The organism is Pseudomonas paraveronii (assembly GCF_963681955.1).
Taxonomy (GTDB): Bacteria; Pseudomonadota; Gammaproteobacteria; order Pseudomonadales; family Pseudomonadaceae; genus Aquipseudomonas; species Aquipseudomonas paraveronii.
In genome coordinates this window covers 3935561-4050573 of record NZ_OY817130.1, presented here as the reverse complement: position 1 = coordinate 4050573, position 115013 = coordinate 3935561, and the positions used below count along the sequence as shown (strand labels likewise).

The following is a 115013-nucleotide window of genomic DNA, read 5'->3' as shown; positions in this document are numbered from 1 at the left end:
TCGGACATCGCCAGGTCGATATTCGACAGCGGCACAAAGTGCAGCAACATGGCGTACAGCGCGCCGGCAATCCCGGTGACCGCGCCGGACAGCACGAACACCAGGATCTTGAAGTGGCGCGTGTCATAGCCGATGGCCGAGGCACGGGTTTCGTTTTCGCGGATCGCCATCAGCGTGCTGCCGAACGGCGAGGCAATGACGCGGCGTGCGCCGATGAAGATCAGCAGGAACAGCACCGCGACAAAACCGTAGAACGCGCGGGCGTCGGCCAACGACAGCAACACGCTGTCGCCGATGCGGATCTCCGGGCGCGGCACGCTGAGCAGGCCGTTGTCGCCGCCTGTCCAGTCGCTCAAGGTGTAGGCGACGAAGTACGCCATCTGGCTGAACGCGAGCGTCAGCATGACGAAGTAGATGCCGGTGCGGCGGATCGCCAGGGCGCCGACCAGCAGCGCCAGAAAGCCGCCGGCCACGGCAGCGCCGAGCAGTGCGCTGAACAGGCCCAGTTGCAGGTGAATCATCAGCAGCGCCGCGCAATAGGCGCCGGCACCGAAGAAGATGCCTTGGCCGAACGACAGTAGCCCGGTGTAGCCGAGCAACAGGTTGCAGGCCAGGGCGGCCATGGCAAAGATCAGGATCTCGCTGGCCAGGGTCGCCGAGGGCAGGATCAGCGGCAGGCCGATCAGCACTGCCAGCACCCACAGCAACATCGCTTTGGATTGGGTCTTGGCAAACGGCAGGGGGTTTTTCTCGCTCATGTCAGGCTCTCCCGAACAGGCCGTAGGGGCGCACCAGAATCACCACGGCCATCGCGCCGTAGATCATCAGGCTCGCACCCTGGGGCCAGAGTGTGGTCATCAGGCTTTGCACCACGCCCACCAGCAAACCGCCGACCAGCGCGCCGCTGAAGGAGCCCATGCCGCCGATGACGACAACCACAAAGGCGATCCCGAGAATTTCCGGGCCGACAAAGGGCTGGGCACCGCGCAACGGCGCGAACAGCACACCGGCCATGCCGGCCAGGCCGACGCCTAAGGCAAAGGTCATGGAGAACAGGCGGAAGATATTCGTGCCGAGCAGCGACACGGTTTCGGTGCTCTCACTGCCGGCGCGCACCAGTGCGCCGAAGCGTGTGCGTTCCAGCAGCAGCCACAGGCCCAGGCCCACCAGCCCGGAAAACACGATGAGGAACAGGCGGTAGTAGGGGTAGACGAAATCGCCCAGCACCAGCACCCCGCGCAGCAGTTCCGGTACGGCGACGCTTTTGCCCACCGGGCCCCAGATCATCACGCTGGCTTCCTGGATGATCAGCGCGATCCCCAGCGTCACCAGGATCTGGAACATGTGCGGCAAGTGATAAATCCGCTGGATCAGCAAGCGCTCGATCACCCACGCCAGCGCGGCCACCACCAGCGGTGCGAGCAGCAGCGCCAGCCAGAAGCTGCCGGTGAGGCTCACGGCGGTGTAGCAGATGTAGGCGCCGAGCAGAAAGAACGCGCCGTGGGCGAAGTTGACGAAGTTGAGCAGGCCGAAAATGATCGTCAGCCCGACCGCGATCAGGAAGTAGATCATCCCCAGGCCAAGGCCATTGAGTATCTGGAACAGGTAAAGATTGAGCATGCAGGAACCCTCGGCAGGACGCCGCTCGCGCGGCACCTGCGGTGCAAATAATCAGGGGGTCAGCCGAGCGTGCAGCCCGTGGCCTCGACCGGCGGGAATGACTGGCCGGCGCTGAGCACCTTGGCCAGGTCGTCCTTGTCGGCCATGTCGGCGGCGGCTTTGCCGATCAGCAGGTAGTAATCCTTGATCACCTGATGGTCGCCGGCACGGATCGACTCCTTGCCGGTGGGGCCGTCGAAACTCAGGCCTTGCATGGCCTTGGCCACGGTCGGCCCATCGAAGCTGCCGGTGGCGATGATGGTGTCGAGCATGACCTTGGTGCTGATGTAGTCGGCAGCCAGCGGGTAGGTGGGATTGATGCCGTACTTGGCCTGGGTCAGCTTGACCAGTTCGCGGTTGAGCGGGCTGTCGACCTGGTGCCAGTACTGCGCGCCGAGGTACACGCCTTCGAGTATGTCGCTGCCCAGTTCCTGGAACTGGTCGAGGCCGGCGGACCACACCAGCAGCACTTTCATGCGCTCCTTGATCCCGAAGTTGACCGCCTGGCGCAGCGTGTTGGACGACTGGCTGCCGAAGTTGAGCAGCACCAGCACGTCGGGTTTGGTGGCGATGGCGTTGGTCAGGTAGCCGGAGAATTCCTGCTCCTGCAGCGAGTGGTAGCTGTTGCCGACGTGTTCCAGGCCGTGTTCCTTGAGCACGTTTTTGGCGCCTTCGAGCAAGGCTTCGCCGAACACGTATTGTGGGGTGATGGTGTACCAGCGCTTGGCGTCCGGCAGCCGCTTGATCAGCGGCACCAGGGTTTCGCGGATCGCGCCGTAGGTGGGCACCGACCAGCGGAAGGTCGCGCGGTTGCAGTCTTTGCCGGTGACTTCATCGGCGCCCACCGGGGTCATGAACACGCCGCCGGCCTTGTCGACTTCCTTGGCCACCGCCAGCGCCGATGATGACAAGGTGCAGCCCTGGAAGAACCGCGCGCCGTCCTGCGCAATCGCTTCCTGCACCTTGCGTACCGCCTTGCCCGCGTTGCCTTCGGTGTCGATGACCTTGTAGTTCAGCGGGCGCCCGAGAATCTCGGGGTGCTGCTCCACCGCCAGGCGCGAACCCATGTCGGCAAACTTGCCATAGCTGGCAAAGGCGCCAGACATGGACTTGAGGCCGTACAGGGTAAAGGGCTCGGCGGCGAATGCCGAACGCACGCTCAGCGGCAGGCTGAGGGCGGCGGCGGCGGTGAGGCTGGCTTTCAATAACGTACGACGCTGCATGGGGTGACTCCCTGGTTTAGTTATTGGCAGGAGTGGCAATGGCGATACGGTGGAGCAGGGCCTGTGGGCAGGCGCTTTTTTATTGGGGTAACGCAGTGTGCGGGGTGGAATGCAGTCAAATGTGGGAGGGCGCTTGCTCCCGATAGCGGTGTGTCAGTCGATATAACGGTGACTGTGCCGGCCTCATCGGGAGCAAGCTCCCTCCCACATTGGATCTGGGGTGTTCTTAAGAGTGATCGAACTCCAGTAGAAAGTGCGGGCTGACCTGGCCTTCGAGCGCGGTCATATGGTGTTCGGCGTCGCACATGTGTTCATGCATCAGGCTGCGCACCGCGTTTTCATCGCCTGCGCGAAAGGCGTTCAACAGTTGCTTGTGATAGTCGAGGTTGGCCGCGTCGAACTGCTTGCGCTTGGGCTTGTAGGCTTTTTTCAGCACCACCAGGTCGCGCAGCAGGTCGTTGAGAAACTGCGCCATAAAGCTCAGCAACGGGTTGGGGCAGGCCTTGGCCAGCAGGTTGTGGAACTCCAGTTCCGCCAGGCGTTGTTCGCGCTGGCCGGCCTCGCTGTCTTCCGGCGCACTGCAAAAATCCACGTTGGCCTGCAGGGCCAGGTAGTCGTCCTCGCTCAGGCGTCCGAGCACCGACACTGCCAGTTCCACTTCGATGACCTTGCGCAATTGGTACACCTGCTCGCCATCCAGATGCTGGAAGTGCAGGTAATTGCGCAGCGCGCGGCTGGCCGGTTCGGTGCCGGCCTGGTTCAGGTAGGCGCCGCCGCTGGGGCCGGTACGCGTGCTGACCAGGCCTTCGACTTCCAGGGCCTTGAGCGCTTCGCGGGCCGAGCCCTTGGAGCACTGGAAACTTTCCATCAGCTCGCGCTCGGTGGGCAGGCGATCGCCGGGTTTCAAGGCGTCGGTGACGATGGAGCGCTTGACCGACTCGACAATCACGTCGGACAGCTTCTGGCGTTTGCGTCGTAGCGGGCGAGTGAGCATGGGGTCTATTTATCGTATTAATACGGATAAATAGCACTTAATAACGATTGGGCCGTAGCGTCAACGCAGGGTGTCGTTTCTGGTATGGAAAGGTCGTAAACGGAGATTCATTGCACCGTGGCATCCGTACACACCGTCGAACGCGGCGGTTTGTTCCCATGCACCAGATAATCGCCCACCCACTGGTTCACACAGGCACTCACGCCGCTGAACGAAACCCCGTGGGCATAGGCGTTCTTCAGTTGTACGCGGCTCGCCGGGAACGTGCGCTCAAAAGCCCAGGCGGCGCCGGTGGACGGGGTGTGGTCGTCGAATTCGGCCTGGACCATCAGCAGGCTGTCGAGCCGGGCGAGTTCCTTGTGAGGCAAGCCCTTGCTGTGGTTTCGTGGCCAGGTGGTGCATTGGCGCGCCTCAAGGGCGCTGCCGGCGACCGGGTACTTGGTGAGCGATTCGGTTTCTTTTTGCTGCCAGAGGTCTTCGCTGGAGTAGGTCGAGTCGTTGCACAGGATCGCGGTTTTGACCGAGTCGGCGGCCGACATGCGCAACGGCCCAGGCTTCGGCACGTTGGCCTGCAAGGGTTCGCGCACGCGTTGCAGCAGCAGGCTGAACATCGATTTGGCACGCTCTTCGATGACCGGGTCGGGGCTGAAGCGATGCGCACGGGCACGCGCCTCGAGCGCCAGGTCGTCGCTGTCGGGGGTTTCCCGCAGCCAGCGACTGAGCAGGTGGGCGCTCATCAGGCCGGTGGGGTCGCTGTAGAAGCGGTTGCTGGAGCGCAGGGCCGTGCGCACGCTGGGCAGCAGTTCCATGAACACCCGGCGCACGGCGGCTGGCGTGTCGCCCAGTTGATACACGCCAGGGTCGAGGGCGGCGGGCTGGGCCACGAAGCGCTCGAAAATCTTCTCCTTTTCGCCGGCAACGATCAGGCTGGCGTGCTCGAAGGTTGAGGTCCAGTTGATGTTCGAGTCGAGCACCATGCGCCCCACGTTCGCCGGAAACAGGCCGCCGTACCAGGCGCCGAGCCAGGTGCCGTAGGCGTTGCCCAGGTAGTTGAACTGCAACTCGCCCAATTGTTTGCGCACAAATTCCAGGTCGCGGGCGGTCTGCTCGGTGGTGATGTACGGCGTCAGCGGGTGGCTGGCGCACGCTTGGGCGATCAACCGGGCATTCTGGCGCGCAGCGGCGAGGTTGGCCGCGCTACGGTCTTCGCTGACATCCCCTTGCGGCACGATCCGTCCCTCGGAGCGGCATTCCAGGCGTGACCCTGGCAGCCGGCCCAGGCCCCGCGGGGTGACTTCGATCACATCATAGGTATCGGCCAACTGGCGGTAGGTGTCGCCCCAGTCGGGTTGCCGGGCGTAATGCTTCCAGACGGTGGCCAGGTGTACGGCGAAGGCGCCGCCGGCGTCGAGCCCGGGGCCCCCTGGGTTGGCGAATAATGCCCCCTGGCGTGACAGCGGCAGTTTGGCGCCGACGCGGGTGATGTCGAAGCTGATGCGACCGCGTTCAGGCGCCGCATGGTCCAGGGGCGCAGTGACGATGCCGCATTGGGTGCGTTCGATGACCTCTGGGTCCAGATGTTCGAGCGCCGGTTGTGGGCAGTCCAGGAACCATTCGATGCCGAACGGTGAACGCGGCGCTTCAGCGTGAGCGCTGGCGGGCGCCAGGGCTGCAACCAGCACCAGGCAACGGTAGGTAATTGCGCTTGCAGCTGGAAGGGGGTTCATCAGCGATCCTGGCCAGTCGTGTGAGAAAAAGAAGCCACTGTTGTGGCTTCTGATTCGGGACGACTTTTTTACCAAGGACCGTGGGGGGAAAAATGTAGGAGGACAAAACGGTACGTGTACGAAATGCGACTTTCGTTTATCGGATGTCAGTCTCCCAGCCGCCGCCTAACGCTTTGTACAAGGCAATGCTGGCGTGACAGGCGCCGTTGCACATTCAGGTCCGGGGCGGCGTACAGGATGCGCGCGTGGAACGCGCCCTGAGCGTCGATCGGTTAAATTTTAATTCACGGTCCTCGTTTCCTATCAACACGTGGCCTGTTGTGCAGGTCGTGAAGGTATTCCCGCCCCACCGCCAAGGGGCTTATCCAGAGGACACTGGAATGACACAGGCAATTGCTTCGCCCGCGGTTCACGACCTGATCGGTATCGGTTTCGGCCCTTCGAACCTGGCGCTGGCCATCGCCCTGCAGGAGCGCGAAAAGGCCCAGGGCAAACTGGACGTGCTGTTTCTCGATAAACAGGCCGATTACCGTTGGCACGGCAATACCCTGGTGACCCAGAGCGAACTGCAGATTTCGTTCCTCAAGGACTTGGTGACCCTGCGCAACCCCACCAGCCCGTATTCCTTCGTCAACTACCTGAAAGCCCACAACCGCCTGGTCGATTTCATCAACCTCGGCACCTTCTATCCGTGCCGTATGGAGTTCAACGACTACCTGCGCTGGGTCGCGGGGCAGTTCCAGGCCCAGAGCCGCTACGGCGAGGAAGTGCTGGCCATCGAGCCGATCCTGCACCAGCAGCAGGTTGACGCACTGCGTGTGATTTCCCGCGATGCGCTGGGTGAACAGCATGTGCGCACCACCCGTTCGGTGGTGGTCAGCGCCGGCGGCACGCCGCGTGTGCCCGAGGTGTTCAAGGCGCTCAAGGATGACCCTCGCGTCTTCCACCATTCCCAATACCTGGCGCGCATGGCCCGGCAACCCTGCGTGCAGGGCAAGGCGATGCGCATCGCGGTGATCGGCGGCGGCCAGAGTGCGGCCGAAGCGTTCATCGATTTGAACGACAGCTTCCCGTCGGTACAGGTCGACATGATCCTCCGCGGTTCGGCGCTGAAGCCGGCGGATGACAGCCCGTTCGTCAACGAAGTGTTTTCGCCGGCCTTTACCGACCTGGTGTTCCAGCAGGTCAGCGCCGAGCGTGAGCGCCTGGTAGCCGAGTACCAGAACACCAACTATTCGGTGGTCGACCTGGACTTGATCGAGCGCATCTACGGCATCTTCTATCGTCAGAAAGTCTCCGGCACTGCGCGCCAGGCCTTCCGCACCCTGACCGTGGTCGAGCATGTCAGCGCCAGTCCGTTGGGCATCGAGTTGGCGCTGCGCAACAACGCCACGGGCGAAACCAGCGTCAGCCATTACGACGCGGTGATCCTGGCCACCGGCTACGAGCGCCAGACGCACCGCGAACTGCTGGCGCCGCTGGAGGCTTATATGAGCGACTTCGAAGTCAGCCGCGACTACCGCATCGTCACCGACGAGCGTTGCAAGGCTGGCATCTACATCCAGGGCTTCAGCCAGGCCAGCCATGGGTTGAGCGATACCTTGCTGTCGGTGCTGCCGATCCGGGCGGATGAGATTGCGGCGTCGTTGTATGCGCATGATCGCCACCGTGGGCAGGGGCGTTCGGTGCAGGATTTGCTGCTTGCTACGGCGAGCTGACGAACGGGTGTTCGGGCTGCACGCTTGTAGGGGCAAAGCAGGGTAAGAAAATATTAAGCGGGCACGGTTGAGAAAATGTGGGAGGGGGCTTGCCCCCGATAGCAATCTGTCAGCTACCAATTAGTTGGCTGATCCACCGCAATCGGGGGCAAGCCCCCTCCCACACTCTTGACCGCGCTCTGCTTTCAGGATCAGGTCGGCTATATGGCTGTGCCCAAGAGCAGAATGAGCCCTATCTGGTCCACGGAGATCCAAATGTGGGAGGGGGCTTGCCCCCGATAGCAATCTGTCAGCTACCAATTAGTTGACTGATCCACCGCAATCGGGGGCAAGCCCCCTCCCACACTCTTGACCGCGCTCGGCTTTCAGGATCAGGCCGGCTATATGGCTGTGCCCAAGAGCAGAATGAGCCCTATCTGGTCCACGGAGATCCAAATGTGGGAGGGGGCTTGCCCCCGATAGCAATCTGTCAGCTACCAATTAGTTGACTGATCCACCGCAATCGGGGGCAAGCCCCCTCCCACACTCTTGACCGCGCTCGGCTTTCAGGATCAGGTCGGCTATATGGCTGTGCCCAAGAGCAGAATGAGCCCTATCTGGTCCACATTTGATCTTCGGTGTTTGGGGGGCGGTCAGGCCAGTTCGGTGGCGGTGTTTTTGACTACCGCGAGCTCGGGGTGGGCTACCAATTTGTCGATGTGCAACTCGTCGTTATTCAACCAGGTTTCCGTCAGCACCCGGTAATGCTCCATGTCCCGGCAACGCATGCGCAGGCTGTAGTCGAACGGCCCGCTGATCAACTGGCATTCGAACACCTGCGGGCAGGCTTTGACGCAGGCTTCGAAAGCCTTTTGCGCCGAGCGCCCGCTCTGGTTGGACAAGGCCACCAGCACCAGCAGCGACAGCCCCGGTGAGACCATCTGCACGTCGATGATCGCCCCGTACCCACGGATTACCCCGCGTCGTTCGAGTTTGCGCACCCGCTCCAGGCAGGGCCTGGGGGTCAGATGCACCAGCGACGAGAGCTTTTCGTAGGTGATGCGCCCCTGATGCCGCAGCACGTCGATGATCGCCTCATCGATGCGATCCAGCGCAGGGGCGGAATGGGGTCCGTTGGCCTTGGTATCCATGGGTTTCACTTCAAACGGTTGGAAAGAAATTGCTGCAAGCGTTCACTGTTGGGATGGTCGAGGATCTCGGCGCCGCCTTGCTCTTCGACCCGGCCCTGGTGCAGGAACAGCACTTGGCTGGACACCTGGCGGGCAAAGCCCATTTCGTGGGTGACCATCAACATGGTACGACCTTCCTCAGCCAACGTCTGTATGACTTTGAGGACTTCTCCTACAAGCTCAGGGTCCAAGGCGGAGGTCGGTTCGTCGAACAGAATGATTTCCGGTTCCATCGCCAGGGCTCGGGCGATGGCGACGCGCTGCTGTTGGCCGCCGGACAGAAACGCTGGGTATTGATCCGCCACTCGGCCCGGCAAGCCCACCTTGTCCAGGTACATTCGCGCGCGTTTTTCCGCTTCGGCCGCGCTTACGCCCAACACCCGGCGCGGGGCCATGGTGATGTTTTCCAGCACGGTCATGTGGCTCCACAGGTTGAAATGCTGGAACACCATCGCCAGGCGTGTGCGCAGGTTCTGCAGTTGTGCCTGGTGCGGCGCGTGGGTGCCGGCGCGGCCCTGGCGCATTTCGATGCTGATGCCGTCCAGGGTGATGACGCCGGCGTCCGGCTGTTCGAGAAAGTTGATGCAGCGCAGCATCGTGCTTTTGCCCGAGCCGCTGGCGCCGATCAGGCTGATCACGTCGCCATTGCGTGCGTTGAGGGACACGCCTTTGAGCACTTCGTGTTCGCCGTAGCGTTTGTGGATGCCTTCGACCTGGAGTTTGATCGCGGCGGTGTCGGTAGCGGTCTTGGCAGCGAGTGGTGCATCAACCGGATAAGTGGCCAGGGCCTGCGCGGACTGATTCATGGGTTAGCCTCGGGTAGGAACAAGAAAACGCATCCAGCGACGTTCGGCCAGTCGAAACAGGCCCACCAGTGCAAAGGACAGCAGCATGTAGAGCAGCGCGGCGATACCGAAGGCCTGGAACGTCAGGAACGTCTCGGCATTTGCATCGCGGGCCACTTTGAGGATGTCGGCGACGGTGGCGGTAAACGCCAGCGACGTGGCGTGCAGCATCAGGATCATTTCATTGCTGTAGGCCGGCAGCGCACGGCGCAGCGCGGCGGGCACCAGCACAAACAGGTTCAGCCGCCAGCCGTGCAGGCCATAGGCGCGGGCCGCTTCGATTTCGCCATGGGGAATGTTGCGGATCGCCCCGGCGAAGATTTCCACGGTGTAGGCGCAGGTGTTGAGCACGAACGCCAGCAGCGTGCAGTTCAGCGCGTTGCGAAAGAACTGGTTGAGCAAGGCGTTGTCCTGCACCACCTCCAGGCTGTACAGCCCGGTGTAGCAAATCAACAGTTGGATATACAGCGGCGTGCCGCGAAACAGGTAGGTGTACACCTCCACCGGCCAGCGCAGCCAAAAGTGCTCCGAGACGCGCGCAAGCGCCAGGGGGATCGACAGGAAAAACCCGAACAGCACCGAGATGATGAACAACCACAGGGTCATCGCCACCCCGGACAAGCCCGCGCCATCGCTGAACAGGTAGGCCAGGCCGTATTGCTGGAACAGTTCGATCATCGCGCCATCCCCTTGATGCCGAGGTTGTAGCGCCGTTCGAGGCGCTTGAAGATGCGGTTGGAGAGGGTGGTGATCACCAGGTACACCAGGCCCGCGAGGATCAGGAAGTACAAGGGTTCGTTGGTGGTCTTGCCGGCGTTTTGCGCGGCTTTGACCAGGTCCGACAAGCCGATGATCGACACCAGCGCCGTCGACTTGAGCAACACCAGCCAGTTATTGCCCAGCCCCGGCAGGGCGAAGCGCATCAACTGCGGGAACAGCACCAGGCGAAAACGCTGCCAGCGGCTCAAGCCGTAAGCGGTCGCGGCTTCCAGTTGGCCGACCGGCACGCTGAGGATCGCGCCGCGAAAGTTTTCGGTGAAATAGGCGCCGTAGATAAACCCCAGGGTGATCACCCCGGCGGTAAACGGGTCGATTTCAAAGTAGTTCCAGCCGAAGGTTTCGGTCAGGTCGTTCAGCCACAGTTGCAGGCTGTAGAAAATCAGCAGGATCAGCACCAGGTCCGGCACGCTGCGAATCAGCGTGGTGTAGAGCGTGGCCGGCAGCCGCAGCCATTTGGCGCTGGAGAGCTTGGCGCCGGCGGCGATCAGGCCCAGGCCAAGGCTCAGGCCCAGCGCCAGGAACGCCAGCTTGACCGTCATCCAGGCGCCCTGGGCGAGCATGGGGCCGTAGCCCTGCAGGTTGAGGAATTCGTTCATGGGGGAGATCTCTAAAGGGCGCAGACATACCCCAGTGTGAGACGGCTTGTGTGGGAGGGTGCTTGCCCCCGATGAGGGCCTGCCAGTCGACACATGTACTGACTGACCCACCGCTATCGGGGGCAAGCCCCCTCCCACACAAGCCTTTTCACACAAGGGCGGTGTTGGCTTACTCGTTGTAGATGTCTTGATCGCCGAAGTATTTTTTCTGGATCTGGGCGTAGGTGCCATCGGCCTGTACGGCAGCGATGCCCTTGTTGATCAGCGCGCGCAGTTCCTGGTCGTTCTTGCGCAGGCCCATGGCGATGTCCAGGGGCAGCGTCGGGTCCTTGAAGGCCGGGCCGGTCTTGAAGTCGGCGCCTTCGGGCTTGGACAGGAAGTTGAGCTGGGCTTCGAGTTTGTCGGTCAGGGTGGCGTCGAGGCGGCCGTTTTGCAGGTCGGCGTAGTTCTGCTCCTGGGACTGGTAGGCCTTGATCTGGGCGCCCAGTTTGGCCAGGTGCGCGCGCGCATAGGCTTCCTGCAGCGAGCCTTGCAGCACGCCGACTTGCTTGCCTTTCAGGGAGTCCGGGGTTTCGCCGAAGTCGGCGCTTTTACGGGTGATGACCGAGGTGGGGCTGAGGAACAGCCGGTCGCTGAAGTCGATGACTTTCTCGCGAGCCGGGGTGATGGCCATGGACGACATGATCGCGTCGAACTTGCGCGCACGCAGGGCGGGGATCATGCCGTCGAATTCGTTATGCACCCAGGTGCATTTGACTTCGAGTTTGGCGCAGATCGCGTTGCCCAACTCGATATCGAAGCCTTGCAGGCTGCCATCGGCGGCCACGGATTCGAAGGGTGGGTACTCGGGGAATACGCCGAAGCGGATTTCTTTCCAGTCTTGGGCGTGGGCGGCGGTGGCGCACAGCGGCAACAGCAACGCAGCGAATAGTGAGCGGAGTGGCGTCATGTTGAGTCCCTATATTTTGTAATTGATGTCAGGGCAGTCAAAGGGGTGCAGCGTGCATTCATTTACTGACTCTTCGGTCGCGCTCAGAATGCTTCAAGGTGGTGCGTTTTTTGTGTCGTTTACCCCGTGCTCAAAGCGCGAATTGCGCTGTTAAAACAGACAATGCAGCGGAATCGGCTGTCGCACCCGCTGAATCGGCTTTTCACCCTCGAGATTCTGGCCTGCCCTTGGCGCAAAGCGGCAGGCCAGAGCGGTTTCAGGCGCGCTTTTTGTGCTGTACGCGTGGCGGTTGGGCCAGGCGTGCGAACAGGTCTTTCGGGTTGGCGAGGTCGGGTACCAGTTCCAGTTCGCTGCCGACGTCCAGCGCCTTGGCCACGTCCAGCACGTAGCGCAGGGCCGAGTAGTCTTCGATGGCAAAACCCACGGAGTCGAACAGGGTGACCTGGCGCGCATTCTCGCGGCCGGGCGCCTGGCCGTTGATCACTTGCCACAGTTCGGTGACCGGCGAATCGGCCGGCATGTGCTGGATTTCACCTTCGATGCGGCTTTGCGGTTCGTATTCGACGATCACCCGGGCGCGCTCGACGATGCGTCGGTCCAGTTCGGTCTTGCCTGGGCAATCGCCGCCCACGGCGTTGAGGTGCATGCCGGGTTCGATCATTTCGTCGGTGAGAATGGTCGCGTAGGCCTTGTCGGCGGTGACGGTGGTGACAATGTCCGCGCCTTTCACCGCCTCGGCCACACTGCCGGCCAGGATCACGTTGATTGCCGGGAACGCCTTGAGGTTGGCCGCCAGCTTGGCGGTGGCCTTGGCGTCGATGTCGAACAGGCGGATTTCATTGATGCCCAGCAGGGTGTGGAACGCCAGCGCCTGGAATTCGCTTTGCGAGCCGTTGCCGATCAGCGCCATGCTGCGGCTGTTGTCCCGGGCCAGGTAGCGTGCGACCAGGGCCGAGGTGGCGGCGGTGCGAATCGCGGTGGTCAGGGTCATTTCCGCCAGCAGCACCGGTTTGCCGGTATCCACATCGCCCAAGGCACCGAAGGCCATCACGGTGAGCATGCCGGCCTGGGTGTTTTTCGGGTGGCCGTTGACGTATTTGAAGGCGTACAGCGACGCGTCGGACACCGGCATCAGTTCGATCACGCCCTCCGGCGAGTGGTTGGCCAGGCGTGCGCATTTCTCGAAATCCTGCCAGCGCAGGTAGTCGGCGCGGATGTAGTCGGCCATCTCGGTGATGCAGGTTTGCAGGCCTTTTTGCGAGACCAGGTAGCTGAGGTCGTTGACGTCGATATAGCGGGTCATGGAGTGGCTCCTGTATTTATTGGACGGTGGCGCGGGCGGGCAGATGCACTTCCGCGAGCATGCAGCGGGCACTGCCGCCGCCGATGCGTTCGATGTGGTCGATGTTCACCACCACTGGCCGCGTGTGGCGTTCCACATGCTCGCGCTGGGCGGGTTGCAGGGCGTTCCAGGCGCTGGTGGACATCACCAGCAGCGGTTGGCCGTCGCGGTCGTGGACTTCGAGCATGTTGCCGGCGAAGGCTTCCAACTGGTCGAAGTCGAGGGCGAGGATGTCCTTGCCGGTGTCGCGCAGGGAGCGTTCCAGGGCCTGGCGCTCGTCGGCGTCCGGCAAGGCTTGCAGGCACACCACCGAGAGGTTGCGGCCGACGCTCATCATCACGTTGCTGTGGTAGATCGGCGCGTGGTGGCGGTCGACGGCGTGGAACACGCAGAGTTGGTAGTCGAGGCGTTCGGCGAACTGGCGCAGGGCGTCGTGGTGCGTGCGCCCGGAGTGGCAGGCGTAGCTGATCCGGTGCTGGCGGTCGAGCACCATGCTGCCGGTGCCTTCGAGAAAGATGTTCTGGTGTTCGAGATGGCTGAGGTCAATGGTGTCTTTGATTGCAAAGCGTTGTTCGAGGACTTGCAGCACGCCCTTGTTGCGCTCCAATCGTCGGTTCTGGCCTTCCATCGGGTACAGCACCAGGCTGCCGTCGGCATGGCTGCTCCACCAGTTGTTGGGGAAAATCGAGTCGGGGGTATGCGGCGCCGGGGTGTCCTGCACGACCAGGACTTCGACGCCATGCCGGCGCAGGGTATCGACATAGCCGTCGAACTCTTCCAGCGCTTTTTGCTGTGCGCTGAGCGGATCGAGGGGCTGGCGTTGGAAACGGTTGTTGATCGCGGTGTCCGGGTTGAAGGCAAAGCGCGCCGGGCGAATCATCAAGACGGTGTTGGTGGTTTGCATGGGGGCACGAATCCATGGGTTGAGCAGTGGGGCTATTTTGTGCGTTGTGGCGGGGGAATCCCGGCTGAAACCCAGGGGGGGCTCAGCCGGGAAAGCTGAAAAGTTGGGTAGGGCAGCCGAATCGGCTGTGCTGGCTGACGGACCGCTATCGCAGGCAAGCCAGCTCCCACATTAATATGGGGGTGGTTGTGGTATCCGAGTCAGGAAGGAGAGTGCATGTCTATCGCCGTTCGTATTGCCCAGGCCGCCGACGCAGATGGGATCAGTCAGGTCATCCTCGCCGCCTTGCACAGCAGCAATGCGCGCGATTACCCGGCCGAGGTGATCGTCCGGGTTGCGGGCAACTTTTCGCCCGCTGCGGTGCTGGAACTGCTTAGGCACCGGGTGGTGCTGGTGGCGGTTCAGGACGAGGTAATCGTTGCCACCGCTGCCCTTGACGGCAATGCAGTGCGCTCGGTGTTCGTCAACCCGGCGCTGCAAGGGCAGGGCATTGGTCGGCTGCTGATGATTGAAATCGAATTGCGCGCCCGCGAGGCCGGAGTGACGGTGTTGAGTGTGCCGTCCTCGCTGACGGCCGAGCCGTTCTACACCAAGTTGGGTTTTCACACCGTGCGTGATGTCTACCATGGCCATGAACGCACGCTGGTGATGGAAAAGGCACTGTCGTCGCGTCACCCCATCGGCGCCTATCGCGACCGTCTGCACCGGGCGCAGGTGGTTGCGTTGTGGCAGGAGGCTTTTGGGTATGACACCGCCCATAACCTGCCGACCCTGGCGATTGATAAGAAGCTGGCGGTCAATGACGGGCTGTTCTTCGTGGCGACGGATAAGAATGTCGTGATCGGTACTGTTCTGGCGGGGTACGACGGGCATCGTGGTTGGTTGTATTCGGTGGCGGTGCGCGCTGACTATCGCCGGCAAGGGCTGGGTGCGTCATTGGTGCGGCATGCGGAGCAGGCGTTGAGTGCCTTGGGGTGTATGAAGATCAACCTGCAGATCACCGGCGGCAATGACACGGTGGTGGGGTTCTACGAGGCGTTGGGGTATGGGGTGGAGCCGAGGATCAGTATGGGGAAGAAGATGGTGGAAAATATCCCGACTCAATCCTGAGAATGATCGCAGATCAAATGTGGGAGGGGGCTTGCCCCCGATGGCGGAGTGTCAGTCACCGGCAATATTGACTGAGCCACCGCTATCGGGGGCAAGCCCCCTCCTACAGGGGTTTGCAGTGTGGTTGGGTTAGACCTTGACGATCCAGCCTTCTGGCGCTTCGACGTCGCCGGATTGCACGCCGGTCAGCTCTTTGTAGAGCTTCTGGGTGATCGGGCCGACTTCGGTCTCGCTGTAGAACACGTGCAGTTTGCCCTTGTACTCGATGCCGCCGATCGGCGAGATCACGGCGGCAGTCCCGCAGGCGCCGGCTTCCTGGAAGATATCCAGTTGGTCGATGAACACTTCGCCCTCGATCACTTCCAGGCCCAGGCGGGTCTTGGCCAGTTCGATCAGCGACAGGCGGGTGATGCCTGGCAGCACCGAAGGCGACTTCGGTGTGATGAACTTCTTGTCACGGGTGATCCCGAAGAAGTTGGCCGAACCGACTTCCTCGATCTTCGAGTGCGTGGCCGGGTCCAGGTAGATGCTGTCGGCGAAGCCGGCTTTTTTTGCTTCCGAACCTGGCAGCAGGCTGGCGGCGTAGTTGCCACCGACCTTGGCGGCGCCGGTGCCGTGTGGTGCGGCGCGGTCGTAGCCGGAGATCTGGAAGTTGTGCGGCACCAGGCCGCCCTTGAAGTAGGCGCCGACCGGGATTGCGAACACCGAGAAGATAAACTCCGGCGCGGTGCGTACGCCGATGTTGTCACCGGTGCCGATCACGAACGGGCGCAGGTACAGCGCGCCGCCGCTGCCATACGGCGGGATGAACCGCTCGTTGGCGCGAACCACTTGCTTGCAGGCGTCGATGAAGGCTTCGGTCGGCACTTGCGGCATCAGCAGGCGGCCACAGCTGCGCTGCATGCGTGCGGCGTTCTGGTCCGGGCGGAACAGGTTGATCGAGCCGTCCTTGCAGCGGTAGGCCTTGAGGCCTTCAAAGCATTGCTGGCCGTAGTGCAGGGCGGTAGAGCCCTCGCTGATGTGCAGCACGTTGTCTTCGGTCAGGGTGCCCGCTTGCCACTCGCCGTTTTTCCAGGTCTGGATAAACCGCTTGTCGGTCTTGATGTAGTCAAAACCCAGCTTGTCCCAATTGATGCTTTCGTTACCCATGACACCCTCTATCTCTGGTCAAGTCGGTTTTTTTCTGAATGGGCGCAACAATACTGCATTCTTGCTTCATGTGGGAGCGGGCTTTTGTGGGAGGGGGCTTGCCCCCGATGAGGGCGCGCCAGTCGGCACATGCGTTGACTGGCCCACCGCTATCGGGGGCAAGCCCCCTCCCACAAAAGCCCGCTTCCACGGGGGGTTGCGTTTTTTACAGGTGGAGGGCGTGGCCCAGGGCTCGTAGGGCGGCTTCCTGGACGGCTTCGCCGAGGGTCGGGTGGGCGTGGATGGTGCCCGCCACGTCTTCCAGGCGTGCGCCCATTTCCAGGCTCAGCCCAAAGGCGGTGGACAACTCGGACACGCCGACGCCAACCGCCTGCCAGCCGACAATCAGATGATTGTCACGCCGCGCCACGACCCGCACGAAGCCGGTTTTCGACTCCAGGGTCATGGCCCGGCCATTGGCCGCGAATGGGAAGCTCGACACGATGCAGTCCAGGCCCGCCGCCTTGGCCTCGTCGGGCGTCTGGCCGACCACCACCAACTCCGGGTCGGTAAAGCATACGGCCGGGATCGCCGCCGGGTTGAATTCGCGGTGTTGACCGCTGATCAGTTCGGCGACCATTTCGCCCTGGGCCATGGCCCGGTGGGCGAGCATCGGCTCGCCGCTCAGGTCGCCGATGGCCCACACATTGCGCATGCTGGTCTGGCAGCGGTGGTCGATCTTGACCGCCGCGCCGCGCATGTCCAGGTTCAGCGCTTCGAGGTTCCAGCCCTGGGTGTTGGGGGTGCGACCCACGGCGACCAGCACCTGATCGGTGTCCAACGACACGGTGTCGCCCTTCGGGTCGCGCACTTGCAGGCGGTTGTGCTCAAAGCCGGTGACGCTGTGCTTGAGGTACAGCTTCACGCCCAATTGCTTGAGGGAATCAGCCACCGGCTGGGTCAGTTCGGCGTCATAGGCCGGCAGGATGCGTTCCTGCGCCTCGACCACGCTGACCTGGGCGCCGAGCTTGCGATAGGCAATTCCCAGTTCCAGGCCGATATAACCGCCACCCACCACAATCAGCCGCTTGGGCACGCGGGTCGGCGCCAGGGCTTCAGTGGACGAAATGATCGGCCCGCCAATCGGCAGCATCGGCAGGTTGACGCTTTTCGAACCGGTCGCCAGCAGCAGGTGTTCGCACTGGATGCGCTGGTCGCCGACGTCGACGGTCTTGCCGTCCACCACCTTGGCCCACCCGTGGATGACCTGCACCTTGTGTTTCTTCAGCAGCGCGGCAACCCCGGTCGTCAGGCGGTCGACGATGCCGTCTTTCCATTCCACGCTTTTGCGGATGTCCAGGGTCGGCACATCCACTTCTATCCCCAGGGGCGAACCCTGGCTGTGGTGGACGCTTTGCTGGAACTGTTCGGCCACATGGATCAAGGCCTTGGACGGGATGCAGCCGATATTCAGGCAGGTGCCGCCCAGTGCCTGGCCTTCCACCAGAACGGTCGGGATACCCAGTTGACCGGCGCGGATCGCGGCCACATAACCGCCAGGGCCGCCGCCGATAATCAGCAGGGTGGTGTGCAATGTCTGAGTCATGTCCTTACTCCAGGAACAGGCTGGCGGGTTGTTCGAGCAGGCCGCGAATGGCCTGGATGAATTGCGCCGCGTCCATGCCGTCGACCACGCGGTGATCGAACGAGCTGGAGAGGTTCATCATCTTGCGGATCACGATCTGGCCCTTGATCACCATCGGCCGCTCGACGATGCGGTTGACGCCGACGATGGCCACTTCCGGCAGGTTCAGCACCGGGGTGCTGACGATGCCGCCCAAGGCGCCGAGGCTGGTCAGGGTAATGGTCGACCCCGACAGTTCGTCGCGGCTGGCCTTGCCATTGCGCGCGGCGCTGGCCAGGCGCGTGATTTCCTCGGCATTGCCCCACAGGCTGCGGGCTTCGGCGTGGCGCACCACCGGCACCATCAGGCCCACATCGCTCTGGGTGGCGACGCCCACATGCACCGCGCCGAGGCGGGTGATGACCTGGGCTTCGTCGTCGTAACGCGCATTGATCTGTGGGAAATCGCGCAACGCCACGACCATGGCGCGCACGATGAACGGTAGCAGCGTCAGCTTGCCGCGTGTCGCACCGTGTTTTTCATTGAGGTGTACGCGCAGTTCGTCGAGGGCGGTGACGTCGATCTCTTCCACATAGCTGAAATGCGCGGCGCGCCGGGTGGCGTCCTGCATGCGCTGGGCGATCTTGCGGCGCATGCCGATCACCGGGATCTGTTCTTCGTCGTTGCGTTCGGCGTAGGGGTTGGCGGCCGTAGTTTTTTTCGCCGGACGCTGGAGCAAGTAAGCGTCCAAATCTTCGTGCAGAATCCGGCCCGCCGGACCGGAGCCCTGCACCAGGCGCAGTTGGATCCCCGCATCCAGCGCATGCTGGCGCACGGCGGGGGAGGCCAGCGGGCGTTCGTTGGCATCGCGGGCCACGGGAGCCTGGGGCGCGACGGACGGTTTGAGCGCCGGCTGGCTTTCCAGCATCGGGGCCGGCTTGCTGGCAGGCATCGGCGCAGGCGCCGCCTTGGCCGGTTCAGCCGCCACCGGCACGTCCTTGGTATTGCCCGCGCCTTCGACTTCGATGCTGATCAGCACACTGCCGACGGCCATGACTTCACCTGGCTCGCCGCCGAGGGCAATCACCTTGCCGTGGACCGGCGAGGGAATATCCACCATCGCCTTGTCGGTCATCACATCCGCCAGCACCTGGTCTTCGACGACCATGTCGCCAACCTTCACATGCCAGACCGACAGTTCAACTTCTGCGATGCCTTCGCCAATGTCCGGCATCTTGATAACGTGCGTGCCCATTCAGACCTCCATGACCCGTTTCAACGCCGCGCCCACACGGGACGGCCCTGGGAAATACGCCCATTCCTGCGCGTGCGGGTAGGGGGTGTCCCAACCGGTGACGCGTTCGATCGGCGCTTCCAGGTGGTGGAAGCAATGTTCCTGCACCAGCGCCACCAGTTCGGCGCCAAAGCCGCAGGTGCGGGTGGCTTCATGCACCACCACGCAACGGCCGGTCTTTTTCACCGACTTGACGATGGTTTCCAGGTCCAGCGGCCACAGGCTGCGCAGGTCGATGACCTCGGCGTCGATGCCGGTTTCTTCGGCGGCGACTTGCGACACGTACACGGTGGTGCCATAGGTCAGCACGGTGACGGCCGACCCCGGACGCACGATTGCGGCCACATCCAGCGGCACGGTGTAGTAACCGTCCGGCACTTGTGCCTGCGGGTGTTTCGACCACGGCGTTACGGGGCGGTCGTGGTGCCCGTCGAACGGGCCGTTGTACAGGCGCTTGGGCTCAAGGAAGATCACCGGGTCATCGTTTTCGATGGAGGCGATCAACAGGCCCTTGGCGTCATAGGGGTTGGACGGCATCACCGTGCGCAGGCCGCAGACCTGGGTGAACACCGCTTCGATACTCTGGCTGTGGGTCTGGCCGCCGTAGATGCCGCCGCCGCAAGGCATGCGCAGGGTCAACGGCGCGGTGAACTGGCCGGCCGAGCGATACCGCAGGCGCGCCGCTTCGGAGATGATCTGGTCGCTGGCCGGGTAGACGTAGTCGGCGAACTGGATTTCCGCCACCGGGCGCAGGCCGTAGGCGCCCATGCCCACCGCCACGCCGACGATGCCGCTTTCGGAGATCGGCGCGTCAAACACCCGCGAGCTGCCGAACTTGTTCTGCAGACCCTCGGTGCAACGGAATACGCCGCCGAAATAGCCGACGTCCTGGCCGAACACCACCACGTTGTCGTCACGCTCAAGCATCACGTCCATGGCCGAGCGCAGGGCCTGGATCATGGTCATGGTGGTGGTGGTCATGGCGGTTTCCAATTCGATGCTGTTGTTGTGATCGTTCATGTCAGACCCCCGACTCTTGACGCTGGCGCTTCAAGTGCTCCGGCATCTCTTTATAGACGTCTTCGAACATGGTCGCGGCGCTTGGAATCTGGCCGCCGGCGAGGGTGCCGTACTGTTCGGCTTCTTTCTGCGCCTTGACCACTTCGGCTTCCAGTTCGGCACTGACCGCCGCGTGTTCCTCTTCGGACCACTGGCCAGTCTTGATCAGGTGCTGCTTGAGGCGCGCAATCGGGTCGCCCAACGGGAAGTGGCTCCAGTCATCGGCGGGACGGTATTTGGAGGGATCATCCGAAGTGGAGTGCGGTCCGGCGCGGTAGGTGACCCACTCGATCAGGGTCGGGCCAAGGTTGCGCCGCGCGCGTTCGGCGGCCCAGGCGGAAGCGGCGTACACCGCGATGAAGTCGTTGCCGTCCACGCGCAGCGAGGCGATGCCGCAACCGACGCCGCGTCCGGCGAAGGTGGTGGCTTCACCGCCAGCGATGGCCTGGAAGGTGGAGATTGCCCACTGGTTGTTGACCACGTTGAGAATCACCGGCGCGCGATAGACGTGGGCGAAGGTGAGGGCGGTGTGGAAGTCCGATTCAGCAGTGGCGCCGTCGCCGATCCAGGCCGAGGCGATCTTGGTATCGCCCTTGATCGCCGAGGCCATGCCCCAGCCCACACCTTGTACGAATTGGGTAGCAAGGTTGCCGGAAATGGTGAAGAAACCGGCGTCTTTCACCGAATACATGATCGGCAACTGTCGGCCCTTGAGCGGATCGCGCTCGTTGGACAGCAGTTGGCAGATCAGGTCCACCAGCGGCACGTCGCGTGCCATCAGGATGCTTTGCTGGCGGTAGGTGGGGAAGCACATGTCGTCGATGTTCAAGGCCAGGGCCTGGGCGCTGCCGATAGCTTCTTCGCCGAGGCTCTGCATATAGAACGACATTTTCTTCTGACGCTGGGCGACCACCATGCGGTTATCGAAGATCCGCGTCTTGAGCATGGCACGCATGCCGCGACGCAGGATCTCGACAGGCACGCCTTCAGCCCAGGGACCGAGGGCCTGGCCCTGGTCGTCGAGCACGCGAATCAGGCCCTTGGCCAGGTCGGCGGTGTCGGCGGGTTCTACGTTGATAGGGGGTTTGCGCACCAGGCCCGCGTCCGTCAGGCGCAGGTAGGTAAAGTCAGTCTTGCAGCCTGGGCGGCCCGAGGGTTCGGGAACGTGCAGGCGCAGCGGTGCATACGGCTGGTTCATGGCTTTCTACGCTCGATCTTGTGAATTTCTTGTAGTGGGCGCGCTAGCTGACCGTCTTCCTCCGGATAGGAGAAATCTTGTCCTACAACAATCATAGGCGGGGCGTAGAAGAATATTTATCTGTGTTTCATTGCGCTTGGGCTCATTTGCGGATAAAAAAACTGCATAAACACAATAAACAGGTGATTTTGTCTCATGCGCAAACTGGACCGTACCGATATCGGCATTCTCAACGCCCTGCAGGAGAATGCGCGCATCACCAACGCCGACCTCGCCCGCTCGGTCAACCTGTCGCCCACACCGTGCTTCAACCGGGTCAAGGCGATGGAAGAACTGGGCCTGATTCGCGACCAGGTAACCTTGCTCGATGCCGACCTGCTGGGGCTGCACGTCAACGTGTTTATCCACGTCAGCCTGGAAAAGCAGAACGAACTGGCCTTGCAGCAATTTGAAGGGGCGATTTCCGATCGGCCCGAGGTGATGGAATGCTACTTGATGGCCGGCGACCCGGACTACCTGATCCGTGTGTTGGTGCCGACGATCCAGTCGCTGGAACGTTTCATGATGGACTTTCTGACCAAAGTGCCAGGCGTTGCCAATATCCGCTCCAGCTTTGCCCTCAAGCAAGTGCGCTATAAGACCGCGTTGCCGCTGCCGCCGGATGGATTGATGGTTTGAGACAAGGTTCGCGGCGCCAATAGTCGCCATTGCCGTCCGCGCCTTTTTTGTATTGACGCCTGTCAATATACGTTTTATCTGAGCGCTTTATTGTATCGGCTATATTCCTCATTTAAATGGCCAGATAAGTCATGGAGCATCAGCCGCCAATGTGCCGTGTACTCCACGACTTTAATCTAACTTCGCGATTCTAAATATCGCTGCCCAGCCCGATTGACCTCCAACGCGCTTGGGGCTTCAGGTTGGATGAGTTTTGTTGTTTAGCTAAGTAATTTAAAAAGAGCGGATTATTTTTCGCGCATCATAAAAATTTCCTTGATTGCTCACGAATTTTTCACGTTCTATTAACCAAATTAGTAGCTATAAGCCACCTAACTAACAAGTCCAGGCAAAAGGTAAATCAAGATGGCCATGAGATCCCTGAAATTGAATCTACGTACCACCCTTTGTTTCGGTGTGGTTTGCATTCTGCTGTTAATACAAGGGGGCATGACGCTGGTAAAAGTCGATTCCGTCTATTCTTCAACCATTGAGATTGAAAGCAACTGGCTACCTAGTATTCGCCTGGCCGGAAGAATCGATTCAGCCCTGTTTAAGTTGCGTCTGGAGTTGCGCCGTTTTGCCATGGACAGCGCCCGGCAGGATCAAAGTTCACGGGATAGCCTTCAAAGTATCCGATCGGAACTGATGAAAATCGCCCAGAGCTACGCTCCCTTGGTGTCGAGCCCCGAGGAACAGGCCAAATATGACGAAGTCATGAGCAGTATTGGCACTTACAACCAGAAGATCGACGAATTTCTGACGCTCTCCACCACAGGCTCCGCCGAGCAGATCGCCGCTTATCTGAGCGGGGTGCAAGCCCCCGTCGCCCTCAAGGCGCAGAACTCGATCAACGACCTGATCATCTTGAACGAGCGCGGGTCCAATGAGGCGGTGCAGGTCGCCTCCAGCGAATACAACGCGACTCGCCTGTTTACCTGGGTGCTGATGGGTATTTCAGTGATGCTGACCGTGGTGGTCGCCAGCCTGTTCACCCGCAGTATCATTACCCCGGTGCGTGAGTTGCTGGTGTCGACCTCCAAGATCGCCGACGGTGATCTGCGCGTGGCCATCGCCGTCAACGGCAAGGATGAGCTGACGGCGCTGCAACAATCCACCGCCGCGATGCAGATGAACCTCAAAACCACGTTGCAGCACATCTCCGAAGCGTCCGGGCAGTTGGCCTCGGCTGCCGAAGAGATGAGTTCGATCACCCGTGAGTCCAGCGCCGGTATCGAGCGCCAGAGCATGGAAACCGACCAGGCCGCCACGGCGGTCAATGAGATGACGGCGGCGGTGGAAGAAGTCGCGCGCAATGCCGTTTCGGCCTCCCAGTCGACCCAGGACTCCCAGCGCTCGGCCAAAATCGGCCAGGAGCGTGTCACCCAGACCATCGCGTCGATTGAAAAACTCAGCGCCACCGTGCAGCAGACCGGTATGGAAGTCGAAGGCCTGGCCAAGCAGGCCCAGGACATCGCACGGGTGGTGGAGGTGATCCGCTCGATTGCCGAACAGACCAACCTGCTGGCGCTGAACGCCGCCATCGAAGCCGCGCGGGCCGGCGAGCAAGGCCGAGGGTTTGCGGTCGTGGCCGATGAAGTGCGGGCGCTGGCCCACCGGACCCAGACCTCGACCCAGGAAATCGAGCAGATGATCGCGAAGATCCAGGTCTGTTCCAACGAGGCGGTGTCGTCGATGTCCATGAACCGCAGCGAAGCGGTGGACTCCCTGAAAATCGCCCACGAAGCGGGCGAGGCCATCATCCAGATCACCGAAGCGATTGCCGACATCAACGACCGCAACCTGTTGATCGCGACGGCCTCCGAAGAACAGGCGCATGTGGCGCGCTCCGTCGACCAGAACCTGATCAGCATTCGCGACCTGTCGATCCAGAGTTCGTCGGCCGCCGGGCAAACGTCCATTGCCAGCCACGAACTGTCGAAGCTGGCGATGGACCTCAAGCAGATCGTCTCCCAGTTCGCCATCAACTGAATCAAGCTGGCCCCGCAGGTGTGCGTTCCGTTTGGCGCGCACGCCGCGCTGATTCGGCGCAACGTCCTCGGCAACTGGTTCACGCCCGGTCTTACACCCTAAGTGCCGGGCCTGTAACCCGGCCCGTCTTACACCGAACTTGCCGGGCACCCGTGGCCCACCCAAAGCACCCGCAAACCAGCGCCAAGGCAGCGTAGGCCGTGGCCTGGCAGCTTTCGATAATCGCCTCCGACATCACGTCCCCGTTGCGGAGCGCACCATGCATAACAATAAGAATCTCCCCCTGCGTCTGTTGCCTGCCTTTCTCGTCGGCCTGGGCCTGAGCCCGTTAGCCAACGCCGAAATCATGCTGTACGACAAAGACGAAACCACCTTCTCCACCGATGGCTACATCAACGCCTTCTACGTCAACAGCAACGTAGACCGCGCCGGTGACCAATACGACCGCCGCCAGGCCCGGGTGAAGATGGGCTTTTTGCCCAACTACCTGGGCTTCAACATGAGCAAGCAGGTCGACGACCTCAAGCTCGGCGCCCGTGCCTCGTTCTGGGTGACCATCAACGACAGCGAAACCAACGGCACCGACACCGCCATCGATGTGCGCCAGTTCTACGGCACGGTGGCCAACCCGGAGTGGGGCGAAGTGCTGATCGGCAAGGACTTCGGCCTGTTCGCCCGTTCCAATATCCTGCTCGATGAATTGCTGGCGGGCTACGGCCAGGTCAGCGACAGCCTCGGCCTGGTCGATGGCGGCGGGGTTTCGTTCGGCAATATCGGCAGCGGCTACCCGTACCCGTTCCCGACTTCGCAGATCACCTACCGCACCCCGGTGATGGACGGCCTGCGTATTGCCGTCGGCATCCTCGACCCGGTCGACACCAACGACAGCAGCCCCCAAGGCAAGGCCTACCAGGAAAACCCGCGCACCGAGAGCGAGATCACCTACCAGTTCGACCTGGGCGGGGCGAAGATCTACAGCTGGCTCAACGGCAGCTACCAGACCTCGGACAACACCGATTCCAACGTCGACAGCGTCACCTCCAAAGGCGTGGGCTACGGCGTGCAGGCGAAAATGGGCGGCCTGTCCCTGACCGGCTCGGGCTTCCAGGCCAAGGGCATCAACCCGTTTTTCACCAACAATGCCGGCGAAGCGACCCTGCGCAATGTCGACAGCAACGGCTACCTGATGCAGGGCTCCTACAAGCTGGGCAAGAACCGCCTGGCGCTGTCGTATGGCAAGACCAAGGACGACGGCAACGGCGTGGTAGGCAGCGGCGCGGATTATGAAACCCGCGGCATTGCGCTGTTTCATGACGTGAACGACAACCTGAAGCTGGTCGCCGAATACAACCAGTTCCAGATCAAGGGGCATGACACCAGCGCCCAAAATGAAGACACCGACACCTTCGCCGTCGGTGCCGTACTCACCTGGTAAGACCTGAAACGCAATCCAAGTGTGGGAAGGGTTACACCCTGAACTGATCCATCAACTTCCTCTGCTGAGTGGCCAATGCATTGAAGACCTGGCCTGGTCTTCAAGTGGTACGCGGTCAAAATGTGGGAGGGGGCTTGCCCCCGATAGCGGTGTTTCAGCCACATCATCAGTGACTGATCCACCGCCATCGGGGGCAAGCCCCCTCCCACATTTGATCACCTGCACCCTGAGCGTCTAATCCCATCGCATCCCCCCACCCAGTACCCAAGTAGCATAGGTTCCGCCCCCCCAGCCTTCGTACACTCATGCCTCAGAGCGGAGAGTCGACGATGCACAACCATGAAGGCGTAGTCAGTGCCATGTCCCTGGCCACCGATGCCGAGCAGGCCGCCGAAGAATTGGCCGAGCAACTGCTGCATCCGTACCTGGGCTTCGTGCTGTTTTTCTGCTCGGCCTCCTACGACCTGCAGGCGCTCGGCCAAGCCCTGCAACGCTGTTTCGGCAATGTGCGACTCGTCGGTTGTACCAGCGCCGGCGAGATCACACCCCAAGGCTACGGGCGCAATTGCGTGACGGCGATGGGCTTCAATCACGCGCATTTTTCGATTGCCACCGAACTGATCGACCAGGTCGAACACTTCAGCCTGATCGACGCCCAGCACATGGTCGAACGCCTGGTGGGCGGCTGTCGCAGCAACACCCTGGCGCCGATCAAGGGCAACACCTTCGCCCTGACCTTGCTCGACGGCCTGTCCAGCCGTGAAGAAATGGTGCTCGCGGCCCTCAGCGCGGCGCTCGGCGATATCCCGCATTTCGGCGGCTCGGCCGGCGACGACAATTACCTCACGCACACCCACGTGTATTTCAACGGCGTGTTCCACAGCGGCGCGGCCGTGGTGGTGCTGGTCAATACCTGGCTGGACTTCGAAGTGTTCACCACCCACCACATTCTGCCGCGCGCGGAAAAACTCGTGGTGACCGGCGCCGACAGCCCGTCGCGGCGGGTATTCGAGCTCAACGCCGAACCCGCCGCCGAGGAGTATGCGCGGCATATCGGCGTGGCCGTGGCCGACCTCGACCACCGCGTCTTCGCCGCGCACCCGCTGGCGGTGCGTATCCACGACCAGTATTACGTCAGGGCGATTCAGCAGGTGCACGACGACCTGAGCCTGAGTTTCTACTGCGCCGTGGAAAACGGCATCGTCCTCACGGTGATGAAACCCGGACCGATCCTGCCGAACCTGCAAACCCTGTTCGACGGCCTGCAATCGCGCCTCGGCGAGCTGCTGTTGACCATTGGCTGCGACTGCTTCCTGCGCCGCCTGGAGCTGGAAGACAGCGGCACCCTCGAGCAGATCGGGAGCTACTTGCGCGACCAGCGGGTGATGGGGTTCAACACCTACGGAGAACAGTTCAATGGCATGCACATCAACCAGACCTTCACCGGCGTCGCCATTGCCCGAGGACGCGCCCCTGGATCGCAATGAACTGTTGGCCGAGCTGGCGCGGCTGCGCCTGGACAATCACAAACTGACACGGATCAACGCGGCGCTGATCGAGCGCATCGAGTCCGGGGTGACCCAGGGCAACGACCCCTACACCACGTTCCAGCACTCGGTGGTGCTGGCCGAACAAGTGCGCGAGCGCACCGACGCGCTGAACCAGGCGATGGCCGAACTGCGCGCCAGCAACCACTTGCTGATCAACGCCCGGCTGCGCGCCGAGACCCTGCGCCGTGAACAGGCTGCGGCGCAAAAGGCCCAGGAGAGCGAGCGCTGGATTCGCCTGATCACCGACCATGTGCCGGCCCTGATCGGCTACCTCAATGCCGACCTGGTGTATGAATTCACCAACAAGGTCTATGAAGAATGGTACTGCTGGCCGCGGGGCATGATGCTCGGCCAGAGCCTGCGCGAAGTCCACAGCGAAGAACACTGTCAGCGCCTGGATGCCTACGTCGCGCAGGCGCTGGCGGGGGAGAGCGTGACCTTCGAATTCGCTGAAACCAACATCAACAACCAGGAGCGCTACATGCTGCGCTCCTACGTGCCCAACCGCCTGGCCAGTGGCGAAGTGGTGGGGATCTTTGTGCTGATCCGCGATATCACCGAGCGCCGGCGCACCGCCGAGGCCTTGCACCAGGCCTATCAAAACCTGGAACTGCGCGTCGCCCAGCGCACCTCGGAGCTGACTTCGCTGAACGACCAGTTGCTGCGCGAAATCGACGAACGCCGCCGCGTGGAATCGCGCCTGCGCGAAGCCAAACTCGAAGCCGAGCAGGCCAACCTGTCGAAAACCAAATTCCTTGCTGCCGTCAGCCATGACCTGCTGCAACCGCTGAACGCCGCGCGGCTGTTCACTGGCGCCTTGCTCGAACGCCGCGAACCCCAGGCCAATGAAACCCTGGTACGCAACGTGAGCAACTCGCTGGAAGACGTGGAAAACCTGTTGGGCACCCTGGTCGATATTTCCAAGCTGGATGCCGGGGTGATCAAAGCCGATATTGCCCCGTTCGCCCTCAGCGAACTGCTCGACAATCTGGCCGTCGAGTTCACCCAACTGGCGCGCAGCGAAGGCCTGGAGTTGCACTTCATCGGCTGCTCGGCGCTGGTGCGCAGCGATATCCAGTTGCTTGCGCGGATTCTGCGCAACCTGCTGAGCAATGCCATTCGCTACACCTATTCGGGGCGCGTGGTGCTGGGCTGTCGACGCCAGCATCAACGCTTGTCGATCCAGGTCTGGGACAGCGGCATGGGCATTGCCGAGGATCGCCTGGAGGAAATTTTCCAGGAGTTCAAACGCGGCGATGTGCAGCGGCGCGACCAGGATCGCGGGCTGGGCCTGGGCCTGGCCATCGTGGAAAAAATCGCCGGCATCCTCGGCCATCGCATCACCGTCAAATCGTGGCCGGGCAAGGGCTCGATGTTCGCGGTGGACGTGCCCTTGAGCGCCACCGCGCCCAAATCGCTGCCCCAGCCGTGCATGAGCGAACCGATGCTGGAACGCCTGCAAGGCGCACGCGTGTGGGTGCTCGATAACGACGCGGCGATCTGCGCGGGAATGCGCACGTTGTTGGAGGGGTGGGGCTGCCGGGTGGTCACCGCGTTGTCGGAACAAGACCTGGCGCGGCAGGTGGACAACTACCACGCCGAGGCCGACCTGCTGATCGCCGATTACCACCTCGACGATGAGCAGAACGGCGTCGACGCCGTGGCCCGCATCAACGCCCGGCGCGCCAGCCCGATCCCGGCCATGATGATCACCGCCAACTACAGCAACGAGCTGAAACTGCAGATTCGCGAGCTGGGGCACACCTTGATGCACAAGCCGGTGCGGCCGATGAAGCTCAAGACCGCGATGAGCCACCTCTTAGGCAAGTGACCACCGAACGCTCCTCAAACAGCGATCCAGAGATCAAATGGAGATCCAATGTGGGAGGGGGCTTGCCCCCGATAGCTGACTGTCAGCCACTGCATCTGTAACTGATCCACCGCTATCGGGGGCAAGCCCCCTCCCACAAGGGTTCTATGTTGTTTCTGGAAGATCAGCGGCGCAGGTAAGAACCAAAATCAATATCCCCGGCACTGAGAATCGCCTGCACCCGATTATGCACATTCAACTTACGCAAAATCGCCGACACATGGGCCTTCACCGTGGTTTCAGCGATCTCCAGAGTGTAGGCAATCTGCTTGTTCGACTCGCCCTTGGTCATCCGCTCCAACACCAGCAACTGCTTGCGGGTCAACGCCTGCAGCAATTCCGGGGCGAAGCCCGGGTTTTCGTTCAGGCGCCGGTGGGTGCCGGGTTTCTGGGTGCGGATGATGTCCGGCGGCAGGTACACATTGCCGTTGAGAATCTGCTGGATCGCCTCGGTCATTTGCAGGCGCGGCGACGACTTGGTGATAAAACCGACGGCACCATAAGTGATGGCCTGCAGCACGATCTGTTTATCCTGCTCGGCGGACACGATCACCACCGGGATGGTCGGCGATTCGTTGCGCAGGTTGATCAGGCCATTGAGGCCGTGCATGCCGGGCATGTTCAGGTCGAGCAGGATCAGGTCGAGGTCGTCGTGTTCCTGGGTCAGCGCCAGGGCGCTGTCCAGGTCGGCGGTCTCCATCACTTCGCTGCCGGGGAAACCGTCGCTGATGACGTTATGCATCGCTTCGCGAAACAGTGGGTGATCATCGGCAATCAGGATTTTGTACATGGCCGTTCACCTTTCTTATTGTGGTTATTCAAATGGCTCGGGTTGGGCGACCGACACCGGCAGTTTCGCCGCTTCCCAGGCATCCAGACCGTCGCGATACCAATACACAGAGGTATAGCCCAGGTTGGCGGCACGTTTTACCGCGTTCCAACTCAGCCAGCAATCGGAGCGGCAGTAGAAGACCAACGGTCGCGCGAGGTTGCCGCCGCTGTAGGCGTACACATGGCGCACGAAATAACTTTGCCACTCCGGTGTGAGATCGCCGTCGCCGGTGTTGGCCAGCCAACGGCTGCCGGGCAGGTTGGCGTGGGGCTGGTCTTCGATGAAGCGGCCTTGCAGCCACTGGCGGCGGTACACGTCGATCAGCACCGGGGCCGGGGTCTGGGTCAGCAGGGCTTGCAGGGCAGGGGTGTCGATGATCGTCGCGCCCTGCACGTGATCGGGCGTGGGGCTGCGGTACAGGCTGATGCGATAGCCGTCGGCGGAAAACAGTGGCGTATCGGCCTGTACGTTGGCGGCAAACAGGCACAGGAGTGCCAACAAGGGCAGTCGGGCAGGCAGCATGGCAGGGCGATCCTTATCGTTATGCGCCCATTACACGTGAGTCCCGAGCCCTTGGGAATGCGACGATAGACATGAAAACCAGTACTAAAGTAGTAGTTTTTGCCGCCCTCAGCCTTTTTTGCGCAACGCCGCATGCTGTGGGTTGAAGGTCAGCACCGCCAACACCGCGAACAGTACGGTCAAGCCCAGGCACACCGCGAGGGCCAGGCCGGCGAAGCGTTCATACAGGGCAAAGCGCACCAGTTCCACGGCGTGGGTGAAGGGGTTGATTGCGCACAGCCAATACAGCCACTCGCTGGAGTCGCGCATCTTCCACAACGGGTACAGCGCCGACGATATGAAAAACAGCGGGAAGATCACGAAATTCATCACCCCGGCAAAGTTCTCCAGTTGGCGAATCGCGTTCGACAGCAGCAGGCCCAGGGCGCTCAACATCAAGGCCACCAGCAGCAACGCCGGCAGGGCGATCAACAGCCCCATGGCCGGCGGTTGCACGCCGTAGACCCAGGCGATCGCCAGGAACCCGTACACCTGCAACAGCGAAATCAACGCGGTGGCGAGCAACTTGCTACACAGCAAAAACGTGCGCGGCAGCGGGCTGGTCAGCAGCACGCGCATGCTGCCCATCTCGCGGTCGTAGACCATCGACAGCGAACCCTGCATGCCGTTGAACAGCAGGATCATGCAGGCCAGCCCCGGGATGATGTAGACCTCGTAGGGAATGTAGGTGTCGTAGGGCTCGATCACCGAGATACCCAGTGCGGCGCGGAACCCGGCGGCGAACACCAGTAGCCACAACAGCGGGCGCACCAGGGCGCTGAGAAACCGCGTGCGCTGCAACACAAAGCGCAGCCACTCGCGCAGCACGATGCCGCGCAAGCATTGCCAGTAAGCATTCATGCCGGGGCTCCCGTTGAAGTGGCGCGGGTCAGGCGCGCGAACACGCTGCCGAGGTCGCCGCCCTGTTCCAGGATCAGCGCATCGACCTGCCCGCTGGCCACCAAGCGGCCCTGGTGCAGGATCATCAACGCATCGTCGGGTTGCACTTCATCGAGCAGATGGGTGGTCCACAGCACCGTAATGCCTTGTTCAAGACACAGGCTGCGCACGTGCTGGTTCAGCGCCAGGCGGCTGGCGGGGTCGAGGCCGACGCTGGCTTCGTCCAACAGCAGCAAGCGCGGTTCATGCAGCAACGCCCGGGCGATTTCCACGCGGCGCCGGTGCCCGCCGTTGAGCTCGCGGACTTTTTCGCGGCGCCGTTCGGTGAGGGCCTGGCGCGCCAGCTCGGCGGCGACGCGCACGTCGGTCTGGCGCCGCGACAAGCCGTGCAGCGCGGCGTGATAACGCAGGTTCTGTTCGACGCTCAAGTCCAGGTCCAGGGTGCTTTGCTGGAACACCACCCCCAGTTGCGTGAGGGCTGCGCGCGGTGCGTCGCGCAGGGAATGGCCGCCCACGCGGATGTCGCCGCTTTGCAGGTCGTACAAGCGCGTGAGCAGGGCGATCAAGGTCGACTTGCCGGCACCGTTTGGCCCCAGCAACGCGGCAAAGCGCCCCGGTGCCAGGCTGAAGCTCACCTCGTGCAAGGCCTGGCGCGGGCCATAGGCGAAGCTCAGGTCGCGCACCTCCAGGGCGTTCATGGCGTGACCACCACGCCCCACGGATAACGCCCGACCTTCACCGACTTGAGCACCTTGAGGCTGTCCACATCGATCACCGACACATCGCCGCTGACGCCATTGGTGGCCAGCAACTGTTTTTCGTCCGGGGTAAATGCCATCTGCCACACGCGGCGGCCCACCAGCAGGTAGTCGAGGATCTCGAAGGTCTTGGCGTCGATCACCGCCACATGGTTGGCCGGGCCCAGGGCGACAAAGGCGTACTTGCCGTCGGAACTGAGCTTGATCCCCACCGGCTGCACCTTGTCCGGGTGGACGCCCTTGATCTTGAAGGTCAGGGTCTTGAGGATCGCGCGGCTGGCCACATCGAGGATGGTCACGGTGCCGCCGATCTCTGCCGAGGCCCACAGTTGCGAGCCATCGTGGTTGAACTCGACGAAGCGCGGGCGCTGATCCACCAGGGTGCTGTCGGCCAGGGTCTGGGTGCTGGTGTCGATCCAGTGCAGCATGTTCGTGGTTTCGCTGGTGTTCACCGCCCACTTGCCGTCCGGGCTGACGGCCATGCCTTCGGGCTCGACGCCGACGCTGATCTGGCCAAGTACTTTGGAGGTCTCGGTGTCGATCACCGTGACCAGTGCGTCGTCTTCGTTGGACACATACAGCCAGCGGTCGTTGGGGTGCAGGGCGAACTGCTCGGGGTCTTTGCCGGAGGGCAATTCCTTGATGATCTTGCGCGTGGCCACGTCCATCACCTGTACGCGGTCCGAATCGCTGGCGCAGATGTACAGCAGCTTGCTGTCATGGGACAGCAGCAGGCCGCGTGGGCGCTGACCGACCTTGAGCGTGTCGGTGACTTGCAGGGTCTGCATGTCGATCAGGCTCAGTGTGTTGTCTTTCTCGTTGGAGACCCAGGCGGTGCTGGCCACGGCGTGCCCGGCGGCAAGCAGCAGGGCGCATGAGAGCAGGGTGCGGCGCATGGCGGATTCCTTATTATTGTGTGAGCGATCAGGGGAAGCGGCAGGTCACCTCGGGCTTGTCGTAGCCCAGGCTGTCCATTTCGTTGAAGGGGTGCAGGAAACCGTCCTGGGGCGAAGTGCTGACCAGGGCACGCGGTTGCACGATGGGGATCGGTTGGCGCAGTTCGCCGTTCCACGGGCGATAGCTGAGCTTGCGGCCCTTGAAGCCGTCCAGCGGCAGTTGCTCGCTGATCTCCAGTTGGCGGAGGGTCATGGGGTCGACCTGGCGCAGCTTGCTCACCGCACTGGCGACGCTGCGCACGGCCATCCAGGCGGCGAAGTCGCGGTCGTTCATCCAGCGCCCGGCCAGGGCCTCGAAGCGTTTTTGCAATTGCGCGGCGCCGTAGGTCTCGACGGTCTTGTGCCAGCCGGTGGGCGTCAGGCCCTGGGTGCCGGCGACGGGGCGCGGGTACCAGGTCTGGTAGGGCACGTACTCGCCGAAGTCACCGCGCTCGTCCGCCACCAGTACCACGTCGTATTCGGCGGTCTGGGTGAACAGCGGCATGTCCGCCTGGGCGCTGCGGCGTTGGTCGTTATCGAAGCGCCAGGCTTTCTCCGCCACCAGTTTCACCCCGAAGCGCTTGGCGGCGCGGCGCAGGGCGGCGGCGTAGGCCTGGTCATCCTCGGTGGGGCCGACGATCAGCAACGCCTTCTGCCATTTGCGCACCACCAGAAATTGCGCCAGGGCATCGGCGAGCATGGCCCGGCTGGGCAGCGTATGCAGCACGTTGCCCAGGCAATCGGTGCTGCGCAGGCTGTCATCGGGGCTGCCGGCGTTGAACAGCAGGCTGTCGGGCAAGGCCGCGCTGAGTTGGCGCAGGCTGGCGGCCGGGGCGTTGACCACGAACAGGCGCAGGCCTTGGGCGTGCTGGGCCTGGGCGGCGGCGAGCAGGGCGTCGGGGCTGTCCACCGTGGCGGTGGCCAGGCTGTAGCGTTGGTTGAGAAAGGCGCCGGTGCTGTTGCTGTCGATGATCGCCAGCTCCGCGCCACGCTGCCCGGCATCGGCGGGCTCGGGAATCACATTCGACAGCAGCGGCCCCGGATCAGGTCGATAGCCCAGGTAGCCGATCTGCACCGCCAACGGCGCCTCGGCGGCCTGGCTGGCGGTAGCCACCCCGGCGGCGCACGCAATCGCCAGCAGGTAGAGCACGGCGTAGGGGGCGAGCTGGCGCATAAGGCACTCCATGTCAGGTTGCGCCAGCATAGGAACCCTTGAGGCCGCTGCAAATATGCAGAAAGTACCGCTGAGCCAGTACCAAGGTAGTAGCCCCGCGCAGGGGGTGGGGTCTTAGCATGGGTTACCCCCACCGTGTCCATCCGGGAGATGAACGATCATGCAAATCCTCAAGGCGCTGCTTTTGCCGTTCCTGCTGATCGTGAGCCTGATCGGCGTCGACAAGCTGCACGCACCACGCCCGGCGCTGAGCGTGCCCGCCAGCGTGGCGCACTAGGTATGTCGGCACTGTGGCGCATCAACCTATGGGTGTGCGGTTTCTTCGCCTTGGTCACCTGCGCCTGCACCGCGCTGTTGCTGCATCAGGCCCTGACGGATGTGGAGCGTGAGTTGCAATCGGCCGAAGCGGTGGTGCATTACCTCAGCGCAACCGCCGAGCGCGACCCGGCCAGCCTGCAACCGCATCTCACCGCCAGCCTGCGGCATGTGCGCGTGCATTGGCTGGCCGCCGACGCGACCTTGCCAACTCCGGAGGTGGACGGCCTGGACGCCTGGCTCGGGCGCCTGTTGTTCGCCGAGGCACGGCGCAGCGCCGAGGTGATGGACTTACCGGACGGGCGGCGCGTGTCGATCGTGGTCGACCCGCGTGATGAGATCGACGAAGTCTGGGACTCCCTGCAACAACTGTTGGGCCTGTGCGCCCTGGCGCTGGCACTGAGCCTGTTGACCATCCGCTGGGCGGTGCGCCGTGGCATGGGCGTACTCGACGAACTGTTGCGCGCGCTGCAACAGGTCTGCGCCGGCCAGCTCAATGTGCGCCTGCGCAGCGCCGGTTCGCCGGAAGCGCGGCAACTGGCGCTGCATTTCAATCGCATGACCGATGCCTTGGAGCAGGCACACACCGACAACACCCAACTGACCCAAACCCTGATGGCGGTGCAAGAGCAGGAGCGCAACCACCTGGCCCAGACCCTGCACGATGACCTCGGCCAATACCTGGCCGGTATTCGCGCCCAGGCCTGCCTGTTGCGTCTGGTCACCGACCAACCGCAGTTGCTGGCGCGCACGGTGGGGCAACTGGAAGATCACTGCGACCACCTGCAGCAAGGCTTTCGTGCGCTGGTCCACGACCTGTACCCGGTGGCCCTGCAACACCTGCCGGTGGCCGAGGCGTTCGCGATGCTGGTGACGCAGTGGCAGGCCAGCCATGGCATCGATTGCCGGCTGCGGGTCAGTGCGGACCTGCCGGCGTTGTCCGGGGCGAGCAAGACTCATCTCTATCGTCTGCTGCAGGAAGCCCTGACCAACATCGTGCGGCATGCCGACGCCAGCCAGGTGCGTGTACGCCTGCAACATCGCGGTTCGCGTCTGCGCCTGTGGGTGCGCGATAACGGGCGGGGTGCGCAAACGCCGCAGCGTCCCGGCGTCGGTCTGTATTCGATGTACGAACGCGCGCGCTGCCTGGGCGGCGAACTGAAAATCCTCAGCCACCCCGGCGCCGGTTGGGCGCTGGCGTTGAACATGCCATTGGAGGCCTGATGAATATTCTGTTGGTGGATGACCATGCGGTGGTGCGCCAGGGCTATGCCAGCCTGTTGCGTGCGCTGTTGCCGGCCATTGAAGTACGCGAGGCGGCCAGCGGCGAAGAGGCGCTGAGCCGGGTTCAGGAAGCGGTGCCGCACCTGGTGATCATGGACTTCGGCCTGCCCGGCATCAGCGGCCTGGAAACCACGCGCCGCCTGCGCCAGCGCCTGCCGCACTTGCGCGTGTTGTTCTTCAGTATGCACGACGAACTGCCGCTGGTGCGCCAAGCCCTGGAGGCCGGCGCGGCGGGCTACCTGACCAAAAGCTCGGCGCCCGAGGTGTTGATCGAAGCGGTGCGGCGCATCCTCGACGGCCACGCCTATATCGAGCAGGCCCTGGCCACCGAGCTGGCCTACACGCCAAGCGATCAACGCTTGCAGGGCATGACGCCGCGTGAGCTGGAAATTTTCCTGATGCTGGCCAGGGGCACGCCCACACGGACCATTGCCGAGCAACTGAATATCAGCAGCAAGACCGTGTCCAACCACCTGACCTTGCTCAAGAGCAAGTTGCAGGTGAGTTCCCATGCCGAACTGGTGCACCTGGGCATCGACATGGGCGTGGTGCGCGTGGCGGGCTGACAAATTCCTCTCTGTTTCACAGCATTCAAATGTGGGAGGGGGCTTGCCCCCGATAGTGGTGGATCAGTCATGCATGTATTGGCTGACACACTGCTATCGGGGGCAAGCCCCCTCCCACATTTGAATGGTGGTGGTCTAACGATTCCAGGTGGTAGGGCAGTCTTTGCAGCCTTCCATATTGGCATCCTGGAAATTCGCATAATGCTGCCGCGCGCCCGTGAGGATCGCGCTTTCCAGGTTACTCTCATCGAACTTGGCCTCTTGCAAATTAGCATCGCTCAGGTCCGCCCCTTGCAGGTCGGCCTTGCTCAGCCAGGTCATTTCCAGATCCGCCGCACGCAGGTTGGCCTTGTGCATTTTTGCCCCGGACAGCCGGGCGAATTGCAGGTAGGCCGCGCTCAGGTTGGCGTTTTCAAACTGCGCGCCTTGGGCAAATAAGCCCCACCCCTGGATCGCCATCAGCGTGGCGCCGGTGAAATCGGCCAGGCGTAGGTTGCTTTGTTGCAGGCTGGCGCGGGTCAGGTTGGCGCCTTGCAGTTGGGCTTTTTCCAGGTTGGCCAGGTCGAGGTTGGCGTGGCGCAAGTCCGCATCGCGCAGGTCGGCGCCGGCCAGGTTCATTTTGGCGAGGTTCTGGTTGCTCAGGTTAGCGCCCTTGAGGTTGGCGCCGGGGCATTGGCTGTGTTCGGCGATGGTGCAACCGTTGATGACCAGCGGGGCGTCGTCGCCGTCGTCGCCGTCGTCGGCGTGGGCCACGGACAGGGAGAGCAGGAGCAAGAGGGGCAGGTATTTCATGGCTAGGCCTCTAAGGAAGGAAAGCGGGGGCGCGTGGCTTGACGCTCCCCGCAAAGGGTTACTTCTGCGCGGTCTTGTTATCCCAACTCGGGATCTTGAACACCCAGAACGACCCACCCTGTGCCACCGGCTTGGTCAGCTCGGCCATGTCGCCGCCCCACAACGGCACCGCGCCGCCATAGCCGACGGTGACGCCGATGTACTGTTCGCCATCCTGTTCCCAGGTGATCGGCGGCGAGACGATGCCGCTGCCGGTCTGGAATTTCCACAGCTCCTTGCCGGTTTTCGCGTCGAAGGCCTTGAAGAAACCGTCGCCGGTGCCGGTGAACACCAGGTTGCCCTTGGTCGCCAGCACGCCGGCCCACAGCGGCAGCGCTTCCTTGTGCTCCCACACCACCTTGCCGGTGGTCGGGTTCATCGCGCGCAGGGTGCCGACGTGGTCGTCATACATGCGCTTGATGCGGAACCCCATGCCCAGGTACGCCGAGCCTTTCTTGTAGTTGACCTCTTCGGTCCAGTATTCCTCTTTCCACTGGTTGCCCGGGATGTAGAACAGGCCGGTGTCCTGGCTGTAGGCCATGGGGTTCCAGTTCTTGCCACCGAGGAACGGCGGCGAGACTTCCACTGACTTGCCCTTGGTTTCACCCGGCAGCGGTTTGGCTGGACGCTGGCCTGGGTTTTCCACCGGACGCCCGGTTTTCAGGTCGATATGGCTGGCCCAGGTGATGTTGTCGACGAACGGGAAGGCGTTCTGCAGCTTGCCGTTGTTGCGGTCGACCACGTAGAAGAAACCGTTGCGGTCGGCGTGGCCGGTGGCCTTGACCACTTTGCCGTCCTTGTCCTTGTAGTCGAACAGCACCAGCTCGTTGTTGCCGGAGAAGTCCCAGGCATCGTTCGGGGTGTGCTGGTAGAACCATTTCACTTCGCCGGTGCTCGGGTCGACGCCGACCTGGCCCGAGGTGTAGAGGCTGTCGAAGTCGTGTGGGTTGCCGTCCTTGGCGGTGCGCGCCCAGGTGTTCCACGGGCCGGGGTTGCCGGCGCCGACGATGATGGTGTTGGTCTCGGCATCGAAGCTCGCGCTCTGCCAAGGCGCACCGCCGCCGTGGCTCCAGGCCTCGACTTTGCCGGTTTCGGTGGTCGGGTCATCCGGCCACGACGGGGCTTTCACGTCGCCGGTCGGGGTGCTGTCCTTGCCGTTCAGGCGGCCCATGTGGCCTTCGACGAACGGGCGCATCCACACTTCTTCGCCGGTGTCCGGATCGCGCGCATACAACTGGCCGACCACGCCGAACTCATCGCCGGAGCTGCCGTGGATCAGCAGCACCTTGCCGCTGACCTTGTCTTTGATCAGCACCGGGGCGCCGGTCATGGTGTAACCGGCGGCGTGGTCGCCGAACTTCTTGTTCCACACCACTTTACCGGTGTTCTTGTCGAGGGCGATCAGGCGCGCGTCGAGGGTGCCGAAGTAGATTTTGTCGCCGAAGATCGCCGCGCCGCGGTTGACCACGTCACAGCACGGGCGGATGTTCTCGGGTAGGCGATGGTTGTAGGTCCACAGGCGCTTGCCGGTCTTCGCGTCGAGGGCGAACACGCGGGAGTAGGAGCCGGTGACGTAGACCACGCCGTCGTTGACGATGGCCTGGGATTCCTGGCCGCGCTGCTTCTCATCACCGAACGAGTAGGACCAGGCCGGGGTGAGCTTGAACACGTTCTTGTCGTTGACCTGGGCCAACGGGCTCCAGCGCTGGGCGTTGGTGCCCATGCCGTATTGCAGCACGTCCTTGGTGGTCAGGTGGTCGTTGGCGATGTCTTCCCAGGTGACGTTGCGCGTCGCCTTTGCGGTGGACGGCGCGGCAGGGTCGGCGGCGGCGAAGCTGGCCGCACTCAAGGACAGGCTGCCGACCAGCAGGAAAGCCTGCACGGCAAGGCTCAGCGGCGAACGGGCGGGTAGCGATCTTATTATCATGGTTGCAGTTCCCAGTGGAGGTTTTGGCCTGCACAGGGTGGAGCGCCAGGGTGCTGGGCGGATACGGAAAAAGTCCCGCTGTTGCCGGGAAGACTTCCCGACGCGCCGCTGTTTTAGGCGTGCCCCACAAGCCCTACTACCAAGGGAGGATAAGCCGGCCACCAAAGCAGCATACGGCCCATGCCCCAGGGTTTCTAAGATGGTTGCCATAACCTCTGCAGTGAGGTTTTGCGTGCAATCCTGAGGGCAAAAATAATGACAACAAAACTCAATGCCTTGCTCGTCGCCGGGCTGTTGGCCGGTGTGATCGGTGCAGGTCCAGCCTGGGCCCACGGCAACGTGGTCCCGCAAGCAGTGGAAACCAAAGGCCTGACCTCGATCAAGGACGCCGGTGTGCCGGTTGACGAGGACGGCTGGGCGGCGGTGAACCCCTATCGCACCTCGCCTGAACACGACCGGGCCTTGGAAATCGGTTCGTCCGCCTACAATCAGAACTGCGCCGCCTGCCACGGCCTGGAAGCCAAGTCCGGCGGCATCGCCCCCGACTTGCGCATGCTGGATGTGGGCGAGGCCGGTGATGAATGGTTTGTCCAGCGCGTGCGCCACGGCGCGGTGCGCGACGGTCGGGTGTATATGCCGAAAATGGCCGATTACCTGAGCCAGGAAGCCTTGTGGGCGGTACGCACCTACCTGGACAGCGTTCACGTCGAGGAGTAAGCCATGCGCCTGTTCGCTTATGTGCTCGGCCTGGCCCTGCTGTGTTGCCAGACGGCACAGGCGCAGGTGCGCAGCTATGACCAGATGATCGCCGCCGGTGAGCTGAAAGTGGCGGTGTACAAAGACTTTGCCCCCTACAGTTTCGAAGACGGTGCCACCGCGCGCGGGGTCGACGTGGAGCTGGCCCAGGCCCTGGCCAAAGCGCTGGGGGTGCAGCTCAAATTGATCTGGGCGCCGGCCGGGGAAAAACTCGACGACGACCTGCGCGACTACATCTGGCGCGGCAGCCAGTTGCATAACCAGCAACTGGCCGACCTGATGATGCGCGCACCCTACGACCACGATTACGCGCAAAGGCGTAACGATCAGGGCGAACTGGAAAACGGCCATGTGGTGATGTTCGGGCCGTACCAGAACGAACAATGGCAGGTGGCCTACGACCGCCGGCGCCTGGACAAGGTCGCCAGCGTGGCGGTGTTCGAGGAACACCCGATCGGCGTCGAAGTCGACAGCGTGCCGTCGTTCTACCTGACCTCGGTGTTCAACGGCATGCTCGCCCGCCAGACCCATCACTACCCCGGTGTACCCCAGGCGTTTGCGGCGATGAAGGCCGGTGAAGTCGACGCGGTGATGGCGATGCGCGGCGAGATCGACTGGCAGGTGCATGAGGCGCACGACCCGCAACTGGCCCTGGCGCAAAACGCTTACCCGAGCATGGGCCGGCAGCGCTGGGAGATCGGCATGGCGGTACACGAAAGCAATCGCCAGTTGGCCTACGCGGTGGAAGAAGCACTGGAAGGCCTGATCCGCGACGGCTCAGTGCAAACCATCTACAGCCATTACGGCCTGCAGTACGAAGTGCCCGAAATGTACCAATAGGAGCAGGCGATGAACTGGCGACTGAACTGCATGTTGGCCTGCTGGTTACCGTTGGCGGCCCACGCCGCGGCGGTCGAACCGGGCCCGGACCCGGTGCCGTCGGTGATGTGGGCGTTCTACCACAAGCAGTTGCTGGCCGATGCGCCGTTCGTGTTCGACGAGCGGGTCAAGCTCTTGGCGCCGCCGTTCGCCGAAGATGCGCGGCAGGTGCCGCTGGAAATCGATGCGCGGGCATTCAAGGGCCATGTGGTGAAGATCCTCGCCTGGGCCGAGCTCAACCCGTTGCCGAAGATTGTCGATTTTCAGCCCAAGGCCGGGGTACTGCCCTGGCTGTCGATCCGTATCCGCATCGAACAGGCCACGCCCCTGCGTGCGGCGGTGCTCACCGATGACGGGCTGTGGCACGTCGGCTCGACCCTGATCGACGCGGCCGGCGGCGGTTGCACCGCGCCCAGCGTGGTCCGCACCCAGCCGGGTTGGGAAGAGCATATCGGCGAAGTCCTCGGCGGGCGTTATCCACGCGGTGAATTCAGCCGGGTGCGCGTGCAGGTGGCGCACCCGATGGATAACGGCATGGTCAGCGGCATCCCCGAGTTCTATCTCAACCACGCGCAACTGCGTGGCCGGGACGGTCAGGTGCTGGCCGAGCTGGAGCTGTTCCCGGCGGTCAGCGAAAACCCCAACCTGGCCTTTGACATCGACGCACCCGGGCCGACGCGCCTGGTGCTGCGCGACAACAGCGGCAATGAATTCGACGCAGCCATTCCCTGACCAGAAGGAGCGCGGCATGCGCTGGATTCTATTGTTGTGCCTGAGCCTGAGCCTGAGCCTGCCCGCCCTGGCAGACCTCGACTACGCCCTCAAGCCACGGCTGATCGCCGACGACACCTGGCTGCTGGAAGGCAGTACCGACAATTTTGCCAAGGACAACGGCGGCAATATCGTCAATACCGCGTTCATTGTCACCGAGGCCGGCGTGGTGGTGATCGACACCGGGCCGTCGCGGCGCTACGGCGAAGCCCTGCGCAAGGCCATCGCCAGCGTCACCGCCAAGCCGGTGATCCAGGTGCTGCTGACCCACCACCACCCTGACCATGCGCTGGGCAACCAGGCCTTCAAGGACGTGCCCATCGGCGCCCTGGCCGGCACCACGCGCCTGCTGCATGAGCAGGGCAATGGCATGGCGGAAAACCTCTACCGCATGGTCGGCGACTGGATGCGCGGCACTGAAGTGCAATTGCCCACGCACGTGCTCGAACCCGGTGTGCTCAGCTTTGGCCGCCACGACCTGCGCCTGCTCGCGCTGACCGGTCACACTGACGCCGACCTGGCCATCCTCGACCAGAGCACCGGCGTGCTGTTTGCCGGCGACCTGGTGTTCTACCAACGTGCCCTCACCACCCCCAACAGCCCCGGGCTGGCGGCGTGGCTGGCGGACATCGACACCCTGCAGGCATTGCCCTGGACCCTGGTGGTGCCCGGCCATGGCCCGGTGGCCAACGATGCGCAGCCGTTCGCGCAGATGCGCGACTACCTCACCTGGCTCGACCAACTGCTGCGCGACGGTGCTGCCCAGGGCACCGACATGGCCGAGATGATCCGCAGCCCCATTCCCGAGCGCTTCGCCGCGATCAGCCTGAGCCGCTATGAACTGATCCGCAGCGTCAGCCACCTGTACCCGCGTTACGAGCGCGAGCAGATGCAGCGCGTCGATTCCGCCCGCTGACAGGCCCGACCCGCTACTAAGGAACTAGCAATCTCGATACTGCGGTCAATTGTGACAACCGCCCCTGCGCCCAAGAATCTGTACCAGACCGGGAAAATTTCCCGGGTATAACAAAAAACCGCAGAGGTAGCCGTCATGACCCAACCCGCACGCCGCCAACCCTTCGCCTTGAGTGTGTTGCTCGGTGCCATTCTGTTATCCGGCCAGGCCATGGCCGCCGTGAGCGACCAGGACATCCTCCAGGACCCGAAAAACCCCGGGCAGATCGTCACCAACGGCCTGGGCGTGCAGGGCCAGCGCTACAGCCCGCTCGATACCCTGAACGTGGACAACGTCAAGGACCTGCGCCCGGTCTGGGCGTTCTCCTTTGGCGGCGAGAAGCAGCGCGGCCAGCAGGCGCAGCCGATGATCAAGGACGGGGTGATGTACCTCACCGGGTCCTACTCGCGGGTGTTCGCGGTGGACGCGCGCACCGGCAAGAAGCTCTGGCAGTACGATGCGCGTCTGCCCGATGACATCCGCCCGTGCTGTGACGTGATCAACCGGGGCGTGGCGCTGTACGGCGACCTGGTGTTCTTCGGCACCCTCGACGCCAAGCTGGTGGCCCTGAACAAAGACACCGGCAAAGTGGTGTGGAGCAAAAAAGTCGCCGACCACAAAGAAGGCTACTCGATCAGCGCCGCGCCCCTGGTGATCAACGGCAAGCTGATTACCGGTGTGGCCGGTGGCGAATTCGGCGTGGTGGGCAAGATCGAAGCCTACGACCCGAAAAACGGTGACCTGCTGTGGACCCGTCCGACTGTCGAAGGTCACATGGGTTACGTCTACAAGGACGGTAAGGCCGTGGAAAACGGCATTTCCGGTGGCGAGGCGGGCAAGACCTGGCCTGGCGACTTGTGGAAAACCGGCGGCGCGGCGCCGTGGCTCGGCGGCTACTACGACCCGGAAACCAACCTGCTGCTGTTCGGCACCGGCAACCCGGCACCGTGGAACTCCCACCTGCGCCCTGGCGACAACCTCTACTCGTCCTCGCGTCTGGCATTGAACCCGGATGACGGCACCATCAAGTGGCACTTCCAGACCACGCCCCATGACGGCTGGGACTACGACGGCGTGAACGAACTGGTCTCCTTCAACTACACCGAAGGCGGCAAAGAGATCAAAGCGGCCGCCACCGCCGACCGTAACGGCTTCTTCTACGTGCTCGACCGCACCAACGGCAAGTTCATCCGTGGCTTCCCGTTTGTTGACAAAATCACCTGGGCCACCGGCCTGGATAAAAATGGCCGGCCGATCTACAACGACGCCAGCCGCCCCGGTGCGCCAGGCAGCGAAGCCAAGGGCACCTCGGTGTTCGTTGCGCCGGCGTTCCTCGGCGCGAAAAACTGGATGCCGATGGCCTATAACCGCGACACCGGGTTGTTCTACGTGCCGTCCAACGAATGGGGCATGGACATGTGGAACGAAGGCATCACCTACAAAAAAGGTGCGGCGTTCCTCGGTGCGGGCTTCACCATCAAGCCGCTGAACGAAGACTATATCGGCGTGCTGCGCGCCATCGACCCGGTCTCCGGCAAGGAAGTCTGGCGCCACAAGAACTTCGCGCCGCTGTGGGGCGGGGTCCTGACGACCAAGGGCAACCTGGTGTTCACCGGTACGCCGGAAGGCTTCCTGCAGGCCTTCAACGCCAAGACCGGCGAGAAGGTCTGGGAATTCCAGACCGGTTCCGGCGTACTCGGCTCGCCTGTGACCTGGGAAATGGACGGCGAACAGTACGTCTCGGTGCTCTCCGGCTGGGGCGGCGCGGTGCCGTTGTGGGGCGGTGAAGTGGCCAAGCGCATCAAGGACTTCAACCAGGGCGGCATGCTCTGGACCTTCAAACTGCCCAAAGACCTGGTCGGCAAACGCTGAATCTACGACCAAATGACAAGAATCCCCCTGCCAACGGCGCATTCGCCCGGCAGCGGGGCCTCTTTACTATCGGGTCATCGCCTGTTGACCGACAGGCCCGGACCCAGACAGAGGCTTCAACATGATCTACGCACAACCTGGCACCCCTGGCGCCATCGTCAGCTTCAAGCCACGCTACGGTAACTTCATCGGCGGCGAATTCGTCGCGCCAGTCAGCGGTGAATACTTCACCAACACTTCGCCAGTGACCGGTGAAGTCATCGCCGAATTCCCGCGTTCGAACGCGGCCGACATCGACAAGGCCCTCGACGCCGCCCACGCCGCCGCCGACGCCTGGGGCAAGACTTCGGTCCAGGATCGCGCCCTGGTGCTGCTGAAAATCGCCGACCGTATCGAACAGAACCTCGAAGTCCTGGCCGTCACCGAAAGCTGGGACAACGGCAAAGCCGTGCGCGAAACCCTCAACGCCGACGTACCGTTGGCCGCCGACCACTTCCGTTACTTCGCCGGTTGCATCCGCGCGCAGGAAGGCGGCGCCGCTGAAATCAACGAACACACCGCCGCTTACCACTTCCACGAGCCGTTGGGCGTGGTCGGGCAGATCATCCCGTGGAACTTCCCGCTGCTGATGGCCGCCTGGAAACTTGCCCCGGCCCTGGCCGCCGGTAACTGCATCGTGCTCAAGCCGGCCGAGCAGACGCCGCTGTCGATCATGGTATTTGCCGAACTGATCAATGACCTGCTGCCACCGGGCGTGCTGAACATCGTGCAGGGCTTTGGCCGTGAAGCCGGTGAGGCGCTGGCCACCAGCAAGCGCATCGCCAAGATCGCCTTTACCGGCTCCACGCCAATCGGTGCGCATATCATGCATTGCGCGGCCGAGAACATCATTCCGTCGACCGTGGAACTGGGCGGCAAGTCGCCGAACATCTTCTTCGAAGACATCATGAACGCCGAGCCACAGTTTATCGAAAAAGCCGCCGAAGGCCTGGTACTGGCGTTCTTCAACCAGGGCGAAGTGTGTACCTGCCCATCGCGTGCGCTGGTGCAGGAGTCGATCTACGACGACTTCATGAAAGTGGTGATGAAAAAGATCGCCAAGATCAAGCGTGGCAACCCGCTGGACACCGAAACCATGGTCGGCGCCCAGGCGTCCGAGCAGCAATACGACAAGATCCTGTCCTACCTCAAAATCGCCCAGGAAGAGGGCGCCGAGCTGCTCACTGGCGGCGCGGCCGAGCGTTTGGAGGGTGACCTGTCCAGCGGTTACTACATCCAGCCGACCCTGCTCAAGGGTCATAACAAAATGCGCGTGTTCCAGGAAGAAATCTTCGGCCCGGTGGTGGGTATCACCACCTTCAAGGACGAAGCCGAAGCCCTGGCCATTGCCAACGACAGCGAATTCGGCCTGGGTGCCGGGCTGTGGACCCGCGACATCAACCGTGCGTACCGCATGGGCCGGGCGATCAAGGCCGGTCGCGTGTGGACCAACTGCTACCACCTGTACCCGGCGCACGCCGCGTTTGGCGGCTACAAGAAATCGGGTGTGGGGCGTGAGAACCACAAGATGATGCTCGATCACTACCAACAGACCAAGAACCTGCTGGTGAGCTACGACATCAACCCGTTGGGCTTCTTCTAACCCCGATTTGAAATGCAATCCAATGTGGGAGGGGGCTTGCCCCCGATTGCAGTGGGTCAGTGAAGATTTATGTCACTGACCCACCACTATCGGGGGCAAGCCCCCTCCCACAGTTTTGATCGGCGTACCCCCCTTCAGGCACAACAAGAAGACTTTCCCCATGCAACAAGCTGATGTTGGATCACTACCTGCAGACCAAGAACCTGCTGGTGAGCTACAACATCAACCCACTGGGCCTCTTCTAACCCCCTTATCGCAACGCGGTCCCCTGTGGGAGGGGGCTTGCCCCCGATTGCAGTGGGTCAGTGAAGATTTATGTCACTGACCCACCACTATCGGGGGCAAGCCCCCTCCCACATTTTGTTCGGCGTACACCCCTTCAGGCACAACAAGAAGACTTTCCCCATGCAACAAGCTGATGTTGGATCACTACCAACAGACCAAGAACCTGCTGGTGAGCTACGACATCAACCCACTGGGCTTCTTCTAACCCTGACTTGAAATGCAATCCAATGTGGGAGGGGGCTTGCCCCCGATTGCAGTGGGTCAGTCAAGATTTATGTCACTGACCCACCACTATCGGGAGCAAGCCCCCTCCCACAGTTTTGCTCGGCGTACACCCGCTACCAAGGCATGCTCCAGGCTCGTTCGAAAGTAGCATTCGCACCCCCATCCCCCCATGCATTAATGCCATTACCGGAATCTTCCGGCACAACAAGAGGATCGCCCCATGTGGACTAAACCCGCGTTTACCGACCTGCGTATCGGCTTTGAAGTGACCATGTACTTCGCCAGCCGCTGATTCACCCCCGGCCAGCCCTGCGCTGGCCGGGGTCGTTTGGGGAATGACTCTTTGGTCTGATTGCATTCGCGCGCGGATGGGTTAGTGTGGAGTGCATCTTCCCAAAAATAATAAAAACAGGCTTACCAATGAGCCCAAATCTGAGCCTCCTACGTAAATTCGTCTCGCCTGAAATCATCTTTGGTGCCGGTTGCCGGCACAACGTCGGTAATTACGCCAAGACCTTTGGTGCGCGCAAAGTGCTGGTGGTCAGCGACCCCGGTGTGATCGCCGCCGGCTGGGTCGCCGATGTGGAAGCCAGCCTGCAGGCCCTCGGTATCGATTACTGCCTGTACAGCAGCGTCTCGCCCAACCCCCGTGTCGAAGAAGTCATGCTCGGCGCCGAGGTGTACCGCGACAACCATTGCGACGTGATCGTGGCCATCGGCGGCGGTAGCCCGATGGATTGCGGTAAGGCCATCGGTATTGTGGTCGCCCATGGGCGCAACATCCTCGAATTCGAAGGCGTGGACACCATTCGCGTGCCCAGCCCGCCGTTGATCCTGATCCCCACCACCGCCGGCACCTCGGCGGATGTCTCGCAGTTCGTGATCATTTCCAACCAGCAAGAGCGCATGAAGTTCTCCATCGTCAGCAAGGCGGTGGTGCCGGATGTGTCGCTGATCGACCCGGAAACCACAGCCAGCATGGACCCGTTCCTGTCTGCCTGTACCGGCATCGATGCGTTGGTGCATGCGATCGAGGCGTTCGTTTCCACCGGCCACGGCCCGCTGACCGACCCCCACGCGCTGGAAGCCATGCGCCTGATCAACGGCAACCTGGTGCAGATGATCGCCAACCCGACGGACATCGCCCTGCGCGAGAAAATCATGCTCGGCAGCATGCAGGCCGGGCTGGCGTTCTCCAATGCGATCCTCGGCGCAGTGCATGCCATGTCCCACAGCCTCGGCGGCTTCCTCGACCTGCCTCACGGCCTGTGCAACGCGGTGCTGGTGGAGCATGTGGTGGCGTTCAACTACAACTCGGCGCCGGAGCGCTTCAAGGTGATTGCCGAGACGTTCGGCATCGACTGCCGCGGCCTGACTCATCCGCAGATCCGCGGGCGGCTGGTCGAGCATCTGATCGCGCTGAAGCATGCCATCGGCTTCCACGAAACCCTCGGCCTGCACGGCGTGCGGGTGGCGGACATTCCGTTCCTGTCCCAGCACGCCATGCACGACCCGTGCATCCTCACCAACCCTCGCGAATCGAGCCAGCGTGATGTTGAGGTCGTCTATGGCGAAGCTCTCTGACGACCAGCAGCGCGCCCTCGCTGGGCTGCTGGGGTTGGGCGACCAGTCGGCGCGAAAAAGCCACTACCCGGAACTCACGGCCCGCCTCCATGAGCTGGAGGCCGAGCGCAACCGCTACATTCGCCTTAACGACGAGCTGGAGTTGCGGGTGGCGGCGCGCACCGATGAACTGCTCGAAGCCAACCGCAACCTGCAACAGCAGATCGCCCAGCGCGAACAGGTCGAACAGGAACTGCGCGACGCCCGCGACGCCGCCGAGGCCGCCAACCGCAGCAAGGACAAGTACCTCGCCGCCGCCAGCCATGACTTGTTGCAGCCGCTCAACGCGGCACGGCTGCTGATCGCCACCCTGCGCGAACGGCCATTGCCCAGCGTCGAACAGGTGCTGGTGGAGCGCACGCACCAGGCCCTGGAAGGGGCCGAGGATTTGCTCACCGACTTGCTCGATATCTCGCGGCTGGACCAGGCGGCGGTCAAGCCGGACGTGGCGCTGTATCGCCTGGACGAGCTGTTTGCGCCGCTGGTCTCCGAATTCCAGTCCGTCGCCCTGGCCGCCGGACTGAATTTGCGCTCACACACCGGCCATTACGCGATCCGGACCGACCTGCGGCTGGTGACGCGGATTCTGCGCAACTTCCTCAGCAACGCCTGCCGCTACACCGACGACGGTTGCATCCTGCTCGGCGCCCGCCGCCGGGGCGATCGCCTGCGTCTGGAAGTGTGGGACACCGGGCGCGGCATCCCGGCCGACCGGCTCGATGCGATCTTCCTCGAATTCAACCAACTGGATGTCGGCCGCGCCTCGGACCGCAAGGGCGTGGGCCTGGGGCTGGCGATTGTCGAACGTATCGCTGAGATCCTCGGTTACCCGGTGGCGGTGCGCTCGTGGCCGGGACGCGGGTCGATGTTCAGCATCGAAGTGCCCATCAGCGAAGAAATGCCGTTAGCCATCAGCCAACTGCCCGCGCAACCGACCACCGGCAACCCGCTGCCGGGGCGGCGTTTGCTGGTGCTGGATAACGAGGTCAGCATCCTCGAAAGCATGAGCGCGCTGCTCGGGCAGTGGGGCTGCGAGGTGGTCACAGCCACCGACCAGGCTGGTGCGTTGCTCGCGTTGCAGGGCAGGGCGCCGGAGTTGATCCTGGCGGACTACCACCTGGACCACGGCGTGGTGGGCTGTGAGGTGGTCAAGTACCTGCGCGAGCATTTCGCCCAGTCGATTCCCGCCGTGATCATCAGCGCCGACCGCACCGACCAGTGCCGGCGCATCCTGCGGCGGCTGGACGCACCGCTGTTGAACAAACCGGTCAAGCCCGGGAAGTTACGGGCCGTGTTGAGTCAGTTGTTGGCCTAGAAGTTTGATACCTGTCAACACCGCCTGCGACATTTTGCGCCATGCTCCCAGCCTGACTTGATGGCCGACGGAGACCCCCCCATGAGCGCCCCTGCAACAACCGCTGCATCCTTCAAGTTGCCCTTGGGCCTGGTCGCCGCTGTGCTGGTGATGGTCGGGGTGCTGCTGTTACCGCTGCCCGCTGACTTGCCGGTCGCTGGGCATCGCATGCTGGCGATCCTCGCGTTTGCCGTGGTGGTGTGGATTACCGAGGCGGTGTCTTATGAAGCCAGCGCGATCATGATCACCTCGCTCATGGCGTTCTTGCTCGGCACCGCGCCGTCGCTGCAAGACCCGACGCACCTGATCGGCTCCAGCCCGGCCATCAGCATGGCCCTGACCGGCTTCTCCAACCCGGCGCTGGCCCTGGTGGCGGGCGCGTTGTTCATCGCCGCCGCGATGACCCATACCGGCCTGGACCGGCGCATCGCCCTGGTCACCCTGACCCGGGTCGGCACCAGCACCCGTGGCATTCTGCTGGGCGCGATCGCGGTGACCATCCTCCTGAGCCTCGTGGTGCCCAGCGCCACCGCGCGCAGTGCCTGTGTGGTGCCGATCATGATGGGCGTGGTGGCGGCGTTTGGCGTCGACAAGCGCTCGAACATCGCTGCCGGCCTGATGATCGTGGTGGCCCAGGGCACCAGCATCTGGAACGTCGGCATCCAGACCGCCGCTGCGCAGAACCTGCTGACCGTCGGGTTTATGGACAAGATGCTCGGCCAGCGCGTGTCGTGGATCGACTGGCTGATCGCCGGCGCGCCGTGGGCGCTGATCATGTCGGCGGTGTTGCTGTTTCTGGTGATCAAACTGCTGCCGCCGGAAAGCGACAGCATCCCCGGCGGCAAAGAAGCCGTGGCCCAGTCGCTGGTGGACATCGGCCCGATGACCGGCCCGCAAAAACGCTTGCTCACCGTATCGCTGCTGTTGCTGTTGGCATGGGCTACCGAAGGGCGCCTGCACAATTTCGACACCACCTCGACCACCTACGCCGGGCTGGTGTTCCTGCTGTTGCCGGGGATTGGCGTGATGACCTGGAAGGATGTGCAGTCGCGGATTCCGTGGGGCACGGTGATTGTGTTCGGTGTCGGTATCAGCCTCGGTACGGCGTTACTGACTACCCAGGCCGGGCAATGGCTGGGCTCGCAAGTGGTGGCGCATACCGGGCTGGACCAGGTCGGGCCGCTGGGCGTGTTTGCGATCCTCGGGGCGTTTTTGATCTTGATCCACTTGGGGTTTGCCAGTGCGACGGCGTTGACCTCGGCGTTGTTGCCGATCCTGATTGCGGTGTTGCAGACCTTGCCGGGGGAATTCAACCGGTTGGGGATGACCATGCTGTTGGGGTTTGTGGTGAGCTACGGGTTTATTCTGCCGATCAATGCGCCGCAGAACATGGTGTGCCTGGGGACCGGGACGTTTACGGCGCGGCAGTTTGCCAAGGTGGGGGTTTTGGTGACGTTGATTGGTTATGGGTTGATGTTGGTGTTTGCGGCGACGTACTGGAGTTGGCTTGGCTGGATCTGATATGGCGTGTGGTTTTCAACATACATGGGGTCTCCAATACACATGGGGTCGCCAATACAAAGGAGATCCAATGTACAAAGGAGATCCAATGTGGGAGGGGGCTTGCCCCCGATGGCGGCCTCTGGGCCGACCAGCTTTTGGGTTTGGGTTGAGTACATATCCATTGCTGCGGTCACGGCTGCTTATGGTTCCGCTCTTACAGCGGGTCACTTTGGAAAAGCCCCAAAGTAACCAAAGGGCTCTTGCCCCACCACTCGGCACCTCGCTTAGGCTCGGTGTGCCCTCACTCCGGCTTGAATCCGTGGGCCGCCGTCATGGGCCATCCATGGCCCAGGACGGCTAACCCGGCGTCCTGCCGGGTTGCCCACGGATTCAAGCCTGCGTTCGGCCAGCGTGGTTTTACGGGGCGCCTAAGATCAAAAGCCAAAGCCAGAGCGAGGCGGCCTTCCTTATAGCCGACCTGATCCTGGAAGCCGAACCCGGTCAAAAATGTGGGAGGGGGCTTGCCCCCGATAGCTGTGTGTCAGCCAATACATGCATGACTGATCCACCGCTATCGGGGGCAAGCCCCCTCCCACATTTGGATCTCCATAGATCAGATAGACCCCCTTGCCCCCTTGAAAACGCCGTTGCTCTTGCTCTTGCTCTTGCTTTTGATCTTGATCTTGATCTTGATCTTAGGCGCCCCGTAAAACCACGCTGGCCGAACGCAGGTATTACGCAGCGGGTAAACCGGCAGGGATGCCGGTTTAGCCGTCCCGGGCCATGGATGGCCCGTGACGGCGGCCCGCGGAGTAATGCCTGCGTTCGGGCACACCGAGCCTAGGCGAGGTGCCGAGTGGTGGGGCAAGAGCCCTTTGGTTACTTTGGGGCTTTTCCAAAGTGACCCGCTGTAAGAGCGGAACCATAAGCGGCCGTGACCGCAGCAACGGATATGTACTCAACCCAACCCAACCCAACCGGCCCAGAGGCCGCCATCACCGCCCCCCCCGCACTTGACCACGCCCGCTCCAGAAATCAATTGCACCCTCAACATGGCAAGATGAACTCCTCTCAGGTTTACTACTCCCTGAGTAATGGAGTCACCGACCTTGCGTGTCGGCTCATCAAGGTCACTGAATGGACAACTACACCCCCCGCACCTGGCAGCCCCACGAGCGTCCGGCCCTGCCGGGTTCGCCGTCGACGCCGCTACACCCCACCCACAAACGCTGGCTGTATGCATTGGTCGGCGTCCTGGTCGCAATCACCGGCGGCCTCGGCAACTCGTTGGTGATCGCCAACCTGCAATACCTGCAAGGCGTCCTCGGCGCGACCACGGCGGAAATGGCCTGGCTGCCCGCCGCTTATGTCATGACCAACGTCTGCATGAACCTGCTCCTGGTGAAGTTCCGCCAGCAATTCGGCCTGCGTGCGTTTACCGAGGTGTTCCTGGTGCTGTATGCGCTGGTGACCTTCGGCCACTTGTTCGTCAACGACCTCAACTCCGCCATCGCCGTGCGCGCCGCTCACGGGATGGTCGGCGCGGCGCTCAGTTCCCTGGGGTTGTATTACATGATCCAGGCGTTCCCGGCCAAGTGGCGCTTGAAAGCCTTGGTGCTGGGCCTGGGCACCGCGCAGTTGGCGTTGCCGCTGGCGCGGCTGTTTTCCGAAGATTTGCTGCAAATCGCCGAATGGCGTGGCCTGTACCTGTTTGAGCTGGGCATGGCGCTGATCTGCCTGGGCTGCGTGTTCCTGCTCAAGTTGCCACCTGGCGACCGCTTCAAGACCTTTGAAAAACTCGACTTTCTCACCTTCGCCATCCTCGCCAGCGGGGTGGCGCTGCTCTGCGCAGTGCTTTCCCTCGGGCGGATCGACTGGTGGCTCGAAGCGCCGTGGATCGGTGTGGCGTCGGCCTGTTCGCTGGTGCTGATCATGACCGGCCTGGCGATTGAGCATAATCGCGCCAACCCGTTGCTGATGACCCGTTGGCTGGGCAGCGGCACCATGATTCGCCTGGCGCTGGCGGTGATCCTGATTCGCATGGTGCTGTCGGAGCAGTCCACCGGCGCGGTGGGCTTCATGCAGATGTTGAACATGAGCTACCAGCAAATGCACACGCTGTACGTGGTGATGTTGGCGGGCGCGGTGGCCGGGCTGGTGGTCAGTGCGTTGACGATCAACCCGGCGCACTTGCTGATGCCGCTGGTCATTTCCCTGGCACTGATGGCCTCCGGGTCGGTGATGGACAGTTTCTCCAGCAACCTGACCCGCCCGCAGAATCTGTACATCAGCCAGTTCCTGCTAGGCTTTGGCGGCACGTTTTTTCTCGGGCCGACCATGGTGCTGGGCACCAAGAACGTGTTGACCAACCCGCGCAACCTGGTGAGTTTTTCGGTGATGTTCGGCATTTGCCAGAACCTCGGCGGCCTGATTGGCGCGGCGTTGCTCGGGACGTTCCAGGTTGTGCGCGAGAAGTTTCATTCGAGCATGATCGTCGAGCACCTGACGCTGCTCGACCCGCGTGTCGCCGCGCGGGTGCAGAGCGGCGGTTCGGCCTATGGCGGTATCGTCGCCGACCCGGACTTGCGTAACCTCATGGGCATTCGCAGCCTTGCCACGGCGGCGACCCGTGAGGCAAATGTGATGGCCTACAACGATGTGTTCATGCTGATCGCGATCGTCGCGATCCTGACCATGCTCTGGATCTTTACCCGCAGTCTGTGGCTGTTAAGCACCACCCAAGCGGCCACTCCCGTTCAACCCAGCGGCGCTTCTTCATGACCGAACCGACCACCACCACGACCACCACCAACGCCATCGCCGCCACCCCTGAAGGCGCCACGCCACCGGGTGCCACGGTCACCGAACCGCGCTCCCTGGGGGTGCGCATTCTCTCGTCCCTGGGCTTTGCCGCGATTGCCCTCGTCGGCGTGTTGATCGTGCTGTATGCCTGGCAATTGCCGCCGTTCAGCAGCGCGGTGGAAACCACCGAGAACGCCCTGGTGCGCGGCCAGGTCACGATCATTGGCCCGCAGCTCAGCGGCTATGTGTTCGAAGTGCCGGTGCAGGACTTCCAGTACGTCAAGGCCGGCGACCTGCTGGTGCGCCTGGATGACCGCATCTACAAGCAGCGCCTGGATCAGGCCCTGGCGCAACTGGCGGTGCAAAAGGCCGCGCTGGCGAATGTGGTGCAGCAACGCAACAGCGCCGAAGCCAGTATCAAACTGCGCCAGGCCGCGCTGGTGGACAGCCAGGCCCAGGCGCGCAAAAGCACTGCCGACCTGCGCCGCAACGAAGAACTGATCAGCGACGGTTCAGTGTCCAGGCGCGAACTGGACGTGACCCGCGCCGCCAATGCCCAGACTCTCGCCGCCGTGGCGCAGGCCCAGGCCAGCCTGGAAATCGCGCGTCAGGACCTGCAGACGGTGATCGTCAATCGCGGTTCACTGGAAGCCGCCGTGGCGAGTGCCGAAGCAGCGGTGGAGCTGGCGCGGATCGACGTGTCCAACACCCGCATCACCGCGCCGCGTGACGGCCAGTTGGGGCAGATTGGCGTGCGCCTTGGCGCTTACGTCAACTCCGGCGCGCAGTTGATGGCGCTGGTGCCCAAGCAGCTGTGGGTGATTGCCAACATGAAAGAAACCCAGATGGCCCATGTACAGGTTGGCCAGCCGGTAACGTTCACCGTCGATGCGCTCAACCACCGCAAGTTTCGCGGCACGGTGCAGTATATTTCCCCGGCGACCGGCTCGGAGTTCAGCCTGTTGCAGGCGGATAACGCCACCGGTAACTTCGTCAAGATCGCCCAGCGTTTGCCGGTGCGGATCACCGTTGATCCCGACCAGGAGCAGAGCGAGCACTTGCGGCCGGGGTTGTCGGTTGTCGTCAGTATCGACACCGCCGGCCGCCTGAAAAACTCCCCACCCTGACACCGCGCCGAGCAAAATGTGGGAGGGGGCTTGCCCCCGATGGCGGTCTCTGGGCTGACCAGCTTTTTGGGTTGGGTTGAGTACATATCCATTGTTGCGGTCACGGCTGCTATGGGTTCCGCCCTTACGGCGGGTCACTTTGGAAAAGCCCCAAAGTAACCAAAGGGCTCTTGCCCCACCACTCGGTGCCTCGCCTAGGCTCGGCATGCCCTCACTCCGGCTTGAATCCGTGGGCCGCCGTCATGGGCCATCCATGGCCCAGGACGGCTAACCCGGCGTCCTGCCGGGTTGCCCACGGATTCAAGCCTGCGTTCGGCCAGCGTGGTTTTACGGGGCGCCTAAGATCAAAAGCCAAAGCCAAAGCCAAAGCAAAAGCCAAAGCCAAAGCGAGGCTGCCTTATAGCCGACCTGATCCTGGAAGCCGAACCGGGTTAAAAATGTGGGAGGGGGCTTGCCCCCGATAGCGGTGGGTCAGTCATGCATGTAGTGGCTGACACACTGCCATCGGGGGCAAGCCCCCTCCCACAGTTGGAATGTATTTCAGGGTGAAATTGAGTTGGGTTGACTGGTTGTGTTCCAGCAGTTTCAGGCCCGGCCTGCCCGGCAAGTGATGGGCATTCACCGGATGGCTCACCGGCTCGATGCAGAAGAACCCCAGCCCCGGCGGGCAGTACAGCAGGAAGTAATCGGCGCCGGTGGCCTGGCATTCCAGGGCATAACCCAGCTCCGGCTGTTCGATCCGGCAATGCCCGTCCCATTGGCAAAAACCGTTGTCGACCAACGCTTGGGGCAACCCCTTGAGCTGTTGGAAATCCCAATCGGCGTGTACGGGTGCCAGCGCCGTCGGCAGCTTGGACGCATCACTCATCCATACCTGCCCAGCCTTGGCCTGCAACCGCGTACCCGCCCGGCGCGGGAAGTAAGGATGCAAGCCCAAACCGTGCCACGCCGCTGTTGCGGCCAGATGCGTCACGCTCAGCTCGATACTCAATACGCCGTTGCTCAACCGAAACCGCTGCTCGGCGCGATAGGCGAACGGCGTCGCGCATTCCAACGCAAGCAGCACTTCATCCGCCGACCGGCTGACCACGCGCCACGCCTGTTGCCAGGCCGACCCGTGGATCGGCAGCGGATCGGTGAGGCTGTTGGGCGTGAGTGCCAGCCAGCCGGCGGGCGTGTCGAAACCGCCGTTGGCGATGCGATTGGACCACGGCGCGAGGGGATAGCAGGCCAGTTTGCCGGGCAGGCCGGCGTCCAGCGCCGCTTGATCGCTAGCCCGCAGCAGGGGCTGGCCGCTGGCGCGCACGCGCCAGTTGACGATGCTGCCGCCCACGGCCGGGGCGAGGGTGAGGTGGGTCAGGTGGTCTTGCAGTTCAATCAGCATCACAGCACCAGCCCTGGCAACCACAGCGACAAGGCCGGAATGTAAGTCACCGCGATCAGCACCAAAAACAGCACGCCATAAAACGGCAGCAGCGCCTTCACGGTGTTCTCGATACTCACCTTGCCCACCGCCGCCCCCACGAACAGCACCGCGCCGACCGGCGGGGTGATCAGGCCGATGCCAAGGTTGACCAGCATGATCATGCCGAAGTGTACCGGGTCGACGCCGATGCCGAGGACCACCGGCAGCAGGATCGGCGTGAGGATCAGAATCAGCGGCGCCATGTCCATCACCGTGCCGAGCAACAGCAGCATGGCGTTGATGCACATCAGGATCACGTAGCGGTTGTCCGACAGGGTCAGGAACAGCGTGGTGATCTTCGCCGGGATCTGCATCAGGGTCATGATGTAGCCGAAGCTGGCCGCGAAGGCGATCAGGATCATCACGATGGAAATGGTGCGCACCGTGCGGTGCATCAGCTTGGGCAGCTCGTTCCATTGGTAGTCGCGGTAGATGAACATGGTCACGAAGAACGCCCACAGCACGGCGATCGCGGCGGACTCGGTGGCGGTGAAGATGCCAGAGAGAATGCCGCCGAGGATGATCACCATGGCCATCAGGCCCCACAGCGCGTCGGCGCAGATTTTCAGCGCTTGCTTGAGCGGGATGACTTCGCCCTTGGGGTAGTCGCGCTTCTTCGCGAAGATCAGGCACAGCACCATCAGGCACGCGCTCATCAGCAGGCCCGGGACCACGCCGGCCATGAACAGCGAGGCGATCGACACCGTGCCGCCCGCCGCCAGGGAGTAGAGCACCGAGTTGTGGCTGGGCGGGGTCAACAGCGCCTGCACCGAACCGCTGATGGTCACCGCCGTGGCGAACTCCCGGGGGTAGCCACGGCGTTCCATTTCCGGGATCAGCACCGAACCGACCGAGGCGGTGTCGGCCACCGACGAGCCGGAGATCGCGCCAAAAAATGTCGAGGCCATGATGTTCACCAGCGACAAGCCGCCGCGCACAAAACCCACCAACACCCCGGCAAACGCCACCAGCCGCCGCGACATGCCGCCCTCCGCCATGATCGCGCCGGCCAGCACGAAGAACGGAATCGCCATCAGCGAAAACTTGTTCACCCCGCCGGCGATTTGAATCATCAGGGCCTGGTACGGAATGTCGATCCACCACGCGCCGATCAACGCCGACAGGCCCAGGGCATAAGCCACCGGCATGCCGATCAGGATCAAGCCGATAAAGCTGCCCAACAGAATCAATGCGTCCATATCAGGCAGCCCCTTCGCTTTCTTCAACCAGGTCGAAGCGCACGACCCGTCGGTTGCTCTGGTCGCCGAGCAGGAGTTTTTCCACCACGAAGATCAGGGTCAGCAACCCGCCGATCGGGATCGGCATGTAGGTGATGCCCACGCGCAGGGTGGGGATGGCGCTCATGAACTGGTTCCAGGTGGACAGGCACAGTTTGCTGCCCCAAATGGTCATGAACAGGCAGATGGTGCCCATGAGCAATTGCGAGAGGATGCCGACGATCTGGCGTTGGCGCGCAGGCAGGCGGTCGGTGACCATCGCCACCGACATATGCGCCCCAGCGCGGTAGCTGGCGGCGGCGCCGATAAAGGTGAAGACCAGCATCAGCAGGATGGCGGTGGGCTCCGGCCAACTGGAGCCTGTGCCGAGGATGTAGCGGGCGAAGATGCCCCAGGGGATGATCAGCGCGACCCCTAGGACCGAGAGGCCGGCGACCCAGATGCAGGTCATGTAGATACGGTCGTTGATGCGTAGCAGTCGATTCTTCATGGCGTTCACCGTGACCGGGCGCGGCAATGCCGACCGCGCCGGGCCTTATGCGAGAGGCAGGGCAGGTTATTGAACGGCGTCGATGCGCGCGATGATGTCGGCGAAAGGCGCGCCGTACTTGGCGCGAACCGCTGCGGTGGCGTCGTAGAAGGGTTTTTTGTCGACGCTGATGAACTCCACGCCGGCGGCTTTGAGTTTTTCCTCGCTGCTGGCGGTTTTTTTATCCCACAGCACGCGCTCATCGGCCTGGGCGGCCTTGGCGGCGTTCTTCACCATGACCTGTTGCGCAGGGGTGAGTTTGTTCCAGGTGATTTTCGACATCACGATCGGTTCGGGCAGGATCAGGTGCTCGGTGAGGGTGTAGAACTTGGCGTTTTGGAAGTGGTTGTGTTCCAGCAGGGTCGGTGGGTTGTTTTCGGCGCCATCGATCACGCCTGTCTGCAAGGCACTGAAAATTTCGCCGGTATCCATGGCGATACCGTTGGCGCCCATCGCATTAAATGCGTCGATGAACAGGGGATTACCTTGCACGCGAATTTTCATGCCCTTGAGGTCTTCGATTTTGCGTACCGGCTTTTTGCTGTAGAGGTTGCGCGTGCCGCCGTCCATCCAGGCCAGGGCGACCAGGCCGAATTCGGAGTCGGTGATCTTGGCGAGGATTTCATCGCCGATCTCGCCGTCGATGACTTTACGCATATGCGCCTGGTCGCGGAATACGAACGGCAGGTTGAACACGTTCACGTCCGGTACCACCGGGCCGACGATGCCGAGGCTGACCCGGGTCATCTGGACCGCGCCGACCTGGGCCTGTTCGACGACTTCTTTTTCCGAACCCAGGACTCCGCCGGGGAAGTACTTGAAGGTCAGTTCGCCGTTGCTTGCTTTAGTGAGGGCCTTGCCCATGTTCTCTTCGGCCACGACGGTGGGGTAGCCGGCGGGGTGGACGTCGGCGAATTTGATTTCCAGCGCGTGGGCGGCGCTGCTGAGGGTGAAGACTGCGGCGGCGAGCAAGGTGCGTTTGAAGTCCATGGGCGGTCACTCCTGTCTTGTTATTGTTGTATTCAAGGCACAGCGATGCAGCTAGCGGGTGAAGTGCGGTTCGAGCAGTCCTTGGACGCCAGGGTTGAGGGCGAACACGCCGCCGGACAGCGACTGCTCACTCGGGTCGTCACGGATCGAGGTGACGAATAAAGTGTCCAGGCGACTGCCGCCGAAGGCACACATGCTGGGTTTTTTCACCGGCACGCTCAGGGAGCGGTCCAGGCGTCCGTCGGGGGTGAAGCGGTGGATCAGGCCGGCGTCGTTGGCGCAGATCCAGTAGCAACCGTCGACATCCACGGCGGCGCCGTCAGGGCGGCCTGGGTGTTGCTGCATGTCGACAAACACGCGGCGGTTGCTCGGCGTACCGGTTTCAGTGTCGTAATCGAAGGCCCAGATCTGTTGCACCAATGGGTGCGAGTCCGAGACATACAGCGTGCGGCCATCAGGGCTGAAGGCCAGGCCGTTGAGGGTGATAAAACCCTCCAACTGCGCATGGGGCGCGGCGCCCGAAGCGTAACGGTAGAGGATGCCTGCGGCGGCATTCGCGCCCATATCCATGACCATGCTGCCGGCCCAGAAACGGCCCTGGCGATCACAGCGCCCATCGTTCAGGCGCATGCCCGCGCGCGGGTGCGCGACCTCGGCCAGGGGTGTGGTGTCGAGGCTGCCGTCGTTGTGTGCGGTGAGTTGGAAAAAGCCGCTTTGCATCCCGGCGACCCAGTTGCCTGCACCGGTGCGGGCAATGCAGGCGAGCATCTGCGGGGCTTTCCACGCGTCGCTATGACCGGTGGCGGCGCTCCAGCGTTGCAGCCCGCCGTTGGGAATGTCCACCCAGTACAGGGCGTTTTCTTCGGGCACCCACACCGGGCATTCGCCCACGGCATTGCGGGCGTCGACAATCAACTCAGCAGTCATGGCAACTCATTCCCTTGGGTGAGTGTGGCGTCAGTCACCGAATGGTCCCGCTGCGCAAAAGGCGCCGCCCTGGTAGACCTTGGCCGGGTCATCGGCGGCGAGCGGCGGCTGGGCCTCGACCTGGGCGCGGAACCCTTCGGAGCTGTCTTTTGGGGTAAAGCCCAGGTGCGCGGCGTAGCGGTTGTCCCACCAGGTATCGAGGTTGGCCGACATGCCGTGGACCACGGTGTGGCCGACGTTCGGCGTGTACAGCGCGCGTTCGAGCAGTTGGGTCAGGTCGTCGAAGCTCAGCCAGGTGTGCATCATCCGACGGTTCTGCGGTTCGGCGAACGACGAGCCGATGCGGATGCTCACGGTCTCGATGCCGTAGCGGTCGAAGTAGAAACTGGCCATGTCTTCGCCGTAGGACTTGGACAGCCCGTAATAGCTGTCCGGGCGACGCGGCGAGTGGGCATCGAGTTGCTCGCCCTGTGGGTAGAAGCCGATCACATGGTTGGAGCTGGCGAAGATCACGCGTTTGACGCCATGACGGCGTGCGGCTTCGTAAATATGGAATACCCCGCAGATATTGGCGCCGAGGACTTCTTCGAACGAGCGCTCTACCGAAACGCCGCCGAAATGCAGGATGGCGTCGACGCCTTCGACCAGGTGGTGGACCGCGTGTTTGTCGGACAGGTCGCAGGGTTGCACTTCTTCATCGGCTCCGGCGGCGGCCATGTCGGCGATATCCGACAGGCGCAGCACCTGGGCATACGGGCGCAGGCGTTCGCGTAGCACTTTGCCGAGGCCGCCGGCGGCACCGGTGAGGAGGAGGCGGTTGAAGGGCGCTGGGGTAGTGGTGGTCATCTGGATTCCAGTTTTTGTTGTAGGTTGTCGTATGACTATGTCGAAGTATTGTTAGAGAGTCCCCGCTTGTCAATGTGGGAGGGGGCTTGCCCCCGATGGCTGTGGGTCAGTCACAGAGACATTGCCTGATACACCGTCATCGGGAGCAAGCCCCGTCCGACAATGGATGTGCATGGGTTTTAGCTCTTTAAAGCAGTGAAATCGGATAGCTGACGAAGACCCGGTTCTCATCGAATTCGTTATTGCTGAAGTCCCGCCGCATGGTCGAATTGCGCCAGCGCACGTTGAGGTTCTTCAAGACACCGCTCTGCACCGTGTAGGCCAGTTCCGATTCGCGGCCCCATTCCTTGCCATCGGTGATCGTGCCGGTGTGGACGTTACTGCCGCTGATGTAGCGGTTCATCAGGGTCAGCCCCGGAACGCCGAGCACCACGAAGTTGAAGTCATGGCGCAGTTGCCAGGATTTTTCCTTGGCGTTGTCGTAGCTGGCGTTGTAGCTGTCGTTGGCCAGGGTGCCGCCGCTGGTGCCGTTGACCCGCATCCATGCGCTGTCGCCGCTGAGTTTCTGCAGGCCGACGTAGAAGGTGTTAGCGCCGTATTTGGCCGAGAGCAGGGCGAACGCGGTTTTGTTGTCGAGGTCGCCGGCCAGGGCGCTGCCGTCTTCCTTGCCGTTGAAGAAACCGAGGTTGGCGCCCAGGGTCCAGTCGCCCAGCGGCTGGCTGTGGGTCAGGTTGAGGTACTGCTGTTGGTAGATATCGCTCAGTTCGGCGTACCACAGGCCGACCTGGGTGCGCTTGTCGTTGAAGGTGTATTCGCCGCCGCCGAAGTTGAAGCGGTCTGAGGTGAAGGCGGCTTTGCCGTTCATGAACATGTCTTCCATGCTCGCGTCGTTGCGCGGGCTGTTACCGCGAAACTGCCCGCCGTAGAGGGTCAGGCCGGCGATTTCATTGGAGGTGACCTGGCCGCCCTGGAAGGTTTGCGGCAGGGAACGGCCATCGTCGGAGCGCAGGATCGGCAGCACGGGCATCCATTCGCCGACTTTCAATTCGGTGTTCGACAGCTTGGTTTTCAGCGCCACGCCCAGACGCCCGAAGTTGTCGGCGGGGCGCCCGTCGTCGTGAACCGGCAGCAACTGGGTGCCGGCGGTACCTTTGCCGCCGTCGAGCTTTTGCGAATACAGGCCCAGCACATCAATCCCGAAGCCCACGGTGCCGCGGGTGTAGCCGGATTTGGCGTCGAGGATGAAGTTCTGCGTCCACTCTTGGGCCTTGGCCTGGGGGTTGGACGGGTTGGTGAAATTGCGGTTGAAGTAGGCGTTGCGTAAGTTGAGCGTGGCCTTGGCGTCGTCGACAAACCCTTCGGCCTGGGCGGTGAGGGGCAGGGTGAAAGCCAGGCTGCCGAGGCCGATAAGGCCGAGACGCGAGGAGGAATTGCGGGCGGATGGACGCACAGTGACGCTCCCTTGGGTTTGTTGTTTTTATTATTTGTCATACGTCGTCGTACAACATTGGGGCGATATTTGCGGGGTTTTTGTGGCTTGTCAATCAGAAGTTATACGATGACTACGCTTCACTGAGCAGAAGTGGTTGTGGTCCAGTTGGGGAAGCTGACTATGGATTCAACCGGCCATGGCCATTGGGGGCAGGGTGCCGAGGAGAGAGACGGCGGCTACCGCTGAAATACCTAGTAACCATTCAGCCATCACGCTGGCCTTCAAGGTCTCCACTCGCTGTTCGCAGCGCTCGATACGCAAGCGGTTCAGCAGCGCCAGGGCCAACATGCCCAGCACCAGCATCGCCTTGATCAGCAGAATCAGGGCGAAACCGTTGAACAGCGGGGTGGGCCACAGTTGCCCGGTCAATACACGCACGTTGATCAAACCGGTGACCAGCAAGCCGGCGACCAGGCCATAACCCACGCCGCTGAAACGCCGCAAAATCGGCTCCAGCCCCTGGCGTTGCGGTTGGCGCAGGATCAACACCAGCAACAGCAAACCGCCAAGCCAGGCGCCCACGCACGCCAGGTGTACGACCTGGTTGAGGATCAGCAACTGCCCGCTGAGCCCGTTGAGCATGGCGCCGTGACCGACCGGTGCGAGGGTTGCCAGCAGCAGGCTGAGCAAGGGCAGGCGCAGCGCTGGCCAGGGTTTGATCAAGGCGATCAGCAGCAACAGGTTGAGCAGCAGATGCCAGAGCCACACTTGGCCAAAAAAGGTCTTGCCCAGTACCAACTGCACCGTGGCCGGTTGCAATGCGGCGTCCCAACTGCCAGCCATGCTGACCGTGATCAGCAGCAACCAGGCCACGCCGGAGCCGAGCCCGAGCCAGGCCAGTACTCGGCTGATACGCAGCAATTGCCGGTCCAGCGCCGGCTGCGGTGCATGGCCCATCAGCCAGGGCCTGAATACACAGGCCCCGAACATCAACAAGACGACGATGAAATGCAGGAAACGGCACAGCACCAGCAGCGTCGCCATAGGTTATTGGCCGACCTTGAAGCTGTATTCGCCATTGCTCTTGTGGGTGTCGACCGAGACCGCGTTCCACACCACTTTGTAGGTGCCGGCTGCGAGGGGCGCGGCGGGCGTCACCACCAGGGTTTTCTTGTCGGCATCCGGCGTTGCCGGGCCCTTGATTGCGATTTCGGTGCCGTCCTTGCTCAGGGACACCTTGGAAAAGGTCGCCTCTACGCCTTCGCTGAAGGTCAGGCGCACATCGTTCGGTGCGGCGACGCTGCTGTCTGCCGCAGGCGTCGCGCTCTTGAGGTGAGCATGGGCAAACGCCGCCGAGGCGCCCAGCAGCGAGGCCAGCAGGGCGACGGTGGTCAGGGTTTTCTTGATCAACATTGAGCAATACCAATCAAAGGATAGGACGGGCAGTGTACGAAGTTTCGGCTCCTCCTGTCGCCCCGATCTAGAGCGGGTGGTAGTCTTTCCGTTATGTCTTTGTCAGGGAGCCCTTATGGGCAATCACAAGATCGGAATCCGTCGAGTCAACGTCGAAAAAATCCTGCTGGCCGCGGAGAAGATCTTCGCCGAGAAGGGTTATGGCAGCACCGCCATGGCCGATATTGCCGAAGAAGTGCAATTGCCGCGTTCCAACCTGCATTACTACTTCACCACCAAGAGCGAGCTGTACAGCGCGGTGCTGTTCGACCTGCTGGAAGTGTGGAAGCAGGACGCCCTGAGCTTCGAAACCTTCGATGACCCACGGGTGGTGCTCAGCAGCTACATCCGCGCCAAGATGCAACGCTCGCGCACGCGGCCGTATGGGTCGAAGGTCTGGGCCAACGAAATCATGCACGGCGCGCCGACGCTCGGTGAGGCGCTGGATGAAAGCCTGTACGACTGGGCCAAGATGAAGGAAGCGAAGATTCGCCAATGGGTGGAAGACAAACGCATCCTGCCGGTCGAGCCGGCGAGCCTGTTGTATATGATCTGGGCCTCGACCCAGCACTACGCCGACTTTGATCATCAGGTGAAGATTCTGAACGATCACCAGCCGTTGTCGGATATGCAGTTCGAGAGGGCGATTCAGACGGTGACCAGTGTGATTTTGCGGGGGATTGGGTTGGAGCCTTGAGTCTAGAGTTTTGAGTTTTGTGGTGAAGCTGAGGGCCTCATCGGGGGCAAGCCCCCTCCCACATTGACTGCGTTTTGTTTGAAAGAATGCGGTCAACTGTTTGAGCCTTGAGTCTTGAGTTTTGTGGTGAGGCTGAGGGCCTCATCGGGGGCAAGCCCCCTCCCACATTGACTGCATTTTGTCTGAAAGAATGCGGTCAACTGTGGGAGCCTTGAGTTTTGTGGTGAGGCTGAGGGCCTCATCGGGGGCAAGCCCCCTCCCACAATGAACTGCATTTTGTCTGAAGGAATGCGGTCAACTGTGGGAGGGGGCTTGCCCCCGATAGCGCTCTACAGGACTACACCGCTTCTCGGTACGGATTACGCGGATCCTGGGTCCAGTTCAAGAACGGCTTGCCGGTGTCCACTGCCACCATCTCGATGCAATCGGCCACCGGGCAGGTGATTTGGCACAGGTTGCAGCCCACGCACTCATCGTCGATCACCTCGTACTTATGCGTGCCGTCCGCCTGTTTCAAGCTGGCGATGGCCTGGTGCGACGTATCCTCACAGGCAATATGGCAACGCCCGCAGCCGATGCAGGCGGCCTGATCGATCTTGGCGATCACCTGGTAGTTGATATCCAGGTACTTCCAGTCCGTAGTATTGCCCACTGCGCGCCCGGCAAAATCCTGCAGGCTGGTGTAGCCCTGACTGTCCATCCAGCGCGACAGGCCGTCCTTCATTTCTTCGACGATGCGAAAGCCATGCAGCATCGCCGCCGTACACACCTGCACGGCGCCGCAGCCGAGGGCGACGAATTCCGCCGCATCGCGCCAGTTGCCGATGCCGCCAATGCCGCAGATCGGCAGGCCGTGGGTCTGCGGGTCGCGGGCGATTTCGGCGACCATGTTCAGCGCAATTGGCTTCACCGCTGAACCGCAGTAACCGCCGTGGGTGCTCTGGGTGCCGACCGTCGGCAGGGCGACCATGCGCTCCAGATCCACGCTGGTGATGGAGTTGATGGTGTTGATCAGCGACACCGCATCCGCACCGCCGCGATACGCCGCACGCGCCGCCACTCGAATGTCGGTGATGTTCGGCGTGAGCTTGACGATCACCGGTAGCGAGCAGTACGTCTTGCACCAGCGCGTCACCTGTTCCACATACTCCGGCACCTGGCCCACCGCCGCGCCCATGCCGCGTTCCGGCATGCCATGGGGGCAGCCGAAGTTCAGCTCGATGCCGTCGCACCCGGTGGCTTCCACCAGGGGCAGGATGTTTTTCCAGGAGGCTTCGACGCACGGCACCATCAGCGACACGATCAACGCGCGGTCCGGCCAGTCCTTTTTGACCTGGGTGATTTCGCGCAGGTTGATCTCCAGGGAGCGGTCGGTGATCAGCTCGATATTGTTGATGCCCAGCACTTCGCGGTTAGCGCCATAGTGCGCCGAGTAACGCGACGATACGTTGACCGCCGCCGGGTCTTCGCCGAGGGTTTTCCAGACCACGCCGCCCCAGCCCGCTTCAAAGGCGCGGACCACGTTGTAGGCCTTGTCGGTGGGCGGCGCGGAGGCCAGCCAGAACGGGTTGGGGGCTTTGATACCGGCGAAGACAATCGAGAGATCGGCCATTACGCAGCCTCCACGTTGAGCATGAGTTGGGCGTGCATGGCTTCAGCGGCCAGCTTGCCGTGTTGCACCGCCTGCACGGTGAGGTCCTGGCCGAGGCTGACGCAGTCGCCGCCTGCATACACGCCGGGGATGCTGGTGCGCAGTTGTTCGTCGACGAAGATGCGTTCGCCGACTCGCTGCAGTTGCTGGGCCAGCGGGTCGTGCAGTGCGGCGTTGTCGAAACTTTGGCCGATGGCTTTGAAGATCGCATCGGCGGCCAGTTCGAAGGTTTCGCCGGTGGGTTGCAGGCGCCCGTTGTCCAGGTGCGTGCGGGCGAAACGCATGCCGCGCACGTGGCCTTGCTCGTCCAGCAGCACTTCTTCGGGCTGGGCCCAGGTCAGCAGGCGTACCTGATTGGCCTTGGCGATGTCCTGCTCATGGCCGGTGGCGCCCATGTCCGCCAGGCCCCGGCGGTACACCAGGTTGACGTCGCGGGCGCCGAGGCGGGCCATTTGCACGGCCATGTCGATGGCGGTGTTGCCGGCACCGAGCACGATGCAGCGGTCGGCCAGCGGCAGTTGGCTCAGGTCGTCGGCCTGGCGCAGTTCGCGGATGTAATCGGTGGCGGCGAGCAGGCCGGGGGCGTCCTCGTGGGGCAGGCCGAGTTGCCTGCTGGCGGCCAGGCCGAGGCCGAGGAATACCGCATCGAAGTGCTGGTGCAGTTCGCTCAAGGTCAGGTTGTCGCCCAGGCGCTGGCCGTGGCGGATTTCGATACCGCCGATCTGCAGGAGGAAATCCAGCTCCTGCTGCGCGAAATCATCCACCAGCTTGTACTTGGCGATCCCGTATTCATTCAGGCCACCGGCTTTTTCCCGGGCTTCGAAGATCACCACATCGTGGCCGTGCAACGCGGCGCGATGGGCACAGGCCAGGCCGGCCGGCCCGGCGCCGACCACCGCGATGCGCTTGCCGGTGGCGGCAGCGCGCTGGAACGGGTGTTCGCTGAAGTGCGCGTTGTCGATGGCGTAGCGTTGCAACAGGCCGATCAGCACCGGGGCGCATTCTTCGCCGTGGTTACGCACGCAGGCTTGCTGGCACAGGATCTCGGTGGGGCAGACCCGGGCGCAGCTGCCGCCGAGGATGTTGGCCGAGAGAATCTTCTGCGCGGCGCCTTGCACGTTGTCGGTGTGGAGGTTGCGGATGAACGACGGGATGTCGATTTCGCTGGGGCACGCGTTCACGCACGGCGCGTCGTAGCAATACAGGCAGCGCGAGGCTTCCAATTGCGCCTGGCGGGCGTTGAGGGGCGGCGCCAGGTCGGTGAAATGGCTGGCGAGGGTGGCGCCGTCTTCATGGGGATGGGGGAGGTGGGTCAGGGTCTGGATCACGGTGTGGGCCTCACGGTGTTTTTTCGGATTGCCTCTGGCGGGCATTTTTGTTGTCTGGACTGGCTTTATCGGGGGCAAGCCCCCTCCCACAGTGATCGCATTGTGTCTGAAAGCATGCGGTCAATTGTGGGAGGGGGCTTGCCCCCGATAGCGCTCTCAGCGCTTCACAGCCACCGGCCTGGAACGCTCAGCCCGCTTGCTCAACTGCTCGAACACCGACGGATACGCCGGCCGTTCCACATAGCGCCCGGCACCCCGCTCGGCGCGCAGGTCGCCATCGGCCCAGACCAGCTTGCCCTGGCTGATGGTGTGGCTCGGCACGCCGCGCACGGTCTTGCCTTCGAAGATGTTGAAGTCGACGTTCTGGTGGTGGGTCTTGGCGGAAATCGTGCGCGTACCCTCGGGGTCCCACAGCACCAGGTCGGCATCGGCGCCGACGCGGATTGCGCCTTTGCGTGGGTAGAGGTTGAAGATCTTCGCGGTGTTGGTGGAGGTCAGCGCGACGAACGCCTGCATCGACAGGCGCCCGGTGTTGACCCCTTCGTCCCACAACAATGCCATGCGGTCTTCGATACCGGCGGTGCCGTTGGGAATCTTGCTGAAGTCGTCACGGCCGGCGGCTTTCTGCTCGGCGCAGAAGCAGCAGTGGTCGGTTGCGGTGGTGTGCAGGTTGCCGGATTGCAGGCCATGCCACAGCGCCTCTTGATGCCCGCGCGGGCGGAACGGTGGGCTCATCACGTAGCCGGCGGCGGTCTGCCAGTCGGGGTGGCGGTAGACGCTGTCGTCCAGCAGCAGGTGCCCGGCGAGCACTTCGCCGTACACCGCCTGGCCCTTGCCGCGAGCGTAGGTGATTTCATCCAGCGCCTCTTTGGTCGAGACGTGTACCAGGTACAGCGGCGTGCCGATGGTCTCGGCGATACGGATCGCACGGCTCGCCGCTTCACCTTCGACCTGGGACGGACGCGACAGCGGGTGCGCTTCCGGCCCGGTGATGCCCTGGGCCATCAGCTTGCGTTGCAGGTGATACACCAGCTCGCCGTTTTCTGCGTGCACGGTGGGCACCGCGCCCAGCTCCAGGCAGCGCTCGAAGCTGGCCACCAAGGTATCGTCGGCCGCCATGATCGCGTTCTTGTAGGCCATGAAATGCTTGAAGCTGTTGATGCCGTGGTGGCTGACCAGCTCGGCCATTTCCTCGCGCACCTGCTCGCTCCACCAGGTGATCGCCACGTGAAAGCCATAGTCGGCTGCCGACTTTTGCGCCCAGCCGCGCCATTGGTGAAAGGCTTCGAGCAAGGATTGCTGCGGGTTGGGAATCACAAAGTCGATGATCGAGGTGGTGCCCCCCGCCAGACCCGCTGCCGTGCCGCTGAAAAAATCCTCACTGGCCACGGTGCCCATGAAGGGCAGTTGCATATGGGTGTGCGGGTCGATGCCGCCGGGCATCAAGTATTGGCCGCTGCCATCGAGTACTTCGGTGCCAGCGGGAATGTCCAGGTCCGTGCCAATCGCGCGAATCAGACCGTCTGCGCATAAAACATCGGCGCGGTAACTTTCATCGTGGGTAATGATGGTGGCGCCACGGATCAACAGCGACATGTCGAGTTCCTCACAAGGCTTGACCGGCTTGACCGGCTTGTGCCAGTTCTAAGTGTTGTAGTTCTTTCCAGTGCAGGTTTTGTAAAACCTGTCATGGGTGACAGGAATAGAAACTAGCCGGTGTTTTTAGAATGAGCAAGAAGATTTTTCCTACGTCTATTTGTGTTTTAACTGGTTGAATTTAAACGATAAAAATTAATAATCACCAAAATGTAGCGAGCGCTCACCATTTTGACGCACTTGACAGGTTTTCAATGTGAGCAACATTTCTTATTGCAAATCAGGCGCTTGAGACTTGCCACTTGACGGCGGCGGCAAATAAAAATAATTGTGTTGCACCAGATTGAGTCCTGAACGTTCGGCCAACTTTCGCGTTATCCAGCCTGCGTCACGCGGCAAGTACCGCAGGATTAATCGGCGTTTGAAATAAAGCTGATAAACATCAGCGAGTTATATACGCGGTGCGGGGGCGGGTTGGGTTGTCGGCACGGTTATTGAGTGCAGTGGCGGCTGGCCGGACCCGTGATGTCATGTTGTTTACGAGGTACTCCGGCCACCTGCACCGACCTTGCAGGTGAGCAACAATAATTCGAAAAAAACCGTGGAGCGGCCATGCAACAGAACAGATCGCAAGTTATTGAACGCAACGGCCTGTACGAACTCGACGCCGGCCCCGACGTCCTCGACAGCCCTCGCTACAACCACGACATGGCACCGACCAAGGTGCATGAACGTACCTGGAACAAGTGGCACATCACCGCGCTGTGGGTCGGTATGTCGATCTGCGTGCCCACCTACACGTTGGGCGGGGTGCTCACCGCGTACTTCGGTTTGTCGGTGGGCGAGGCGCTGATGGCGATCCTCCTGGCCAATATCGTGGTGTTGATCCCGCTGACCCTCAACGCCTTCCCCGGCACCAAATACGGCATCCCGTTCCCGGTGTTGCTGCGTTCTTCGTTCGGCATTCTTGGCTCCAACGTGCCGTGTCTGATCCGGGCGCTGGTGGCGTGCGGCTGGTTCGGTATCCAGACGATGTTCGGCGGGTTGGCGATTCACCTGTTCCTGGGCTCGATTTTCGAGGGCTGGAAGGCCTTGGGCGGCACCGGTGAAGTGATCGGCTTCATGATCTTCTGGACCCTGAACCTGTGGGTGGTGCTGCGTGGCGCCGAGTCGATCAAGCGCCTGGAAACCCTGTCGGCACCGCTGCTGGTGGCGGTGGGCATTGGCCTGCTGGTGTGGGCGATGCCGAACGTGTCCCTCAGCGAGTTGATGGCGATCCCGCCCAAACGCCCCGAAGGTGCGAGCCTGACCGGTTACTTCATGGCTGGCCTGACCGCGATGGTGGGCTTCTGGGCCACCTTGTCGCTGAATATTCCCGACTTCAGCCGCTACGCCAAGAGCCAGAAGGACCAGATCCTCGGGCAGATTTTCGGCCTGCCGTTGACCATGTTCCTGTTCGCCGCCCTCGGCGTGATCATGACTGCGGCGTCGGTGAAACTGGTGGGCGTCAGCGTGTCCGACCCGGTGACGCTGATCGGGCATATCCAAAGCCCGGTGTGGGTCGCCGTGGCCATGGCGTTGATTATCGTCGCCACCTTGTCCACCAATACTGCGGCGAACATCGTGTCGCCCACCAACGACTTCCAGAACATCGCGCCCAAGCTGATCAACCGCACCACGGCGGTGATTCTGACCGGGTTGGTGGGGTTGGTGTTGATGGGGCACGAGCTGCTGAAAAAGCTCGGGCTGATCGTTTCCGACGTGAGCCTGGAGACTGTGTATTCCAACTGGTTGCTCGGCTATTCAAGCCTGCTGGGACCGATCGCCGGGATCATGGTGGTGGACTATTTCATCACGCGCAAACAGCAATTGGACCTGGCCGGTTTGTACCGTGACGACGTGTATCCGGCGTGGAACTGGAAAGGCTTTCTTGCGCTTGGCGTGCCGGTGGTGCTGACGTTGTTGTCGTTGGGCAGCGATGCGTTCAGCTGGTTCTACAGCTATGGCTGGTTTACCGGTTCGGCGTTGGGCGGCGTGTTGTATTACGGCCTGAATGCCAAGCGTGGTCTGAGTCCGGTGCCGGTCAAATCCCCGCTGTAACGGAAGTGGAATGCATTCCATTCATAAAAATGTAGCCTGAGGAGATCCCCATGAACGCTGCCCTGGACGTTCTGCAATCGACCCATCAGCACATCAACCGCGACCGTTTGTGGCAGTCGCTGATGGACCTGGCCAAACTCGGCGCCACTGCCAAGGGCGGCGTCTGCCGCCTGGCTCTCACCGACCTCGACCGCCAGGCCCGCGACCTCTTCGTGCAATGGTGCGAAGAGGCCGGGTGCAGCGTGACCGTCGACGGTATCGGCAACATTTTCGCCCGCCGGCCGGGGCGCAATCCCGACCTGCCGCCGGTGATGACCGGCAGCCATATCGACACCCAGCCCACCGGCGGCAAGTTCGATGGCTGCTTCGGCGTGTTGGCCGGTGTGGAAGTGCTGCGCACCCTCAACGACCTCAAGGTGCAAACCGAGGCGCCGCTGGAAGTGGTGGTGTGGACCAACGAAGAGGGTTCGCGCTTCCCGCCGTGCATGATGGGCTCGGGGGTGTTTGCCGAGAAATTCAGCCTCGCCGATACCCTCGCCAAGGTCGATGCGGAGGGCGTCAGCGTAGGCGACGCGCTGAATGCGATTGGCTACGCGGGGACGCGGGCGGAGAGTGGGCATAAAGTCGGCGCTTACTTCGAAGCGCATATCGAGCAGGGGCCGATTCTGGAGGACGAGAAAAAAACCATCGGCGTGGTGCTCGGTGCCCTCGGGCAAAAGTGGTTCGACTTGACACTGCGCGGCGTTGAAGCCCACGCGGGGCCGACGCCGATGCACCTGCGCAAGGACGCCCTGGTCGGCGCGGCCGCAGTGGTCGCGGCGGTGAATGCGGCGGCGTTGGGGCATCAGCCGCATGCGTGTGGCACTGTCGGTTGCTTGCAGGCTTATCCGGGCTCACGCAATGTCATCCCGGGTGAAGTGCGCATGACCCTGGACTTCCGTCACCTGGAACCGGCGCGATTGGATTCGATGATTGCCCAGGTGCGCCAGGTGATCGACGAGACCTGCGCCAAGCATGGATTGAGTTTTGAAATGGAACCCACCGCCGACTTCCCGCCGCTGTATTTCGACAAAGGCTGTGTGGACGCTGTGCGCGATGCCGCGAATGGGTTGGGGTTGTCGAACATGGACATCGTCAGCGGGGCAGGGCACGACGCGATCTTCGTCGCCGAACTCGGCCCGGCGGGGATGATCTTCGTGCCGTGCGAAGGTGGCATCAGCCACAACGAAATCGAAAACGCCGCACCGGATGACCTGGCGGCGGGGTGTGCGGTGTTGTTGCGGGCAATGGTGGCAGCCTCGGCCGCCATCGCCAGCGGTAAGTTGGCTGCCTGAAATGCGCTAAAAACTGGGGGAGGGGGCTTGCTCCCGATGGCGGTGTTCAATCAGATATGCATCGACTGACCCACAGCTATCGGGGGCAAGCCCCCTCCCACATGGGTTCTGCGGTGTTCATACATTGTGTGTCTGGCGCAGGGTCAATGTGGGAGGGGGCTTGCCCCCGATAGCAGTGGGTCAGCCAGCTCATCTGTAACTGACCCACCGCCATCGGGAGCAAGCCCCCTCCCACAGTTGAACTGCGTCTATACCCAAATGGCATCCCACAACGGGTAGTCGCCAATCCGGCTAACCAATCCCGCTCGCAATGGATTGGCCACCACATACCGGGCCATTTTCACCAGGTCGTCTTCCTTGCGCAGTGCGCGGTCATGGAAGCTTTCCTGCCAAAGCCGCCCCTTGCGTCCACTCGCACCGTTGACGCTCCGCGTGCTTTTGGACTTCACCTGGCGCATCAGGTCAGCCAGCGAGCCTTTTTTCAGTTCGAGCAGCCAATGGAAATGGTCCGGCATGATCACCCATGCCAGGGAGTGCGCCAGCCCTTGGTACTGAGCTAACCGAAACTGCCAGACCACCAAGCGACCGAGATGGAAATTCTTGAATATCGGGACGCGTTCGTCGGTGTTGGTGGTGATGAGGTAGATACGGTTGGGTTCGCTGAATCGGCCGATACGCAGGCGGTGTGAAGCGGGTAGGTCAGGCATTCCTTGGCCTCTTTCTGGGTGTGTTTTGAGAGGCTAGATGGGGGAGCGGCGGGTTGAAGGGCAGGCTTTTGGCAGGATGTGTCTGTACGCACGCTATCGGGGGCAAGCCCCCTCCCACATGGGCTTTGCGGTGTTCATACATTGTGTGTCTGGTTCAGGATCAGGGGGTGGGCTTGAACCCTCCCACATGGGCTCTGCGGTGTTCATACATTGTGTGTCTGGTTTAGGATCAGGGGGTGGGCTTGAACCCTCCCACATGGGCTCTGCGGTGTTCATACATTGTGTGTCTGGTTCAGGATCAGGGGGTGGGTTTGAACCCTCCCACATGGGCTCTGCGGTGTTCATACATTGTGTGTCTGGTTCAGGATCAGGGGGTGGGCTTGAACCCTCCCACATGGGCTCTGCGGTGTTCATACATGGTGTGCCTGACGCAGAATCAGTGTGGGAGGGGGCTTGCCCCCGATGAGGCCGGCCGAACCTGCACGCCTTCCCGCATCCGGCAAATCCCCAGCGCCATCACAGGCAAACCAGCCCTCACCTTCGAGCTGGTTTGCACAAACAAGTCTCAGGCGCCAGGTTGCCAGCCGCCGCCCAGCGCGGTGACCAGCCCCACACTCGCCTGCAACTGCCGTGTCTGCACCGTCTGCAAGGTCATTTGCGCCTGCAACGCCGCTGTCTGCGCGGTCACCACATCCAGATAACTCACCGCGCCGGCCTGGTAGCTGTTCATCGCCAACGCTTGCGTGTGCTGCGCCGCATCCGCCGCCGCTTGTTCATCCTGCGCCTCCTGCTGCAAATCCCTTAGCTGTGCCAGGTTGTCTTCCACCTCGCGCACGGCCTTCAATACCTGGCTGCGGTACTGCGCCGAGGCTTGTTCGAACTCGGCCTTGGCCTGGCGTTCGTTGGCGCTCAAGCGACCGCCATCGAAGATCGGCAAGTTCATCAGCGGCCCCAGCGCCCAATACCGATTGCCCGCCGACAGTAAATTCCCTACGCCTTGGGTCTGCCCGCCAATCAGCCCGGTCAGACTGAAATCCGGGTACCACGCGGCCTTGGCCACGCCGATATTCGCGTTGGCCGCAAACACCCGGCGCTCCGCTGCTGCAATATCCGGGCGACGTTGCAGCAGGTGGCTTGGCAGTTGCGACGGAATCCCCGGCAGGGCGATCAGTTGTTGGCTTGCCGGCAGTGTGAAGTCGCTGGCCGCCACGCCGACCAGTTCACCGATGGCATGTTCGGTGAGGTTGCGTTGCCCACGCACTTCATCCAGTTGCGCCTTGGCTTGGGCGAGCTGGTTTTGCGCGCGGGTCAGGTCCAGTTCCGACGCTATCTGGCCCTCGTAGCGGCTGCGGGTCAGTTGCAGGGCCTGGCTGAAATCCTCCAGCGAGTTGTTGAGAATCCGACTTTGCGCATCCAGCCCATTGAGCTGCACGTACAAGGTCGCCAACTGATGCTGCAAGCTCAAACGCGCCACCGCCAAATCGTCGCCCGACGCTTGCGCCTGCGCATCTCCCGCCGCCACCTGGTTGCGGATTTTGCCCCACAGGTCCAAATCGTAGCTCAACGAAAACCCCGCCGTGTTGCTGTTGTACACCGACGGCTGCGTGGTGCCGCGCAGCGGTCGCGAGTCCGATTGGCGCTGACGCAACGGCTGTGCGCTGGCTGTGATTTGCGGGAACAGCCCGGCATGCAATTGGCTGGCATATGCCTGGGACGCATCGAAGTGCGCCAGCGCTGCCGCCAGGTCCGGGTTGGCCTTGAGCAGTTGCTGTTGCAACTGATCCAGGCGCGGCTCGTGGTAGAGCGCCCACCACTGCGGCGCCAGTTGGTCGGACGGCTGCGCGCTGTGCCAAGGGCCGTCGCTGGTCTGTTCGCGGTAGTTGGCCGGCAGTTTGATCGCCGGCACGTTGTAGGTCGGTGCCAGCGAGCAACCTTGCAACGCCAGCAGCATCACCGCGGCAAGTGGTTTAAGCCTTGGGCGCATGGGCACCTCCGGAGGCGTCGGCCAGTTGCACGGGGTCGCCTTCGCGCAGGGCGTCGGGCGGGTTGTCGACCACGCGGTCGGCGGGTTTCAGGCCCTGGTCGATCACCAGGCGTTCGCCCAGATCCAGGCCGATATGGATGGCCCGCAGGTGCACGTGGTTTTGCGCATCCAGCACCGCAACCTGGGTGCCTTGGGCGCGGAAGATCAGCGCGCTGGCCGGGATGCTCACGCCATGGGTGTCCGCCGGGATCGGCAGGGTGGCTTCGGCGTAATCGCCGGGCAGCAACTCGCCGTTGGGGTTGTCGGCGACAAACTGCGCGAGCAGGGTGCCGGAGCGGCGGTCGATGGCGGTGGAGTCGCCGATCAGGTGCGCCTTGAAGTGCTCGCCGGGGTGCTCGGGAACGGTCAGCTCGGCTTCAAGCCCGGGGTGGATGACGGCCGCATAGTTCTGCGGCACCGGTACGTAGAGGCGCAATTGGTGGGTGTCGGCGATGCTGAACAGCTCCGGGTCGCTGTCGGTGTCGGCCTTGATCAACTGGCCGATGTCGGTGTTGCGCGCGGTGATGGTGCCGGCGAACGGTGCGCGCAGGGTCTTGTAGCTTTCCAACGCGGATAACCGTGCGTAGTCAGCGGCGGCCGCTTCGGCGTTGGCTTTGGCCGCTGCGGCGTTGGAGGTTTTTTCATCGGCCTCCTGGCGCGACACTGAATGGCTGGCCAGCAGGTTTTGCCAACGCGTCGCGGTGGTGGCGGCCAGTCGCGCATTGGCCTGTTGCTGCACCAGGCGCGCATGGGTTTGCGCCAGTTGTTGATCGAGATCGGGGCTGTCGATTTCGGCGAGGATTTGCCCGGCTTTGACCTGGCTGCCGATGTCGACTTTCCAGTCCTTCAAGTAGCCGCTGACCCGCGCATGGATCGGCGCCTTGCTCCAGGCTTCAAGGTGGGCGGGCAGGCGCAGGGTGTCGCCGGCCACATTCTGTTGCGGCTCAAACACCATCACCTGCGGCACGGCGGCGGTTTCGGTCCAGGCCGTGACGGATCGTTCGTGCATTGTGCGGGCGTACAGGCCGTTGGCGACCAGCAGGGCGGCCAGGGTCAGGCCGCCGACACCCATGAGCATCAGACGCTTGCGCGAGGGTTTGTGATCAGACGACATGGGGCGTTTCTCCAACAGTTGCGCGAGTAGGCTGACGACCGTGGACCAGGCTGAAGACCACGGGAACAAATAACAGGGTGGCGACGGTGGCGAGGATCAAACCACCGATTACGGCGCGGCCCAGCGGCGCGTTCTGCTCCTCGGACAAGGCCAGCGGCAGCATGCCGATGATCATCGCCAGGGCGGTCATGCACACCGGACGGAAGCGCGTGTAACCGGCTTCCAGCGCGGCCTTGAGCGCATCGCCATGTTCGGCCAGGCGTTCGCGGCAGAAGCTCACCACCAGGATCGAGTTGGCCGTGGCCACGCCCATGCACAGGATGGCGCCGGTCAACGCGGGCACCGACAACGACGTGCCGCTGAGGAACAGCATCCACACGATTCCCGCCAATGCCGCCGGCAGCGCGGTGATGATCACGAACGGGTCGACCCACGACTGGAAGTTGACCACGATCAGCAGGTAGATCAGCACCACCGCACCGAGCAGGCCGACGCTCAAACCGCTGAAGGCTTCATGCAGCGCATCGATCTGCCCATGCAGGCTGATCACTGAGCCCTTGGGGCGCATGGACGCGGTATCGTCCAGCACCTTTTGCACATCGCGCGCCACGCCGCCGAGGTCGCGGCCTTGCACGTTGGCGTAGAGGTCCAGGGTCGGTTCGATGTTGTAGTGGGTCACCACCGCCGGGCTTTGCACGCGGGAGATGCTGGCCACGCCGCCGAGGATTTGCGACTGGCCATCGGCACCGGTCACGGGCAGCGCTTCCAGCGCCGGCAAGCTGTCGAGGCGGTATTGCGGGGTGGCGGCGACGATGGAATAGGACACGCCGTTGGCCGGGTTGAGCCAGAAGGTCGGCGCCGTTTGCGAGCTGCCCGCGAGGGACGCGACCATGCTGTTGGTCACATCGCGCTCGGTGATGCCCAGGCCGTTGGCGCGCAGGCGGTCGACATTCACTTGCAGCGACGGGTAGCCGGTGGACTGCTGGATGCGCAGGTCGGCAATGCCCGGTACGTGTTGCAGGCGGCGTTCGAGTTCCACGGCGTAAGCACGGTTTTCTGCATCGCTGCGCCCGGAGATTTTCACGTCCAGTGGCGCCGGCGCGCCGAAGTTGAGGATCTGGCTGCTGATGTCCGCCGGCAGGAACGCGAAGTGGCTGCCGGGGAAACTTTGCGGCAGTGCTTCACGCAGTTTTTTCAGGTAATCGGCAGTCGGCGCGTGGTGCTGTTTCAGGCTGACCTGGATATCGCCGTCCTGCGGGCCGATGGTGCCGCTGCTGCTGTAGGCCATGTCGATGCCGCTCAGCGGAATGCCGATGTTGTCGACGATGGTGTCGAGTTCGTCGGCCGGGATCACTTCGCGTATCCGCGCCTCGATCCGGTCGAACGCCGCAGCGCTTTCCTCGATCCGTGTACCCAACGGCAACCGCACATGCAGCGCCAGCGCACCGGCGTCGGTGGCCGGGAAGAAGTCCTGGCCCAGGCTGGGCAGCAGCAGGAACGAGGCGAGCACGCAGGCCAAAAAGCCGACGATGAAGCGCTTGCGATTGCCCAGGGCCAACGTCAGCAGGCCATGGTAGGTGTCGCGGATATTCGAGAAGTGCCGCTCGAAACCCTGCTGGAAATTCAGCACCGACTGCAGCACGGCGTTGCGTGGCTTGGTGTGCTGCTCGCCTTCGTGATGGTTGATGAATGCATCTTCCGGGTGGTGGCCGGTGCCGGGTTCCGGCGTGTGCGGCTTGAGCAGGTACATCGCCAATGTCGGCACCAGGGTGCGCGAGAGGATGAACGAGCTGGCCATGGCAAAGATCACCGCCAGGGCCATCGGCCGGAACAGGTACCCGGCGATGCCTTGCAGCAAGAACATCGGCACGAACACGATGCAGATGCACAGCAGCGAAACGAACGCCGGGCCGACGATCTGCGCGGCGCCGTCGAGGATCGCGGTCTTCACCGCCTTGCCCTGTTCCAGGTGCCAGTTGATGTTTTCGATGGTCACCGTGGCGTCGTCCACCAGAATCCCCACCGCCAACGCCAGCCCGCCGAGGGTCATCACGTTGAGTGTCTGCCCGCTGACCGCCAGCAGCGCGATAGCCGCCAGCACCGCCAGCGGAATCGAGACGGCGATGATCAGCGTCGAGCGCCAACTGCCGAGGAACAGCAGGATCATCGCGCTGGTCAGCAGCGCGGCGATGATGCCTTCCTGGGCCACGCTGCCCACCGATTGTTTGACGAACACCGACGCATCGCCCAGCAACGAGGTCTTCAGCGACGGCGGCAGGGTTTCGTTGATGCGCGGCAGCATCTGGCGGATGCCGTCGATGATCGACAGGGTGGAGATGCTGCCGTTTTTCAGCGCTGGCATCAGCACCGCGCGGTGGCCGTCGACGCGCACGATGTTGGTCTGCGGCGGCGAACCGTCACGCACGTGGGCCACCTGGCCGATGGTGATCAAGGCGCCGTCGACGGTCTTGATCGGCAGGTCGTTGAGTTCATCGATGGCCTTGGGGCTGTTGTTGAGCAGGATCGTGTATTCGTTGGGGCCGAGCTTGGCGGTGCCGACCGGGATGATCTGGTTCTGCAACGCCAGCGCATTGCCCACGTCCTGGGCCGACAAGCCTTTGGCGGCCAGCGCCTGCGGGTCGAGGTCGAGGGTGATCTGGCGCTGCTTGCCGCCCATCGGCGTGGGCATGGCCAGGCCGGGCAGGGCGCTGAGGGGCAGGCGGATATTGTTCTGCACCAGGTCGCGGATCTTGGCTTCGGACAGGGTCGGGCTGGAGAACGCCATTTGCAGGATCGGCACCGTCGACGCGCTGTAGTTGAGGATCAGCGGCGGGGTGATGCCGGGGGGCATTTGCTTGAGCACGGTTTGTGACACCGCCGTCACTTGCGCGTTGGCCGTGCGGATGTCGACGCCGGGCTGGAAGAAAATCTTGACGATGCCCATGCCCGGCAGGGATTGCGATTCGATGTGTTCGATGTCGTTGACGGTGGTGCTCAGGGAGCGTTCATAGGTGTAGATCACCCGCCCGGCCATGGCGTCCGGCGACAGGCCGTTGTACTGCCAGACCACGGCGACGACAGGGATGCCGATATCGGGGAACACATCGGTGGGGGTTCGCAGGGCCGCCATCGGCCCGATGATGCAGATGAATATGGCCAACACGATAAACGTGTACGGCTTGTGCAGTGCGGTCTTTACCAGCCCGAGCATGCGTGAACCTCCGAGGGAGCAGGATTGCAAACCCCGGCAGTCTTGCCCGACCCACCTAACACGCACCTTTCAGCCAGGTGAAGGAAGATTTAGGTATGGGCTGAAGATCGTTTCATGTGTATTCATTTGTTCTACAAGGGGTGGCTCTCCAAGCTGGTGACCGATCGGACGCGATGCGTCTTTTGACTGATGTCCTTTGGAGTTCTGCCATGTCACTGAAGCCTTTATTGCTGATCCCCGCCTTGAGCGCTGTGTTGTTACTGTCGGCCTGCGCCGGCCCGATGCCCAAAGCCGACCCCAGCGAAGCCTGGATCGGATTGAAAGAAGAAGCGCCGAATGACCTGCTGGCCGAGCGTGTCGATGGCAAGCGCGTGGATGACGGGCGCTTTTTTGAAGTGTCGCCGGGGGACCATCGTTTGGATGTGACGTTGTTCGACGAGGAGCCAGGCGACGACAACCAGCGGGACTGCCAGGGCCGCGTGGAGTACAAGGACTTCAAGGCGGGCGAGCACTACACCTTGATCGAATCCAGCCTGGGCACCACCGTGCGCGCATCGCTCTTGGATGATCACGGCAAGGAAGTCGCGGCAACGCAGGACTTCAATTGCATGCCCGGCTAGGCGTGATGCACTGCCGCCGGGTGCGGCTTGGCGGATGCAGCCGGTTTGACGTGGGGGTGATGGTGCCGGCGGGTAATGCGCAACACCCCCCACAACATGGCGCCGGCGACCGCCAGCCAACCGCAGAACAACAGAAAAATCGTCGTTGCAAGGCTCATTCGGGCCTCCTTTCGCCCCGTAGGGGGCACACACAGTCTTCTCAATGGACAGTCTAGCCAACCGACGGTTACCTGCTATTGACCAATGGTCGTGTCGATCCAACTTCTTTGCTCTATCCCGGGCGTTTTACTGCGGTTCAAGGCTATACCCGGGCTGAAGAGCGTCCTATGATCAGGGCCTTTACCGGCAGTTGATCAAGAGAGTAAAAAATTGCGGTTACGGTCGAACGTTACAACCTCCTTGCTGCTGGCCTGCGCCCTTGGGCTCGCGGCCTGTTCCGGGCACCCGTCGAAGCTGGCGGGCTTGCCGGAGCGCGTCGAACTCAATGGTGTGCCGACGTTTCGCAGCGACGCCTATCAAAGCGGCCCTACGGCGTTAGCCAGCATGCTGTCGCAACAAGGCATTGTCATGACACCGGGTTTACTGGAAAAGCCGCTGCACTTGCCGGGCGGCGAGGCGAACCTTGAGCGCAACATGCAGGTGCTGGTCCGTGAATACGGGCTGATGGTGTATCCGCTCGACGCCAAGCTCACGTCGGTGTTGGCGCAGGTGTCCGCGGGGTACCCGGTGATGGCGCGGATCAGCGGGCGTTTTTGGTCTGAGCCGCGCTACGTGGTGGTCGTAGGGTTTAACCAGCGCAAAAGCACGGTGCTGTTGAGTTCGGGCATGGACCGGCGATTGTTGATGGACTTCAGTGATTTCGAGTCCGCCTGGAAAGGCGCCGGGCACTGGGCAATCGTCACCCAGCGCCCGAGCCAGTTGCCGGCCAATGTGGATGCACAGCGCTGGCGCGACGCGGCCAATGCTACCGCGCAGGCCGGGCAAGAGCAGGCCGCGGCGCAGGCGCTCAAGGTGTTGGCCGAAAGAAAGTAAAACACACCGCGCCCGCCACGCTGGGGGGCGGTGTGTTTTTGCACTACACCACGGCGCCGAACAATGCCCCCACGGCGGCTGTAATGCCCATGGCCAGCACGCCCCACAGGGTCACGCGCCAAGCGCCGACGATGACTTTCGCCCCGCCGGCCCTGGCCGCCACGGCGCCAAGACTGGCAAGAAACAGCAGGGACATGCCGGATATCCACGGCACAACGCTGTGCGCCGGCGCGATGACCGTCACCGCCAGCGGCAACGCGGCACCGACCACGAAACTCGCCGCCGAGGCCAGCGCCGCTTGCAGCGGTTTGGCGGTGAGGGCTGCGCTGATGCCCAGCTCGTCCCGCGCGTGTGCGCCCAAGGCGTCGTGTGCCATCAATTGGTCGGCGACCTGATGGGCCAATTCGGGTGATACGCCACGGTGCATGTAGATGTGCGCAAGTTCGCTGTGTTCGGCTTTGGGGTTGCTGGCCAGTTCGGCCCGTTCCCGTGCCAGGTCGGCCTGTTCGGTATCGGCCTGGGAATGCACGGAAACGTATTCACCGGCCGCCATGGACATCGCACCCGCCACCAGGCCGGCCATGCCGGTGACGATCAGTGAGGCGTGGCTGGCGTTGGCGGCGGCTACGCCGATCAACAGGCTGGCGGTGGAGACGATGCCGTCATTGGCCCCCAGGACCGCGGCGCGCAGCCAGCCGATACGGTCACTGCGGTGGGATTCGGTGTGCCGGTGCATGAATTTCATGGGTGTGCGGGACTCACGTCTGTGGGCGGGTTAGGGGCGGACGGCTTTCAATCTGCGCTTGCAGAATGCCGCCGACAATCGATATTTCTTTGAGTTGTTCACCCTGGCGCAGCACGAACAACGCGTCCATCCCGCGTGCCTGCGCCAGGCGTGGGCCTTCGATTTCGCCCAGCACCATCAACGCCGTGGCCCAGGCGTCGGCGAGCATGCATGAGGCTGCCACCACGGTGACGGACGCGATCGTATTGCACAGCGGAGCGCCGGTGGCCGGGTTCATGGTGTGGGCATAGTGGCGGCCCTTCACGTCAATCCAGTGTCGATAGTCGCCGGAGGTGGCGATGGCCGCGTCGCTGAGCTCCATGACCCCCAGCACTTCACGCTGGCCACGGCTCGGTTTTTCAATGGCCACGACCCACGGTTGAGCATCCGGCTTGACGCCGCGGGCACGCATCTCGCCATCGATGCCGACCAGATAGCGCGTGAGCCCAAAGCTGTCCAGGCAGCGCGCCAGTTCGTCGACGCCAAAGCCTTTGGCGATACCGTTGAGGTTGAGGTGCAGCGGCGCGCGTTTGCGCACTTGGTGGCGCTGGGCGTCCACCGTCAACGCCGCGTTGGCCGAGAGACCGCCGCGTGGCGGCAGGGTGTCGATGGTCTGTTCGGTGACTGACTGTGCGCCCGGACCGAAGCCCCAGGCGTCCACCAGATCACCCACGCCGATGTCAAAAGCCCCGCCGGATTGCTGGCTGACGCGCAGCGCGGCGGCCAACACGGTGGCCAGCTCTTTGGGCACCGCCAGCCATGTCTGCTCGGGGCCTGCGTTGAGGCGATTAAGGTCGGAATCGGCTTTCCAGGTGGACATCTGTTGGTCCACCCGGCCCACGGCCTGGGCCAGGCTGCGGTTGATCGCGGCGGTGTCGATGCCGGTTTCGGCATAGAACACGGCGGTGTAGCGCGTGCCCATGGTCTCGCCGTTCAGGCTGTAGCGTTGTGTCTCAGTAGACGTCTTCACGGTAGCGTCCTTGTGCTTTAAGGGTCAGCACACTCAGGTGGAGCGGGGCTAACACGTTATCCAGCGCTTGCATCACGCCTTTGGCCATCTCGCGGCTGCCGCACACCAATACTTGGGCGCCGTTTTCGATCAGGGCGCGCAACGTCAGGGCGTCGCTGGTCAGCCGGTCTTGCACGTAGCTGCGGTCCTGAACCTGGGAAAACGCCGGGCGTAATGCGGTCAGACGGTGGTCGGCGAGGTAGCGGTTGAGCTCTGGTTCATAGAGAAAGTCCGAGGCCGGGTTACGTCCGCCCCAATACAGGTGCATCGGGTGTTTGGCGGTGTTGTGGCGAATAAAACCGGCCAACGGCCCGATACCGGTGCCGGCACCGATCAGAATCACCGGGTGCGCGCCCGACGCCGGACGAAATTGTGGATTGGGCTGGATGAACGCTTCGACCGACCCGCCGATCTTCAGGTCATGCAGGAACCCCGAGCATAGGCCACCTTCGTGTTTGCGCACGCAGATTTCCAGCGTGCCGTCTGCAGAGGAACTGGCCAGCGAGTAAAAGCGCGGCACCGGATTGTCCGGCGCGAAGATGCCGACCAGGTCACCGGCCTGGAAACTCGGCAGCTTGCCCGCAGCCTTGAAGCGCAGGACGTGGGTCGGCGCGTTCACCGCTTCGCCATAGGCGATGCGCTCGGTCAACGCCAGTTGACGGGTGGGCGGGCGCTGGGCCGTATGGTTCAGCGGCAGGGCGTGGCCCAGGGGCGCCGCCAACGCGTTGCCCCAGCGCGCAAATTCCTGCGAGGATTGCCGGTTCACGGTCTCCAGCCCCAGCAATGGCGTGCCGCCGGCCTGCACCATCGTGTCCTGCACCTGATGGGCGTACTGACAGAACCGGGGAAACTGCCGGTCGCCAAACCCGAGTACCGCAAAGGGCAGGCCGGGTTTGAGGCCCACTTGCTTGAGGCGTTCCAGGAGCTGTGTGGCCGACGCGGGTGCATCGCCGTCGCCGTGGGTGGCGGTGAGGATGAACAGGCGCTGAGCATCGCGGTACGTGCCTTTCCATTCATTCATCGCGGCACTGTGAACCCGGTGCCCGGCCTGGTGCAGCGCCGCGTGCAAGGTATTGGCAAAGCCCCAGGTGCTGTTGTTTTCACTGCCCACCAGAATCACGCTGTCGGCTGAGTGGGCGGGGCTGTTATGGCGAATCTTCGGCGCGGCTTTGCGGCGGCGCCACCACAGCAGGATGCCGGTCACGCTCATCAACGGCACGCTGAGGGCGCTAACCCCGAGGATCAAGCCCAGCCACCAGAGGCCTTCGCCGGTGTGCAACTGATAGATCAATTGATAAAGGTTGTGCATTGAGTCGTGGGCCTGATACGACAACAGCGTGCCGCTGACCGGGTCCACGTAACCGTCACCCTGAGCTGTGCGCAGGGAAAATACGTCCTCGGGGTTGCCGGGGCTTGGGTAAACCAATTCGCGCAGGTCATTCAAATCGGTGGCCTGCAAGGCTTGCAGGTTGGCCACCGGCTGTGCCGCGCCGACGCTGATATGCGCGGGGAAGGCCGGCTCCGCCTGGCTGCCGTCGGCGATCAAACCGAAGGTCGTGGCGCACATGTACAGCCCAGTCAAGGCCGACAGCAGCAGCCCGAGCACGGCCAGGCGCCCGACTTCGGCGTGCCAGCGCTGGCTGAACGAGCCGCGCAGCGGCCGCAACAGGTTGCGCAGGCCACCCAGGCGGCGCGCCAGCAATAGCGCGCCGGACACGCAAAGCAGCAACATGACGAATGCGCCGACGCCCGCGATCCCATGCCCCGTTGTGCCCATGAACAGCGAGCGGTGCAGGTCTTTTACCCAGCGCGAAACGGCAGACGGCTCATAGGGTCCGAGGCCCTGGCCGGTGAGTGGGTCGATGGTTTGCGCACCGGCCTGGCCGTCCTGGTTGTAGTAGATGATCACGGTTCCGGAGGCGCTGCGCTGGATCTGCTCCACCCCCGGAAAGTGGTTGGCGATGTTCCCCGCCAACTGGCCGACAGTGAGCTGCCCGGCCGCGGTTGACGTGTTGTGCAGGCGTTCCAATGCCGGATTGACGGACAGTACTGCGCCGCTGATGGCCAATATCATGACCAGCAGGGCGGCGATCAGACCGGGCAGTGAATGGAACTGGCGAAGCATGTTCAGCCTCCAGAAGTTGCAGGTGTTACAGGTCGTAGGTAAAGGACTCGACATAGCCGTTGCCGCTGACCGGCTTGCCCGACCCGCCCGATGTCAGCGGGACACTGACGTCGGCACGGTTGTCGCGCTTGTCTTCCACGGCGCTGTCGATGCGGATCTGATACCCGGCGTCGATCAAGGTGTCGGCCAGTTCTACGTTGACGGTGAGGCTGCGGCCGCTGCCGACACTGGCACCGCTGAGGCCGTCAAACTCGCTCGGCTTCATGCCGCTGCCACGCGCCCAGTCGCTCAGGTGCCGGTAGTACTTGGCCTTCTTGCCGGCGACCCAAAGGGTTTTCTGGTACTGGCCGTTGGCGTCGGTGACATAAATCGCCAGGTAAGCGCCGTTGCCGCTGTAGTCCTTGAGTTGGGTGGTCAGGGTCACTTCGCGGGCCTGGGCCAGCCCCGGCAGGGCAATGGCGCCGGCGAGGCAAGTTGCAGCAATGATTTTTTTCATGAGGATGTCCTGGTTGAACGTTGTGGCGAGAGCCTGGACCTGCTGGCTGACAGCAACCTGAAAGCCGTGGAAAGACGCGATGATCATTCAGATCCCGGGCGGTTGAGGTAATCCCGGGCGTCGCCGTTGGCGCCGAAATGGATTTCCAGTTTGCGCAGACGAAGCGAGGCCGGTGCGTAGCTGGCTTCGATCGCATTACCTTTGCGGTCGGTGCCCTTGAGCTCGTAGCAGCCGTCGTCGACCTTGATGCGCTGCACGCTCCAGCCGTATTGCTGCTCCACTTGCTGGCGCAGGGTTTCGCGTGGCTGCCAGTCGCTGACCGGCTCGCTGCAGTCTTCATCGGCCACGGCGTACCCGCTGAGCAGGACGCTGAGCAATGTGGTGCTGACAATAAAAGCTGATTTCATGATCTGTCTCCGGCCGGATTGGCATTTGCGGCTTACCCTAAAGGTCATTCCTGACAACGAGCTGAATCTTCAGATTCGCGTCAGGAAAGGTGGGTAAGGTGCTGCACGACAACCATCACAGGAGGTGCCAGATGCGGGTTTTATTGGTCGAGGATGCACCCGGGCTGGGCGAGGCGGTGCGCGAACAGATTGCCGATGACGGCCACGCGGTCGATTGGGTGCAGCGACTGGACCATGCGAACAACAGCGTGCGCACCACGCCGTATGACCTGATCCTGCTCGACCTGATGCTGCCCGACGGGCGCGGGCTGGACTTTTTGCGCCAGCAGCGCTCGGCCGGCAACGTGACCCCGGTGATTATCCTCACCGCCCAGGACCAGATATCCGATCGCATCGCCGGCCTCAACGCCGGGGCCGACGACTACCTGGTCAAACCGTTCGACCTGTTCGAACTCTCGGCCCGGGTGGCCGCCGTGGCCCGGCGTTACAGCGGCAACCCCAACCCGCTGATCAAACTCGGCGACTTACAGATCGATATGAACGCGCGCACCGTGCAACGCGCCGGCATCACCGTCGACCTCACGGCGCGTGAATGGGCGTTGTTCGAGGCGTTTGTGCAGCGCCCTACGGCATTGCTGTCGAAGTCGCAGCTCGAAGAGCGCTTGTACGCTTTTGGCGCGGAAATCGAGAGCAACACCATCGAGGTCTACATCAGCCGCCTGCGCAAAAAACTCGGCCGCGACCTGGTGGAAACCGTGCGTGGCATGGGTTATCGGTTGATGGCCGTATGAAGTCGTCGATCAGCCTGCAAAAACGCCTTGGCCTGGGGTTGACCCTGGGCATGACCTTGCTCTGGCTGGGGGCGACTGTCGGGGCCTGGCTGGTGGTGCAACATGAATTGAACGAGGCGTTCGACAGCGCCCTGGAAGAGACGGCCCAACGCATCCTGCCCTTGGCCGTGTTGGAAATCAGCAACCGCGAGGAGCCGCGCGCGGCCCAGCACGTCGCCACCCTGAAGATGCACAAGGAACACCTGACGTACCTGGTACGCGATGCCCAGGGCCAGATTCTGATGCAGTCCCATGACGCCGATCCGAAGATTTTCAACGAACGGCCGAGTGAAGGGTTTTCCACCACGCAAAAGTACCGGCTGTATGGCGCGAGTGCGCTGCGCGACACCGTGTTCATTGAGATCGCCGAGCCGCTGGGGCATCGCCGTGAGGCGGCGCGGGAAGCCTTGCTGGCCTTGTTGGTGCCGTTATTGGCACTGATCCCCATCAGCCTGTTGGGCACTTGGCTGTTTGTGCGCCTCAGCCTGCGTAGCGTGTTGGCGTATCGCCGGGCCGTGGAAGCCCGTGGCGTGGGGGATTTGTCGCCGATCGGCGTGGCGCGGCTGCCGGCTGAAATCGAGCCGTTGGCCGATGCGGTCAACCACCTGCTGGAGCGCTTGCGCAAGGCCTTGGAGGCTGAGCGCAGCTTCACTGCCAACAGTGCCCACGAGTTGCGCACGCCGTTGGCGGCGACGTTGGCGCAGATCCAGCGCTTGCGCCAGGAAGCACCGGAAGGCCCGTTGCGCGTGCGTGCGGCGAAGATCGAAGACTCCCTGCGCGAACTGGCGCGGCTCTCGGAAAAACTCATGCAGTTGGCCAAGGCCGAGGGCGGCGGGCTGTTGTCCGAGGCGCCCCAGGACCTGATTCCATTACTGGCCCATGGGGTCGATGAGTGGAATCGCAGCAGTGGGCAGCGCATCCGGTTGCAGTTGCCAACCGAGGGCAGCGTGTATTGCGCGATTGACCCGGACGCGTTCGGCATCCTGCTGCGTAACTTGATCGAGAATGCGTTGAAGTACGGCGCGGCGGATCAACCGGTCGACGTCAGCCTCACGGACCAGGCACTGCTGCGGGTGGTCAACGGCGGACCGGCTGTGCCGGCGTCGGTGTTGCAGCGCCTGACCGAGCGTTTCGTGCGCGGCAGCAGCGAAGCCAGCGGTACAGGGCTGGGGCTGGCGATTGCCAAGACCATCGTCCACGGGGTCAAGGCGCGTATGACTCTGGCGTCGCCGGCGACAGGCAGGGAAGACGGGTTTGAAGTGAACGTTCAGTTTTTACGCTTGCCGACATGAACGTTCATCGAGCCCCGGCGACTGTGCCAATCAGAAGTCCACGGTGACGCCGGTATACAGCGCTCGCCCGTCGCCGGGTGAGTGCAGCGAGGCCTGGGCGCCGTCCGGGTCATACCAGACGTATTCGTAGTAGCGGTTGGTGAGGTTTTTCAACTGCAGGTCGACACTGACCGATTCAGTCACCTGGTACGTGGCGCCGAGGTTCATCAAGACGTAGCCGCCGTAAGTGCCCTTGGTGTTCTCGCGTTCCAGGTAGTAGTTGGTCTGGCCGTTCATCCACGCCGTCAACTGCAACGCACGCGTGGCCTTGTAGCTGACGCCGGCGTTGTACAGGTGATGCGGGATGTGGTCGATTTCCTGGCCTTTGCTGTTGGGCAAGCTCGAGCTCGGCTGGAGGATTTTCGAATACTGCCAGGAGTAGGCCATCCAGATGTCGGTGCGCTCGTTCGGGTGCAGGTTCAACTGTGCGTCATATCCCCAGCGCCGGGTTTCGCCGACGTTATCCGACTCGCCGCTCGGGTCGTTGAGCCGGCGACTGACTTCACCGCTGGCCTCTTGCTGCCAATAGGCGACGCGGCCATCGATCCAATCGGCCGGGGTGAACTTGATCCCGGTTTCCCAGCCTTCGTTGATCGACGGCGCCAGGTTGGTATCCCGCGGTGGAATCTTATAGGCCGCCGCGCCGGTGCCGACCTGGAAGGTACGCCCCCAGTTGGCGTAGACGCTGGCCACGTCCCACGGTGAATACACCACGCTGAGCTTGGGTTGTTTGATCAGCCCATAGTCGTTGATGTCGTAGTCCATGCCGGTCATTTCGTTGGTGAAGTTGCCCTGGATCTTATCGACGCGATACGCCGGGACGATTTTCAGCGACTCGAACGGCTTGATCTCGGCCTGGACGTAGGCGCCGTAGGTGTCAAAGTCGAATCGCTGGTCGCGGGTTTGCGCCAGACGCACGCGGTCCTTGGTGCGGTAGCGCTCGCTCTTGTTCTGTTGCTGCTGCATGTCCGCGCCGCCTTCCAGGGCGAAGTCGTACAGCCAGCTGACTTCCGGGCGCCAGGTCAGGGAGGTGAGGGCGCCGTACTGGGTTTCGTAGGCATCGCGCTCCTGCTGGGCGCTGGTGCGCCAGTACTGCGTCCAGCGCCGGTCGTCGAAGGTATTGACGTAGGTTTTTGCCGACCAGGCCAGCGTCTCGGCCAGGTCGGTGTCGAAGTGCACGCTGACCTGGTTCATCCGCCGCGTGCCTTTGTCGGAGGCGTTGTAGCTGTTGGTCATGGTCGGGTGCTGGTGGGCATCCTCTTCACTCAAGTAGCCGGGCTCCTGCGCCTCGGTTTCGTAGTGACGGGCGATCAGGCCGATGCGGTAGCTGTTGTCGTCCGGGGTGTAGAACCATTTGCCGGACATGGAAAACTTGTCCGCCTCGGCGTGATCGCGGTAACCGTCGGACTTCTGATAGGCGAAGAAGTAGTTCTGCGTCCAGTTGCTGCCTTCGATGCCCTTGGCCAGTTGCGTTTCCTGGGTGTTGTAACTGCCGTAGCGCACCCGAGCCTTGGTGTAGTCGCCGCCGGTGCGGGTCAGCATATTGACGTTGCCGGCGATGTTGTTCAGGCCGTAGCGCGCATCGCTGGTGCCGCGCACCACTTCGATGCTGTCCAGTTCCATCGGGAAAATCATGTCCATGAACGGCATGTTGCCGTCGTTGCTATTGCTTGGAATGCCGTCGATCAACAGCTTCACTGCGTTGACTTCGCCTTCGCCGTTAAAGCCGCGAAAGGAAATCTTGCCGGAGGTGGTGCCTTGGTTGAACTCGGTGAGGATCACCCCCGGCGCACGGCTGAACAGCTCCCAGCTGTAGTTGACCGGCATTTTTTCGAGGATGTCGGCGCCGAGCACATCCACCGAACTGAGCACGCTGCTGGTGCTCAGCGGGCCGCTGCTGGCGCTGGCGCCCTGGACCGTGACGGTGCCTAGGGTGAGGGTTGAGTCTTCGGTCTTGCCGGTTTCGGCGAGGGCCGAGGACAGCGGGTTGAGGGCGAACAGGCCGATGGACAGCAAGGGCCATAGCGGGCGGGACACAGAGACACGCTTTGCGCGAGGCAAAGTCATTCGAGCAGGCATAACGCACCATTCCTGATGATCAAGACACTTCGAGGACGCCCAGGCGGGCGGCTGACAAGCAGATCGCGCCGCCTGTGGGGCGGCGCCGGTGTCGATCAAGCGGTAGGGGAGGCGCGCGGGCTCAGGCTCGGCCAGCGGATTCTGGGGTGCAGCGTCGGCAACTCGGGGTTGTCGAGGGTGGTGTCCGGCGCATAGCGCGGTAGGAAATGTCGGTAGTAGTCGGATGGCAGCGCCGCCAGCCCTGCATGACCGCAGCAGCAATCGCTGTGTTTCATGGCGGTGTTTGACGGCGCCGTCTGGAGCGGGTCGATCAGCTTGCTCAAGTTGGACGGCAGCGCTTGCGAGGCGCCGCCCGAGCAGAATCCGCCCCACAGCAACAGTCCCATATCCGGCGTCTGCATGGCGCGGCTGAGCGGCATGGCCAGCATGTTCAGCACGACGGCCAGGCAGGCAATCCAGGGACTGATGCGTTTGAGACGAGTCATGAACGAAGTCGATTAAAAGGGGTGAACATTTAGCGGCAGTTCAGGCGCAAAGTAAAAGCCCGTTCGTGCGCTATTTTGCCGCAGACCAACCGTCTGTTTTTGTGTGGCGCATGCAGAAAAAACAATGCCCCGAACAGGTCGGGGCATTGGTCAGATGGGGGCGTTTGGGTTCAGCGACGAACTTCTGCGGTGTTCGGGCGGTTCTTCAGGTTCTTGTCGGCCTTGTAGCGCAACGCAACGTCCGGCACCGAACCGCCCTTGCCGGTCTCGACCCAGTTGCGAATACGGCTGGCGTCGGCGAAGTGGGTGAACTTGCCGAAGGCATCGAGGATCACCAGCGACACCGGGCGGTTACCCATGCTGGTCACCAGCACCAGGCAGTGGCCGGCCTGGTTGGTAAAGCCGGTCTTGGTCAGCTTGATATCCCAGTTGGCGCGATTGATCAGGTGGTCGGTGTTGGAGAAACCCAAGGTGTAGTTGGGCTTGCGGAACGCGACGGTCTTTTCCTTGGTGGTGCTCAATTGGCTCAGCATCGGGAATTTACGCGCGTAGGCCAGCAGCTTGCTCAGGTCCCTGGCGGTCGACACGTTATGGATCGACAGGCCGGTAGGCTCGACGTAATGGGTGCTGGTCATGCCCAGCGCCTTGGCCTTGGCGTTCATCGCCGCAATGAAGGCTGGGTAGCCGCCCGGGTAGTGGTGGGCCAGGCTGGCGGCGGCGCGGTTTTCCGAGGACATCAGGGCGATCAGCAACATCTCTTTGCGCGGCATTTGGCTGCCGATCTTCACTCGGGAGAACACGCCTTTCATTTCTGGCGTGTCGGTGATGTTGATGTCGATGTACTCGTCCATGTTTTGCTTGGCTTCCAGCACGATCAGGCCGGTCATGAGCTTGCTCACGGACGCAATGGGCACCACCACGTCCGGGTTGCTGGAATAGATGACTTTGTTGGTTTGCAGATCGACCAGCATGGCGCTGCCGGAAGCGATTTGCAGTTTTGAGGTGTCACGCGGGGCCAGGGTGGTTTCGGCGGCGTGCGCAAAGGTGCCGGTGAAAGCAAATAAAAGGCTGACGAGAGAGAGACGAATTTTCACGCGGATGAACTCGCTAAAAAAGTAAGGAAATACCGTTTTGCAACGGGCGTTATGAAAAATGACGTTACATTTTAGGAGTATGGATCAGAAAACGATAGAGAGCCTTTAAATAAAGGCTGTAAGGCGATGATTGGTGGGCCTTGTAGTCATCCTTAGGGAAAAAAAAGGCCCGCTTGTGGGCGGGCCTAATGGGATTTTTCAAAGGAGTAGCGGTAAGTTGCGCCCTGTCCCGTCGATGGCAGGTGAAAAGGATGTCGAAGAAACGAGAAATCTGGTGCTGCGACGGGCGTTTTCAGACTCAAACAGGTGTAAACCTATTTCAGGACCAGAACCATCGATCAGCCGTGCAGGGTTTCCGCCGCGTACAGTGTATTTTCTAGCAGGCAGGCACGGGTCATCGGGCCAACGCCACCCGGTACCGGGGTGATCCATCCGGCGCGGGGCAGGGCGGTTTCGTACACCACGTCGCCGACCAGCTTGCCGTCTGCCTGACGGTTGATGCCGACGTCGATGACGATCGCGCCTTCCTTGATCCACTCACCCTTGACCAGGCCCGGCTTGCCGGCGGCGACTACCACCAGGTCAGCACGGCCGACGTGACCGGCGAGGTCTTTGGTGAAGCGGTGGGTCACGGTCACGGTGCAGCCGGCCAGCAGCAGTTCCATGGCCATCGGGCGCCCAACGATGTTGGAGGCGCCGACGATCACGGCGTCGAGGCCGTAAAGATTGACGCCGGTGCTTTCCAGCAGGGTCATGATGCCTTTCGGCGTGCATGGGCGCAGCAGCGGGATGCGCTGCGCCAGGCGGCCGACGTTATACGGGTGGAAGCCGTCGACGTCTTTGTCCGGGCGGATGCGTTCGAGCAACTGGGAGGCGTCCAGATGCGCGGGCAATGGCAGTTGCACCAGGATGCCGTCGATGTTCGGGTCATCGTTGAGGCCGTCGATCAGGTCGGTAAGGGCCTGCTGGGTGGTCTCGGAAGGTAAGTCGTAGGCCTTGGAAATAAAGCCGACCTCTTCACAGTCCTTACGCTTGTGCGAGACATAAACCTGAGACGCAGGATCGCTGCCGACCAGGATCACCGCGAGGCCAGGCGTGCGCAGGCCTTGCTGGCTACGCTCGGTGACGCGTTTGGCGATCTGCTGGCGCAGGCTGGCGGCGATTGATTTGCCGTCGATAAGTTGTGCAGTCATTACGCGTGATTAACCATCGAGAGGGGGAAGAAAAGTGCGCGCATTCTCGCATGCCAGCGCGCGAGGGCAAAGGCGCTTGGTCTGCAAATTGGCCTAACCCCTTAAATAAAATGAATTTTTTTCAAAAAAGATTTGACGGCTTTCCGGTGCGTCTATACTATTCGTCGCACTTGTCGGGCACAGCCTAGCACTGGTTAAGAAGGTCAAGCAGGATTGTTGCTCTGCAAGGCTGGAAGCACTTAGTTTGTAATCCTCAAAGAGTACAGATTAATCAGGCGCCCGTAGCTCAGCTGGATAGAGCATCCGCCTTCTAAGCGGATGGTCGCAGGTTCGAGTCCTGCCGGGTGCGCCATTAGGCAGCTTTGGCACAAGTAGCGTTAGATGGTGGGCGTAGCTCAGTTGGTAGAGCACGGGATTGTGACTCCCGTTGTCGAGGGTTCGATCCCCTTCGTCCACCCCATATTTTGAAAAGGCGCCAGATTAACCATCTGGCGCCTTTGCTTTAAGAGCTTCAAGCGCGGATGTGGTGGAATTGGTAGACACACTGGATTTAGGTTCCAGCGCCGCAAGGCGTAAGAGTTCGAGTCTCTTCATCCGCACCAATTAAAACTTTGCCCGGCCGAAAGGCGGGGTGAGGTTCGACAAAGAAGTGGTTTGGTTTCTTTGTTAACGCAATATGGTGGGCGTAGCTCAGTTGGTAGAGCACGGGATTGTGACTCCCGTTGTCGAGGGTTCGATCCCCTTCGTCCACCCCATATTCGAAAGGCGCCAGATCTAACAGTCTGGCGCCTTTTTTGTTTTAGCGGTTCGAGTATTCCGCGGCCGCAGGTTCTGGGTCGCAAGGCAGGGCGTTTCGTCGTATTTATGTGTCTCGATGATGCCGCGCTGCCCGCCGGTTCTGTTCGCGGGGCTGGCCGTCAGGGAGATGATTGGCGACTTCTTCTATATATAGAAGGGTCGGCGCAGAGCCCTGGCGTGATTGGCTGTATTTGTCACCGGGGCGAGGCGCAACAGTGTCTTCGTACCGATAAATTGCCTGCTGTTTTTTTACCCGTTTCCAGTAGGGTGACTTCTTGAGTTTGACCCACTAGAATGCATGCCCTTGATTCTGGGGTCGGAAACGGCCGGCTAACGTCTGTGCAACGAGGAATATCCATGCAAGTTTCTGTTGAAAATACTACTGCTCTCGAGCGCCGCCTGAGCATCACCGTGCCGGCAGAGCGCATCGAGACTGCGGTCAACAAGCGTCTGCAGCAGACTGCCCAAAAGGCCAAGATCGCTGGCTTCCGTCCAGGCAAAGTGCCAATGAGCGAAATCAAGCGCCGTTTTGGTGCTGATGCGCGTCAGGAAGCGGTAGGCGATGTGATCCAGGCTTCTTTCTACGAAGCGGTTGTTGAGCAAAAGCTGAACCCGGCCGGCTCGCCGTCGATCGAGCCTAAGTCCCTGGAAGCGGGCAAGGACCTGGAGTACGTTGCTGTATTCGAAGTGTTCCCAGAGTTCGAAGTTGCCGGTTTCGAAGGTATCGCTATCGAGCGCCTGAGCGCTGAAGTGGCTGATGCCGACCTGGACAACATGCTGGAAGTCCTGCGCAAGCAGAACACCCGTTTCGAAGTGGCCGAGCGTGCTGCCCAGAACGAAGACCAACTGAACATCGATTTCGTGGGCAAGGTTGACGGCGAAGCATTCGCTGGCGGCTCCGCCAAGGGCACTCAGCTGGTGCTGGGCTCCAACCGCATGATCCCGGGTTTTGAAGACGGCCTGGTTGGTGCAAAAGCTGGCGAAGAGCGCGTTCTGAACCTGACTTTCCCGGCTGACTACCAGAACCTGGACCTGGCCGGCAAAGCCGCCGAGTTCACCGTGACGGTCAACAGCGTTTCCGAGCCTAAGCTGCCAGAGCTGAACGAAGAGTTCTTCGCTCAATTCGGCATCAAGGAAACCGGCATCGACGGCTTCCGCACCGAAGTTCGCAAGAACATGGAGCGTGAGCTGCGTCAGGCTGTCAAGTCCAAGGTCAAGAACCAGGTCATGGACGGTCTGCTGACCGCCAACCCGATCGAAGTGCCTAAGGCTCTGCTGTCCAACGAAGTGGATCGCCTGCGCGTACAAGCTGTTCAGCAGTTTGGTGGCAACATCAAGCCTGACCAACTGCCGGCTGAGCTGTTCGAAGAGCAAGCCAAGCGCCGCGTCGTGCTGGGCCTGATCGTGGCTGAGGTGGTCAAGCAGTTCGACCTCAAGCCTGACGAAGACCGCGTTCGTGAAATGATCCAGGAAATGGCTTCGGCCTACCAGGAGCCTGAGCAGGTTGTGGCTTGGTACTACAAGAACGACCAGCAGCTGAACGAAGTACGTTCGGTTGTGCTGGAAGAACAAGTTGTGGATACTGTTCTGCAGAAGGCTAAGGTGACCGATAAAGCGGTCTCTTACGAAGAAGCAGTCAAGCCGGCGGAAGCAGCACAAGCCGACTGATTGTCCAACTCGTTCGAAATACAACCATAAGCCAGCCTCGCGCTGGCTTATGCGTTTTCAAGACATGACTATTTGGGAGTAACTGCAGAGCATGTTCCGTAATTCCTATATTCAGCAGAACTCTGATATCCAGGCCGCAGGCGGCCTGGTCCCGATGGTTGTCGAGCAGTCCGCTCGTGGCGAACGCGCCTACGACATCTACTCGCGCCTGCTCAAGGAGCGAGTGATCTTTCTGGTGGGCCCGGTAGAGGACTACATGGCCAACCTGATTTGTGCGCAACTGCTGTTCCTTGAAGCGGAAAACCCGGACAAGGACATCCATCTTTACATTAACTCGCCAGGCGGTTCGGTGACTGCAGGTATGTCGATTTACGACACCATGCAGTTCATCAAGCCAAACGTGTCGACCACCTGCATCGGCCAAGCCTGCAGCATGGGCGCTTTCCTGCTGACCGCGGGTGCCGAAGGCAAGCGTTACTGCCTGCCGAACTCGCGCGTGATGATTCACCAGCCACTGGGCGGTTTCCAGGGGCAGGCATCGGACATCGAAATCCATGCCAAGGAAATCCTCTTTATTCGTGAGCGTCTTAACACGCTGATGGCCAAGCACAGCGGGCACACCTTGGAAGAAATCGAGCGTGATACCAACCGTGACAATTTCATGAGCGCTGAAGCCGCGCGTGATTACGGGTTGATCGACGCAGTGATTGAAAAGCGCCCCGCTTAATATAAGCAGCTCAAAATAGGGCTGGTCGGCAAGTCCGATCACCTGCGGGCTTGAAAAAGCCCGCATAAGCCTTCATCTTGTGTTGCAAGCCTATCGGATTTGGATCGAACGAATGACTGACACCCGCAACGGCGAGGACAACGGCAAGCTGCTCTATTGCTCCTTCTGTGGCAAAAGCCAGCATGAAGTGCGCAAATTGATTGCCGGCCCCTCGGTCTTTATCTGCGACGAGTGCGTCGACCTGTGCAATGACATCATCCGTGAGGAGGTGCAGGAAGCCCAGGCCGAGAGCAGTGCGCATAAATTGCCTTCGCCTAAAGAAATCAGCGGCATCCTTGATCAGTACGTGATTGGTCAAGAGCGTGCAAAAAAGGTTCTGGCCGTAGCGGTGTACAACCACTACAAGCGCTTGAACCAGCGTGACAAGAAAAACGACGAAGTCGAGCTCGGCAAGAGCAACATCTTGCTGATCGGTCCTACAGGCTCGGGTAAAACCCTGCTTGCAGAAACCCTTGCTCGCCTGCTGAACGTTCCGTTCACCATCGCCGACGCTACCACCCTCACCGAGGCTGGCTACGTGGGTGAAGACGTCGAGAACATCATTCAGAAGTTGCTGCAGAAGTGCGACTACGACGTAGAGAAAGCCCAGATGGGTATTGTCTACATCGATGAAATCGACAAGATTTCGCGCAAGTCCGACAACCCGTCGATCACTCGGGATGTTTCCGGTGAAGGCGTGCAGCAAGCCTTGCTGAAACTGATCGAAGGCACGGTTGCTTCCGTACCGCCACAAGGTGGCCGCAAGCACCCGCAGCAGGAATTCCTTCAGGTTGATACGCGCAATATCCTGTTCATCTGCGGCGGTGCATTCTCCGGTCTGGAAAAGGTTATTCAAAACCGCTCCACCCGCGGCGGCATCGGTTTCAGTGCAGAAGTGCGCAGCAAGGAAGAAGGCAAGAAGGTGGGCGAGTCCCTGCGTGAAGTTGAACCTGACGATCTGGTCAAGTTTGGTCTGATCCCTGAATTCGTTGGTCGTCTGCCGGTCCTGGCGACATTGGACGAGTTGGATGAGGCTGCTCTGATTCAGATCCTCACCGAGCCGAAAAACGCCCTGACCAAGCAATATGCCAAGCTGTTCGAAATGGAAGGCGTAGACCTCGAGTTCCGTACCGATGCACTCAAATCAGTGGCCAAGCGGGCACTGGAGCGCAAGACCGGTGCGCGTGGCCTGCGTTCGATCCTCGAAGGCGTATTGCTCGACACCATGTACGAAATTCCCTCGCAGTCCGAGGTGAGCAAAGTGGTGATCGACGAAAGCGTTATCGAAGGCAAGTCCAAGCCACTGTATATCTATGAAAACAGTGAGCCGGCTGCCAAGGCTGCGCCAGACGCGTAAGCGTCCTGCAGCTGCATAACAACAAGGGGCCTTTAGGGGCCCCTTTTGTTTTAAGGGTGTGTTTTTCCTGCGTTTAACTGCTGGCATTGAGCTTGTTTTTTTTGCTAGCAGCCCCCATCTTGGTTTCATGCTTACTTTTCAACTGTCATAGAGGCGAAATCATGAAGACAACCATCGAATTGCCTCTCCTGCCGTTGCGTGATGTCGTCGTCTATCCGCACATGGTTATCCCGCTGTTCGTGGGGCGCGAGAAGTCTATCGAAGCCCTCGAGGCTGCGATGACGGGCGACAAGCAGATCCTGCTGTTGGCCCAGAGAAACCCTGCTGATGATGATCCAGGCGAAGATGCCCTGTATCGCGTCGGTACCGTTGCGACTGTCCTGCAACTGCTCAAGCTGCCCGATGGCACCGTCAAGGTGCTGGTGGAAGGTGAGCAGCGTGGTGCGGTCGAGCGTTTCATGGAGGTGGACGGCCACCTGCGCGCCGAAGTGGCGCTGATCGACGAAGTCGAGGCCCCGGAGCGCGAGTCCGAAGTATTTGTACGCAGCCTGCTCTCGCAGTTCGAGCAGTATGTGCAGTTGGGCAAGAAAGTCCCGGCTGAAGTCCTGTCTTCCCTCAACAGCATTGATGAGCCTAGCCGCCTGGTCGACACCATGGCCGCGCACATGGCGCTGAAAATCGAGCAGAAGCAAGACATCCTCGAAATCATCGACCTGCCGGCCCGTGTCGAACACGTCCTGGCGCTGCTCGATGCCGAAATCGACCTGCTGCAGGTTGAAAAACGCATCCGTGGTCGCGTGAAGAAACAAATGGAGCGCAGCCAGCGCGAGTACTACCTGAATGAGCAGATGAAGGCCATTCAGAAAGAACTCGGCGACAGCGAGGAAGGCCACAACGAAATCGAAGAGCTGAAAAAGCGCATCGATGCCGCCGGCCTGCCGAAAGACGCCCTGACCAAAGCCAATGCAGAGCTGAACAAGCTCAAGCAAATGTCGCCGATGTCGGCCGAAGCCACTGTGGTTCGTTCCTACATCGATTGGCTGGTGCAGGTGCCGTGGAAGGCTCAGACCAAGGTCCGCCTGGACCTGGCTCGCGCCGAAGATATCCTCGACGCCGACCACTATGGCCTCGAAGAAGTCAAAGAACGCATTCTCGAATACCTCGCGGTGCAAAAGCGCGTGAAGAAAATTCGTGGCCCGGTGTTATGCCTGGTCGGTCCGCCTGGTGTGGGTAAAACCTCCCTGGCCGAGTCGATTGCCAATGCCACCAACCGTAAATTCGTGCGCATGGCTCTCGGCGGCGTGCGTGATGAAGCGGAAATTCGGGGTCATCGCCGGACATACATCGGTTCGATGCCAGGAAGATTGATTCAAAAGATGACAAAGGTGGGGGTGCGCAACCCGCTGTTCCTGCTCGATGAAATCGACAAAATGGGCAGCGACATGCGTGGCGATCCGGCATCGGCCTTGCTCGAAGTGCTTGATCCCGAGCAGAACCACAATTTCAACGACCATTACCTGGAAGTCGACTACGACCTGTCCGACGTGATGTTCCTGTGTACCTCCAACTCCATGAACATTCCGCCAGCGTTGCTGGACCGGATGGAGGTGATTCGTCTGCCGGGTTACACCGAAGACGAGAAGATCAACATCGCCGTCAAATACCTCGCGCCCAAGCAGATTTCGGCCAATGGCCTGAAGAAAGGCGAGATTGAATTCGCGGTCGAGTCGATCCGCGACATGGTGCGTTACTACACCCGCGAGGCCGGTGTACGGGGGCTTGAGCGCCAGATCGCGAAGATTTGCCGCAAGGCGGTCAAGGAACATGCACTGGAAAAACGCTTCTCGGTGAAGGTCACGGCCGATGTGCTGGAGCACTACCTCGGCGTGCGTAAATTCAGTTACGGCTTGGCTGAGCAGCAGGATCAGGTAGGGCAGGTGACTGGCCTGGCGTGGACCCAGGTGGGCGGTGAATTGCTGACCATCGAAGCTGCGGTGATCCCAGGCAAAGGCCAATTGATCAAGACCGGTTCCCTGGGTGACGTGATGGTCGAATCCATCACCGCCGCGCAGACCGTGGTGCGCAGCCGCGCCCGGAGCCTGGGGATTCCCCTGGACTTCCACGAGAAGCACGACACCCATATCCACATGCCGGAAGGGGCGACCCCGAAAGACGGCCCTAGCGCTGGCGTAGGTATGTGTACGGCCCTGGTTTCGGCCCTGACCGGCATTCCGGTGCGCGCCGATGTGGCCATGACCGGGGAAATCACCCTGCGTGGGCAGGTATTGGCCATCGGTGGTCTGAAAGAGAAATTGCTCGCCGCACACCGGGGTGGAATCAAGACCGTGATCATTCCTGAAGAGAATGTCCGCGACTTGAAGGAAATTCCTGACAATATCAAGCAAGATCTTCAGATTAAACCAGTTAAATGGATTGACGAGGTCCTGCAAATTGCGCTGCAATACGCGCCGGAGCCCTTGCCGGATGTGGCTCCGGAGATAGTCGCTAAGGACGAAAAGCGCGAGTCTGATTCCAAGGAAAGAATTAGCACGCATTAATGCGTTAAAGCCTGGGGGCTTCCTTGACAGCTTTTTAGAGCCCTTGTTATAAAGCGGCTCTTAAGTGTCTGTAGTCCATTCAGCACTGGTTTTTGCTTTCACCAAAAAACTTAGAATCATACTCAATAGATATATAAGGGGACTTAGAGTGAACAAGTCGGAACTGATTGATGCTATCGCCGCATCCGCTGATATCCCGAAAGCTGCTGCTGGCCGTGCGCTGGACGCAGTGATCGAATCCGTCACTGGCGCTCTTAAGGCCGGCGACTCGGTGGTACTGGTAGGCTTCGGTACTTTCTCTGTGACTGACCGTCCAGCTCGCACTGGCCGTAACCCACAGACTGGCAAAGCACTGCAAATCGCTGCTGCCAAGAAACCAGGTTTCAAAGCCGGTAAAGCCCTGAAAGAAGCCGTTAACTAAGCCTCGATCAAGCCTTTACCTACCCGGGTCCGACGCAGGTCTGGCCTGGCAGCGGAGCGGCAGCTGACCCACGTATCCATCGGGTCACCACGCCGGGGGTGTGGGTTCTAACCCCCGTCCGCTCCGCCAGTTACGAGAGAAGGCGCATCCTCGGATGCGCCTTTCTTCTATCCGGACTCTACCCACGCTCCACGGTTGCCAATTTTTGAAGTTCAACCGTTTCTGGGGGACGCATGCTGCAAAATATCAGGGACAATTCACAAGGCTGGATTGCCAAGACCATTATCGGGATCATCGTCGCATTGATGGCGTTCACCGGTATCGAGGCTATTTTTCAGGCTTCGACCAACACCAAGCAGGACGTGGCCAAGGTCAATGGTGAAGCAATCACCCAGACCGAACTGAGCCAGGCCGTCGACATGCAACGTCGCCAACTGATGCAACAGTTGGGCAAGGATTTCGATGCATCCCTGCTGGACGAAAAACTGCTGCGCGACGCGGCCCTCAAGGGTCTGATCGATCGCAAGCTGCTGCTGCAAGGCGCCGCCGATTCCAAGTTTAGCTTCTCTGAAGCTGCGCTGGACCAGGTGATCCTGCAGACGCCGGAATTCCAGGTGGACGGCAAATTCAGCGCCGAACGCTTTGACCAGGTGATCCGTCAACTGGGCTACAGCCGTCTGCAGTTCCGTCAGATGTTGACTCAGGAAATGCTCATCGGCCAGGTTCGCGCAGGCATCGCCGGCAGCGGTTTCGTGACTGACGCACAGGTGCTGGCATTCGCCCGCCTGGAAAAACAGACCCGCGATTTCGCCACCGTCAATATCAAGGCCAACCCTGCGGCGGTGAAACTCACCGACGACGAGGTCAAGGCTTACTACGACCAGCACGCCAAAGAGTTCATGACCCCGGACCAGGTGGTCATCGACTATCTGGAGTTGAAGAAGTCGTCTTTCTTCGACCAGGTCACCGTCAAGGACGATGAACTGCAGGCGGCGTATGAGAAAGAAACCGCCAACCTCGCTGAGCAGCGTCGTGCCGCGCACATCTTGATTGAAGTCAACGACAAGGTCACCGAGGCGCAAGCCAAGGCCAAGATCGAAGAAATCCAGGCGCGCCTGGCCAAGGGTGAGCAGTTCGAAGCCCTGGCCAAGGAGTTCTCCCAGGATCCGGGTTCGGCCAGCAATGGCGGTGACCTCGGCTTTGCCGGTCCTGGCGTTTACGATCCGGACTTCGAAGCAGCCCTGTACGCCTTGAATAAGGATCAGGTCTCGGCACCCGTGCGCAGCACCTTCGGTTGGCACCTGATCAAGCTCTTGGGCGTTGAAGCGCCAGAAGTGCCATCGTTCGCCAGCCTGAAAGGCAAGCTGACTCACGAGCTCAAGAATCAACAGGTTGAACAGCGTTTTGTCGAAGCGACCAAGCAATTGGAAGATGCGGCATTTGAAGCCTCCGACCTGGCTCAGCCAGCGTCCGACCTCAAGCTGACCGTTCACACCTCTGCGCCGTTTGGTCGCGAAGGCGGGGAGGGTGTTACAGCCAACCGTGCCGTGGTCACTGCCGCGTTCAGTCCGGAAGTGTTGGATGAGGGTGCCAACAGCACCGCCATCGAGCTCGACCCGGAAACCATCATCGTGCTGCGGGCCAAAGAACACCTGAAGCCTGCGCAACTGCCGCTGGAAAGCGTGGCAGCGGCGATCCGCACACAGATGACCAAGGAACGCGCCAGCGCGGCTGCCAAGACTCACGCTGACGAGTTGATCGCCAGCCTGCGTGATGGCAAAACCCCGCTGAACCAGCCCATTGATGGTCAGGCCTGGAAAGTCACCGCAGCGGCTACCCGTAGCCAGGAAGCGATCGACCCGGTCGTGCTGCAAGCCCTGTTCCGCATGCCCAAGCCTGCGGCCAAGGACAAACCGACCTTCACCACCGTGACTCTCGCGGATGGCAGCCTGGTGATCGTGCGCTTGAACAGCGTCAACGAAGCGGCGGCGCCATCGGACGACGAGAAGGCGCAATACCGCCGTTTCCTCGCTTCCCGTGTGGGTCAGCAGGACTTCGCGGCGTACCGCAAGCAGTTGGAAACCAAGGCTGAGATCAAGAAGTACTGATCTCGGTTTGAATAAAAAGCCCCCGGCCTGAAAAGACCGGGGGCTTTTTCATGGGCGTTTGCTAAGGGCCAGCAGCATCAAAGCAACTACCGCCAAGGGAAACGCGAACACGCCCCAACTCTGCAGCAGCAACCCCCCCGCTAACCCGCCACCGGCAATGCCCAGGTTCCACACGGTCACCAGCATCGATTGCGCAGCGTCCGCCGACTCGCCAGCGGACTTGGCCAGAGCGGTTTGTAGCAAGGCCGGCAGGCCACCGAATGCCAGGCCCCAAACCGCTACGGCGGTGTAGATGACCGCCGGCGAGTCGATCCAGAACGCCAGCGCCAGCGCCGACAGGCCGAACAGCGCGCAACTGAGTAGCACCAGCGGGCGCAACCATCGATCGATCAGCAGGCCCACCAGCCAGATGCTCAACAACGCCGCGAGGCCAAACACCAGCAGTACCCGGTCGATATCGGCCTCGATTCCGGCGGGCTCCAGCAGTGGGGCGATGTAGGTGTAGAGAATGTTGTGGGCCAGCACGTAGGTAAAGGTCACCCAAAGCACCGGGCGAATGCCACGCAACGTCATCACCTGGCGCAGGCCCAGGCGCTGTTGTGCCGCTTGGCCGGCAAAGTCCGGCAGTTGCCAGCGCGCCCAGAGCAGTAGCACCAGCGTCAGTCCGGTCATGATCGCAAAGCTCAAGCGCCAGCCAACGAGAGTGCCCAGCAGTGTGCCGGCCGGCACGCCCAGGGACAGGGCCAGCGGCGCGCCAAGCATTGCGATGGCAATCGCCCTGCCTTGCAGGTGAGGGGCGACCATGCGACTGGCATAACCCGCCAACAGGGCCCAGAGCAACCCGGCGAATACCCCGGCGAAAAAGCGCGCTACCAGTGTCAGCCCATAGTGACTGGATACGGCAGTCACGCTGTTGACCAGGGCAAAGCCACCAATGGCCACCAGCAGTAGCGGTCGGCGGCGCCAACCACGCGTCAGTAGCGTCAATGGGATGGCTGCAAGCAGCGATCCAAGCGCGTAGAGGGTGACCAGTTGGCCAACCAGGGCGGGTGACACGCCCAGGCCTGCGCCCATCTGCGGCAGGAGCCCTGCGGGCATGGCTTCGGTGAGGATGGTAATAAACCCTGCGCAAGCCAGGGCCAGCAAGCCACCGAGCGGCAGCGCGTCAGGCTGGGCGTTCGCCGGGCAATGGGTCAGTGACGGGTTGTCGCTCATAACGCTCTATCCATGTGAAAGGGGCAAGGCGGCAGAGTAAGGGGCTGTGGTGCGCGGAAAAACAGGCTAAGGTTCCGAACTTATCGGACGTAGGTGTCCGTAATCAGTCGGGGTGTCATCATGGACAGCTTGAGCAGCCTGTCGGTCTTTGTGCAGGTGGCGGAGACGCGCAGCTTTACCGCTGCTGGCCGTGTGCTGGGGGTATCGTCTTCGGCCGTGGGCAAAAGTATCGCGCGCATGGAAGAGCGCCTGGGTGTAAGGCTGTTTCACCGCAGCACGCGCAGCATCACCCTGACCAGCGAAGGCTCGCTGTTTCTTGAGCGTTCGCGGCGCATTCTGGCCGAGGTCGAAGCGGCCGAGCAGGAGTTGACGGACGCCAGCGCCGCGCCCCGGGGCAAGTTGCGCATCAGTCTGCCGCAGGTGCGCGGTTTGTTGATGCCGGTACTCAGTGACTTTATGCGCGCCTACCCGGATATCGAGCTGGATGTGGATTTTTCCGACCGTATGGTGGACGTGATCGAGGAAGGTTTCGATGCGGTGATTCGCACGGGCAAGCCGGAAGATTCGCGCTTGATGGCGCGTCATCTGGGCTACTACCAGTTGGTGCTTGTCGGCACGCCGGGCTACTTCGCGCAATACGGCACCCCGCAGCAACCGCAGGATCTCAACGATCACGCGTGCCTGCGGCACAAATTCTGCGCCACCGGCAAGCTGGAAAACTGGCCGTTGCGTCAGGTGCCGGGCGCCGCCGAGCCGACCTTGCGTACACCGCTGGTCAGTACCACCATCGAGTCCCTCAACCATGTGGTACACGAGGGATTGGGTATCGCCTGTCTGCCGGACTACATGGTCAACGAGGCCGTGGGGCAGGGGCGTTTGCGACGGGTGTTGGACGATCATCTCGAACACCGTGGCAGTTTCTGGATATTGTGGCCATCAAGTCGCCATGCATCAGCCAAGTTGCGCGTGTTTATTGACCATATGTGCGCCGGGCTTTTTCCTGCAGGCACCGCTGTGTAGGCTTGTGACGTTTTACCGACAGGAATGCGCGCGCCAAGGCCTCGTTCTGTTGCACAATACCGCCCAGATCGTTTTCCTCAGGATTTTCAATGTCGACATCATTTCACTTGCGTAGCCTCGGCTTGGCGCTGGTGTTGGCGGGCGCCACGGGCTGCTCGTCACCCAAGACCGCTATTTACGAGCACGAGAATTTCGACGACTCCGGTACGTTCTCCCGTGATTACCCGGTCAGTGACATCGCCGCGTGCGAGGCCGCGCGCCGCGCGCTGCTGAGCCAGGGTTACATCATCACCAGTAGCGATCCGAAGCTGGTGGTGGGCAACAAGAGCTTCCAGCAGACCGGCGAGACTCACATGCAGATCAGCTTCAACGTGGTGTGCGCGGACGATGGCAAAGGTAAAAATCATTCGACGATATTTGCCAACGCCCTGCAGGATCGCTATGCGCTGAAGAAGGTCAACAACTCCGCAAGCCTGGGTGTGGGTGTGCTGGGCTCGGTATCGATGCCGATCGGCTCCACCGACGACTCGATGGTGAAGGTGGCGAGTGAGACTGTCTCGGCACCGAAGTTCTATGAGCGGTACTTTGCGTTGGTGGATGTATTCCTGCCGCAGGAAGTGAAAAAGGCTGCGCATATTCCCGAGCAGCCTAAGGCGGAGTTGGGCGTGCCTGAGCCTAAAGCCGCGCCGGCCGCCGAAAAAGTCGAAGCACCGAAGCAGGAGCTCGCCGCACCGGTTGTTTCCGAGCCGGTCGCACCTCCGACCGAGCCCGCACCGATTGCTCCGCAACAAGAGCCTGCTGCCCCCACGCTGCCGCCGCCGACGGAGGCTATTCCGCCCCTGCCGACGCCGTCCCAGTGACACCGACGGCCTTCGACGGGGCGGGGCTGATTGGCACCTGATAAATTCTTGCAGCGCTGCTACGTTTAATCCTGTAGTGCAGGAACGTCATGGCGCTGACATTTTTTCGTCATGACGGCACTTTAGGCTGGTCTTGCAGGTCATCAACCTGCGGCCGCTTTCACCCTAAAGGAGCTTAATATGGACGATTATCAGGAAGAACTGCTCGAGTACCAGGCCTTTGAATGGGACCCTTTGGACCCCGCCGACGATGCCACCGAGCTGTAAAACCGGCTTCAGGCGGAATGCCGCTGACTGCGGCGAAATTCCCCTGGGGTCTGGTTGTTCCACCGCCTGAACGCTCGTTGAAAGGCTTGAGCCGAGGCAAAGCCGAGCAAGTAGGCGATCTCGCCGAATGCCAGTTCCGTATCGCGAATGTAGGTCATGGCCAGGTCGCGGCGGGTATCGTTGAGGATCGCCCGGAACTGAGTGCCTTCTTCGGCCAGTTTGCGGCGCAGGGTCCAGGTCGGCAGCTTCAAGCGCGCCGCCACTTCTTCCAGGTCGGGTTCCCGGCCACCATTGAGCATCGGCCCGAGCAAACGGGTAATGCGCTCGCGCAGGCTGCGGGTGCGGGTCAACTGCTCCAACTCTCTTTCACATAGCTGTAACAGCAGGTGCCAGGTGCTCGGGCAATGCTGCGGGTTGCGCAGCGCCAGGGTTGGTTGGCTCAGGCGCAGTTGATTGGCGTCGGCGCCGAAGTGGACCGGGCTGTCGCCCAACGCGCGGTATTGTTCACTGTAGTCCGGTGCCTCGAATTCGATCTCGATGCGCTGCGCCTGCACCGGTTGCTGGGCCAGACTCGACAGTTGGTGCAGCCAGCCGGCGATGATCGAGTCGACCACAAAGCGGTTATAGGCGTTGTAGGGGCTGATGGAATAGAAACGCAGCCAGGCGCCTTCGGCGTCTTCATGAAAGCTCGATTGCCCGCGATAGTTGGAGCCATACAGCGCTTCAAAGCGTGTGAGGGTGCGGGCCGCTTCGCGCACGTTGGGCGCCTGGGCGGCCGTGACGCCCGCCAGGCCGGCCTGGTTCAAGCGGCTCAATTGGCCCATGCGCAGGCCAAGGCCCGGGTCGCCGGTCAGTTGGATGGCGGCGTGCCCCAGGCGCATATATCGCGGGATCGACAAGCGTGCGCCGGCTTCGGCGAGCCGCGCCGGGTCCAGGCCGTATTGCAGCAACAGCGGTTGCGGGTCCAGGCCGTGGTGGGTGATCGCGTCGGCCAGGGTGTGTACGAAGCCCACCGACATATCCCCCAGGCGTACCGGCTTCACGGCGTTACAGCCAGAGATTCAGCAAGCGCGCACCACGGGCGTCGCCGTCGGCGAACACTTGACCGTTGCTGCTGAGAAAGCTCCGGCCGGCGCTGCCCAGGTCCCAGAACTGCCCGCGCAAAAACACACTCATGCCCGCGGTGGCCTGGCTGATGGGTTGCTGGCTGATCAAGGTCAGGCGCCGCCAGGCTTCGCCTTCGCTGAGCTCTTCGGGTTTGAGGCTGATTTCCGTGGGCGTCGACACGCTCTTGAAGCCGCGCCATGGGCGGTCCCACGTGTCACGCCCGATGACAAACGCGGGGACGGCGATCAACTGGGCGCCTTGCTCATTGAGCTTGCGATAGTTGTCCGGGTACCAGCTGTCGCTGCCGATCAGGATGCCCAGGCGTCCGGCCGGGGTGTCGACCACGCTGACGGTGTTTTCATCGCCTGGCGCAATGAAACCGCGCTCGTCGTAGATCGGGTAGAGCTGACGCTGCGGCTGGCCCAGGGGCAGGCCGTCGGCCGCAAACACCAGGCTGGCGTTGTACAGTGCGCCATGCCCGACCTGCAGTTGCCCCTGGCTCACGCTGGGGTTGGGCAGCGCGATGGAGCCGGCCACCAGGGTCACGCCAAACTCCTTGGCCAGGCCGCCGAACAGCACCTGGTAGTCCCGCGCCATCGCTGGGGCTTTCATGCGCAAGTAAGCGTCGTCCATGCGGTTGTCGCCAGTGGCGTTGATCCAGGCGCGCATGAATTGCACCGGATTGCTGATCGACAGCCAGTTCATCGCATCTTTCAGATGGGGCGCCTGATACAGCTCGTTTTTTTCGCCGCTGAGCATCAGCCAGGTGCCGATGTGTTCCGGCAGCACGACGATGGTTTTTTCATTGAGCAGCCCCTGGTCTCGGGCCGTTTGCAGGTAGGCCGCGAGCTTCAGGTGCAAGCGTTCCAGGCTCTGGTAATCGCCGGGGAACAGTTCCGGCTGGATGCCCAGCAGGTTGCCGCGATCGGCGGGCTGGCCCTCGTTGACGGCCAGGGTGATGCGCAGGTCGGACAGGTAATGCGCCACGGGGCGCTCCTGGGTCCAGACCAGATAGGCGGCGACGGCGGCAACCAACGCCATGGTGACGGTAAAAGCTAGAAGTTTACGCATGGGGGAACAGACAACGGACCAAGTGCAGGGTTCGCGACTAGGGTAGGGCCCGTGGGTCTGCTTGCCAAGGGGGGCTGTGCATTTGGATCAATAACTTGTCAGTTTCAGTCATTGAGCCCTGGCCGATCGCCTCTATAGTCTGTGGGACATAAACCGATGGCAAGCCGTTAGAGCGTGCCACGTCCCGTGATGATCCGTTGTGGAGCTTGACCATGACCGCTGCTGCGTACCCCCACCTGCTGACCCCGTTGGACCTGGGTTTTACCACCTTGCGCAACCGTACCCTGATGGGCTCGATGCACACGGGCCTGGAAGAAAAACCGGGCGGTTTCGAACGCATGGCGGCCTATTTTGCCGAGCGCGCCCGTGGTGGCGTGGGCCTGATGGTCACCGGCGGCATTGGCCCGAACGATGAAGGTGGGGTGTATTCCGGCGCGGCCAAGCTGACCACCGACGAAGAGGCGCAGAAGCACAAGATCGTGACCCGCGCCGTACACGCAGCCGGCGGCAAGATCTGCATGCAGATCCTCCATGCCGGTCGTTATGCCTACAGCCCCAAGCAGGTGGCGCCGAGCGCGATCCAGGCGCCGATCAACCCGTTCAAGCCCAAGGAGCTGGACGAAGCGGGCATCGAGAAGCAGATCCAGGATTTCGTCACCTGCTCGCTGCTGGCCCAGTCCGCCGAATACGACGGCGTCGAAATCATGGGCTCCGAAGGCTACTTCATTAACCAGTTCCTCGCCGCCCACACCAACCACCGTACCGATCGTTGGGGCGGCAGCTACGAAAACCGCATGCGCCTGGCGGTAGAAATCGTGCGCCGGGTGCGCGAAGCCGTCGGCCCGAATTTCATCATCATCTTCCGCCTGTCGATGCTCGACCTGGTGGAAGGCGGCAGCAGTTGGGAAGAAATCGTGCAACTGGCCAAGGCCATCGAGCAGGCTGGTGCGAGCATTATCAACACCGGGATCGGCTGGCACGAAGCGCGCATTCCGACCATCGCCACCAAGGTGCCGCGTGGCGCGTTCAGTAAAGTCACCGCCAAATTGCGTGGCGCGGTGCAGATCCCACTGATCACCACCAACCGCATCAACACCCCGGAGATTGCCGAGCAGATCCTCGCCGCAGGCGATGCCGACATGGTCTCGATGGCGCGGCCGTTCCTCGCCGACCCAGAGTTCGTCAACAAGGCCGCCGCCGGCCGTGCCGATGAAATCAACACCTGCATCGGCTGTAACCAGGCCTGCCTGGACCACACCTTCGCCGGCAAGTTGACCACCTGCCTGGTCAACCCGCGCGCGTGCTACGAGACCGAACTCAACTACTTGCCGGTCAAGCAGATCAAGAAAATCGCCGTGGTCGGCGCCGGTCCTGCGGGCCTGGCCGCGGCCACGGTGGCGGCCGAGCGTGGCCATCAGGTGACATTGTTCGATTCGGCCAGCGAGATCGGCGGCCAGTTCAACATCGCCAAGCGCGTGCCGGGCAAGGAAGAGTTTTTCGAAACCCTGCGTTACTTCAATCGCAAGTTGCAGACCACCCATGTGGAGCTGTGTCTCAACACCCGTGTCGACGTCGCGCAACTGACGGCGGGCGGGTACGACGAGATCATCCTGGCCACCGGCATCGCACCGCGCACGCCAGCGATTCCGGGCATCGACAACCCCAAGGTGCTGAGCTACCTCGACGTGATCCTCGAGCGCAAACCGGTGGGCAAGCGCGTCGCGGTGATCGGTGCCGGTGGTATCGGCTTCGACGTGTCGGAGTTCCTCGTGCATCAGGGCGTGTCCACCAGCCTGGACCGCGACGCGTTCTGGAAAGAGTGGGGCATCGACACGCAGTTGCAAGCGCGTGGCGGTGTCGCCGGGATCAAGCCTCAACCTCACCCGCCGGCGCGCGAGGTGTTCCTGTTGCAGCGCAAGGCCTCCAAGGTCGGCGATGGGTTGGGCAAGACCACCGGTTGGATTCACCGCACCGGTTTGAAGAACAAGCAGGTGCAGATGCTCAACAGCGTCGAGTACCTGAAAATCGACGATGAGGGCCTGCATATCCGCATCGGCGCCGAGGGCGAGCCGCAGCTGTTGGCGGTGGACAACATTGTGATCTGCGCTGGCCAGGACCCGTTGCGCGAATTGCAGGACGGCCTGGTCGCGGCGGGTCAGAACGTCCACCTGATCGGTGGCGCCGATGTCGCGGCCGAACTGGACGCCAAACGCGCCATCAACCAGGGCTCGCGCCTGGCGGCTGAGTTGTAAAATGCCCGGAAGGGGCGGTGTTAGACTACCGTCCCTTTTTTTCATGCGGACTTGCCCCGATGGGCCCTTTCGATTGGCTGCCCCATGCGCCCCTGGAACCGCTGCCGCTGGATTGGCTGAACGGGGTTGAGTTGGCCGTGCTGCGCCTGGACCGCATTGACCCGCTGATCAGCGGCAACAAGTGGTTCAAGCTCACCGAGCATCTGGCCCAGGCGCAACAGGCCGGTGCCGGCGGGATCATCAGCCTTGGAGGGGCATACTCCAACCATCTGCATGCGCTGGCGGCGGCCGGCAAACGTTTTGATTTTCCCACTGTCGGCCTGTTGCGCGGCCATCCCCAAGACACGCCCACCGTCCTCGACCTCAAGGCCTTCGGCATGCAGCTGCATTGGCTGGGTTATGGCGGCTACCGTGCGCGGCATGAGCCTGGTTTCTGGTTGCCGTGGCGCGAGCAATATCCCCATCTTTATCCAGTGCCCGAAGGCGGCGGGGGTATCGCCGGCGCGTTGGGTTGCGGCGTATTGGTCGAGCAGGCGCGCGCGCAGTTGAGCAACGTGGGGTGGGACGATTACGACGCATGGTGGCTGGCGGCAGGCACCGGCACGACCCTGGCCGGGCTGGCACTGGCCGAGGCGGGGGCGCATCCGGTGTACGGCGCAATGGCGGTGCCGGACGACCACGGCGTAGCACAGAACGTGCGCGCCATTGTGCAGGACGGGTATGAGTTGTTGGACGCCAGTCGGGGCGGCTTCGCCAAGGTCGACCGGTTATTGCTCGACTTTATCGAGACCACGCAACAGGCTTGCGGCTTACCGCTGGAGCCGCTCTACACCGGCAAAGCACTGCTGGCGTTGAAGCAACAGGTCGCAGCCGGACGCTTCCCTGCGGGCACGCGTCTGATCTTCGTTCACACCGGCGGCTTGCAAGGCCGCCGAGGGTTGGCTGCCTAGCGTTTGGGGATCATGCGCAACACGGTGTTATCACGCATGAAGTAGTGGTGGTACAGACCGGCCGCGGCATGCAGGCCAATCAACCAATAACCGATGGAGCCGCCCAGTTCATGCCACTCTTTGATCTGCTTGGACAAGTCCTTGTTTTCGCCGATCAAGGGCGGTAACTCGATTCCGTAGAACATCACGGAGTGCCCTTGGGCACTGACGATCAGCCAGCCGGCAATCGGCATGCCGATCATGAACGCATACAGCGCAAAGTGCATCAGGGTCGCCAGTAGGCTCTGCCATTGTGGCGGTGCTGGTACAATCTTCGGCGCCACCCCCAGCGAGCGCGCAAACAGGCGCAGCCAGACCAGCACAAACACGGTCAGGCCGAGCATGAAGTGCATTTCCACGATCAACGTGCGCCCGCCACTGCCTTTGGGGAAGATCCCGCGAAACTCAATACAGGCGTAAACCACCGCCAGCAGCACAAGCATCAACCAGTGCAACGCAATCGACATAGTGCTGTAACGTGACTCGGAATTTTTCCACGGCATTGCTTGGTTCCTCTCTCATCAGGGCAAATCTCCGTTCTTTGGCGACGAAGTTCTTTTACTTTAAGCCTGTTTTGCGGGGTTTGCCCGACGTGAATGCCGTTGAGTTGACCTTGATCAGTGGCTTTGCGGCATTTCACCACGCGCCAGGCGCCGGTTGATGTCGGCGATCACCGCTGGCAGGTCGGTGATGGTGTCGATCAGGTAGTGCGGCTGCGAACCTTCGAACATGGCTTCGATACGCGTGCGCTCGCGGGCCAGGGCGGTGCTGTCCAGGGCACGGAACTGCGCGTAGGTCAGGCCCAGAGCGTTGCCGGAGCAGGTCAGGGCCACGGTCCACATCCCGGCGCGACGGCCTTCGAGAATGCCCGGCACGGTGTCGTCGACCTTGACGCACGCCGCTACATCGTCAATCCCCAGGGCGATCACGTTGGCCAGCGCCTGCGCCGGCCATGGGCGGCCATTGGGCACTTCGTCGGTGGCGACCACATGGTCGGCGACGTAGCCGTTGGTGGCGGCCAGCGCGACGACCTTGTCCATCACTTGCTTGGGATAGCCGGAACAGGAGCCGATCTTGAGCCCTTGCGCACGCAGCGCAGCGATGCAGTCGAGGGCGCCGGGGATCAGGGCCGAGTGCTCGGCGATTTTTTCGATCTGCAGCGGCATGAAGCGCTGGTAGATGGCAGTTACGTCGTCATCGGTCGGCGTGCGGCCGAACGTTTTGCGGTAACGCTCGGCAACCTGCGGCTGGTTGCACAGGGTGCGGATATGCTCCCATTTGCCCATGCCCATCGGGCCACGGGCTTCTTCGATGGAGACGTGCACATCGAACTCGGCGAAGGCTTCGACAAAGATCTGCGTCGGGGCGAACGAGCCGAAGTCGACCACGGTGCCGGCCCAGTCGAGGATGACGGCCTGCAGGGTGTCGGGGTGTTGATAGTTCATGGTTCAGATCCTGTGGGTAAAGGGCAATCAGATGTCCAGCACTTGCATTTCTTGCAGCGCCTGCGCAACGGCCGCGACCGCCGCACGCATCTCGGGCGCATTGACGTGGCCGATGCAGCCCACGCGAAAGGTCTCCACCTGGGTCAATTTGCCCGGGTACAGAATGAAACCCTTGGCCTTGACCCGTTCGTAGAACGCCTTGAACTGGTAGCGCGGGTCTTTCGGCGCATGGAAGGTGACGATGATGGGGGCCTGGATCGCCGCCGGCAGAAAGCTGCGCAGGCCCAGTTCGGCCATGCCGTCGAGCAGCACCTGGCAATTGTTGGCGTAGCGTCGGTGGCGCGCGGGCCGGCCGCCTTCTTCGTGGTATTGCAGCAGCGCTTCGTGCAGCGCGGCGACCACGTGGGTCGGCGGGGTGAAGCGCCACTGGCCGGTCTTGGCCATGTAGTGGTGCTGCTCGAAGAGGTCCATCGCGAGGGAGTGACAGTTGCCTTGGGCGGCGCCCAATGCGTGTTTTTCGGCGAAGACAAACCCCATGCCCGGCACGCCTTCCAGGCATTTGCCTGAAGCGGCGATCAGGGCGTCGAACGGTACTTCGCGGGCATCGATCGGCAGCGCGCCGAAGGAACTCATCGCGTCGACGATCAGGCGCTTGCCATGCTGTTTGACCACTTGGGCGATCTGCGCCAGCGGGTTGAGGAGGCCGGTACTGGTTTCGCAGTGGATCAACGCGACGTGGGTGATGGCCGGGTCGGCGTGCAGCAGGCGGTCGACGTCGGCGGCGCTGGCGGGTACGTCCTCGGCGGTTTCAACGGTGCTGAAGTCGCGGCCGAGCACTTCGCAGATCTTCGCCAGGCGCTTGCCATAGGCGCCATTGATCAGCACCAGCACCTTGCCGTCGCGTGGCACCAGGGTGCCGATGGCGGCTTCGACGGCGAACGTGCCGCTGCCTTGCAACGGCACGCAATGGTGGCTGTCTGCGCCGTTGATGATCGCCAACAGTTGCGAGCAAACGCTGGCGGTCAACTGGTTGAAACGCTCATCCCATGAACCCCAATCCACCCGCATTGCCTGGCGGGTGCGGGCAGAGGTGGTCAGGGGGCCAGGGGTCAGCAGGATCGGCGCGGCGGTGCTCATCTCAAGTCCTTGCAAGGTGTCGGGGGTTGACGTTACGGCGCCTAAATTGCAGTTTGGCTTGTCATCAATCAAATTGTTTGTTGTTATGAGAGCTATCAGTTAGGCCGATAGTCGGGTCAGTCAGCATGAACTTGTTCCAACTACGCGCATTCGATGCGGTGGCCCGCGAGGGCAGCTTTACCCGTGCAGCGGCGCGGTTGTTCATCAGCCAGCCGGCGGTGACCGGGCACATCAAGGCTCTGGAAGAGCACTACCAGATCCCGTTGTTGCGCCGCACTGCGCGACGCGTGGAGTTGACCGAAGAGGGCACACGCCTGGCGGCGCTCACCCGGGCGATCTTCGGCCTGGTGGACGAAGCCCAGGCGCTGCTGGAGGCTAATCGGCAGTTGCTCACCGGGCGCCTCGAAGTGGCGGCGGATGGCCCGCACCTGGTGATGCCGATGATCGCCAGCCTGCGCGCGCGCTACCCGGGCATTACCGTCAACCTGCGGCTGGGCAATGCCCAGGAAACCCTGGCGGCGCTGCTGTCCGAGCATGCGGATGTGGCGGTGCTCACCGAAGTTGAACCGCGCAACGGCCTGCACCTGCAAGCGTTGAGCGAGTCGCGGATCTGCGCGTTGGTGCCGGCTGGCCACCCGTGGGCGACGCTGGCCGAGGGCATTCAACTGGCGCAACTGCACGAGGTGATCATGGTGCTGCGCGAGCCCGGGTCCATCACTCGGCGCACCTTTGACCACGCCTGCCTGGGGGCGGGCGTGCTACCGAAAGTACTGCTGGAGTTGGACAGCCGCGAGGCGGTGACCGAAGCCGTTGCTGCGCAGTTGGGAGTGGGCGTGGTGTCCTCGATGGAGGTCAGCCCGGACCCACGCGTGCGTGCGCTGCCGATCCACGGGGAGGGGCTGGTCAACCGACACAGCCTGGGGTGCATGGAGCGCCGTCGGTCGCTGCGTTTGATTCAGGCGTTTTTCGAGCTGGCGCCGTGAAGGTTTTTTGGTGGAACGTTGCGTTTTTGCCCTATAAACTCTGCCCCCAAAGCGCCGGCCAGTAGACGTCTCGGCGCGATGCATGAGGAAGAGAGCAAGTCATGGG

At 62.0% G+C, this 115013-nt stretch carries 97 protein-coding genes, 4 tRNA genes and 1 pseudogene (2 of these 102 running past the window's edge); 44 read left to right on the top strand and 58 right to left on the bottom strand.

Translation table 11 applies throughout. From position 1 onward, the window contains the following. From U5A08_RS18480 to U5A08_RS29950, 6 genes and pseudogenes are all read right to left on the bottom strand, one after another. Window positions 1–758, bottom strand: partial view of a branched-chain amino acid ABC transporter permease gene (locus U5A08_RS18480; RefSeq protein ID WP_253397079.1) — the 5' portion only. It extends 253 nt beyond the left edge of the window; the window shows 758 of its 1011 coding nt (coding positions 1–758); its start codon is at window positions 756–758; the stop codon falls past the left edge of the window. 1 nt (window position 759) lies between these two features. Further along, window positions 760–1620, bottom strand: a complete 861-nt coding sequence (locus U5A08_RS18475) for a branched-chain amino acid ABC transporter permease (protein ID WP_046382793.1) — start codon at window positions 1618–1620, stop codon at window positions 760–762. Between the two features lie 59 nt (window positions 1621–1679). Continuing rightward, the gene (locus U5A08_RS18470) at window positions 1680–2882 is read right to left on the bottom strand and encodes an ABC transporter substrate-binding protein (RefSeq protein WP_253397075.1); all 1203 of its coding nucleotides are present in this window, start codon (window positions 2880–2882) and stop codon (window positions 1680–1682) included. A gap of 226 nt (window positions 2883–3108) precedes the next feature. Beyond that, complete coding sequence (locus U5A08_RS18465; RefSeq protein WP_253397073.1) at window positions 3109–3876, bottom strand: FadR/GntR family transcriptional regulator; 768 nt, start codon at window positions 3874–3876, stop codon at window positions 3109–3111. Window positions 3877–3983: 107 nt separating this feature from the next. Beyond that, complete coding sequence (locus U5A08_RS18460; protein WP_321847898.1) at window positions 3984–5603, bottom strand: alpha/beta fold hydrolase; 1620 nt, start codon at window positions 5601–5603, stop codon at window positions 3984–3986. Window positions 5604–5739: 136 nt separating this feature from the next. Further along, window positions 5740–5845: pseudogene (locus U5A08_RS29950) on the bottom strand (hypothetical protein); the annotation flags it as partial. 138 nt (window positions 5846–5983) lie between these two features. On the opposite strand from U5A08_RS29950, the gene U5A08_RS18455 reads away from it, so the two are divergent. Further along, window positions 5984–7321: a lysine N(6)-hydroxylase/L-ornithine N(5)-oxygenase family protein gene (locus U5A08_RS18455; protein ID WP_321847896.1), complete on the top strand. Its 1338-nt coding sequence runs from the start codon at window positions 5984–5986 to the stop codon at window positions 7319–7321. A gap of 632 nt (window positions 7322–7953) precedes the next feature. Here the strand turns inward: U5A08_RS18455 and U5A08_RS18450 are convergent. The 7 genes from U5A08_RS18450 to ctlX all read right to left on the bottom strand — a co-directional run bounded on the left by U5A08_RS18450 (window position 7954) and on the right by ctlX (window position 13906). Beyond that, the gene (locus U5A08_RS18450) at window positions 7954–8451 is read right to left on the bottom strand and encodes an Lrp/AsnC family transcriptional regulator (protein WP_253397057.1); all 498 of its coding nucleotides are present in this window, start codon (window positions 8449–8451) and stop codon (window positions 7954–7956) included. Window positions 8452–8456: 5 nt separating this feature from the next. Then, complete coding sequence (locus U5A08_RS18445) at window positions 8457–9296, bottom strand: ABC transporter ATP-binding protein (protein WP_247401951.1); 840 nt, start codon at window positions 9294–9296, stop codon at window positions 8457–8459. Between the two features lie 3 nt (window positions 9297–9299). Then, window positions 9300–10013, bottom strand: coding sequence for an ABC transporter permease (locus tag U5A08_RS18440; protein ID WP_247401948.1), 714 nt, complete (start codon window positions 10011–10013; stop codon window positions 9300–9302). After that, on the bottom strand, window positions 10010–10711 hold the full coding sequence (locus tag U5A08_RS18435; protein WP_247401946.1) for an ABC transporter permease: 702 nt from the start codon (window positions 10709–10711) through the stop codon (window positions 10010–10012). The genes U5A08_RS18440 and U5A08_RS18435 overlap by 4 nt, the downstream gene beginning before the upstream one ends. A 169-nt stretch (window positions 10712–10880) precedes the next feature. Then, window positions 10881–11660 (bottom strand): ABC transporter substrate-binding protein, encoded by a 780-nt coding sequence (locus U5A08_RS18430; RefSeq protein ID WP_247401944.1) that lies wholly within the window; start codon window positions 11658–11660, stop codon window positions 10881–10883. A gap of 256 nt (window positions 11661–11916) precedes the next feature. Then, window positions 11917–12963: an ornithine cyclodeaminase gene (locus U5A08_RS18425; RefSeq protein ID WP_321847887.1), complete on the bottom strand. Its 1047-nt coding sequence runs from the start codon at window positions 12961–12963 to the stop codon at window positions 11917–11919. A 16-nt stretch (window positions 12964–12979) separates the two neighbouring features. Beyond that, window positions 12980–13906, bottom strand: a complete 927-nt coding sequence (gene ctlX / locus U5A08_RS18420; protein WP_321847886.1) for a citrulline utilization hydrolase CtlX — start codon at window positions 13904–13906, stop codon at window positions 12980–12982. Between the two features lie 216 nt (window positions 13907–14122). Here ctlX and U5A08_RS18415 point away from each other — a divergent pair, with 216 nt between their 5' ends. After that, on the top strand, window positions 14123–15016 hold the full coding sequence (locus U5A08_RS18415; RefSeq protein WP_253397037.1) for a GNAT family acetyltransferase: 894 nt from the start codon (window positions 14123–14125) through the stop codon (window positions 15014–15016). A 129-nt stretch (window positions 15017–15145) separates the two neighbouring features. Here U5A08_RS18415 and U5A08_RS18410 read toward each other — a convergent pair whose 3' ends face one another. The 5 genes from U5A08_RS18410 to U5A08_RS18390 all read right to left on the bottom strand — a co-directional run bounded on the left by U5A08_RS18410 (window position 15146) and on the right by U5A08_RS18390 (window position 21319). Beyond that, window positions 15146–16165 (bottom strand): branched-chain amino acid aminotransferase, encoded by a 1020-nt coding sequence (locus tag U5A08_RS18410; RefSeq protein WP_321847884.1) that lies wholly within the window; start codon window positions 16163–16165, stop codon window positions 15146–15148. 205 nt (window positions 16166–16370) lie between these two features. Continuing rightward, complete coding sequence (gene lpdA, locus U5A08_RS18405) at window positions 16371–17750, bottom strand: dihydrolipoyl dehydrogenase (RefSeq protein WP_321847882.1); 1380 nt, start codon at window positions 17748–17750, stop codon at window positions 16371–16373. 4 nt (window positions 17751–17754) lie between these two features. After that, window positions 17755–19023 (bottom strand): dihydrolipoamide acetyltransferase family protein, encoded by a 1269-nt coding sequence (locus U5A08_RS18400; protein ID WP_253397025.1) that lies wholly within the window; start codon window positions 19021–19023, stop codon window positions 17755–17757. Continuing rightward, a complete protein-coding gene (locus U5A08_RS18395) occupies window positions 19024–20082 on the bottom strand; it encodes an alpha-ketoacid dehydrogenase subunit beta (protein WP_253397024.1) in 1059 nt (352 codons plus the stop codon). Window position 20083: 1 nt separating this feature from the next. Further along, entirely contained in the window at window positions 20084–21319 is a 1236-nt protein-coding gene (locus U5A08_RS18390; RefSeq protein WP_247402995.1) for a 3-methyl-2-oxobutanoate dehydrogenase (2-methylpropanoyl-transferring) subunit alpha, read from the bottom strand. A 195-nt stretch (window positions 21320–21514) separates the two neighbouring features. On the opposite strand from U5A08_RS18390, the gene U5A08_RS18385 reads away from it, so the two are divergent. From U5A08_RS18385 to U5A08_RS18365, 5 genes are all read left to right on the top strand, one after another. Further along, entirely contained in the window at window positions 21515–21997 is a 483-nt protein-coding gene (locus U5A08_RS18385; RefSeq protein WP_017847498.1) for an Lrp/AsnC family transcriptional regulator, read from the top strand. 405 nt (window positions 21998–22402) lie between these two features. Continuing rightward, a complete protein-coding gene (locus U5A08_RS18380) occupies window positions 22403–24028 on the top strand; it encodes a methyl-accepting chemotaxis protein (RefSeq protein WP_321847878.1) in 1626 nt (541 codons plus the stop codon). Window positions 24029–24287: 259 nt separating this feature from the next. Further along, window positions 24288–25463 carry a porin gene (locus tag U5A08_RS18375; RefSeq protein WP_321847877.1) on the top strand — a complete coding sequence of 392 codons (1176 nt, stop codon included), beginning with the start codon at window positions 24288–24290 and terminating at the stop codon, window positions 25461–25463. Between the two features lie 329 nt (window positions 25464–25792). Beyond that, window positions 25793–26950 carry a nitric oxide-sensing protein NosP gene (nosP, locus tag U5A08_RS18370; protein ID WP_253397014.1) on the top strand — a complete coding sequence of 386 codons (1158 nt, stop codon included), beginning with the start codon at window positions 25793–25795 and terminating at the stop codon, window positions 26948–26950. Continuing rightward, window positions 26880–28844 carry a PAS domain-containing hybrid sensor histidine kinase/response regulator gene (locus tag U5A08_RS18365; protein WP_373423766.1) on the top strand — a complete coding sequence of 655 codons (1965 nt, stop codon included), beginning with the start codon at window positions 26880–26882 and terminating at the stop codon, window positions 28842–28844. Before nosP ends, U5A08_RS18365 begins: the two co-directional genes overlap by 71 nt. 163 nt (window positions 28845–29007) lie before the next feature. On the opposite strand, the gene U5A08_RS18360 is transcribed toward U5A08_RS18365, so the two are convergent. From U5A08_RS18360 to U5A08_RS18335, 6 genes are all read right to left on the bottom strand, one after another. Next, a complete protein-coding gene (locus U5A08_RS18360; RefSeq protein WP_253397010.1) occupies window positions 29008–29673 on the bottom strand; it encodes a response regulator transcription factor in 666 nt (221 codons plus the stop codon). Window positions 29674–29697: 24 nt separating this feature from the next. Then, window positions 29698–30237 carry a PQQ-dependent catabolism-associated CXXCW motif protein gene (locus U5A08_RS18355; protein WP_253397009.1) on the bottom strand — a complete coding sequence of 180 codons (540 nt, stop codon included), beginning with the start codon at window positions 30235–30237 and terminating at the stop codon, window positions 29698–29700. Window positions 30238–30345: 108 nt separating this feature from the next. Next, entirely contained in the window at window positions 30346–31137 is a 792-nt protein-coding gene (locus U5A08_RS18350) for an ABC transporter permease (protein ID WP_017847490.1), read from the bottom strand. After that, window positions 31134–31874 carry an ABC transporter ATP-binding protein gene (locus tag U5A08_RS18345; protein WP_321847875.1) on the bottom strand — a complete coding sequence of 247 codons (741 nt, stop codon included), beginning with the start codon at window positions 31872–31874 and terminating at the stop codon, window positions 31134–31136. Before U5A08_RS18345 ends, U5A08_RS18350 begins: the two co-directional genes overlap by 4 nt. After that, window positions 31871–32830, bottom strand: a complete 960-nt coding sequence (locus U5A08_RS18340; protein WP_253397002.1) for a YVTN family beta-propeller repeat protein — start codon at window positions 32828–32830, stop codon at window positions 31871–31873. The genes U5A08_RS18345 and U5A08_RS18340 overlap by 4 nt, the downstream gene beginning before the upstream one ends. 28 nt (window positions 32831–32858) lie before the next feature. Continuing rightward, window positions 32859–34043 carry an ABC transporter substrate-binding protein gene (locus U5A08_RS18335; RefSeq protein ID WP_321847874.1) on the bottom strand — a complete coding sequence of 395 codons (1185 nt, stop codon included), beginning with the start codon at window positions 34041–34043 and terminating at the stop codon, window positions 32859–32861. Window positions 34044–34322: 279 nt separating this feature from the next. On the opposite strand from U5A08_RS18335, the gene U5A08_RS18330 reads away from it, so the two are divergent. Both U5A08_RS18330 and U5A08_RS18325 read left to right on the top strand, forming a co-directional pair. Next, complete coding sequence (locus tag U5A08_RS18330) at window positions 34323–35582, top strand: HAMP domain-containing sensor histidine kinase (RefSeq protein WP_253396997.1); 1260 nt, start codon at window positions 34323–34325, stop codon at window positions 35580–35582. Further along, window positions 35582–36208 (top strand): response regulator, encoded by a 627-nt coding sequence (locus U5A08_RS18325; protein WP_253396994.1) that lies wholly within the window; start codon window positions 35582–35584, stop codon window positions 36206–36208. Before U5A08_RS18330 ends, U5A08_RS18325 begins: the two co-directional genes overlap by 1 nt. 135 nt (window positions 36209–36343) lie before the next feature. On the opposite strand, the gene U5A08_RS18320 is transcribed toward U5A08_RS18325, so the two are convergent. Together U5A08_RS18320 and exaA are read right to left on the bottom strand one after the other, a co-directional pair. Then, window positions 36344–37000, bottom strand: a complete 657-nt coding sequence (locus U5A08_RS18320) for a pentapeptide repeat-containing protein (protein ID WP_321847873.1) — start codon at window positions 36998–37000, stop codon at window positions 36344–36346. A gap of 58 nt (window positions 37001–37058) precedes the next feature. Then, window positions 37059–38966 carry a quinoprotein ethanol dehydrogenase gene (gene exaA / locus U5A08_RS18315; RefSeq protein ID WP_321847872.1) on the bottom strand — a complete coding sequence of 636 codons (1908 nt, stop codon included), beginning with the start codon at window positions 38964–38966 and terminating at the stop codon, window positions 37059–37061. A gap of 255 nt (window positions 38967–39221) precedes the next feature. Here exaA and pedF point away from each other — a divergent pair, with 255 nt between their 5' ends. From pedF to U5A08_RS18255, 12 genes are all read left to right on the top strand, one after another. Then, window positions 39222–39683, top strand: a complete 462-nt coding sequence (gene pedF / locus U5A08_RS18310; RefSeq protein WP_253396981.1) for a cytochrome c-550 PedF — start codon at window positions 39222–39224, stop codon at window positions 39681–39683. Window positions 39684–39686: 3 nt separating this feature from the next. Continuing rightward, window positions 39687–40562 (top strand): substrate-binding periplasmic protein, encoded by an 876-nt coding sequence (locus tag U5A08_RS18305; RefSeq protein ID WP_253396976.1) that lies wholly within the window; start codon window positions 39687–39689, stop codon window positions 40560–40562. 9 nt (window positions 40563–40571) lie between these two features. Next, window positions 40572–41333, top strand: a complete 762-nt coding sequence (locus U5A08_RS18300) for a quinoprotein dehydrogenase-associated SoxYZ-like carrier (RefSeq protein WP_253396973.1) — start codon at window positions 40572–40574, stop codon at window positions 41331–41333. Window positions 41334–41349: 16 nt separating this feature from the next. Further along, entirely contained in the window at window positions 41350–42288 is a 939-nt protein-coding gene (locus U5A08_RS18295; protein ID WP_321847869.1) for a quinoprotein relay system zinc metallohydrolase 1, read from the top strand. Between the two features lie 135 nt (window positions 42289–42423). Further along, on the top strand, window positions 42424–44199 hold the full coding sequence (locus U5A08_RS18290) for a PQQ-dependent methanol/ethanol family dehydrogenase (RefSeq protein WP_253396971.1): 1776 nt from the start codon (window positions 42424–42426) through the stop codon (window positions 44197–44199). A gap of 121 nt (window positions 44200–44320) precedes the next feature. After that, window positions 44321–45841: an acetaldehyde dehydrogenase ExaC gene (gene exaC, locus U5A08_RS18285; RefSeq protein ID WP_253396970.1), complete on the top strand. Its 1521-nt coding sequence runs from the start codon at window positions 44321–44323 to the stop codon at window positions 45839–45841. Window positions 45842–46571: 730 nt separating this feature from the next. Then, window positions 46572–46643: a pyrroloquinoline quinone precursor peptide PqqA gene (gene pqqA / locus U5A08_RS18280; protein WP_010209364.1), complete on the top strand. Its 72-nt coding sequence runs from the start codon at window positions 46572–46574 to the stop codon at window positions 46641–46643. A gap of 128 nt (window positions 46644–46771) precedes the next feature. Next, window positions 46772–47935, top strand: coding sequence for an alcohol dehydrogenase-like regulatory protein ErcA (ercA, locus tag U5A08_RS18275; RefSeq protein WP_253396968.1), 1164 nt, complete (start codon window positions 46772–46774; stop codon window positions 47933–47935). Continuing rightward, window positions 47919–49289 carry an ATP-binding response regulator gene (locus U5A08_RS18270; RefSeq protein WP_253396966.1) on the top strand — a complete coding sequence of 457 codons (1371 nt, stop codon included), beginning with the start codon at window positions 47919–47921 and terminating at the stop codon, window positions 49287–49289. Before ercA ends, U5A08_RS18270 begins: the two co-directional genes overlap by 17 nt. An 81-nt stretch (window positions 49290–49370) precedes the next feature. After that, a complete protein-coding gene (locus tag U5A08_RS18265) occupies window positions 49371–50849 on the top strand; it encodes a DASS family sodium-coupled anion symporter (RefSeq protein ID WP_253396964.1) in 1479 nt (492 codons plus the stop codon). Between the two features lie 1119 nt (window positions 50850–51968). Then, on the top strand, window positions 51969–53612 hold the full coding sequence (locus U5A08_RS18260) for an MFS transporter (RefSeq protein WP_321847865.1): 1644 nt from the start codon (window positions 51969–51971) through the stop codon (window positions 53610–53612). Next, window positions 53609–54760, top strand: coding sequence for an HlyD family secretion protein (locus U5A08_RS18255; RefSeq protein WP_321847863.1), 1152 nt, complete (start codon window positions 53609–53611; stop codon window positions 54758–54760). The genes U5A08_RS18260 and U5A08_RS18255 overlap by 4 nt, the downstream gene beginning before the upstream one ends. Window positions 54761–55235: 475 nt before the next feature. Here U5A08_RS18255 and U5A08_RS18250 read toward each other — a convergent pair whose 3' ends face one another. The 9 genes from U5A08_RS18250 to copC all read right to left on the bottom strand — a co-directional run bounded on the left by U5A08_RS18250 (window position 55236) and on the right by copC (window position 63600). After that, entirely contained in the window at window positions 55236–56144 is a 909-nt protein-coding gene (locus tag U5A08_RS18250) for an aldose 1-epimerase (protein WP_321847861.1), read from the bottom strand. Beyond that, the gene (locus tag U5A08_RS18245; protein ID WP_253396960.1) at window positions 56144–57424 is read right to left on the bottom strand and encodes a TRAP transporter large permease; all 1281 of its coding nucleotides are present in this window, start codon (window positions 57422–57424) and stop codon (window positions 56144–56146) included. The genes U5A08_RS18250 and U5A08_RS18245 overlap by 1 nt, the downstream gene beginning before the upstream one ends. A 1-nt stretch (window position 57425) precedes the next feature. Next, the gene (locus U5A08_RS18240) at window positions 57426–57953 is read right to left on the bottom strand and encodes a TRAP transporter small permease (protein ID WP_253396959.1); all 528 of its coding nucleotides are present in this window, start codon (window positions 57951–57953) and stop codon (window positions 57426–57428) included. A 66-nt stretch (window positions 57954–58019) separates the two neighbouring features. Beyond that, complete coding sequence (locus U5A08_RS18235) at window positions 58020–58982, bottom strand: TRAP transporter substrate-binding protein (RefSeq protein WP_321847859.1); 963 nt, start codon at window positions 58980–58982, stop codon at window positions 58020–58022. Between the two features lie 51 nt (window positions 58983–59033). After that, on the bottom strand, window positions 59034–59909 hold the full coding sequence (locus U5A08_RS18230; protein WP_321847857.1) for an SMP-30/gluconolactonase/LRE family protein: 876 nt from the start codon (window positions 59907–59909) through the stop codon (window positions 59034–59036). A gap of 30 nt (window positions 59910–59939) precedes the next feature. Then, window positions 59940–60755 carry an NAD-dependent epimerase/dehydratase family protein gene (locus tag U5A08_RS18225; RefSeq protein ID WP_321847855.1) on the bottom strand — a complete coding sequence of 272 codons (816 nt, stop codon included), beginning with the start codon at window positions 60753–60755 and terminating at the stop codon, window positions 59940–59942. 187 nt (window positions 60756–60942) lie between these two features. Then, window positions 60943–62205, bottom strand: a complete 1263-nt coding sequence (locus tag U5A08_RS18220) for an OprD family porin (RefSeq protein ID WP_321847853.1) — start codon at window positions 62203–62205, stop codon at window positions 60943–60945. A 168-nt stretch (window positions 62206–62373) separates the two neighbouring features. Continuing rightward, window positions 62374–63231, bottom strand: a complete 858-nt coding sequence (gene copD, locus U5A08_RS18215; RefSeq protein ID WP_321847850.1) for a copper homeostasis membrane protein CopD — start codon at window positions 63229–63231, stop codon at window positions 62374–62376. A 3-nt stretch (window positions 63232–63234) separates the two neighbouring features. Further along, a complete protein-coding gene (gene copC / locus U5A08_RS18210) occupies window positions 63235–63600 on the bottom strand; it encodes a copper homeostasis periplasmic binding protein CopC (RefSeq protein WP_321847848.1) in 366 nt (121 codons plus the stop codon). A 115-nt stretch (window positions 63601–63715) separates the two neighbouring features. On the opposite strand from copC, the gene U5A08_RS18205 reads away from it, so the two are divergent. Then, the gene (locus U5A08_RS18205) at window positions 63716–64336 is read left to right on the top strand and encodes a TetR/AcrR family transcriptional regulator (RefSeq protein WP_253396948.1); all 621 of its coding nucleotides are present in this window, start codon (window positions 63716–63718) and stop codon (window positions 64334–64336) included. Window positions 64337–64673: 337 nt separating this feature from the next. Here U5A08_RS18205 and preA read toward each other — a convergent pair whose 3' ends face one another. From preA to hydA, 3 genes are all read right to left on the bottom strand, one after another. Continuing rightward, window positions 64674–65948, bottom strand: a complete 1275-nt coding sequence (gene preA, locus U5A08_RS18200) for an NAD-dependent dihydropyrimidine dehydrogenase subunit PreA (protein WP_321847847.1) — start codon at window positions 65946–65948, stop codon at window positions 64674–64676. Beyond that, on the bottom strand, window positions 65948–67315 hold the full coding sequence (locus U5A08_RS18195; RefSeq protein WP_321852251.1) for an NAD(P)-dependent oxidoreductase: 1368 nt from the start codon (window positions 67313–67315) through the stop codon (window positions 65948–65950). The genes preA and U5A08_RS18195 overlap by 1 nt, the downstream gene beginning before the upstream one ends. Window positions 67316–67471: 156 nt before the next feature. Next, the gene (hydA, locus tag U5A08_RS18190; protein WP_321847846.1) at window positions 67472–68911 is read right to left on the bottom strand and encodes a dihydropyrimidinase; all 1440 of its coding nucleotides are present in this window, start codon (window positions 68909–68911) and stop codon (window positions 67472–67474) included. Window positions 68912–69523: 612 nt separating this feature from the next. On the opposite strand from hydA, the gene U5A08_RS18185 reads away from it, so the two are divergent. Together U5A08_RS18185 and U5A08_RS18180 are read left to right on the top strand one after the other, a co-directional pair. Then, window positions 69524–71011 (top strand): NCS1 family nucleobase:cation symporter-1, encoded by a 1488-nt coding sequence (locus U5A08_RS18185; protein ID WP_253396941.1) that lies wholly within the window; start codon window positions 69524–69526, stop codon window positions 71009–71011. Window positions 71012–71061: 50 nt separating this feature from the next. Then, the gene (locus U5A08_RS18180; protein ID WP_253396940.1) at window positions 71062–72345 is read left to right on the top strand and encodes a Zn-dependent hydrolase; all 1284 of its coding nucleotides are present in this window, start codon (window positions 71062–71064) and stop codon (window positions 72343–72345) included. Between the two features lie 248 nt (window positions 72346–72593). Here the strand turns inward: U5A08_RS18180 and U5A08_RS18175 are convergent, their stop codons facing one another. The 4 genes from U5A08_RS18175 to U5A08_RS18160 form a co-directional block, all read right to left on the bottom strand. Next, a complete protein-coding gene (locus U5A08_RS18175) occupies window positions 72594–73052 on the bottom strand; it encodes an REP-associated tyrosine transposase (protein WP_321847844.1) in 459 nt (152 codons plus the stop codon). Window positions 73053–73617: 565 nt separating this feature from the next. Continuing rightward, window positions 73618–75036: an efflux transporter outer membrane subunit gene (locus tag U5A08_RS18170; RefSeq protein WP_321847842.1), complete on the bottom strand. Its 1419-nt coding sequence runs from the start codon at window positions 75034–75036 to the stop codon at window positions 73618–73620. After that, window positions 75020–76189 (bottom strand): efflux RND transporter periplasmic adaptor subunit, encoded by a 1170-nt coding sequence (locus U5A08_RS18165; RefSeq protein WP_321847839.1) that lies wholly within the window; start codon window positions 76187–76189, stop codon window positions 75020–75022. Before U5A08_RS18165 ends, U5A08_RS18170 begins: the two co-directional genes overlap by 17 nt. Continuing rightward, complete coding sequence (locus U5A08_RS18160) at window positions 76179–79400, bottom strand: efflux RND transporter permease subunit (RefSeq protein WP_321847837.1); 3222 nt, start codon at window positions 79398–79400, stop codon at window positions 76179–76181. The genes U5A08_RS18165 and U5A08_RS18160 overlap by 11 nt, the downstream gene beginning before the upstream one ends. A gap of 209 nt (window positions 79401–79609) precedes the next feature. Between U5A08_RS18160 and U5A08_RS18155 the strand changes: the two genes are divergently transcribed. Next, window positions 79610–80020, top strand: a complete 411-nt coding sequence (locus U5A08_RS18155) for a PA0061/PA0062 family lipoprotein (protein WP_321847835.1) — start codon at window positions 79610–79612, stop codon at window positions 80018–80020. Here the strand turns inward: U5A08_RS18155 and U5A08_RS18150 are convergent. Continuing rightward, window positions 80017–80178, bottom strand: a complete 162-nt coding sequence (locus tag U5A08_RS18150) for a hypothetical protein (protein WP_247406322.1) — start codon at window positions 80176–80178, stop codon at window positions 80017–80019. The two genes, U5A08_RS18155 and U5A08_RS18150, sit on opposite strands and share 4 nt — an antisense overlap. A gap of 211 nt (window positions 80179–80389) precedes the next feature. On the opposite strand from U5A08_RS18150, the gene U5A08_RS18145 reads away from it, so the two are divergent. Beyond that, window positions 80390–81052 carry a peptidase C39 family protein gene (locus U5A08_RS18145; RefSeq protein ID WP_321847831.1) on the top strand — a complete coding sequence of 221 codons (663 nt, stop codon included), beginning with the start codon at window positions 80390–80392 and terminating at the stop codon, window positions 81050–81052. Between the two features lie 43 nt (window positions 81053–81095). Here the strand turns inward: U5A08_RS18145 and U5A08_RS18140 are convergent, their stop codons facing one another. The 5 genes from U5A08_RS18140 to U5A08_RS18120 all read right to left on the bottom strand — a co-directional run bounded on the left by U5A08_RS18140 (window position 81096) and on the right by U5A08_RS18120 (window position 85873). Then, window positions 81096–81797: a VIT1/CCC1 transporter family protein gene (locus U5A08_RS18140; protein WP_253396925.1), complete on the bottom strand. Its 702-nt coding sequence runs from the start codon at window positions 81795–81797 to the stop codon at window positions 81096–81098. Between the two features lie 13 nt (window positions 81798–81810). After that, window positions 81811–82806: an FAD:protein FMN transferase gene (locus U5A08_RS18135; RefSeq protein ID WP_321847828.1), complete on the bottom strand. Its 996-nt coding sequence runs from the start codon at window positions 82804–82806 to the stop codon at window positions 81811–81813. Then, complete coding sequence (locus U5A08_RS18130; protein ID WP_321847826.1) at window positions 82790–84970, bottom strand: PepSY domain-containing protein; 2181 nt, start codon at window positions 84968–84970, stop codon at window positions 82790–82792. Before U5A08_RS18130 ends, U5A08_RS18135 begins: the two co-directional genes overlap by 17 nt. Before the next feature lie 25 nt (window positions 84971–84995). Then, on the bottom strand, window positions 84996–85466 hold the full coding sequence (locus U5A08_RS18125; protein WP_321852249.1) for a DUF2271 domain-containing protein: 471 nt from the start codon (window positions 85464–85466) through the stop codon (window positions 84996–84998). An 83-nt stretch (window positions 85467–85549) separates the two neighbouring features. Then, the gene (locus U5A08_RS18120; protein ID WP_321847824.1) at window positions 85550–85873 is read right to left on the bottom strand and encodes a PepSY domain-containing protein; all 324 of its coding nucleotides are present in this window, start codon (window positions 85871–85873) and stop codon (window positions 85550–85552) included. Window positions 85874–86004: 131 nt separating this feature from the next. On the opposite strand from U5A08_RS18120, the gene U5A08_RS18115 reads away from it, so the two are divergent. After that, a complete protein-coding gene (locus U5A08_RS18115; RefSeq protein ID WP_247398675.1) occupies window positions 86005–86664 on the top strand; it encodes a response regulator transcription factor in 660 nt (219 codons plus the stop codon). Then, window positions 86661–87995 carry a sensor histidine kinase gene (locus tag U5A08_RS18110; RefSeq protein WP_253396918.1) on the top strand — a complete coding sequence of 445 codons (1335 nt, stop codon included), beginning with the start codon at window positions 86661–86663 and terminating at the stop codon, window positions 87993–87995. The genes U5A08_RS18115 and U5A08_RS18110 overlap by 4 nt, the downstream gene beginning before the upstream one ends. 30 nt (window positions 87996–88025) lie before the next feature. On the opposite strand, the gene U5A08_RS18105 is transcribed toward U5A08_RS18110, so the two are convergent. The 4 genes from U5A08_RS18105 to folD all read right to left on the bottom strand — a co-directional run bounded on the left by U5A08_RS18105 (window position 88026) and on the right by folD (window position 92885). Continuing rightward, window positions 88026–90113, bottom strand: coding sequence for a TonB-dependent receptor (locus U5A08_RS18105; RefSeq protein WP_321847820.1), 2088 nt, complete (start codon window positions 90111–90113; stop codon window positions 88026–88028). A gap of 95 nt (window positions 90114–90208) precedes the next feature. Next, the gene (locus tag U5A08_RS18100) at window positions 90209–90598 is read right to left on the bottom strand and encodes a DUF2946 domain-containing protein (protein WP_321847818.1); all 390 of its coding nucleotides are present in this window, start codon (window positions 90596–90598) and stop codon (window positions 90209–90211) included. A 170-nt stretch (window positions 90599–90768) separates the two neighbouring features. Next, entirely contained in the window at window positions 90769–91692 is a 924-nt protein-coding gene (gene pbpG / locus U5A08_RS18095) for a D-alanyl-D-alanine endopeptidase (protein WP_253396915.1), read from the bottom strand. A gap of 338 nt (window positions 91693–92030) precedes the next feature. Further along, entirely contained in the window at window positions 92031–92885 is an 855-nt protein-coding gene (folD, locus tag U5A08_RS18090) for a bifunctional methylenetetrahydrofolate dehydrogenase/methenyltetrahydrofolate cyclohydrolase FolD (RefSeq protein WP_017848149.1), read from the bottom strand. Window positions 92886–93160: 275 nt separating this feature from the next. On the opposite strand from folD, the gene U5A08_RS18085 reads away from it, so the two are divergent. The 10 genes from U5A08_RS18085 (at window position 93161) to U5A08_RS18040 (ending at window position 102561) form a co-directional block, all read left to right on the top strand. After that, window positions 93161–93237, top strand: a tRNA-Arg gene (locus tag U5A08_RS18085). 32 nt (window positions 93238–93269) lie between these two features. Continuing rightward, window positions 93270–93345, top strand: a tRNA-His gene (locus U5A08_RS18080). A gap of 57 nt (window positions 93346–93402) precedes the next feature. After that, window positions 93403–93487, top strand: a tRNA-Leu gene (locus tag U5A08_RS18075). Between the two features lie 77 nt (window positions 93488–93564). Then, window positions 93565–93640 (top strand) — tRNA-His (locus U5A08_RS18070). 400 nt (window positions 93641–94040) lie between these two features. Next, a complete protein-coding gene (tig, locus tag U5A08_RS18065) occupies window positions 94041–95351 on the top strand; it encodes a trigger factor (protein WP_321847817.1) in 1311 nt (436 codons plus the stop codon). Window positions 95352–95442: 91 nt separating this feature from the next. Then, on the top strand, window positions 95443–96078 hold the full coding sequence (clpP, locus tag U5A08_RS18060; protein ID WP_048725112.1) for an ATP-dependent Clp endopeptidase proteolytic subunit ClpP: 636 nt from the start codon (window positions 95443–95445) through the stop codon (window positions 96076–96078). 112 nt (window positions 96079–96190) lie between these two features. Next, complete coding sequence (clpX, locus tag U5A08_RS18055; RefSeq protein ID WP_017848146.1) at window positions 96191–97474, top strand: ATP-dependent Clp protease ATP-binding subunit ClpX; 1284 nt, start codon at window positions 96191–96193, stop codon at window positions 97472–97474. Between the two features lie 161 nt (window positions 97475–97635). Next, a complete protein-coding gene (gene lon / locus U5A08_RS18050) occupies window positions 97636–100032 on the top strand; it encodes an endopeptidase La (protein WP_321847814.1) in 2397 nt (798 codons plus the stop codon). A 133-nt stretch (window positions 100033–100165) separates the two neighbouring features. Then, window positions 100166–100453 (top strand): HU family DNA-binding protein, encoded by a 288-nt coding sequence (locus tag U5A08_RS18045; RefSeq protein WP_221034285.1) that lies wholly within the window; start codon window positions 100166–100168, stop codon window positions 100451–100453. Window positions 100454–100686: 233 nt separating this feature from the next. Next, window positions 100687–102561: a SurA N-terminal domain-containing protein gene (locus U5A08_RS18040; protein WP_321847813.1), complete on the top strand. Its 1875-nt coding sequence runs from the start codon at window positions 100687–100689 to the stop codon at window positions 102559–102561. A gap of 48 nt (window positions 102562–102609) precedes the next feature. Here the strand turns inward: U5A08_RS18040 and U5A08_RS18035 are convergent, their stop codons facing one another. Continuing rightward, the gene (locus tag U5A08_RS18035; RefSeq protein WP_321847812.1) at window positions 102610–103776 is read right to left on the bottom strand and encodes an MFS transporter; all 1167 of its coding nucleotides are present in this window, start codon (window positions 103774–103776) and stop codon (window positions 102610–102612) included. Window positions 103777–103896: 120 nt separating this feature from the next. Between U5A08_RS18035 and U5A08_RS18030 the strand changes: the two genes are divergently transcribed. Further along, window positions 103897–104796: a LysR family transcriptional regulator gene (locus U5A08_RS18030; protein WP_321847811.1), complete on the top strand. Its 900-nt coding sequence runs from the start codon at window positions 103897–103899 to the stop codon at window positions 104794–104796. An 89-nt stretch (window positions 104797–104885) separates the two neighbouring features. Continuing rightward, window positions 104886–105656: a DUF2242 domain-containing protein gene (locus tag U5A08_RS18025; RefSeq protein WP_321847810.1), complete on the top strand. Its 771-nt coding sequence runs from the start codon at window positions 104886–104888 to the stop codon at window positions 105654–105656. A gap of 275 nt (window positions 105657–105931) precedes the next feature. On the opposite strand, the gene U5A08_RS18020 is transcribed toward U5A08_RS18025, so the two are convergent. Both U5A08_RS18020 and U5A08_RS18015 read right to left on the bottom strand, forming a co-directional pair. After that, window positions 105932–106966, bottom strand: coding sequence for an AraC family transcriptional regulator (locus U5A08_RS18020; protein ID WP_253396901.1), 1035 nt, complete (start codon window positions 106964–106966; stop codon window positions 105932–105934). A gap of 4 nt (window positions 106967–106970) precedes the next feature. After that, window positions 106971–108101 (bottom strand): carbon-nitrogen hydrolase family protein, encoded by a 1131-nt coding sequence (locus U5A08_RS18015; protein ID WP_253396899.1) that lies wholly within the window; start codon window positions 108099–108101, stop codon window positions 106971–106973. A 212-nt stretch (window positions 108102–108313) separates the two neighbouring features. Here U5A08_RS18015 and U5A08_RS18010 point away from each other — a divergent pair, with 212 nt between their 5' ends. Next, a complete protein-coding gene (locus tag U5A08_RS18010) occupies window positions 108314–110353 on the top strand; it encodes an NADPH-dependent 2,4-dienoyl-CoA reductase (RefSeq protein WP_253396897.1) in 2040 nt (679 codons plus the stop codon). Window positions 110354–110412: 59 nt separating this feature from the next. Beyond that, a complete protein-coding gene (locus U5A08_RS18005; RefSeq protein ID WP_321847806.1) occupies window positions 110413–111303 on the top strand; it encodes a 1-aminocyclopropane-1-carboxylate deaminase/D-cysteine desulfhydrase in 891 nt (296 codons plus the stop codon). Here the strand turns inward: U5A08_RS18005 and U5A08_RS18000 are convergent. The 3 genes from U5A08_RS18000 to U5A08_RS17990 form a co-directional block, all read right to left on the bottom strand. Continuing rightward, a complete protein-coding gene (locus tag U5A08_RS18000) occupies window positions 111300–111845 on the bottom strand; it encodes a cytochrome b (protein WP_253396893.1) in 546 nt (181 codons plus the stop codon). The genes U5A08_RS18005 and U5A08_RS18000 overlap by 4 nt on opposite strands. A gap of 114 nt (window positions 111846–111959) precedes the next feature. Continuing rightward, window positions 111960–112787 carry a phosphonoacetaldehyde hydrolase gene (phnX, locus tag U5A08_RS17995; protein ID WP_321847803.1) on the bottom strand — a complete coding sequence of 276 codons (828 nt, stop codon included), beginning with the start codon at window positions 112785–112787 and terminating at the stop codon, window positions 111960–111962. A gap of 27 nt (window positions 112788–112814) precedes the next feature. Beyond that, the gene (locus U5A08_RS17990; RefSeq protein WP_321847801.1) at window positions 112815–113924 is read right to left on the bottom strand and encodes a 2-aminoethylphosphonate--pyruvate transaminase; all 1110 of its coding nucleotides are present in this window, start codon (window positions 113922–113924) and stop codon (window positions 112815–112817) included. Between the two features lie 125 nt (window positions 113925–114049). On the opposite strand from U5A08_RS17990, the gene U5A08_RS17985 reads away from it, so the two are divergent. Together U5A08_RS17985 and U5A08_RS17980 are read left to right on the top strand one after the other, a co-directional pair. Further along, complete coding sequence (locus U5A08_RS17985; protein ID WP_321847800.1) at window positions 114050–114907, top strand: LysR substrate-binding domain-containing protein; 858 nt, start codon at window positions 114050–114052, stop codon at window positions 114905–114907. 101 nt (window positions 114908–115008) lie between these two features. Beyond that, window positions 115009–115013 carry the start of a YebC/PmpR family DNA-binding transcriptional regulator gene (locus U5A08_RS17980; protein ID WP_253396885.1) on the top strand. 703 nt of this gene lie beyond the right edge of the window, so only the first 5 of its 708 coding nucleotides appear in the window; the start codon lies at window positions 115009–115011; its stop codon lies beyond the right edge, outside the window.

Excerpts from the sequence above, each read along its gene's own strand:
- U5A08_RS18475 (WP_046382793.1), bottom strand. The coding sequence starts at position 1,620 with ATGCTCAATCTTTACCTGTTCCAGATACTCAATGGCCTTGGCCTGGGG.
- U5A08_RS18470 (WP_253397075.1), bottom strand. The coding sequence starts at position 2,882 with ATGCAGCGTCGTACGTTATTGAAAGCCAGCCTCACCGCCGCCGCCGCC.
- U5A08_RS18465 (WP_253397073.1), bottom strand. The coding sequence starts at position 3,876 with ATGCTCACTCGCCCGCTACGACGCAAACGCCAGAAGCTGTCCGACGTG.
- U5A08_RS18460 (WP_321847898.1), bottom strand. The coding sequence starts at position 5,603 with ATGAACCCCCTTCCAGCTGCAAGCGCAATTACCTACCGTTGCCTGGTG.
- U5A08_RS18455 (WP_321847896.1), top strand. The coding sequence starts at position 5,984 with ATGACACAGGCAATTGCTTCGCCCGCGGTTCACGACCTGATCGGTATC.
- U5A08_RS18450 (WP_253397057.1), bottom strand. The coding sequence starts at position 8,451 with ATGGATACCAAGGCCAACGGACCCCATTCCGCCCCTGCGCTGGATCGC.
- U5A08_RS18445 (WP_247401951.1), bottom strand. The coding sequence starts at position 9,296 with ATGAATCAGTCCGCGCAGGCCCTGGCCACTTATCCGGTTGATGCACCA.
- U5A08_RS18440 (WP_247401948.1), bottom strand. The coding sequence starts at position 10,013 with ATGATCGAACTGTTCCAGCAATACGGCCTGGCCTACCTGTTCAGCGAT.
- U5A08_RS18435 (WP_247401946.1), bottom strand. The coding sequence starts at position 10,711 with ATGAACGAATTCCTCAACCTGCAGGGCTACGGCCCCATGCTCGCCCAG.
- U5A08_RS18430 (WP_247401944.1), bottom strand. The coding sequence starts at position 11,660 with ATGACGCCACTCCGCTCACTATTCGCTGCGTTGCTGTTGCCGCTGTGC.
- U5A08_RS18425 (WP_321847887.1), bottom strand. The coding sequence starts at position 12,963 with ATGACCCGCTATATCGACGTCAACGACCTCAGCTACCTGGTCTCGCAA.
- ctlX (WP_321847886.1), bottom strand. The coding sequence starts at position 13,906 with ATGCAAACCACCAACACCGTCTTGATGATTCGCCCGGCGCGCTTTGCC.
- U5A08_RS18415 (WP_253397037.1), top strand. The coding sequence starts at position 14,123 with ATGTCTATCGCCGTTCGTATTGCCCAGGCCGCCGACGCAGATGGGATC.
- U5A08_RS18410 (WP_321847884.1), bottom strand. The coding sequence starts at position 16,165 with ATGGGTAACGAAAGCATCAATTGGGACAAGCTGGGTTTTGACTACATC.
- lpdA (WP_321847882.1), bottom strand. The coding sequence starts at position 17,750 with ATGACTCAGACATTGCACACCACCCTGCTGATTATCGGCGGCGGCCCT.
- U5A08_RS18400 (WP_253397025.1), bottom strand. The coding sequence starts at position 19,023 with ATGGGCACGCACGTTATCAAGATGCCGGACATTGGCGAAGGCATCGCA.
- U5A08_RS18395 (WP_253397024.1), bottom strand. The coding sequence starts at position 20,082 with ATGAACGATCACAACAACAGCATCGAATTGGAAACCGCCATGACCACC.
- U5A08_RS18390 (WP_247402995.1), bottom strand. The coding sequence starts at position 21,319 with ATGAACCAGCCGTATGCACCGCTGCGCCTGCACGTTCCCGAACCCTCG.
- U5A08_RS18385 (WP_017847498.1), top strand. The coding sequence starts at position 21,515 with ATGCGCAAACTGGACCGTACCGATATCGGCATTCTCAACGCCCTGCAG.
- U5A08_RS18380 (WP_321847878.1), top strand. The coding sequence starts at position 22,403 with ATGGCCATGAGATCCCTGAAATTGAATCTACGTACCACCCTTTGTTTC.
- U5A08_RS18375 (WP_321847877.1), top strand. The coding sequence starts at position 24,288 with ATGCATAACAATAAGAATCTCCCCCTGCGTCTGTTGCCTGCCTTTCTC.
- nosP (WP_253397014.1), top strand. The coding sequence starts at position 25,793 with ATGCACAACCATGAAGGCGTAGTCAGTGCCATGTCCCTGGCCACCGAT.
- U5A08_RS18365 (WP_373423766.1), top strand. The coding sequence starts at position 26,880 with ATGGCATGCACATCAACCAGACCTTCACCGGCGTCGCCATTGCCCGAG.
- U5A08_RS18360 (WP_253397010.1), bottom strand. The coding sequence starts at position 29,673 with ATGTACAAAATCCTGATTGCCGATGATCACCCACTGTTTCGCGAAGCG.
- U5A08_RS18355 (WP_253397009.1), bottom strand. The coding sequence starts at position 30,237 with ATGCTGCCTGCCCGACTGCCCTTGTTGGCACTCCTGTGCCTGTTTGCC.
- U5A08_RS18350 (WP_017847490.1), bottom strand. The coding sequence starts at position 31,137 with ATGAATGCTTACTGGCAATGCTTGCGCGGCATCGTGCTGCGCGAGTGG.
- U5A08_RS18345 (WP_321847875.1), bottom strand. The coding sequence starts at position 31,874 with ATGAACGCCCTGGAGGTGCGCGACCTGAGCTTCGCCTATGGCCCGCGC.
- U5A08_RS18340 (WP_253397002.1), bottom strand. The coding sequence starts at position 32,830 with ATGCGCCGCACCCTGCTCTCATGCGCCCTGCTGCTTGCCGCCGGGCAC.
- U5A08_RS18335 (WP_321847874.1), bottom strand. The coding sequence starts at position 34,043 with ATGCGCCAGCTCGCCCCCTACGCCGTGCTCTACCTGCTGGCGATTGCG.
- U5A08_RS18330 (WP_253396997.1), top strand. The coding sequence starts at position 34,323 with ATGTCGGCACTGTGGCGCATCAACCTATGGGTGTGCGGTTTCTTCGCC.
- U5A08_RS18325 (WP_253396994.1), top strand. The coding sequence starts at position 35,582 with ATGAATATTCTGTTGGTGGATGACCATGCGGTGGTGCGCCAGGGCTAT.
- U5A08_RS18320 (WP_321847873.1), bottom strand. The coding sequence starts at position 37,000 with ATGAAATACCTGCCCCTCTTGCTCCTGCTCTCCCTGTCCGTGGCCCAC.
- exaA (WP_321847872.1), bottom strand. The coding sequence starts at position 38,966 with ATGATAATAAGATCGCTACCCGCCCGTTCGCCGCTGAGCCTTGCCGTG.
- pedF (WP_253396981.1), top strand. The coding sequence starts at position 39,222 with ATGACAACAAAACTCAATGCCTTGCTCGTCGCCGGGCTGTTGGCCGGT.
- U5A08_RS18305 (WP_253396976.1), top strand. The coding sequence starts at position 39,687 with ATGCGCCTGTTCGCTTATGTGCTCGGCCTGGCCCTGCTGTGTTGCCAG.
- U5A08_RS18300 (WP_253396973.1), top strand. The coding sequence starts at position 40,572 with ATGAACTGGCGACTGAACTGCATGTTGGCCTGCTGGTTACCGTTGGCG.
- U5A08_RS18295 (WP_321847869.1), top strand. The coding sequence starts at position 41,350 with ATGCGCTGGATTCTATTGTTGTGCCTGAGCCTGAGCCTGAGCCTGCCC.
- U5A08_RS18290 (WP_253396971.1), top strand. The coding sequence starts at position 42,424 with ATGACCCAACCCGCACGCCGCCAACCCTTCGCCTTGAGTGTGTTGCTC.
- exaC (WP_253396970.1), top strand. The coding sequence starts at position 44,321 with ATGATCTACGCACAACCTGGCACCCCTGGCGCCATCGTCAGCTTCAAG.
- ercA (WP_253396968.1), top strand. The coding sequence starts at position 46,772 with ATGAGCCCAAATCTGAGCCTCCTACGTAAATTCGTCTCGCCTGAAATC.
- U5A08_RS18270 (WP_253396966.1), top strand. The coding sequence starts at position 47,919 with ATGGCGAAGCTCTCTGACGACCAGCAGCGCGCCCTCGCTGGGCTGCTG.
- U5A08_RS18265 (WP_253396964.1), top strand. The coding sequence starts at position 49,371 with ATGAGCGCCCCTGCAACAACCGCTGCATCCTTCAAGTTGCCCTTGGGC.
- U5A08_RS18260 (WP_321847865.1), top strand. The coding sequence starts at position 51,969 with ATGGACAACTACACCCCCCGCACCTGGCAGCCCCACGAGCGTCCGGCC.
- U5A08_RS18255 (WP_321847863.1), top strand. The coding sequence starts at position 53,609 with ATGACCGAACCGACCACCACCACGACCACCACCAACGCCATCGCCGCC.
- U5A08_RS18250 (WP_321847861.1), bottom strand. The coding sequence starts at position 56,144 with ATGCTGATTGAACTGCAAGACCACCTGACCCACCTCACCCTCGCCCCG.
- U5A08_RS18245 (WP_253396960.1), bottom strand. The coding sequence starts at position 57,424 with ATGGACGCATTGATTCTGTTGGGCAGCTTTATCGGCTTGATCCTGATC.
- U5A08_RS18240 (WP_253396959.1), bottom strand. The coding sequence starts at position 57,953 with ATGAAGAATCGACTGCTACGCATCAACGACCGTATCTACATGACCTGC.
- U5A08_RS18235 (WP_321847859.1), bottom strand. The coding sequence starts at position 58,982 with ATGGACTTCAAACGCACCTTGCTCGCCGCCGCAGTCTTCACCCTCAGC.
- U5A08_RS18230 (WP_321847857.1), bottom strand. The coding sequence starts at position 59,909 with ATGACTGCTGAGTTGATTGTCGACGCCCGCAATGCCGTGGGCGAATGC.
- U5A08_RS18225 (WP_321847855.1), bottom strand. The coding sequence starts at position 60,755 with ATGACCACCACTACCCCAGCGCCCTTCAACCGCCTCCTCCTCACCGGT.
- copD (WP_321847850.1), bottom strand. The coding sequence starts at position 63,231 with ATGGCGACGCTGCTGGTGCTGTGCCGTTTCCTGCATTTCATCGTCGTC.
- copC (WP_321847848.1), bottom strand. The coding sequence starts at position 63,600 with ATGTTGATCAAGAAAACCCTGACCACCGTCGCCCTGCTGGCCTCGCTG.
- U5A08_RS18205 (WP_253396948.1), top strand. The coding sequence starts at position 63,716 with ATGGGCAATCACAAGATCGGAATCCGTCGAGTCAACGTCGAAAAAATC.
- preA (WP_321847847.1), bottom strand. The coding sequence starts at position 65,948 with ATGGCCGATCTCTCGATTGTCTTCGCCGGTATCAAAGCCCCCAACCCG.
- hydA (WP_321847846.1), bottom strand. The coding sequence starts at position 68,911 with ATGTCGCTGTTGATCCGTGGCGCCACCATCATTACCCACGATGAAAGT.
- U5A08_RS18185 (WP_253396941.1), top strand. The coding sequence starts at position 69,524 with ATGCAACAGAACAGATCGCAAGTTATTGAACGCAACGGCCTGTACGAA.
- U5A08_RS18180 (WP_253396940.1), top strand. The coding sequence starts at position 71,062 with ATGAACGCTGCCCTGGACGTTCTGCAATCGACCCATCAGCACATCAAC.
- U5A08_RS18175 (WP_321847844.1), bottom strand. The coding sequence starts at position 73,052 with ATGCCTGACCTACCCGCTTCACACCGCCTGCGTATCGGCCGATTCAGC.
- U5A08_RS18170 (WP_321847842.1), bottom strand. The coding sequence starts at position 75,036 with ATGCGCCCAAGGCTTAAACCACTTGCCGCGGTGATGCTGCTGGCGTTG.
- U5A08_RS18165 (WP_321847839.1), bottom strand. The coding sequence starts at position 76,189 with ATGTCGTCTGATCACAAACCCTCGCGCAAGCGTCTGATGCTCATGGGT.
- U5A08_RS18160 (WP_321847837.1), bottom strand. The coding sequence starts at position 79,400 with ATGCTCGGGCTGGTAAAGACCGCACTGCACAAGCCGTACACGTTTATC.
- U5A08_RS18155 (WP_321847835.1), top strand. The coding sequence starts at position 79,610 with ATGTCACTGAAGCCTTTATTGCTGATCCCCGCCTTGAGCGCTGTGTTG.
- U5A08_RS18150 (WP_247406322.1), bottom strand. The coding sequence starts at position 80,178 with ATGAGCCTTGCAACGACGATTTTTCTGTTGTTCTGCGGTTGGCTGGCG.
- U5A08_RS18140 (WP_253396925.1), bottom strand. The coding sequence starts at position 81,797 with ATGAAATTCATGCACCGGCACACCGAATCCCACCGCAGTGACCGTATC.
- U5A08_RS18130 (WP_321847826.1), bottom strand. The coding sequence starts at position 84,970 with ATGCTTCGCCAGTTCCATTCACTGCCCGGTCTGATCGCCGCCCTGCTG.
- U5A08_RS18125 (WP_321852249.1), bottom strand. The coding sequence starts at position 85,466 with ATGAAAAAAATCATTGCTGCAACTTGCCTCGCCGGCGCCATTGCCCTG.
- U5A08_RS18120 (WP_321847824.1), bottom strand. The coding sequence starts at position 85,873 with ATGAAATCAGCTTTTATTGTCAGCACCACATTGCTCAGCGTCCTGCTC.
- U5A08_RS18115 (WP_247398675.1), top strand. The coding sequence starts at position 86,005 with ATGCGGGTTTTATTGGTCGAGGATGCACCCGGGCTGGGCGAGGCGGTG.
- U5A08_RS18110 (WP_253396918.1), top strand. The coding sequence starts at position 86,661 with ATGAAGTCGTCGATCAGCCTGCAAAAACGCCTTGGCCTGGGGTTGACC.
- U5A08_RS18105 (WP_321847820.1), bottom strand. The coding sequence starts at position 90,113 with ATGCCTGCTCGAATGACTTTGCCTCGCGCAAAGCGTGTCTCTGTGTCC.
- U5A08_RS18100 (WP_321847818.1), bottom strand. The coding sequence starts at position 90,598 with ATGACTCGTCTCAAACGCATCAGTCCCTGGATTGCCTGCCTGGCCGTC.
- folD (WP_017848149.1), bottom strand. The coding sequence starts at position 92,885 with ATGACTGCACAACTTATCGACGGCAAATCAATCGCCGCCAGCCTGCGC.
- tig (WP_321847817.1), top strand. The coding sequence starts at position 94,041 with ATGCAAGTTTCTGTTGAAAATACTACTGCTCTCGAGCGCCGCCTGAGC.
- clpP (WP_048725112.1), top strand. The coding sequence starts at position 95,443 with ATGTTCCGTAATTCCTATATTCAGCAGAACTCTGATATCCAGGCCGCA.
- clpX (WP_017848146.1), top strand. The coding sequence starts at position 96,191 with ATGACTGACACCCGCAACGGCGAGGACAACGGCAAGCTGCTCTATTGC.
- lon (WP_321847814.1), top strand. The coding sequence starts at position 97,636 with ATGAAGACAACCATCGAATTGCCTCTCCTGCCGTTGCGTGATGTCGTC.
- U5A08_RS18040 (WP_321847813.1), top strand. The coding sequence starts at position 100,687 with ATGCTGCAAAATATCAGGGACAATTCACAAGGCTGGATTGCCAAGACC.
- U5A08_RS18035 (WP_321847812.1), bottom strand. The coding sequence starts at position 103,776 with ATGAGCGACAACCCGTCACTGACCCATTGCCCGGCGAACGCCCAGCCT.
- U5A08_RS18030 (WP_321847811.1), top strand. The coding sequence starts at position 103,897 with ATGGACAGCTTGAGCAGCCTGTCGGTCTTTGTGCAGGTGGCGGAGACG.
- U5A08_RS18025 (WP_321847810.1), top strand. The coding sequence starts at position 104,886 with ATGTCGACATCATTTCACTTGCGTAGCCTCGGCTTGGCGCTGGTGTTG.
- U5A08_RS18015 (WP_253396899.1), bottom strand. The coding sequence starts at position 108,101 with ATGCGTAAACTTCTAGCTTTTACCGTCACCATGGCGTTGGTTGCCGCC.
- U5A08_RS18010 (WP_253396897.1), top strand. The coding sequence starts at position 108,314 with ATGACCGCTGCTGCGTACCCCCACCTGCTGACCCCGTTGGACCTGGGT.
- U5A08_RS18005 (WP_321847806.1), top strand. The coding sequence starts at position 110,413 with ATGGGCCCTTTCGATTGGCTGCCCCATGCGCCCCTGGAACCGCTGCCG.
- U5A08_RS18000 (WP_253396893.1), bottom strand. The coding sequence starts at position 111,845 with ATGCCGTGGAAAAATTCCGAGTCACGTTACAGCACTATGTCGATTGCG.
- phnX (WP_321847803.1), bottom strand. The coding sequence starts at position 112,787 with ATGAACTATCAACACCCCGACACCCTGCAGGCCGTCATCCTCGACTGG.
- U5A08_RS17990 (WP_321847801.1), bottom strand. The coding sequence starts at position 113,924 with ATGAGCACCGCCGCGCCGATCCTGCTGACCCCTGGCCCCCTGACCACC.
- U5A08_RS17985 (WP_321847800.1), top strand. The coding sequence starts at position 114,050 with ATGAACTTGTTCCAACTACGCGCATTCGATGCGGTGGCCCGCGAGGGC.